The following is a 96,388-nucleotide window of genomic DNA, read 5'->3' as shown; positions in this document are numbered from 1 at the left end:
GCTATGGGCTGGAAGGCACGCTGACCGACCTGCACACCAAGCTGATCATCGAAAACGACATGGTGCCGGCCTTCCGCGCCGGCGACTTCTCCGGCGGCATCAGCAAGGCCGTCGACGACATGGTCATGGTGCTGGAAGGCAATCCGGAGGAGCTGGAGGCGCGCGGTCAGCGCAATCCCGCCCACAACAGCATGCCCATCGACCCCATCGTCGCGGTGTTCCTGATCCTGTGGGGCACGATGTTCTTTGGCGGGTTGGCGATGGCGTTCCTGCCGCCGACGTTCGGCACAAAGCTGTCGCCGGGCGTGTACAAATGGCTGGGCATGACGTTTCGTTACGGCCGCGGACCGAGCGGATCCTCGGGCAGCAGCTGGACAACGGGTTCGTCGTCGGGCAGCGGCTGGTCGTCGGGAAGTTCCGGTGGCGGGTGGTCGTCCGGCTCAAGCAGCGGCGGCGGGTTTTCGGGTGGCGGTGGCTCATCCGGTGGTGGCGGTTCTTCAGGAAGCTGGTGAGACAAGATCATGGCGACACGACCGATCAGCCCGGAAGATCATGAGCGCATCGCCGCCGCGATCCGTGCCGCCGAAGCCAGGACCGATGGCGAGATCTATTGCGTCATGGCGCATGCCAGCGACGGCTATTTCTTCCCGGCCGCCTTCATGGCGACGGCAGGCATGCTGATCGTCAGCCTTGCCGTCGGCTATGGGCTGGAGGCCTGGTGGCTGTCGATCCGGCTACCGCATTTCGTCATCGCACAGCTGCTGGCGCTGGCCTGCGTGCTGTCTTTGTTGTGGACGCTGCCCGGCCTGCGCATCCATCTGGTGCCGAGGCGGATGCGTTATCAGGTGGCGCACGCCAATGCGATCAAGCAGTTCCTCGCCCGCAACGTCCACCGCACCGCGGCGCGCACCGGCGTGCTGATCTTCGTCTCGATCGCCGAACGCTATGCCGAGGTGGTGGCCGATTCGGGCATCGATGCCAAGGTCGGCCAGCATGTCTGGGATGGCGTGGTGCGCGACTTGACCGCGCATGCCGGCGACGACCGGCTTGCTGATGGCTTCGTCAAGGCGATCGAAACGGTGGGCGCGGTGCTGGCCGAGCATTTCCCGGTCACGTCGGGCGACACCAACGAACTCGACGACCATCTTGTCGAGATCTGAGAGCCTGCCTGTAAAAGCTTCTCAGCCGGACGCCTGGTGCGGTTTTCCACGCTTCCGATGCTCACGGACCTGAAAGTCCGCTGCGCTTCGGTTCTCGAAAACCACCCCATCCTTCTCGGCTGAGCGCGTTTTCAGACAGGCTCTCGCCGATGTCACCGACGCCATGATCGTCTGTGAGAAAGCGATCGGCGGGCCGCGCGGACTCTTGCAATCGGGCAATGCGGGTTTATGGTTAAGAAATCATGAATACGCTGACGATCGACATAAGGAAGGCCGAACCGAGCGACGCAGGCGCCATCGCCGAGGTGCACCTGCAGGCCTGGCGCGGCGCCTATTCCGGCATCATTCCACACCGCACGCTGACATCGATGATCAACCGCCGTGGCGCCGATTGGTGGGCGAATGCCATCCGCCGCGCCGCCACCGTGCTGGTTGTCGAAATCGGCGGCGAGATCGCCGGCTATGCCACGATCGGCAAGAACCGGGCCCGGGAACTCAGGCAGCAAGGCGAAATCTACGAATTGTACCTGCGCCCGGAATACCAGGGTATCGGGCTTGGCAGCCGGTTGTTCGCGGCAGCCAAGGCGCGACTGGCCGATCACGGGCTGAAGGGCATGGTGGTGTGGGCGCTGGAAGACAACCAGAACGCGCTCGCCTTCTACGCCGGCGCCGGCGGCCGTGATGTTGCCGAGGGTGTCGAAATCTTCGAGCAGAAGGCGCTGAAGAAGGTCGCTTTCGTCTGGGAGTGACGGCCCGGCCTTTCGGCCACTGCCCACCTGACCTACCCAGCACCATTCGCCGCATTGCGCCGCCGCGCCTCGCCCGCTATCGATCTGTCATCGATAAGAGGGACAAAGCCATGCGCATTGAAGCCATAGCCAGCGGAAAGAATCCGCCTGAGGACGTCAACGTCATCATCGAGGTGCCGATCGGCGGCGAGCCGATCAAATACGAGATGGACAAGGAGGCCGGCACGCTGTTCGTCGACCGCTTCCTGCACACCTCGATGCGCTACCCCGGCAATTACGGCTTCGTGCCGCACACGCTGTCGGGCGACGGTGATCCGATCGACGTGCTGGTCTGCAACACCCGTGCGCTGGTGCCGGGCTGCGTCATCAATGTCAGGCCGATCGGCGTGCTGATCATGGAAGACAATGCCGGCCAGGACGAAAAGATCATCGCCGTGCCGTCACCCAAACTGACGCTGCGCTACGAGAACGTCACCGAGTACACGCAACTGCCCGACATCACGCGCCAGCAGGTGCAGCACTTCTTCGAGCACTACAAGGATCTCGAGCCCGGCAAATGGGTCAAGATCGAAGGCTGGCACGATTCCAAATATGCCAAGAAGATGATCCTCGAGGCGATCGCGCGGGCCAAGGCCAGCAAGTAACTCAGCTTCGTCATCCCAGGGCGGAGCGGGAGCGAAGCGACGCGCAGACCCTGGGATCCATGCCGTGATGCCTGTCGCGGACGCGGCGGAACAGAATTCTACACCGCTGCGGCGTTGTGATTTCGCGGCATGGATCCTCGGGTCCGCGCTGCGTCGCTACGCTCCTTGCTCCGCCCGTGGATGACGAAGTTGCGGACGCTGCGGCCAATCCGACGAGCTTAGTTATCGACCCGACCGAAAGCCGGCACGTTGCCGATGACGGGGTGCCTGTCCTTGCCGCAGGCGAACGTCCGCGCTTTCTCGTCGGCCAGTTTGCGCGCCTGATCGTTGGCGGCGGGATTGCCGGTGGCCAGCACCAGGCCGACCGTGCAGCCATCGCGGGCGTCCATCTGGCCGACCTTGGCGACGAGCAGCACCTCGGTCGGCTTCTTTTCGTCGTCCGGGTTGCTGATCGAGCGGCGGTGGATCGCGGCAAAGGGCACAGCCTTGTCGCCCGTGGTTTCGATGCGCCACTCGATCCTGGCGCCGGACGAATTGAAGCCGGAGAAACTCTCCCAGACCGATGTCATGTCGCTGCCGGGCGGAAAGCCATAAAACAGCGATTCGCGCGCATCGTCATAGGCGATCAGAACGGGGTAGCCGCGATAGCCTGAACAGGCGAGATCGGCCCAGTCGCCGTCGCCTTCCTCGGCCTGCGCGTAGGTCACGCAGTCCTTCTTCCAGTCGAGATCGGTATAGGCGCTAGATATGTCGCTCGCCTGCGCAGCCTGGCAGAAACCGGCCAAGACGAACGGGATCAGAAGAGCGCGCATGGCCGACAATCTCCGTTGCAAGCCATCGCAGCGTAGCGTCAAACACTATTTCTTCAAGCTCGCTTCAATCAGCAGATCGGCGTTGCGAGCGACTGACTGCGCCGGGCCGCCGAGCCCGAACAACTGGCCGCTGATATAGGCGCCTTCGATCAGCAGCAGCAGGCCGTCGCCCAAGGTGTCGGCGTCTTGCGCGCCCATCGCAACCGCCATGCCGCGCAGGCGACGGCGCAATTCCTGTTTGTTGGCCTCGCTGACCACGCGGGCCGGATGGCTGTGTTCGGGGTATTCGACCGCCGCATTGGTCATGCCGCAGCCGCGATAGTCCGCCACCTGCGTGCGCTTGCCGATGCGGGTCAGGAATGCCTTGATCTGCGCACGCGGGTCGCCGGGATGGGCGGCGACCGCCTCATCGAAACGCTCCCAGTATTCCTGGTCGTACTGCCTGAGATAGGAGGCCGCCAGCTCATCCTTGGAGGGAAAGCTGCGATAGAGGCTGGGCTTTGTGACGCCCGCGCGCTTGACGATCTCGTCGACGCCGATCGCCCTTATACCGCGCCGGTAGAACAGCTCGTAGGCCACGTCGAGGATCTTCTTGGCGGCCTTCGGTGGCGCCGATGCATGACCGTCGCTGATGGTCAGTTCAATATTTTTGTCCGTTGGCATCATGGAACTCGATTGACAATGTTACCGATCGGTACGTATACGTCCTCTCATCAGCAACGTACCGGTCAGTAACATGATAGCTCAATCCCGTCCGTTTGGCCAGCGCTACGCTTTCGTCGTGGTTGGCGTCATCTTCCTCTGCCTGCTGGTCGCGGCCGGCCTGCGCTCGGCGCCCGCCGTCATGATGTTGCCGTTGGAGAACAGTTTCGGCTGGCGCCGCGACATCGTTTCGCTGGCCGCCGGTGTCGGCATCCTGCTCTACGGCCTGACCGGACCGTTCGCCGCCGCCCTTATGGAGCGGATCGGGCTGCGCCGCACGCTGCTTGCCTCGCTGGTGGTGATGTCAGGCTCGACCGCACTCAGCCTCTTGATGACCAAGCCCTGGCATCTGTTCATCACCTGGGGCGTGTTCTCGGGCATTGGTTCCGGCGCTGTCGCCAGCGTGCTCGGCGCCACCATCGTCAACCGCTGGTTCAAGACCAATCGCGGCCTTGTCATGGGGCTGATGTCGGCCTCCAGTGCCTCCGGCATGCTGGTGTTCCTGCCGCTGATCGCCTCGCTTGCACAGTCGGGCGGCTGGCAGCCGGTTGTCATCGCCGTTTCGATCGCCACCGCGGCTCTGGTGCCGCTGGTCTGGCTGCTGGTGCCGGAGCGGCCGGCTTCGATCGGCATGGTGCGCTATGGTGCCGCGGCCGACGATGTGCCGCCGGTATCACCGGCATCGCAGGGCAATTTCCTCGCCCATACGTTCTCGACGCTGCGCCGCGCCGCCGGCACGCGCGTGTTCTGGTATCTGTTCGCCACCTTCTTCGTCTGCGGTTTCACCACCAACGGGCTGGTCGGCACGCATCTGATCGCCTTCTGCGGCGACATGGGCATCGGCGAGGTGCAGGCGGCCGGCCTGCTGTCGATGATGGGCATTTTCGACCTGATCGGCACGACGCTGTCGGGCTGGCTCACCGACCGTTTCGACCCGCGCAAGCTGCTCGGCGTCTATTATGGGATCCGTGGCCTGTCGCTCATCTACCTGCCCTATTCCGGCTTCTCGGCAACCAGCCTGATCATCTTCGCGGTGCTTTACGGCCTCGACTGGATCGCCACCGTGCCGCCGACGCTGAGGCTCGCCAACGAGGCGTTCGGCGATCGCAGCGGTCCGATCGTGTTCGGCTGGATCGTCGCTGCACATCAGATCGGCGCAGCTGCTGCCGCAGCCTTCGGCGGCACGATGCGCGAGCTTCAGGGCAACTACGAGCTGGCCTTCATGATCGCCGGCATGACGGCAATCGCCGCCGCCTGTATCTCGCTGTTGATCAACACCAGCCGACCGGCCTTCGATCCGGAACCGCAAGCGGCTTAAGGCGACTGGGTGGGGCTCTCCCTTCTCCCCCTGGAGACAGGGGAGAACGTGCCCAGCCTGTTGGTTGTTATCAAACCTTCATGGTTTGGAGATGCGCCTGAAACATTGAGGTTGGACCTTGGTGGCACCGTTCAAGCCATCCAGGAGACAGCCATGAACAAGCTCTCGATGACCCGCCGTGCTTTCGTCACCTCGGCCAGCGCCGCTGGCCTGGTCGGCGTCTCTGGCCTGGCGCTGCCATACTATTCACGCGCCAGCCAGCGCCCGGCCTTTACCCATGGCGTCCAGTCAGGTGATGTCGACGCCACCAGCGGGATGGTGTGGACGCGCACGGATCGGCCGTCGCGCGTCATGTTCGAAGTGTCGTCGACCGAAAGTTTCACTGATGCCGTCCGCCTGGCGCCGCTCGATACCTCGCCGGCCAGCGACTATACGGTCAAGCGCCTGCTCACCGACCTCGCTTCCGACCAGGATATCTTCTATCGCATGACGGCAGCCGATCTCGCCGACATCAACGCGGCTTCCGAGCCGATCACGGGCCGCTTCCGCACCGCGCCTGCCTCCAGGCGCGACATCAAGTTCGCCTGGTCGGGCGACACCGCCGGCCAGGGCTGGGGTATCGACGAGACCGGCATGAAGACCTACGCCACGATCGGCAAGCACACGCCCGACTTCTTCCTGCATTCGGGCGACACCATCTATGCCGACGGCGCCATGAAGGACGAGGTCGACCTGCCCGGCGGCGGCAAGTGGAAGAACGTCGTGCTGATCGACGGCAAGCGCAAGGTCGCCGAGACGCTGGACGAATACCGGGACCAGTGGAAATACAACATGATGGACAAGAACGTGCTGGGCCTCAGCGCGATCTGCCCGACCTTCTACCAGTGGGACGACCACGAAGTGCTGAACAACTGGTCGGATTCGAAGGATCTCAGCGCCGACAACCGGTACACCGAGAAATCCATCCATGTGCTGGCGGCACGTGCGGCGCGCGCTTTCCACGAAATGACGACGATCCGCTATGAACCGTCCGAGCCGGGCCGCGTCTATCGCAAGATTGCCTATGGGCCGCTGCTCGACGTGTTCTTCCTCGACATGCGTTCCTATCGCGGTCCCAACGGTCCGGACATGCAAGATGAGATGACGCCGCAATCGCGCATGCTCGGCGAACAGCAGACGAAATGGCTGAAGCGCGAACTGGCAAATTCGAAGGCAACCTGGAAAATCATCGCCGCCGACATGCCGCTCGGCCTCGTCGTTTGGGACGATGCCGCCAAGAAGGCGGGTGCCGAAGCGGTGAGCAACGGCGACAACGGCCCGGCCAAGGGACGCGAACTCGAGATCGCCGACCTTTTGCGTTTCATCAAGAACGCCGGCATCAGCAACACCGTCTGGATGACCGCCGACGTGCATTATACCGCCGCGCACTACTACAATCCCGACAAGGCGCAGTTCCAGGATTTCAATCCATTCTGGGAGTTCGTCTCGGGCCCGATCCATGCCGGCACGTTCGGCCCGAACGATTTCGACATGACCTTCGGTCCGGAGCTGAAATTCATCAAGGCGCCAACCGCCGAGCAAGGCCAGAACCTGCCGCCGTCAGCCGGCCTTCAATTCTTCGGGCTGGTCGATATCAATGGCGCCAGCGAGCAGATGACGGTGCGGCTGATGGACCGCGACGACAACGAGCTTTACAAGGTCACGCTCGACCCGGTGCGGTCGGCGTAAGCCCACCTTCGTATCTATTGGGATGACGACCGCTGCCTGCGGTCGTCAGTCGGGATAGCAGACCATCGGGACGTTCGGCCAGACGGCAGTGTCGCAGTTGGCGGCGTCCTGCCTCTGCTTGAAGGCGGCGCTGACCGGGCCGGTCACCATCGGGTCGACGCCGTCGGGTGCGTCGGCAAAGACCTGCTCGGCGGATGGCGCAACGGTTGGCAAGGCAGGCCGTGCTTCCTTCTGCGTCGCAGCCGACTGCGCGGCGTTGGCCGCCAGTAGGATGGCAAAGGCAGCGGACGCGATGAGCGGCCAAAATCGGTTGAGTTTATCGGTCATGACGTTCGAACTGTCCGGGCCTCGAAAGGTTCCCGCCTTGGTTAACAAAATCATTTCACACGCAGATGCTTAAGATTTGATGAGTATTTGGTGTCGCGCGTCCTCTTTCGCAACTGCGAAAAACCCTGTATGAGCCGCGCAACCGAAAGAGGCAGCGCCTTTGGCCTGCTGCCTGCAACGCTTCCGAGACCAGAACATGAAAATTCGTAATATCGCGATCATCGCGCACGTCGACCATGGAAAAACCACCCTCGTCGACCAGTTGCTCCGGCAATCCGGCTCCTTCCGCGACAATCAGCGCGTCGCCGAGCGCGCCATGGATTCCAACGACCTCGAAAAGGAACGCGGTATCACCATCCTGGCCAAGGCGACCTCGGTCGACTGGAAGGACACCCGCATCAACATCGTCGACACCCCTGGCCACGCCGACTTTGGCGGCGAGGTCGAGCGCATCCTGTCGATGGTGGATTCGGCCATCGTGCTGGTCGACGCCGCCGAAGGGCCGATGCCGCAGACCAAGTTCGTCGTCGGCAAGGCGCTCAAGGTCGGCCTGAAGCCGATCGTCGTCATCAACAAGATCGACCGTCCGGATGCCCGCCATGTCGAGGTGGTCAACGAGGTGTTCGACCTGTTCGCGGCGCTCGACGCCACCGACGAGCAGCTCGATTTCCCGATTCTTTACGGTTCAGGCCGCGATGGCTGGGTTTCGGAAAATCCGGAAGGCCCAAAGGACCAGGGCCTGGCGCCGCTGTTCGATCTCGTCATCAAGCATGTACCGACGCCGACCGTTCATCCCGGCCCATTCCGCATGATCGGCACCATCCTGGAGGCCAATCCTTTCCTTGGCCGCATCATCACCGGCCGCATCGAGAGCGGCACGCTGAAGTCCAACCAGCCGGTCAAGGTGCTGCACCATGACGGCACGCTGGTCGAGACCGGCCGTATTTCCAAGATCCTCGCCTTCCGCGGCCTCGAGCGCCAGCCGATCGAAGAAGCCCAGGCGGGTGATATCGTCGCCATCGCCGGCCTGTCGAAGGGCACCGTCGCCGATACGTTCTGCGACCCGTCCGTGACCGAACCGCTGCATGCGCAGCCGATCGATCCGCCGACCGTGACCATGTCCTTCCTCGTCAACGACAGCCCGCTGGCCGGCACCGAAGGCGACAAGGTGACCAGCCGCGTCATCCGAGACCGCCTGCTGCGCGAGGCCGAAGGCAATGTCGCGCTGAAGATCGAGGAATCGCCGGACAAGGATTCGTTCTTCGTCTCCGGCCGCGGTGAATTGCAGCTGGCCGTGCTGATCGAGACGATGCGCCGCGAAGGCTTCGAGATCGCCGTGTCGCGGCCGCGCGTCGTCATGCAGAAGGGCGAAAGCGGCGAATTGCTGGAGCCGGTCGAGGAAGTCGTCATCGACGTCGATGAGGAGCATGCCGGCATCGTCGTGCAGAAGATGTCGGAGCGCAAGGCCGAGATGGTCGAGCTGCGCCCGTCCGGCGGCAACCGCCAGCGCATCGTCTTCCATGCGCCGACGCGCGGCCTGATCGGCTACCAGTCGGAACTGCTGACCGACACACGCGGCACCGCCGTGATGAACCGGCTGTTCCACGCCTATGAGCCCTACAGGGGTGAATTGCCGGGCCGCACCAATGGCGTGCTGATCTCCAACGAGCAGGGCGAGGCGGTGGCCTATGCCATGTGGAACCTGGAAGATCGTGGCCCGATGGTCATCGATCCCGGCGTCAAGGTCTATCAGGGCATGATCATCGGCATCCATAGCCGCGACAACGATCTCGAAGTGAACGTGCTGAAGGGCAAGAAGCTGACCAACATCCGCGCCGCCGGCAAGGACGAGGCGGTCAAGCTCACCCCGCCGATCCGCATGACGCTGGAACGCGCACTGGCCTGGATCCAGGACGACGAGCTGGTCGAGGTGACGCCGAAGACCATCCGCCTGCGCAAGCTCTATCTCGACCCGAACGAGCGCAAGCGCTTCGAGAAGTCGGCAAAGGCGGTCGGCGCGGCGTAACCTTATTTTCTTTTTCTCACAGATGAGAGGGGCGGAGTGCACAAGTGCTTCGCCCCTCTCTTCATTCACCCGCCGGCGGCCGAGATGATGGCCTGACGATCGGGTTGGCCGGCGAGGTCGATGCGGATCGTGGTCCCCGCGCGAGCCGGCTTGCGCAGGGCTTTGGCGCCGTCAGGGTCCACGACCAGCAATCGCCTTTCTTCCAACGCCTGAAGCCGCGATCGCGAGAGGCCGAGTTCGCTGGCGAGCAGCCGGTCAAGCCGCAGCGATGTCGGCACTTCGAGCCCGAGCAGGAGTTCCAACATGGTTGCGGCCTCTTGAGGGGAGCCGAGCATTTGTTTGCGGACGACGACCTCGGCAAATTCTTCAACGCGTCCCACACGGCTCCGCAGCGCGACGACATCGAAAGCATGGCGCCGGGCGAGTGACGGATCATTGCTTTCGAGCGCCGCGAGCCGCGTGGGTTCGATATCGCGGCGGTTGCAGCGCTCGAATATGCCGAAATTCCAGGAATTGTCGCAGTCGATGCAACGGTAGATCAGCCAGACGTCGATGCGCTTGCCGTTGGCGTTGACGCGGAATTTTTCGCTGCAGCGATAGGCCTTCACGGTGCCGCAGCGATTGCAGTTGATGAGTGGTCGAGGTGCGGTCTTGGGCGCGATCGCCCAGCGGATACGCAGGAGTGCAGACATGCCGATAAGCCCTTCCCGTCGGGAAGTTCATCAGGTCGGCAATGTCGAGATGCCCATGCGGGGCGCGGCGTGGCGGCAGGCTGTGGCGATCGGAAATCAGGTGTCACGGGCGGAAAGCGCGCGACAGCGGTTCAGCAGTGCCAAACCGGTCTCGAACCGCCGCCCAGAGGAACACATGAATTGAAAACAGGCACCGCGAATGCGGCGCCATGCAGTGTGTCGGGGGAGTTGACGAGACCGGCGGTTACTGAGGCAAAGTGACGCTCGAAATTGTTTCGCGGCGGCCCTTCTAGCTGCGAGATGCCAGAGGTGCAAGGCACCTGATTATCTCACGTTGGCGCTGCCCCTCATCCGGTCCGCCGGCACCTTCTCCCCGCATGGGACGGGGAGAAGGGGGAAGCTCCAAGTGAATATCTTGCCTTTGCCAGCGTTACAGCTGCCGGGTTAGTGTGGCGGATCGAACCTCTCAAGCCGAGATCCTGACCATGCACCTCACCTCGCTGCTGATCTTCGCCGCCGCCTTGTTCGTCGCCGCCGGCTCGCCCGGTCCGTCGATCGCCGCCCTCGTCGCGCGCGTCATCTCGAAAGGATTTCGCGACGTATTCCCGTTCCTGCTCGCCATGTGGCTCGGCGAGGGCATCTGGCTGTCGCTGGCGGTGTTCGGGCTGGCTGTCGTGGCGCAGAGTTTTCACTTCGCCTTCGTCGTCGTGAAATGGATCGGAGTCGCCTATCTCGCCTATCTCGCTTTCAAGATGTGGACCGCGCCGGTCTACGCCAAGGAGGGTGAGATGCCGCGCGAGGATTCGCCCGCAAAACTGTTCTTCGCCGGCATGGCGGTGACACTCGGCAATCCCAAGATCATGATGTTCTACCTGGCGCTGCTGCCGACCATCATCGACCTCGCTTCGGTCAGCATCGTCGGCTGGGTCGAATTGACGGCGACCATGGCGGTGGTCCTCATCGCTATCGATCTCGCCTGGGTGCTCGCCGCATCGCAGGCGCGCAAGTTGTTGAAGAGCAAGCGCGCCATGAAGATCGCCAACCGCGTCAGCGCCACAACGATGGCCGGCGCCGCCGCAGCGATCGCGGCGCGGTGATAGGGCATGCATCCGAACCGAAGGACGGCGTCAGCGAAAAGCGGGAACGTTTTCTGCTTCGCAGACCCTCGGTTAGGAGGATCACGCTTAAGACGCCGCGTCACATCACTTCGATGATCGGCGCGATCTCGACGCTGAAAGCCGGGTCCATCAGGATAGGGCAGTCCTTGGCCTTGCCGACGGCATCGTCGATGTCTTTTGCTTCAACGATCGTATAGCCGGCGGTTGGATTGCTGCCGCCATTGTTCTCGACCTTGCCGCCGGGCAGCACCATCTTCGACATGCCGACCGGATTGCCGCCGTCGACCACGGCCGAGCCGAGCTTGCCGTACCAGTGCGTCCAGGCGTCCATTGCCGCCTGCCGCTCGGCCTCCTCGGTCGGCATCTTGCCCGAGCCATGATAGACGTAGAGAAACTTCGCCATGTTCTCCTCCCTTGATCAGCGGCATCGAACCGGCATGCGGTCACGCCGCCTGGCGATCATCGGACCAAAGCGGCGAACATGCAACGAGAATGCGAAAGGGCTTATGTAAGGCGCGGTTGGCTCCAGCCGCTCACCTCGCCATCGCGTGGTATTCGTCGTTCGGCCGCATGTCGATTGCCGCCGCCACGCGGTTCGACATGTTAAAGAACGAAGCGGTCGAGGCGACGTCCCAGATGTCGCGATCAGTGAAGCCGGCCTTGCGCAGTGCGGCTCGATCAGCCTCGACGATCTTAGCCGGCTCTTCCGTCAGCTTGACGGCGAATTCGAGCATTGCGGTCTGCCTCGGCGAAAGCTCGGCGGCGCGGAAGTTCATCACCATCATCTCGCCGAGCGTAGGGTCGCCGGACAGCTGGCGCACCGCCGCGCCATGCGCGGTCAGGCAATAATAGCAATGGTTGATCGAGGAGACGGCGACCGCGATCATCTCACGTTCCAGTTTCGACAGGCCGGACTCGCCCAGCATCAGGTCGTTGTACATGTCGGTGAAGGCGCGCAGCTTCTTGTCGTCGAAGGCGTAGGCGTGCAGCACGTTGGGAACGAGGCCGAGCTTCTCCTCGCATTTGGCGAAATAGGTTTTTGTCGCCTCGCTCAACTCTCCCGAAGCAAGGTCAAGCGCGGTGATTTTGCCGGTCATGGGGTGGCTTCTCCTCGTTGGGCGATGTCCTGTCGCCGAATTCCGATAAATCTTGGCAAGCCGTCAAACCTTTGTCGCCAAACAGCGCTCATCTGCTACCATAGTCACAAAAGCATGCGACGGGAGGAATGGCATCATGGCCAGCGTGAAATCCGCAGCGAAGTCGAAGAAAAAGGCCACCCCAGCAGCAAGGACGGAGGAAAGACCAACCAGGCTTGCCGACTACCTGCTCGCCCGCGCGCCGGCCGAAGACATCGCCGCCTATGAGGTGGCCGACCTCGAACGCGCCGCCGATCTTGCCGGCCAGGCGGTCGCCGGCCACAAGAAGAGTGAGTGCGTCGTCGCCGTCGATGCCGATTCAGGCGTCGTCCGCCAGGGCCGCCCGGTGACGGTGATCACGGTCGTCAACGACAACATGCCGTTCCTGTTCGATTCCATCCTCGGCGAGATCACCGAAAGCGCCGGCGAACCGACCTTGGTCACCCACCCGGTCATCACCGTTCGCCGCGGCAAAGGCGGTGTGGAAGAAATCCTCGGCGACGGCAATTTCGCCAAGGACGACGGCAGCCACGACCGGCTAAGCGTCATCCATGTCCATATCCCGCGGCTGACCGCCGAGCAGGCGGCCGGATTGACCGAGCGGCTGCGCAAGATGCTCGGCCAGGTGCACGCCGCGGTCCACGACTGGCGGCCGATGCTGGCCCGCCTCGACCAGGCGATCTCGGAGTTCCGCTATTCGGCGGTGCCGCTCGACAAGAAGAGCGTTGCCGAGGCGATCGCCTTCCTGGAGTGGCTGCGCGACGACAATTTCACCTTCCTCGGCATGCGCGAGTTCAAATACACCGGCGGCGAGGAAAGCGGCACGCTGGAGCGCGCCGACAAGCCTGGTCTCGGCATCCTGTCCGATCCCGACGTGCTGGTGCTGAGGCGCGGCACGGAAGCGGTGACGACGACACCGGAAATCCGCGCCTTCCTGCACGGGCCGGAGCCGCTGATCGTCACCAAGGCCAATGCAAAGTCCTCCGTGCACCGCCGCATCTATCTCGACTATATCGGCGTCAAGACCTACACGTCCAAGGGCACGCTGGCGGGCGAATTGCGCATCGTCGGCCTGTTCACCTCGACCGCCTACACGCGCTCTGTGATGAAGATCCCGTATCTGCGGTCGAAGGCCGAAACCATCATCGCCAAGTCCGGCTTTGACCGGCACGATCACTCCGGCAAGGCGCTGATCAACGTGCTGGAGAGCTATCCGCGCGACGAGTTGTTCCAGGTCCCGGTGCCGATCCTGAAGAAGCACGCCGCAGCCATTCTCGGCCTGGTCGAGCGGCCGCGGGTCAGGGCGCTGGTGCGCGTCGACCAGTTCGATCGTTTCGTCTCGATACTCGTCTTCGTGCCGCGCGACCGTTACGACAGTGTCGCGCGCGAGAAGATCGGCAGCTATCTCAAGACCGTGTTCGAAGGCCGGCTGTCGGCCTATTATCCTGCCTTCCCCGAAGGCGGCCTGGCGCGTGTCCATTTCATCATCGGCCGCTCCGGCGGCAAGACGCCGAAGGTCGAGCAAGCGGCAATCGAGGCGGCGATCCGTGACATCGTGCGCACCTGGGAGGACGCCCTTTCCGACGCGGCCGACGCGAATGGTGGCAACCAGGCTTTGAAGAGCATCGCCGCACGGCTGCCGGAAAGCTACCGCGATACGTTCAGCGCAGCGGTGGCGCTGGCCGATGCGGGGCGCATCGCCGAGATCAGCGCCAGCAATCCGATCGCCATCGACTATTATCGCAATGCCGAGCAGAAGCCGCATCAGGCGTCGCTGAAGATCTATCACCACGGCAGCCCGGTGGCGCTGTCGCGGCGCGTGCCGGTGCTGGAAAACATTGGCTTCAGGGTCATCAGCGAGCGCACCTTCGAGGTCGGCGACGACCAGTCCGGCATGGTGTTCATTCACGACATGGAGCTGGAGAACAGTTACGGCAAGCCGATCGACCTTGCCGATGGCGGCGCGCTGTTCGAGGACGCATTCCTATCCGTCTGGCGCGGTGACGTCGATAATGACGGCTATAACGGCCTTGCCCAGACCGCGGGCCTGTGGTCGGGCGAGATCACCATCCTGCGCGCCTATGGCCGCTATCTGCAGCAGGTCGGCATTCCGCAAAGCCAGGACTTCATCGCTGCCGCGCTCAACCGCTATCCCGATATCGCGCGCGGCCTGCACGCCCTGTTCATCTCCCGGCTTGGCCCGACGGCCGAGGCCGAAGGCGTGGTGGCGGCAAAGCACCTCAAGGCCAAGATCAAGGATGCGCTGGAAGATGTGCCGAACATCGACGACGACACCATCATCCGCCGCTACCTCAATCTGATCGAAGCCTCGCTGCGCACCAATCATTTCGTTGCCGATACGAAAGAGAAAGGCCAGTCACTGGCGATCAAACTCGATTCGCATGCGGTCGACGGCTTGCCGGCGCCGCGGCCGTGGCGAGAGATCTTCGTCTACGGTTCCGAGGTCGAGGGGCTGCATCTGCGCTTCGGGCCGGTGGCGCGGGGCGGTCTGCGCTGGTCGGACCGCGCCCAGGACTACCGCACCGAGGTGCTCGGCCTGGTCAAGGCGCAGCAGGTCAAGAACGCCGTCATCGTGCCGGTTGGCGCCAAGGGCGGGTTTTTCCCCAAGCGCCTGCCGGCGGGCGGCAGCCGCGATGCGATCTTCGAGGCCGGCACCTCGGCCTACAAGAACTTTGTCTCCAGCCTGCTGTCGATCACCGACAATATCGGCCTCGACGGCGTCATCCCGCCGGCCGGCGTCGTGCGCCGCGACCCGGACGATCCATATTTCGTCGTTGCCGCGGACAAGGGCACCGCGACCTTCTCCGACACCGCCAACGCCATCAGCGAGAAGCACGGCTTCTGGCTAGACGACGCGTTCGCCAGCGGCGGATCTGCCGGTTACGACCACAAGAAGATGGGCATCACCGCCAAGGGCGCCTGGGAAGCGGTCAAGCGGCATTTCCGCGAGATGAACCGCGACATCCAGACCTCACCCTTCACCGTCGTCGGTGTCGGCGACATGTCGGGCGACGTGTTCGGCAACGGCATGCTTTTGTCGCCGAAGACCAGGCTGATCGCCGCCTTCGACCATCGCGACATCTTCATCGATCCCGATCCCGACATGACGGCGTCGATGGCCGAGCGCGAGCGCATGTTCGCCCTGCCACGTTCGAGCTGGCAGGACTACGACAAGACCAAACTGTCGGAAGGCGGCATCATCGTGTCGCGCAACCAGAAGTCGATCACCTTGCCGGCGGCGGCGGCGGCGGCGATCGGTCTGGCCAAGACGACCGCCACGCCGGTCGAGATCATGGGCGCCATCCTCAAGGCGCCGGTCGATCTGCTCTGGTTCGGCGGCATCGGCACGTATCTGAGGGCATCCGGCGAAACCAACGCCGAGGTCGGCGACCGCGCCAACGATGCCGTCCGCATCACCGCGCTCGATGTGCGCGCCAAGGTGATCGGCGAGGGCGCCAATCTCGGCGTGACGCAGCGGGCCCGCATCGAGTTCGGCATGAATGGCGGCCGCTGCAACTCGGACGCCATCGACAATTCGGGCGGCGTCAACTGCTCCGACGTTGAGGTCAACATCAAGATTGCGCTGGCTTCGGCCATGCGCAAGGGGTCGTTGACGCGCCCGGCGCGCAACAAGCTGCTGGCCGAAATGACCAACGAGGTTGGCGGACTGGTGCTGTCCAACAATTACGAGCAGACGCTGGCGCTTTCGATCGCCCGCAAGCGCGGCCTCGCCGACATCGCGCACCAAAGCCGCTTCATGACGGCGCTGGAGGGACGCGGCCTGCTCGACCGCGCCGTCGAGACGCTGCCTTCGCCGGCGGCCCTTGCCGAGCGCGAAGCACGCGGCGAGCCGCTGACCAGGGCCGAGCTCGGCGTGTTGCTGGCCTATGCCAAGATCGTGCTGTTTTCCGATATCGTCGCCAGCGACGTGCCGGACGACGTGCATTTCGATCGCGACCTGATGGGCTATTTCCCGGACCGGATGGCGAAGAAATACGCAGCCGAGATCAACGACCACAGGTTGCGCCGCGAGATCATCGCCCGCGTCGTCGCCAACGACCTGGTCAATCGCGGCGGCCCGTCCTTCGTCAACCGGTTGCAGGAAGCGACCGGACGTACCGCGGCCGACGTGGTGCGCACTTTTGCTGTGGTGCGCGACGGTTTTGCCTTGCCGGCGCTCTATCGCGAGATCGACGCGCTCGACAATCTGATCGACGGCCAGGTGCAGCTCGATCTCTACCAGGCGGTCAGCCGGCTGATCTACGTGACCAGCGGCTGGTATCTCAAGAACGATGCCGGCACCGCACCACTTGGTCAGCGCATTGGCGAACTCATGGAAGCGCGCAAGGCACTGGAACCCAAGCTCGTTTCACTGCTGCCGGCCTTCTCGCGCGAGCGTATCGAGGAGAAGCGGCACGGGCTGTTCAAGAGTGGCGCGCCGGAAAAGCTGGCCGGGCAATTGGCGCTGAACGAGGTGGCGGAGCTCATCCCCGACATCGCGCTGACGGCGCGCACGGCCGGCGCCGACATCGTTGCCGCGGCCAAGGCGTTCTTCGCGGTCAGCGATGCCTTCCGTATCCCGCGTGTCGAGGACGCGGCGCGTTCGATCACGCCCTCCGACTACTACGATCAGCTGGCGCTGTCGCGCGCCACCGACACGATCGGGGCAGCGCGGCGCGGCATTGCGGTGGCAGCACTCACCGGTCATGCCAAGGCCGCGGATCCGGTGGTGGCCTGGCTGGAAGCCGGCGGCGAGCGGGTGGCGCGCATCCGCGAGCGGCTTCAGGCGCTCACCGAAGGCGGCGACATCACCGTGTCGCGGCTGTCGGTCGCGTCGGGGCTGATGAGCGATCTGACGGGGATGTGAACCCATTCGCTTCACAAGGCTGGTGCTGCCCCTCATCCGGCTGCCGCCACCTTCTCCCCGTATTGTGACGGGGAGAAGGGAGCCTGTCGCGATCGTCGGTGCCTTACTACAACGCTGACCGTTGGCGAAACGTCGATGACTGCGTCTTTCTCCCCGTCACTATACGGGGAGAAATGCCCGGCAGGGCAATGAGGGGCGGCGCCATGCTTGTTCGTTTGCACCATCACGAAAAAACATGCAGACATGGCGCGCGACGCGTGGAGCAGACGCTGAGGAGGGGACATGACCGAGGTAACCGTGCAGCGTGCGTCCGGGCGCGGCATCTGGGGATGGATGTTCTTCGACTGGGCGGCGCAGCCGTTCTTCACTGTCGTCACCACCTTCATCTTCGGCCCCTATTTCGTTTCGCGCATGGCGAGCGATCCCAATACCGGCCAGGCGGTCTGGGGCTATGGCATTGCCGCGGCCGGGCTGGTCATCGCCGTGCTGTCGCCAATCCTCGGCTCGATCGCCGACCAGACCGGACCGCGCAAGCCCTGGATTGCGTTCTTCGCCGCGATCAAGATCACCAGCCTCTGCCTGTTGTGGTTCGCGGCCCCCGGATCCAATCTGTTCCTCATCGTGGCGCTGTTCTCGCTGGCCTCGGTGGCGGCGGAATTCTCGACCGTGTTCAACGATTCGATGATGCCGCGGCTTGTGCCGAAAAGCGAAATCGGCCGCATCTCCAACATCGCCTGGGGCCTCGGCTATCTCGGCGGCATGATCGCGCTGATCTTCGTTGTCACCTGCATGGCCGGCTCGCCCGAGACCGGCAAGACGATCATCGGCCTCGACCCGCTGTTCGGGCTCGACCCGAAGCTCGGCGAGGACGCGCGCGCCACCGGGCCGCTGTCGGCCGGCTGGTACTTCCTGTTCATCCTGCCGATGTTCTTCTTCACGCCGGATGCCATCAAGGGCATCCCGATCGGGCCGGCGGTGCGCGAAGGCCTGTCGGAGTTGAAATCAACGCTGGCCGAGGTGCGCCAGCGTGGCGGCATCTTCCGTTTCCTCGTCGCCCGCATGATCTACCAGGATGGCGTCAACGCGCTGCTGGCGCTGGGCGGCACCTTCGCGGCGGCGATGTTCCACTGGTCGATCACCGAAATCGGCATGTTCGGCATCATCCTCAATGTCGTCGCCATCCTCGGCTGCTGGGTGGCGGCGCGCCTCGACACCGCGCTCGGTTCCAAGGTGGTGGTGATGATTGCGCTGGTCATGCTGTCCATCGCCACCGTCGGCGTCGTCTCGACCGGTCCGGGCTTCACGCTGCTCGGCCTGATACAGCTCTCGACGGTCGATTCGGGTGGCCTGTTCGGCACCGCGGCTGAAAAGGCCTACATCCTGTACGGCCTGTTGATCGGCCTGGCCTTCGGGCCGGTGCAGGCATCGTCGCGCTCCTATATGGCGCGCAGCGTCACAGCGGCGGAATCCGGCCGCTATTTCGGCATCTATGCGCTGGCCGGGCGGGCAACCAGCTTCCTGGCGCCGTTCCTGGTGGCGACCATCACCGCCGTCAGCGGCTCGGCGCGGCTCGGCATGGCGGTGATCATCCTGTTCCTGGGCATAGGCATGGCGATCCTGATCAGGACGCCGTATCCGGCGGACCAGCCGGTGGAATGATTTACCCTCCCCCTTGTGGGGGTGAGCAGCCCGGTTCGCGCAGCGAATTCAGCGTGCCGGTGGCACGATGAAAGGCCGGCGAACGCCGGGACGCTGCGCAGCAGCGGGGACCCGGCCGGGCTGTTGATCATTCATTCCCAGCCCTTCGCAGGCTCAGGGCGTTCGAAGCTCGAAAAGCCAAGCAATTGGCTTTTCGTTCGCTGCGCGAACCGCTTCTTACCCCCACAAGGGGGAGGGTAAAGGCCCTTCAGTGCCGGAAGTGCCGAACCCCCGTAAACACCATGGCGATCCCGTGCGCGTCGGCGGCGGCGATGACGTCGTCGTCGCGCATCGAGCCGCCGGGCTGGATGACGGCGGTGGCGCCGGCTTCGATCGCCGACAGCAATCCGTCGGCGAAGGGGAAGAACGCGTCAGAGGCGACAACCGAGCCCTTGGTCAGCGGTTCGGCGAGGCCCGCCGCCTCGGCCGCGTCGAGCGCCTTGCGCGCGGCAATGCGCGAGGAATCGACCCGGCTCATCTGGCCGGCGCCGATGCCGACGGTGGCGCCGTCCCTGGCGTAGACGATGGCGTTGGACTTGACGTGCTTGGCGATGCGGAAAGCGAATTTCAGGTCGGCCATTTCGGCCGCTGTAGGTGCGCGCTTGGTCACCACTTTCAGCTCGAGGTCGTCGACCACGGCATTGTCCCTGCCCTGGACGAGGATGCCACCGGCGACGGATTTGACCGTCGTGCCGGGCGTGCGCGGGTCCGGCAGGCCGCCGGTGACCAGCAGGCGCAGGTTCTTTTTCGCCGCGACGATTGCGGCTGCCTCGTGGGTCGCGTCGGGCGCGATGATCACCTCGGTGAAGGTTTTCACGATCTCCTCGGCGGCTTCGGCGTCGAGGGTGCGATTCATGGCGACGATGCCGCCGAAGGCCGAGACCGGATCGCAGGCGAGCGCCTTGGCATAGGCTGCCTTCAGCGACGCGCCCTCGGCGACCCCGCACGGGTTGGCGTGCTTGATGATGGCGACGGCGGCGGAGCGGTTCGGATCGAATTCGCCGGCCAGTTCGAACGCGGCATCGGTGTCGTTGATGTTGTTGTAGGAGAGCTGCTTGCCCTGCAGCTGGCGTGCCGTGGCGACGCCCGGCCGCTTGTCGCCATTGAGGTAGAAGCCGGCGCTCTGGTGCGGGTTCTCGCCGTAGCGCATCACCTCGACCAGCCTGCCGCCAAAGGCGCGCCACATCGGATGCTCGATCTCCAGCGCCTCGGCGAACCAGCCGGAGATCGCCGCGTCATAGGTGGCGGTGCGGGCAAAGGCCTTGGCCGCCAGCTTCTTGCGGAAATCCAGCGACAGCGAGCCGATGTTCATCTCCAGCGCGTTCAGCACCGAGGCGTAGTCGCCGGGGTCGGTGACGATGGCGACATAGGCATGGTTCTTGGCCGAGGCGCGGATCATCGCCGGGCCGCCAATGTCGATGTTCTCGACAATCGCGGCATAGTCGGCGCCGGAACGGCGGACCTCCTCGAACGGATAGAGATTGGAGACGACGAGATCGATCGGCTCGATGCCGTATTTGCGCATCGCAGCCGAGTGCTCGGGGTCGTCGCGCACACCAAGCAGCGCGCCATGCACGCTGGGATGCAAGGTCTTGACGCGGCCATCCATGATCTCGGGAAAGCCGGTGAGCTCGGAGACGTCACGCACCGCCAGGCCAGCCTCGGCGATCGCCTTTGCCGTGCCGCCGGTCGAGACCAGTTCGACGCCGGCAGCCGCCAGCGCCCTGGCGAAATCGATCAGCCCGGTCTTGTCGAAGACGGAGAGCAGGGCGCGACGCACCGGAACGAGGTCAGGTGCTGGAATGTTCTTGGCGGCGACGGCCATGGGCGGCGGCCTTTCACGGCTGGTGTGGTGGGTGCCCGCGCCGTAGCACATGAGGCCCGGAAATCAAGCGTCGCGCGTCATTCGACGGTTTCATATGCAATTTGCCGGCCCCGGATATAGGCTCCTCTTCTCGTCAATGGAGGAAACTGATGGCATTTGTCCGTATTGGCCAGTTCACAGCGTTGCCGGAAACGACGGAGCAATTGCGCGCGATCTATGAAACCGAGGCGATCCCCGCTATCCGCGCCGCAAACGGCAATATCAGCGCGGTGCTGCTGCAGCAGCATCAAGCGCGCGACACTTTCATGGCAATCACCATATGGAGCACCGTCGAGGACGCAGAGCGCTATGACCGCAGCGGCCAAGCGGCGGCGATGGTCGACAAGATCCGCTTCGCCTTCGCCGGCCCGCCATCGCTCATCACCTATGACGCCTTCGGTATCTCGCAACAGGCTTGAGCGAGCCGACTGTTTTCGCGCGCCAGATCAGTTGTTCTCGGGATAGCCGGCGATGCTGGTGCGTGTCAGCTGCCAATGGACTTCGGCGACGTCCGAGGCTTTGAAGGCAAGCACGATCTGGCGGCTGCGGCGCGGGCCGCCAAGGCCGGCGAAATAGATCGATTCCTCGACCTCCGGCACCACTTCGCTGGAGGTGAACACCCAAGTGTCGGCCTGATCGCCGGCCAGGACCAGCCGATCGTGTTCGTCCTGCAGCAGGTTGACGTCGGGATGGACGTGGAAGCGGATGGTGACGAAGTCGCGGCCATTGTTGCGGATCGCCGCATTGCCGGGCCGCAGAAAGCGGTCCCTGCCGGCCAGCACGTTGCCGTTCTGCGACAGTTTCAGCTCGCGCTCATGCAGGAAGCCGAAGCGGGGGACATAGCCGTCATGGCGGGCGATGAAGCCTTGAATTCCTTTCTGGTCGGTGCGCTTGCACTGCACCTGTTGCGGCCCGCCGATCAATGGCGAGCCGAGCAGGTCGTTGACACGCAACGAATGGCTGAAGCGTGCCGACGAGGTATCGTTGATGGTGGCGGTCGAGTGCGCGGCGGTGGCGCGCGCCAGCGGCCGGAACTCGGCGACGCCATAGGTGTCGATGCCGGCGTTGACGATGTAGTGCTGGCGGCCGGACGACAGTTCGAAGGCGAGGCAGCCGGCGTGCGCGGCGTTGGACACGTCGACCGGCGGCGGCAGGCCGGTGTCGGCGATGACGGTGACGCCGCCCATCGACAGGCGCTCGTAGCCGGAATGCGGGGCATGCAGCAGCGGCGAGCCGGCGGTGTCGTCGTGACGCAGGATGGTGGCGATGCGATCGTGGATGGTGGCGCCCATGCCGTTGAAGCGGGCGAGGCTGCCGTCCTGATGACGGAAGAAGCGCAGCGCCGGCAGCATGCGGTCGATGGCGCCGATGAGGGCCTGCGGCGGCGTTTCGGCCTGGTTGGCATAGGTCTGGCGCAACGGCAAAAGGTCGGCGAGGATTTCCAGGACGACCATCGGATTGCGCGAAATGTGACCGCCATCGGCAAGGATCTGGCGGTCGAGCTCCGCGGCGAGGTTGCGGGTGGCGCCGCGCAGCGCCGATGCCGGCGCCGGCAAGGACAGGGCGGCGAAGGCCAGCGCGATGCGGGCGCGCAGCCTGTCCTTGCCATCCGGCATTTCGCGCGCCATCGACCTGAGGTAGCGGATCTGGACGGCAAGCGTCTTCAGGAAGGCGCGGTAGAAGGGGAATTCGGCGCCCTGCAGCACGACCGAGGAATGCTGCAGCCAGGCGATGATGCGCTTGGCCGTCGTGCCGGGCTCCCAGGCAATGCCGGAAATATGGCTGCCATGGATGGTGATCCAGTCGGAGACCAGCGCGCGGGCGTTGGCGGCGGCGAGCTCGGTGCCGGCGGCGCGCATGTGGCGCAGCCAGCGAAAGCCGTGCAGCGTCTTTTGCCAGCCGTGGTTGGGCACGTTGATCTGGAAGGGCGATTTGCCGCCGGTCTCGACCAGATGCCCCGACAGGGGATAACGGCCGTAGTAGATCTCGAGCGCGATCTGCGGGTCGGCCAGACGCAGGTCCGGCGGTGCGATCAGCACACGTTCGGGCGTGCGGCCGGAATAGCGCCAACGATAGATCGGCCCGGCACGCAAGCGCCGGCGCGTCTTGCGCCAGAACTCCTTCGCGACAAGCGTCCACAGACGCGTCGTGTTGCTGGCAGCAAGTGCCAAAACCCCTCCTGATCGTCCTCTACCCCGGCGCAAGTTTACATGATTGCACGACTCGTGCGAAGGCGAATTCCATCGGACGGCGCCGGCTCACCCGGTCCCGCCCGCGACTCTCCCTAAAAAAGTCAGCAAATCCCGGCGGTTAAATATTTAGCCGGCTCTGCGCATGCGGGCGGCGAAGAAGCCGTCGAGGCCCGAGCGTTCCGGCGCGCCGAGGTCCAGATCGGCGGGCGTGGTGCGCAATGTGCCTTGCGGCGTCAGGAACGGGTCGATGCCGGCGATCTGGCCTTGCCGCAGCGGATCGTCGGCTATTTCAGCCGTCCCGGCCAGAAAGGCGCGATAGAGGTCTTCGCCCTCGAGCGGGTCGAGCGAACAGTTGGAAAAGACGATCCTGCCGCCGGGTTTTACCAGCGTGACGGCGCGGGCGAGCAGCCTGCGTTGCAGGTCGGCGAGCTTTTCGACATCGGCCGCCGTCTTGGTCCATGGCACGTCGGGATGTCGCCGCACCGTGCCGGTCGACGAGCAGGGCGCGTCGAGGAGCACGGCGTCGAACAATTCCTTCGGCTCGTATTTGGTGAGGTCGGCCTGGACGATGTCGGCGGACAGGCCGAGGCGGTCGAGATTTTGCGTCAGCCGCACCAGCCGGTTCTTCGACGTGTCGACGGCGGTGACCTTGGCGCCGGCGAGAATGAGCTGCGCGGTCTTGCCGCCGGGAGCGGCGCAGAGATCGGCAACGCGAAGTCCCCTGACATCGCCGAACAGCCGCGCCGGCAGGCTGGCGGCGGCGTCCTGGACCCACCAGGCGCCGTCGGCAAAGCCGGGCAATTCGGTGACGGGCCCGGCAAGCTTTTCCACCCGAATTGTGCCGGTCGGCAGGACGATGCCGCCGAGCCGCTCGGCCCATAGTTCGGGATCGGCCTTGACTGAGAAATCGACCGGCGCTTCGTGCCGATGTGCTGCGAGAATCTGCCGGGCCTTTTCATTGCCGTAGGAAGCCTTCAGCCTGTCGGAGAACCATTTGGGCGCTTCGTCGGTGGCGGCAAGCGCGGCAGGCAACTCCGTTTCCTTGGCGCGCGCGAGCGTGCGCAGCACGCCGTTGACCAGGCCGGAAAAACGCACCGTGCGCGGATCTGATTTGGCGTGGGTCACCGCCAGGTCGACGGCGGCGCTGTCGGGAATGTCGAGGAACAGGATCTGTGCCGCCGCCACGTGCAATATGTGCGACAGGGCGGTGGCGTTGGGCGGCAGTGGCTTTTCCAGCCGGCGCGCCAGCAACCCGGTGATGGTCATGCGATAGCGCAGTGCGGTGACCAGGATGGCACGCACCAGGCCGCGATCGCGCAAGTCGAGCGCTCTGTACTGCGGGTGGCCGTTCTCGTGGTCGGTCAGCCCGTCGAGCGGCGTCCTGGCGTCGATGACGGCGGCAAGCAGGCGCGCCGCCGCCTTGCGGGCGGCGAGACCGGCAACGAAGTCGCCGCCATCCTTGTGTTCCTGATCGCCTGAAACTGTGCGTCGAGGTCCTCTGCCCGCCACGCTCACGACCACCGGCCTTTGGGCCCGGTCGGGTTGCGCCCCCACGGATTGGGCTTCGGTGCGGCCGGTTCCGCCGGCTGTTCAGGCCGCGCTGCCTGGTCCCATGGGCCCGATGGCCGCTGTTCGTCCGCCTGTTGCGGCATCGGCGCCTGGCGTGGTGCGCCCCTTGTGTCGCTGCCTTCCATCTGGCGCGCCATCGCCTGCAAGGCGGCGATGCGGTTTTCGGTGCTCGGGTGGGTGGAAAACAGACTGTCCATGCGCTCGCCGGAAAGAGGATTGATGATGAAGAGATGCGCCATTGCCGGATTGCGCTCGGCATCGGGGTTGGGAATGCGTTCGGCGCCGCGAGCGATCTTGTCAAGGGCGGACGCCAGCCAGAGCGGGTGTCCACAGATTTCGGCACCGCGCCGATCGGCCTCGTATTCGCGGGTGCGGCTGACCGCCATCTGCACGATCATCGCCGCAAAGGGCGCTACGATCATCGCCGCCAGCACGCCGACAAAGCCGAACGGATTGTTGTCGCGGTTGCCGCCAAGGAAGAAGGCGAAATTTCCGAGCATCGAGATGGCCCCGGCAAAGGTGGCGACGATGGTCATGGTCAGCGTGTCGCGGTGCTGCACATGGGCGAGTTCATGCGCCATCACCGCGGCGACTTCTTCATGGCTCAGCCTCTGCAGCAGTCCAGTGGAGGCGGCGACGGCCGCATTCTGCGGGTTGCGACCGGTGGCGAAAGCGTTCGGCTGCGGATTGTCGATCAGGTAGGTCTTCGGCATCGGCAGGCCGGCCTGTTGGGCCAGTGACTGAACGATGGCGTAGTATTCGGGCGCGTTCTTTTCGTCGACTTCAACGGCGCGGTTCATCGACAGCACCATCTTGTCGGCGTTCCAGTAGCTGAACAGATTGGTGCCGGCGGCAAAGACCAGCGCGATCATCATGCCGCCCGATCCGCCGATCAGAAAGCCAACGCCCATGAACAGTGCCGTCATCGCGGCAAGCAGCATGGCGGTGCGAAGTGTGTTCATCGTCTGCTCCTGTCCCTGTGGCGGTGAAAAGGGGTCGATCGTTGCGAGGTCATCGCTATATGATGGGAAACGCCAGTTCCTGTTTCAATCCGCCGGAAATATCGCATGAACGACGAGACCAGTAAAACCGATGCCGACCTTGGCCATGACGTCCAGCCAAAGGCGCTGACGCCGGAGGCCAGCCGTGCGCTCGCGGAAGCCGATGCAAGGCGCGTGAAATATCTGGAGAAGGAAGCCGCGGCGCCGAAGGAAATCGGCGGCCGTGGCGGCAAGGAACCCGGCCGCTACGGCGACTGGGAGGTCAAAGGCCTGACCAGCGATTTCTAATGCGCAAAAGTGACCTCGGTTTTGCGAYAACGACATGCACAACAAGAAGGCCTAAAGCGCGTYGCTTGAATCSGTYTCAACGCGACGCGCTTCAGGAAGCCGCCGCGCTTCGAATCTGCTCCAGACCAAGCTGGCCCTGGGCGTCGGTGACCGCCGTCAGGTTGCTGTAGTCAAAAATGGTTTCGTGCGGCGTCGCCATCTTGTGCTGATGCGTCACGGTGATCACCACCACCGTGGCGCCGGCCGCCTCGCCCGCCTGGATGCCGGGCGTTGCGTCCTCGAAAACCACGCAGTCGTGGGCGTCGAAGCCAAGCCGTTCGGCCGCCAACAGGAAGCAGTCGGGAGCAGGCTTGCCGTGAACCACGTCTTCCGCCGTGACCATTGTCGCCGGACGCGGGATGCCCGCCGCTTCGATCCGCACCAGCGCAAGCGCGAGCGGCGATGATGTTACGATGGCCCAGCGATCCGGCGGCAGCTCACCCAGGAATGCCGCGGCGCCGGCGATGGCATTGACCCCTTCGACATCGGCGATTTCGGCCCGTGTAATCTCGTTCGCCTCGTGCTGTGGGTCGATACCGGRAAGTGCCAGCCGGCGGACGGTCTCGATGGCGCGCCTGCCATGCATCGTTGGGAGGAAAGTCGCCACGTCGAGGCCGTGCCCCATCGCCCAATTGCTCCAGACGCGTTCCGCGGCCGCGGTCGAATTGAGCAGCGTGCCATCCATATCGAAGAGGAAGGCCGCGAATTTCTTGCCTGCGAACATGGTTTTCCTTGAATTGGGGGAGCGCTTATGGCGGTCGCCGAACCTAACGTCGCGGCGTCGGTAAGGGAAGGCACGAGGGCCACCTTTTCGATAGTCCCAGGGAACCACAGTCCGTCCTCTCGCGTTTGAACAAAACTGTTTTCCACGACGATCGAATGGGGACTGCGATGCTGATCCGGCTCGGCTACGAAATCGCCATTGAGTGCACCGCGGCCACCCCGGTGATTTCGCTGCTCGAGATCCACAGGGACAGGCAGGCCGACATAAAGCGGCAGACGCGGGTGCTGACGTCGCCTGCGGTGTCGACCAGGCTCTACCACGATCTCTACGGCAATGGCTGCCGCCGCTTCACCGCGCCCGCTGGCGGTTTTCGCATCCTTTATGACGCGGTCGTCGAGGACAGCGGCGAGACCGACGAAGTCAACACGCTGGCCAGGGAAGTGCCGGTGGCGGAACTGCCCGACGAGGTGCTCGGCTATCTCCTCGGCAGCCGCTATTGCGAGACCGATCACCTCAGCGGCCTGGCATGGCAGCTTTTCGGCCATGTCCCCTCGGGTTGGGCGCGGGTGCAAGCGATCGTCGACTATGTCCACAACCGGCTCTCGTTCGGCTACGGCTACGCGCGTTCGACCCGCACCGCGGCACAGGCGCATGACGAGCGCGTCGGCGTCTGCCGCGACTTCGCTCATCTGGCTATAACGCTCTGCCGCTGCATGAACATTCCGGCGCGCTATGTGAACGGCTATCTCGGCGACATCGGCGTGCCGGCCGATCCGGCGCCGATGGATTTCTCGGCGTGGATGGAAGCGTTCCTCGACGGCAAATGGTACGCATTCGATCCTCGTCACAACACGCCGAGGGTCGGCCGCGTCGTCATCGCGCGCGGCCGCGACGCTACCGACGTGCCGCTGCTGCACAGCTTCGGCCCGCATCGGCTCAGCCTGTTCAAGGTGTGGACCTACGAACAGGAAGGCAATTTGTTCAATCCGCCCTATCATGCCATCGACAGGACGGTCAGCGCGCAGATGCTGGCCTGATCTCTCGGTAGCCGGGCATGTGATCCGGCAAGTTTGACGCCCTGCGGTTTCTAACAGCTGGTCCGCTTCGGCACAGAAGCCCTGTGCCGCAACAGGACGTCATCGGGCATTGCGTGATCCCTTGGCTCAATCATGGTAAGCGGCTGGTAAACGAAGCCGGAAGAGTATTTTTCTATTTACCAGTCATTCACCTTTGCGCAGCTCTCAACCTAACAAAAACAATAGGTTGTTGGCGAGCGGCTGGACTTCTGTCCCTTACCGGCGTTAACCGGCCGGAATCCTGCATTGTCCTTCCTGCGGCGACGAGGCCGAGGCGAGTGGGGGCTGCAGGATGCGGAATTTCGGGGGTCTTGTTCACGCGGCTGGCGTCTTCGCCAGGCATCGCGATGGAAATTTCGCGGTCCTGTTCGGCCTGACCGCTTCGGTCTTGGCGCTGGCTGTTGGTTTTTCCGTCAACGTAACGCAGCTCTACAATGCCAGATCGAGCCTGCAGGGCGTGGTCGACGCTGCGGTCACGTCGACGGCTCGCGACCTGACGACCGGCGTCATCAGGGAAGCCGATGCCAACAGATCGGTGCAGGCCTTTCTCGATGCCAACAGCCAGGCAGGCATCCTGCAGGCCGACCAGATCGTGCTCGACAGGCTGATTGTCAGCAGGACCGCCAAGACCGTCCAGGCGGACGCCCATGTCGATGTCGCCCTGTATTTCCCGATGTTCAACATGGGTGGCACAAAGCGCGTCGCCGCTTCCACAACGGCGCTCTACTCGGACAAGACCATCGAAGTGGCGATGATGCTCGATGTGACCGGGTCGATGGGGCCGAACATCTGGGCCAAGACCAACAAGATCGGCGACCTGCAGATTGCCGCCTCCGGGGCTGTCAAGGATCTGCTGGACAACAACATCGATCCGAGAAATCCGCGTGTGCGTGTCGCGATTGTTCCCTACGCCGAAGCTGTGAACACTGGCGGTCTTGCTGACAGTGTCTTCGTCGAGGAGAAGGGTGGGCCGGACCTGCCGCCACCCTTGGATGCTCCGGTTTCGGTGTCGGTGATACCAGCGCCCGACAAATGCGCCACCGAACGCAAGGACAAGGATGGCTATGCCGACACTTCGTCCGACGGACCTTCCACGTCGCGGTGGGACAGCAACGGCAAGGAGTACCTGGCCAAAATCAATCGGGACGATCACATGAGAACCTGCCCGACGCCGGAACTCATCCCGCTGTCGGCCGACGAAGACAGACTGCTCGACACGATCGATGATTTCAGCGCGGCTGGCGTGACCGCCGGCGGTATCGCCGCGCAGTGGGGCTATTACATGCTTTCACCCTCTTGGCGCTCGACCATCGTCAACGCCGGGCTGGGTGCGGGTCCCGCCAATTTCGATAAGAGGAAAGTCGCCAAGGTCGCCATCCTGATGACGGACGGCCAGTTCAACACAGCCTTCGCCGGCGAGCGCGGCGCGCCAAAATCACAGAATGCCGGCCAGATGTCGCGCGACAATGCCGAAGGCATTTGCGACGACATGAAGCGCGTCGGCATCGAGATCTTCACGATCGGCTTCGATCTGAACGATCCAAACATGACGGCGACCGAACGGGACCAGGCAAAAAGCGTGCTCCGGGACTGCTCCACAGCGGACACGTCGTCGCTGAAGCACTACTACGAGGCAGCGACAGGTGCGGAATTGAAGCAGGCGTTCGACGACATCGTCCAGAACATCGAGAAGATCACCGTCACCAAATGAGCCGTTGAGCAGCGGACAGGTCCGCGGGTTATTTGTCCAAAAGGAAAAGGCCGCCGCTTCTCTCGAAGCCGGCGGCCTTCCGTGTTTCCGTCCGTGGCGCGGCCAATGGCGGTGACCCGTGAGGTCACCTACCGCGCATCTCGCGCCTTAACGGGAAGTCTGCTTCCCGAAAGTGCAATCCGCTGAGGCCACGTTCTGGAAAACGAAATCACTCGACATCGGATCACCTCCTTTCGATTTGTTGAACACACTGAGATGATGGGGTCTGATTTGGCAAATGGCAAGGCGTCACCCTCAAAAAGCCGGGTGTGTGTCTTTCCGGACATGGCCAGACGGGGTGGCTTGCGATCCGGGGGCAAACGGACAACATTGGCGCTCTGGCTTCGGGGAGGAAGCATGGACGCCACCGACAAGGCCGCGCGGATCGTTCGAACGGTTGTTGAAACGCTGAAGCCGGGCTTTGCCGTCAGATTGTGGACCGGCGAGCGGATCGGTCCCGCCGACGGTCCGGTGCTGGCCATCAACGACCAGGACATCGTCTGGCAATTGGCGCGCCGGCCAAATTTTTCGACGCTGCTCGAGATGTGGATTTCCAAGACGATCGACGTGGAGGACGGGTCGCTGTTCGATCTCTACGCCTTGCCCTCACAGGGCAAGCTGAGGTTGAAGGCGTTGCCGAAGCTGGCGATCCTGCGCGATCTGCCCGCAGTCCTGTTCTCGCGAAAGCAGATGACGCGCCGGGCCGATCTTGCCGGCCGCAACCCCTTCGTCAGCGGTTCGAACAAGCAGGCGATCGAGCATCATTACGATATTTCGAACGCGTTCTACGGGCTCTTCCTGGATGAACGCATGGTCTACACCTGCGCCTATTTCACCGATTTCGCCAACGGCATCGACCAGGCGCAGCAGGATAAGCTCGACCATATCTGCCGCAAACTCAGGCTGAAGCCAGGCGACCGGCTGCTCGACATCGGCTGCGGCTGGGGTGCGATGCTGATCCATGCCGCCAAGCACTATGGCGCCATCGGCCATGGGGTCTCTTTGTCGGAGGAGCAGACCCGACTGGCACGCGAGCGCATCCGCGCCGAAGGTCTCGATGATCGGATCACCATCGACATAAAATCCTATACGGAACTGAGCGGCAGCTACGACAAGATCTCGTCGATCGGCATGTTCGAGGCCGTCGGCCTCGCCAACCACGGCACCTATTTCTCGACCATCCATCGCTTGCTCAAGCCAGGCGGCATCTACCTGCACCATGCCATCACCCGACGCGGCAAGGGTAGCGCGAAGAAGACGCTGCGCAAGGGCGCGGAATACAAGGCGTTGATCAAATACATATTTCCCGGCGGCGAGGTCGACACCATAGGCATGACGCTCGGCAATCTCGAGGCGCATGGTTTTCTCGTCTATGACGTCGAAAACCTGCGTGAACACTATGCCCGCACCTGCAGGCTTTGGGCGGAACGTCTGCACGACCGGTTCGATGAGGCGATCGCCGAGGTCGGCGAAGCCAAGGCACGCCTATGGCTGCTTTACCTGACGGGCTGTTCGATCACCTTCGAACGCGCCTCGGCGCAGATTTTCCAGACCGTCGTCACCAAGCGTGCGCGGGGATCGAGCGGCTTGCCGCCGACGCGGGCGGATCTCTACCGGTGATCAGACGAATCGCATCGCAGCGCCGATTTCGACGCGGGCCGGTCGATCGACCGTGCAGTAGACGCCGAGATTGTGCGCGTTGTGGCGGACCAGATTGCGCAGGATGGCCGGGTCGTGGTCGAAACCATCCTGGGCGATGATGGTGAAGCCGCAGCGGCGGCAGGGCTCGGAGATGGTCAAGAGCAGATCGCCGATCGCCAGCTTGCGGCCGATCCATTCCGTCTCCGGGAACGATCCTTCGACCGGCGCCATGTCGACGACGATGTTGGGGCGGAAGCGGCGCGGATCAGGGACGCCTTCGGGGTGCAACGCCTTCAGCCGTGCCAGCGAAGCCGTGGTCAAAAGGTGGATCGGGGCCTTGCGGTAACGCTCGGCGGTCAACGGTCCGGAATAGCCGGGCGCCGCGTGTTCCCTCCGAAACGGCCGGATCGAGGCCGCGAAGCCGAGATAGGCGGAAACGGCGCGATCGCTTTCGGCTCCCGGTGCCGCCAGCCAGTCGCCGTCCGGAATGGCAACCTCCAGTTCGCGGGTTGGCGACAACCGGGTCTTGATGCGCGGCACTTTGTGCCATTTCGCATCGCGGTCGGGCCGCGCGATTTCGTTGTCGGTGGCATCGACGAGACCGAACATGCGGTCGCCGTCGATGCTTTCCTGATCCACCGAAATCGCGTCCAAGCGTTCGCCGGCGAGTGAACTCGCCGGGTAGCGCCAAAGCTCGGTGACCGAACCCACCGCGACTGTCGATTGCATCAGCTTTTCTTGTTCTGCCGGTTGGCGATCAGGTCCTCGACGACGGCCGGATCGGCGAGTGTCGAGGTGTCGCCGAGGGTCGAAAAATCGTCCTCGGCGATCTTGCGCAGGATGCGGCGCATGATCTTGCCCGAGCGTGTCTTGGGCAGGCCGGGCGCGAACTGGATCTTGTCGGGCGAAGCGATGGCGCCGATCTCCTTGCGGACATGGGCAATCAGTTCCTTGCGCAATTCCTCGCCAGTCTGTTCGCCGGCCATCAGCGTGACGTAGCAGTAGATGCCCTGGCCCTTGATGTCGTGGGGGTAGCCGACGACGGCCGCTTCCGAAACCTTGTCGTGGCTGACCAGCGCGGATTCGACTTCCGCCGTGCCCATGCGGTGGCCGGAGACATTGATGACGTCGTCGACGCGGCCGGTGATCCAGTAATAGCCGTCGGCATCGCGGCGGCAGCCGTCGCCGGTGAAGTACTTGCCCTTGTAGGTCGAGAAATAGGTCTGCACGAAGCGCTCGTGGTCGCCATAGACGGTGCGCATCTGGCCCGGCCAGGAATCGGTGATGCACAGATTGCCGTCGGCCGCGCCCTCCAGCACCTTGCCTTCGCCGTCGACCAGCTGCGGCTTGACGCCGAAGAAAGGCCGCGTCGCCGAACCTGCCTTGAGGTCGGTGGCGCCGGGCAGCGGGGTGATCAGGATGCCGCCGGTCTCGGTCTGCCACCAGGTGTCGACGATCGGCACCTTGCCGTTGCCGACGACGTTGAAATACCACTCCCAGGCTTCCGGATTGATCGGCTCGCCGACCGAACCCAGCACGCGCAGCGACTTGCGCGATGTCCTGGTGACATGCGCATCGCCGGCGCCCATCAGCGCGCGCAATGCCGTCGGCGCGGTGTAGAAGATGTTGACCTTGTGCTTGTCGATGACTTCCCAGAAGCGGGACTGCGACGGATAGTTCGGCACGCCTTCGAACATCAGCGTGGTGGCGCCGTTGGCGAGCGGCCCGTAGACGATGTAGCTGTGGCCGGTGACCCAGCCGACATCGGCGGTGCACCAGTAGATGTCGCCGTCATGGTAATCGAAGACATATTGGTGCGTCATCGAAGCATAGACGAGATAGCCGGCGGTGGTGTGCAGCACGCCTTTCGGCTTGCCGGTCGAGCCCGAGGTGTAGAGGATGAACAGGGGATCCTCGGCCTTCATCTTCTCTGGCTTGCATTCGGCTTTCACCGAAGCGACTTCGTCATGGTACCAGACGTCGCGGCCCGGCGCCCAGCCGACCTTGCCGCCAGTGCGGCGCACGACGACAACCTTGTTGACCATGACGAAATTCTTGGCGGCGATATCGATCGCCTTGTCGGTGTTCTCCTTCAGCGGGATGGCCTTGCCGCCGCGAAGGCCTTCGTCGGCGGTGATGACGAAGGTCGATTCGCAGTCGACGATGCGGCCGGCGAGCGCGTCGGGCGAAAAGCCGCCGAAGACGATCGAGTGGATGGCGCCGATGCGCGTGCAGGCAAGCATCGCATACGCCGCCTCCGGGATCATCGGCATGTAGATGGTGACGCGGTCGCCCTTCTTGACGCCGTGCTTTTTCATCACATTGGCGAGCCGGCAGACATGCTCGTAAAGCTCGTTATAGGTGATCTTCTTGTCGTCGTAGGGATTGTCGCCTTCCCAGATGATGGCGGTCTGGTCGCCGCGCTTCTTCAGGTGGCGGTCGATGCAGTTGTACGAGACGTTGGTCAGCCCATCCTCGAACCACTTGATCGAGACCTTGCCGTCGAAAGAGGTGTTCTTGACCTTGCTGAAGGGCTTGAACCAGTCGATGCGCTTGCCGTGCTTGCCCCAGAACTTGTCCGGGTTCATGACGCTGTCGGCATACCATTTCAGGTAGGTGTCATTGTCGATCAGTGCGTTTTTCTTCCACGCCGGCTGGACGCGATGGACATGAACCTCGGACATTCCTTGCTTTCCTCCCGAACCAATCCGCCGGCTTGAAACGCCGGCGGGATCGCGGCGACGCGGCCGCGAATTCGGCGGCATTATTACCAGTTCCTCCGTTACGGCAATATTAGACATTGGGTTTGCGCGGCGGGATGCCGCAGACAGACTTGCGCCGACTGTCAGCACTCAGGCGATGCCGCTGCTAACTGCATGTTTTCGCGCGGAAAACCCGTTCTTGATCAGGAAAAATCAATAGACAGTTAAGCAACAGCGCGCACAATCCAGCGTTGGGAGGAACGGAGACTCAACCAAGGGACCGTCCAAGGGGGACTGCAATGCACGACCATTCCGAAATGGACCTGATGCTTAGGGGATATGGCCTGACCACGGCCAAGATTCTTTACCATTTTCCCGATCATCCGCATCTGCTGCAGAGCTACATCTGGCAGGACTACGACATCGCTCCGAAGTTTCCGGTGCTGATCCGGTTCATCGAATTCTGGAAGACGAGGCTCGACGGCCCCCTGCATTCGGTTGTCTACACGCATCAGAAGCTGATCGCGCCGAACGAATGGCGCAAGGTCGACGGCGAGTTCGTGCTGCATTAGGTGTGCCGATATTCAGGTGAGGCCGGCCTGCGAATGGCTGATACCTGCGCTTCCGGTGCTCACGTACTTTACGCACGCTCCGCTCCGGTTCTCGGAAGCCACCATTCTCGACTCGGCCTGACCTGAATCTCGACACACCCCGATCCCGAACGGTTGATGTGTTAAACCGCCGGCGGGTTCAGCCGGGCGAAACCTTCCTGGCGGCGATAGGGGAAATATGGGTAGGGCGCGGTGACTTCGCTTGCCGCGTCGAGTTTCCCGATCTGCTCCGGCGTCAACGTCCAGCCGATGGCGCCGAGATTTTGGCGCAGTTGTTCTTCGTTGCGGGCGCCGATGATGACCGAGGATACGGTCGGGCGCTGTAGCAGCCAGTTGATGGCGATCTGCGGCACCGTCTTGCCGGTTTCTTCGGCCACCGCGTCGAGGGCATCCATGACCCGGTAGAGATGCTCGTCCTCGACCGGTGGGCCGAAGCTGGCGGTGTCGTGCAGCCGGCTCTTGTCCGGCAGTTTTGCTCCCCGGCGGATCTTGCCGGTCAGGCGGCCCCAGCCGAGCGGGCTCCACACCAGCGCGCCGACGCCCTGGTCGAGGCCAAGCGGCATCAGCTCCCACTCATAGTCGCGGCCGACCAGCGAATAGTAGACCTGGTGGGCGACATAGCGCGGGTAGCCGTGCCTGTCGGCTTGCGCCAGCGACTTCATCACTTGCCAGCCGGAGAAGTTGGAGACGCCGACATAGCGAAGCTTGCCCGAGCGCACCAGCTCGTCCAGCGTCGACAGCACCTCCTCGATCGGCGTGCCGGCATCGAAGGCATGCAGCTGCAGCAGGTCGATGTAATCGGTGCCGAGCCGCCTCAGCGCATCGTCCACGGATTTGATCAGCCGCGAACGCGACGAGCCGTAGTCGGCCGGTCCGTCGCCCATCGGCAGCGCGGTCTTGGTGGAGATGAGCACCGCATCGCGGCGTCCTTTTATCGCTTCGCCAAGCACTTCTTCCGACGCGCCGTTCGAGTAGACGTCGGCGGTGTCGAACAGATTGACGCCGGCTTCGAGGCAGATGTCGACCAGCCGCCGCGCTTCCCTGGCGTCGCTGTTGCCCCAGGCGCCGAACAGCGGGCCGGAGCCGCCAAAGGTTCCCGCGCCAAATGAGAGTGCGGGCACTTTCAGGCCCGATGCACCGAGACGTCGATAGTCCATTTTCGTGGCTCCTGGTGATTTGGAAAGGGATGTCGAAGGCGATCCGGTTTTGCCGGCGTTACGAGCGGACCGAGACAGGCTCGCCGATCGTAGGGCTGCGATCGAGACGCAGTGCCAGTCCCGCCACGGCGAGTGCGGTGAGCGGCAGCAGGGCGGCGATCCAGGTGAGCGAACCCAAGCCGAGGCCCTGGGCGATCACCGCGCCGCCAAGCCAGGCGCCGGCGGCGTTGCCAAGATTGAAGGCGGCGATGTTGAAGGAAGAGGCAAGGCTTTGGCCCGCACCTTGCGCCTTTTCCAGCACCCACATCTGCAGCGGCGCCACGGTGCCGAAAGCGGCGGCACCCAGCAGGCCGACATAGATCACGGCCATTACCTGGCTGTGGATGGCGAAGGTCATGGTTGCGAGCACCAGGGCCAGCACCACGAGGCTGCCCAGCACGGCCGGCACCAGCCAGCGATCGGCGACCTTGCCGCCGGCGAGATTGCCGGCGATGAGACCGCCGCCGAAGACGAGCAGGATTGGCGACACGGCGGCTTCGCCAAAACCGCTGATCTGGGTCAGCAACGGAGCAATGTAGGTGAAGACGGCGAAGACGCCGGCATAGCCGAGCACGGTGGTGGCGAGGCCGAGCAGCACGGGCGTGCGGCGCAGCACGGCGAGGTCGGCGCGCAGGTCGCTCTTTTCGGGCGCCATCTGGCTGCGTGGCACCAGAGCCAGGATGACGGCGAAGGCCGCCAGGCCAACCACGGTTACCGCCCAGAAGGTCGCCCGCCAGCCAAAGGCCTGGCCGAGCCAGGTGCCGAAGGGCACGCCGAGGATGTTGGCGATGGTCAGGCCGGTGAACATCAGTGCGATCGCCGAGGCCTTCTTGTTGGGTGCGACCAGCCCGGTGGCGACCACCGAACCGACACCGAAGAAGGTGCCATGGGCAAAAGCGGTGATGACGCGGGCGCCCATCAGCGTCCAATAGTCGGGCGCTAGCGCACAGGCGAGATTGCCAAGCGTGAAGATCGCCATCAGCGCCAGAAGCACGGTCTTGCGCGGCCAGTTGCCGGTGGCGATGGTCAGCAAGGGCGCGCCGATGACGACGCCGAGCGCATAGCCCGAAATGAGCTGGCCGGCGGCCGAGATCGAGACGCCGAGATCCTTACTGACGTCGAGCAGCAGGCCCATGATGACGAATTCGGTGACGCCAATGCCGAAGGCGCCGGCGGCGAGGGCGTAAAGAGCAAGAGGCATGGCGATTTCCACTTCAATGAGGAAGAGCGCCGTCCCGCGCCCCGACCCGAAAGATTGTGTCGCCATGCATTGTGAACCAGACTTGCGCCGGGCACATTTTCTGTGAAATAGATTCACAGATGGCCAGGCCCGACATCAATCGCTCCGGCGAGATCGAAGTGTTCGTGCGCGTCGTCGAGGAAGGTAGTTTCTCTTCTGCGGCACGCGCGTTGCGCATGACGCCGTCGGCGGTCAGCAAGCTGATCGCGCGGCTGGAGGCCCGGCTTGGCGCTCGGCTGGTCAGCCGTTCGACGCGAAAACTGCAACTGACGCCGGAAGGCACCGCGTTCTACGACAGCGGCCTGCGCATCCTGGCCGACATGGCGGCGGCCGAGCAGGAAGCCGCGGCGGGGGCGGCGCCACGCGGGCGGTTGCGCGTCAACTCCTACGTTCCGTTCGGGGTGCATCGGCTGATCCCTCTTCTGCCGCGCTTCCTCGAACGTTACCCCGAGATTTCGGTCGATCTGGTGCTGACCGACAGTGTCATCGACCTGATGGCGGAACGCGCCGATGTCGCCATCCGCGCCGGGCCGCTCGGCGAATCGCGGCTGGTGGCGCGCAAGCTCGGGCAAAGCCCGGTGGCGGTCGTTGCAGCACCTTCCTACCTCCAGATGCATGGCACGCCGCTAACACCGGCCGATCTCGACAGGCACAACCGCATGGGCTTCGGTTTCGTGCGGCATCTCGACGGCTGGCCATTCCGTGACGCGGCTGGCAACGCCATCATGGTTCCGATCACCGGCAACACGCTGGTCAGCGATGGCGAGGCGATGCGGCTGATGGCACTGGCGGGCGCGGGCATTGCCCGGCTGGCGCGCTGGCACGTGGCAGCCGATATCGCGGCCGGCCGGCTGGTGCGGTTGCTCGAGGATTTCAATCCGGGCGACGAGGAGGCCACCCACGCCGTCTATGTCGGCCAGGGCCGGCATCTGCCGGCGCGGGTGCGGGCCTTTCTCGATTTCCTTGGCGAGAGCGTGCGGCCGACCTAAGGCGAGGCGGCTCTCGGGAGCCCATGGGCTCCCGAGATGTCTGCGCTGGCGGCGGCTAGGCTTTCGGCGTGAACGGCGCCGGGCGGCGGCCGGCGGCCTGGCGCTCCACCATCCAGCCGGGATATTCGGGCGGCAGGGCGCTGACCTCGTCGAGGCGGACGAGATCGTCGCTGTCAAGCTTCAGCTGGGTGGCGGCAAGGTTCTGTTCGATCTGCTCCATGCGGCTGGCGCCGATGATGACGCTCATCACGAAGGGCCTGGCCAGAACATAGCCGAGCGCCACCGTGGCAACGCTCACATCGTGCTTCCCAGCGATCTCGCGCATGACGGCGACGGCCGCCCAGGCGCGCTCCTCGTTGACCGGCGGAAAGTTGAGGGAGGCACGGCGGCCCTCGCCATTGCCGGGCGCGCCGAGGCCGTATTTGCCGGACAGCAGGCCTCCGGCCATCGGCGACCATACCATCAGGCCAAGCTTTTCCTCATTGATGAGCGGCACGATTTCGCGCTCGAGATCGCGGCCCGCGATCGAATAATAGGACTGGATGGTCTCGAAACGGGCAAAGCCCTTGCGGTCGGCGACGCCGAGCGCCTTGGCGATGCGCCAGGCCTGCCAGTTGGAAACGCCGACATAGCGGACCTTGCCGCTGGCAACCAGATCGTCGAGCGCCCGCAGCGTTTCGTCGATCGGCGTGACCATGTCCGTGCCGTGCAGCTGATAGAGGTCGATATGGTCGAGCTGCAGCCGCTCGAGGCTGGCATCGACCGAATCCATGATGTGGCCGCGTGACGAGCCACGCTGGTTGGGACCGTCGCCCATGGCGCCATGCACCTTGGTGGCGATGACCACTTTCTGCCTGTCGACGCCGAGATCCCTCAGCGACTGGCCGAGCAGCCGCTCAGACTCACCGAACGAGTAGACGTCGGCCGTATCGAAGAAATTGACGCCGGCGCCGAGCGAGCGCGCAACGATCTCGTTGACGCCCTTCTGGTCGAGGCTGGCGATCAGGCCCCATTGGGCGTTTTCGCCGGCGGCGCCGAAGGTCATGGTGCCGAGGCAAAGTTCGGAGACGAACATCCCCGTATTTCCAAGCTGGTTGTAACGCATGGTGGAGGCTCCAGGAGAATGGTGATGACACCAATCAAATAGGAACGGTACGTTTCGTTTCTAGTGTTGGCACAACGTGCATGACAGATTGGCCCAAAGGCGGTGGCGTCAGCGGCTGCCGAATATCGCCGAGCCGACTCGGACGCTGGTGGCGCCGAACGCGACCGCCGTCTCGTAGTCGCTGGACATGCCCATCGACAGTTTGGTGACGCCGGCCTCATGCGCAAGCTTCTCCAGCAAGGCGAAGTGAGGGCCTGGGTTCTCGTCGGCCGGCGGGATGCACATCAGGCCTTCGATGGCGAGGCCGTGGACACCACGGCAGCGGGTGACGAAGGCGACCGCGTCGCGCGGTTCGATGCCGGCCTTCTGCGGCTCGGAGCCGGTGTTGACCTGGACATAGAGCTTCGGCGCGCGGCCCAGTCTGGCGATCTCCCTGGCGAGTTCGACGGCGATCTTGTCGCGATCGACCGTCTCGATGACATCGAACAGCGCCACCGCCTCCTTTGCCTTGTTCGACTGCAGCGGACCGATCAGATGCAGCTCGATGTCGGCAAAAGCCTCCTTCAGCGCCGGCCATTTGCCTTGCGCCTCCTGCACGCGGTTTTCGCCGAACACGCGCTGGCCGGCCTCGATGACCGGGCTTATGTCAGCGGCGTCAAAGGTCTTGGAAACCGCGACCAGCGTCACCGCGCCAGGATCGCGGCCGGCTTCGCGCTCGGCGGCGGCGATCTTGGCCTTGACCGCGAAAAACTGCTGAACGGCGTCACCCATATGCAAATCCCGCTGTTTTGATCCGCGTTTTTGACCGACGCGAGACCCATATGGTTGACGGGTTTGCCAAACCATGGTGAACACCCGGACCATATCCAATGAACTGCCGAGCTGTCGCCCGCAGTCCGCATGCTTTTAAGTGAAAAACGTCCCATGGCAACCGAACGATACAATCCGCGCGCGTCAGAGCCCAAATGGCAGAAGGCCTGGGACGCCAGGAAGCTTTTCGAAGCGCACAATGACGATCCGCGCCCGAAATACTACGTGCTGGAAATGTTCCCCTATCCGTCGGGGCGCATCCACATCGGCCACACCCGCAACTACACGATGGGTGACGTGGTGGCGCGCTACAAGCGGGCCAAGGGCTTCAACGTGCTGCACCCGATGGGCTGGGACGCCTTCGGCATGCCGGCCGAGAACGCGGCTATGCAGAACAAGGTCCATCCCAAGGAATGGACCTACCAGAACATCGCCACCATGCGCGAGCAGCTCAAGGTCATGGGCCTGTCGCTGGACTGGGCGCGCGAATTCGCCACCTGCGATGTCGACTACTACCACCGTCAGCAGATGCTGTTCCTCGATTTCGTCGAGAAGGGGCTGGTGACGCGCAAATCCTCCAAGGTCAACTGGGACCCGGAGGACATGACCGTGCTCGCCAACGAACAGGTCATCGACGGACGCGGCTGGCGTTCGGGGGCGCTGGTCGAACAGCGCGAACTGACGCAGTGGTTCTTCAGGATCACCGATTTCGCGCAGGACCTGCTGGATTCGCTCGACGGCCTCACCGAATGGCCGGAAAAAGTGAAGCTGATGCAGCAGAACTGGATCGGCCGCTCCGAGGGCCTGCTGATTCGCTGGCCGCTGGCCGACGCCATCGGCGGCGAGCATGAGCTGGAAGTCTATACGACAAGGCCCGACACCATTTTCGGCGCCTCCTTCATGGCTGTCGCCGCCGATCACCCGCTGGCCAGGAAGGCTGCCGAGACCAATCCGGCGCTGGCCAAGTTCATCGACGAGGTCCGCCATATGGGGACTTCGGTGGCGGCCCTGGAGACGGCTGAGAAGAAGGGCTTCGACACCGGCATCCGCGTCGTTCACCCGTTCGACGACAGCTGGACGCTGCCGGTCTATGTCGCCAATTTCGTGCTGATGGAATACGGCACCGGCGCCATCTTCGGCTGTCCGTCCGGCGATCAGCGCGACCTCGACTTCGCCAACAAATACGGCCTGCCGGCGATCCCGGTGGTGATGCCGGAAGGCGAGAATCCAGGCAGCTTCCAGATCATCGATGAAGCCTATGTCGGCGACGGCGTCATGATCAATTCGCGCTTCCTCGACGGCATGAAGCCGGACCAGGCGTTCGACGAGGTCGCGAAACTGCTGGAGCAGAACACCATCGGCAACCGGCCGATGGCCGAGCGCAAGGTGAATTTCCGCCTGCGCGACTGGGGCATTTCGCGCCAGCGCTATTGGGGTTGCCCGATCCCGATGATCCATTGCGAGGATTGCGGCGTGGTGCCGGTGCCGAAGGCCGACCTGCCGGTCAGGCTGCCCGACGATGTCGATTTCGACCGGCCCGGCAATCCGCTCGACCGCCATCCGACCTGGCGCCATGTCAAATGCCCGCAATGCGGCAAGGATGCGCGTCGTGAAACCGACACGATGGATACGTTCGTCGATTCGTCGTGGTATTTCGCGCGCTTCACGGCGCCTAGAGCGTATGAGCCGACCGATCCCAAGGCAGCCAATGAGTGGCTGGCGGTCGACCAGTATATTGGCGGCATCGAGCACGCGATCCTGCATCTGCTCTATTCGCGCTTCTTCACCCGCGCCATGCGCGAGACCGGCCATGTCGATCTGGCCGAGCCGTTCAAGGGCCTGTTCACGCAAGGCATGGTGGTGCACGAAACCTATCGCGTCGGCTCGGCGTCGAATGGCCGCTGGCTGGCGCCTACGGAAGTGCGGCTGGAGGACGACGACGGCAAGCGCCGCGCCATCGACATCGCCACCGGCGAGGCGGTGACGATCGGCCCGCTTGAAAAGATGTCGAAGTCGAAGAAGAACACGGTGAGCCCGGAAGACATCACCGACGGCTACGGCGCCGACACGGCGCGCTGGTTCATGCTGTCGGACTCACCGCCCGAGCGCGATGTCGAATGGACCGACGATGGCGCCGCCGGCGCGCATCGCTTCATCCAGCGCATCTGGCGCCTGGTGTCGACGGCCGCCGAGACGCTGGCCGGCATCGAGCCCGTGGCGGCCAATGCCGGCGAGGCGGCAGTGGTTTCGAAAGCTGCGCACAAGATCCTGAAGGCGGTCGGCGAGGATATCGAAAAGCTCGCCTTCAACCGCGCCATCGCCCGCATCTACGAACTGGCCAATGCGCTGACCACGCCGCTCAACGATGTGGCCGAAGGCAAGGCTGATGCGGCGCTGAAAGGCGCTTGCCGGCAGGCCGTGGAGATACTCGTGCATCTGATCGCGCCGGTCATGCCGCATCTGGCCGAGGAGTGCTGGGAAACGCTCGGCGGCACCGATCTGGTCGCCGAACGGCCGTGGCCGGTCTTCGATCCGGCACTGGTCGTCGACAACGAAGTTACCTATCCGGTACAGGTCAACGGCAAGAAGCGGGGGGATTTGACAATTGCCCGCGACGCGGACCAAGGTGCGGTCGAAAAAGCGGTATTGGCCCTCGACTTCGTGCAGAAAGCACTCGAAGGTAAGGCTCCGCGCAAGGTGATCATCGTGCCGCAGAGGATCGTCAATGTCGTTGCCTGATCGAAAGACAGAGCTGGGCCGTTTGCTGCGCCGCGTGGCGCTTGCTGGCCTGCTCGGCTCGCTTGCGCTGGCCTCGGCCTGCACGGTGCGGCCGCTCTATTCGAGCGAGCCGTTGTCGACCAGCTCGACCGGCAGTGCCAATTCCGAACTGGCGTCGATCGGCATCAAGCCGGTCAACACGCGTTTCGGGCAGCAGGTGCGCAACAATTTGATCTTCGGATTTGGACGAGGCGCTGGCGAACCGGCCTCGCCGGCCTATTCGCTCTTTCTCGGCGTGGGCGAAGCCGTCGAATCCGCGGCACTCGTGCAGGTCGGAACCGACGAAGACGAGCCGACCGCTGGTTCCGTGACGCTGACCGCCAACTACACGCTGAGCGATGCCAAGACCGGGGCGAAGATCGCGTCCGGGAGGCGCTCGATCACCTCGTCCTTCGACAGGCCGCGTCAGGAATTCGCCGCATACCGGGCGCAGATCGACGCCGAGAACCGTGCCGCGCGCGAACTGGCCGAAGCGCTGCAACTGTCCATCGCTCAGGACCTGGTCAAGTACGGCAAGACGGCCGGCTAGCGCATCATCGTTTCGAACGCTCCCCGCCTCAAAATGCGGGTATGGCGGGCAATGGTGACGTTGATCACGCGCACAAAGTCAGTCCGCCCGAGATTCCGTGGAGGTGGCCTACCTCACGCCTTGTGGTTCCCGCAATCAGATTGCGCCGGCGTGAGTGCTGCCTGACAACGGGTCGCTGGTTGCGACCGGTACGATGACATGCTGTCCCAAGATCGTCGACGATCGCGCCGCCGGGAAGCAACTGTTAACCACTCGCTCCCTATTGCTCGGCAGGTGTTTCAGAGCGAGTCGTGAGAATGGAATCCAAGCGTTTTTCCCGGGTCAATTCATTGAAGGCAACTTCGCCCGATGACCCCGGGGTAGAGCGTTTCGAGGGCGCGGGTGGCAGGGCCGGTCGGCAAGCTCCCTCAGCCGCGACAGGCGGCCATGCTCGCCAAACTCACCAGGGACAGGACGGCCGGCAGTCCGGCATACACCAGACAGGCTATTCCGCACGGGTTGTTGATCTTGGCGGTAGCAGGCGGCCCTATATGGAGCCGAGGGTCGACCAGGGGACGAGCCATGCGTCCCCGAAAATCGGCGACATCGAAAGTCCTGCCTGGCAGGAATATTTCTTCCTCGCGCCCAACGTGCGTTTTACGCGCACGCCTGACTACGAGACCAAGAAGCATCGCCAGCAGAGCGACCCTGTCGTCGAACAAGGCGCTCCAGACGCGCTCCCAACGCAGCAGGCAGTCACACAGCCCATCGTTGACAAGGCACCAGTTGCTCCCTCGCTGCTGGCATTGCCGGTTTCGGTGAAAAGCCGCAATTTGGAAACAGCCCGGTTGCAGGGCAGCAGCGAACCGGCCGCATCAAGGACGTCGCCGCTGGCTGCAGCGTCTGCTGCGTCGGGGCGTGCCAACGACAAGGCACGACGTGCGCCGTCGGTACCTGCAACGCCGGCCGCAACGGGACGAGCATCCGTGCGCATGGCCGCCGTCCCGGCAGGCAGCGCGGCGACTAAGACAGCCAACCCCGAGACACTGCGCTGGCCTCATCTCTCCGATCACGCCTTCTTCGAGGTCATGGCGCCCTACCTTGTCGACGTCTCGTCCCAGGCCCGGCCAGCCAGCCCGGCCACTCCGGCGCCGGCCGCCGCTGCGCGAATTGGTATCAGCCCATCGATGGTGGCCGACACCACCTCGCTGTTTCGTGTCATCGAATGGCTTCCAGGCCAGCCCTCGAAACCTTTATCCGATGTCTGGCCGTCCAACTCGAACGAAGCTGTCGCCCAGTCCCACGTGCCGGCGAGCAATGCGCCGCTGCAGACAGAGACCGCTCTAATCCCCGCTGCGGCAAGGGATGCCGTTGCCGTGCCAATCGTTCGGAGTCGGGACGTCGCCGTGCGGGCCGCGGCCGCGTCCCCACGCTTGCCTCTGGCCGGCAAAATCACACCTTCAATGGCGGGGGACTCCTATCAGCTCCCCTCCGAAGAGTTGTTGCAGCAGCCACCGGAGGGGCAGGGGTTCTACATGTCGCAGGAGCGGCTCGAGCAGAACGCCGATCTTCTGGAAAGCGTGCTCGAAGATTTCGGCGTGCGCGGCGAGATCATTCATGTTCGCCCGGGCCCGGTCGTCACGCTCTATGAGTTCGAGCCAGCGCCTGGTGTCAAATCCTCTCGTGTCATCGGGCTCGCCGATGACATCGCCCGCTCCATGTCGGCGGTTTCGGCGCGCGTCGCCGTCGTGCCTGGCCGCAATGTCATCGGCATCGAGCTTCCGAACGAGATGCGCGAAACGGTCTATTTCCGCGAGCTGATCGAATCGGAGGGCTTCCGCAAGACCAGCTGCAAGCTGGCGCTTTGTCTCGGCAAGACGATCGGCGGCGAGCCTGTCATCGCCGAGTTGGCGAAGATGCCGCACCTGCTCGTGGCAGGCACCACCGGCTCCGGCAAGTCGGTCGCCATCAACACGATGATCCTGTCGTTGCTCTACCGGCTGAAGCCGGAAGAGTGCCGCCTGATCATGGTCGACCCCAAGATGCTGGAGCTCTCCGTCTATGACGGCATCCCGCATCTTCTGACCCCGGTCGTCACGGATCCCAAAAAGGCGGTCACCGCGCTCAAATGGGCGGTGCGCGAGATGGAGGACCGCTATCGCAAGATGGCGCGGCTCGGTGTGCGCAACATAGACGGCTACAATGAGCGCGCGGCTGCCGCCCGCGACAAGGGCGAGACGGTCGTGATGACCGTGCAGGCCGGCTTCGAAAAGGGCACCGGCGAGCCGCTTTTCGAACAGCAGGAAATCGACCTCGCGCCGATGCCTTATATCGTCGTCATCGTCGACGAGATGGCCGACCTGATGATGGTTGCCGGCAAGGAGATCGAAGGCGCCATCCAGCGTCTGGCGCAGATGGCGCGTGCTGCCGGTATCCACCTGATCATGGCAACGCAGCGCCCTTCGGTCGATGTCATCACTGGCACGATCAAGGCTAACTTCCCGACCCGGATTTCCTTCCAGGTGACTTCCAAGATCGACAGCCGCACCATCCTGGGCGAACAGGGCGCCGAACAGCTGCTTGGCCAGGGCGACATGCTGCACATGATGGGTGGGGGGCGCATTTCGCGCGTGCATGGCCCGTTTGTTTCCGACGCGGAAGTCGAGCATGTCGTGGCGCATCTAAAGGCGCAGGGTCGCCCCGAATATCTGGAGACCGTCACGGCCGACGAGGATGAGGAAGAAGCCGAAGGCGATCAGGGTACGGTCTTCGACAAGGGCTCCGTTGCAGCCGAAGACAATGATTCCATCTATGACGAGGCGGTCAAGGTGGTGGTGCGCGACAAGAAGTGCTCGACGTCTTACATCCAGCGCCGCCTCGGTGTCGGTTACAACCGCGCCGCATCGCTGGTCGAGCGCATGGAAAAGGAAGGGTTGGTCGGTGCACCCAACCATGTCGGCAAACGCGAGATCATCATGGGCCGGCGCCCGCAGATGAGCGCGCCCGACGATGACGGCACCGATTGATCGGCAGGCGCGCCCTTGTCGACGTCTTCGGGAGCACAACAAAAGGCCGGTTGCCCGGCCTTTTTTATTGGAAGCGGTGTGACCTCAGCCGATCGCTATGTCAGCCGATCGCCATCTCAGCCAATGGATTGGCCGGTCTTTGCCCAGTCGGCGAGGAACTGTTCCAGGCCCTTGTCGGTCAGCGGGTGCTTGACCAGTGCCTTCAGCGTCGCCGCCGGCACGGTGGCGACATCGGCGCCAATCAGTGCTGCCTGCTTGACGTGGTTCACGGTGCGAACCGAAGCCACCAGGATCTCGGTCTGGAAATCGTAATTGTCGTAGATCTGCCGGATCTCCTGGATCAGTTCCATGCCGTCGACGCCCATGTCGTCGATGCGGCCGACGAAGGGCGAGATGAAGGACGCACCGGCCTTGGCCGCGAGCAGCGCCTGGTTGGCCGAGAAGCACAGCGTGACGTTGACCAGGCGGTTCATCTCGGTGCGGATCGTCTTGCAGGCCTTCAGGCCGTCGAGCGTCAGAGGCACCTTGATGCAGACATTGTCGGCGATCTTGGCCAGAACCTTGGCCTGCTGCATCATCTCGGAATATTCGGTGGCGGTGACTTCAGCCGAGACCGGACCCTTGACGATGTCGCAGATCTGCTTGGTGACCTCGGCGATCTTGCCGCCGGATTTCAGGATCAGCGACGGGTTGGTGGTGACGCCGTCAAGCAGGCCCAGATCGTTGAGCTCACGGATATCCTTGACGTCTGCGGTGTCGACAAAAAATTTCATGGCGGTCTCCTGACGATTTCGTCGTGCTGGGAAAGGCACGTTCAGCGTTGCCCTTTGATCTAGACCAAAGTCGGGGCAAGGTCACGCTTCATGATCGAAGATTCGCCCTTTGTCGCAGCCGCACCCGTGCTGGTGCCGATGCCCGCCGAACGCCCCTACACCTATGCAGTGCCGGCCGGCATGCGCGTGGTGCCGGGCTCGATCGTGCGCGTGCCGCTTGGCCCGCGCCAGGTCGCCGGTATCGTGTGGGATGGCGTGGTCGAGACGGTCGACGCGAAAAAGCTGCGCCCGATCGAACAGGTTTTCGATTGCCCGCCGATCGACCGCGCAATGCGCCGCTTCGTCGACTGGGTGGCGCAGTACACGCTGTCGCCGCCCGGCATGGTGGCGCGCACGCTGCTCAGGGCGCCGGAAGCGTTCGACCCCGAACCATGGATCGAGGGGCTGCAGCGCACCCTCTTGACGCCCGACCGGATGACGGGTGCGAGAGAGCGCGTGCTGGAGACGGCCGAAGGCGGACTTGCCTGGACGCGCTCCGGCCTGGCGCACGCGGCAGGCGTGTCGTCGACGGTGATCGACGGCCTGAGGGCGCAAGGCGTGTTCGAGACGGTGATGATCCCGCCGCGCCCGGTGGTGGCCGCGCCCGACACAAGCTACGCCGTGTCGGAATTGATGCCGGACCAGAGCGACGCGGCGCGGATGCTGCGCGCCAATGTCGCGGCCGGTGTGTTCAATGTCGCGCTGCTCGACGGCGTCACCGGGTCGGGCAAGACCGAGGTTTATTTCGAAGCGGTGGCGGCCGCCCTCGACCAGGGCAAGCAGGTGCTGATCCTGCTGCCGGAAATCGCGCTGACGCACGCCTTTCTCGAGCGTTTCCAGCAACGTTTCGGCGCCAAGCCGGGCGAATGGCATTCGGACCTGCCGCCGCGGATGCGCGAACGCGTCTGGCGGCAAGTGGCGGAAGGCGGCGTGCGCGTCGTCGCCGGTGCTCGCTCGGCGTTGTTCCTGCCGTTCAGGGAGCTTGGCCTGATCGTCGTCGACGAGGAGCATGACCCCGCCTACAAGCAGGAAGACCGCGTCTTCTACAATGCGCGCGACATGGCGGTGGTGCGCGGCCATATCGGCAGCTTTCCGGTGGTGCTGGCGTCGGCGACGCCATCCGTCGAAAGCCGGGTCAATGCCAGCCAGGGCCGCTACAACAGGGCGGTGCTTTCCGCCCGCTTTGCCGAGGCGGCTCTTCCGCATCTCAAGGCGGTCGACATGCGGCGCGCGCCGCCGGCACGTGGCGGCTTCCTGTCGCCGGTGCTGCTCGACCAGATGCGCCAGACGCTGGGGAAGAAGGAGCAATCGCTGCTGTTCCTCAACCGGCGCGGCTATGCGCCGCTGACGCTGTGCCGCGTCTGCGGCCATCGCTTCGGCTGCCCGGTCTGCTCGGCCTGGCTGGTTGAGCACCGGTTTCGCGGCCAACTGGTCTGCCATCATTGCGGGCACAATGAACGCCGCCCCGAAGCCTGTCCGGAATGCGGTACGCTGGACCACCTGGTCGCTTGCGGACCCGGCGTCGAGCGCATCGCCGAAGAGGTCGTCGCGCATTTCCCGGACGCGCGCACCATCGTCTTGTCGTCCGACCTGATGGGCGGCGTGCGGCGGTTGCGGCTGGAGCTGGAAGCGATCGCCAATGGCGAGGCAGACATCGTCATCGGAACGCAGCTTGTCGCCAAGGGTCACAACTTCCCCAACATGACTTTGGTCGGTGTCGTCGATGCCGATCTCGGCCTCGCCAATGGCGATCCGCGCGCCGCCGAGCGCACCTTCCAGCTGCTCAGCCAGGTGACCGGCCGCGCCGGCCGTACCGGCAAGAAGAGCCTCGGCCTGCTGCAGACTTTCCAGCCCGACCATCCGGTTATGCGGGCGATCGTCTCCGGCGACGCCGAGGCCTTTTACGAGCGCGAGATCGCCGAGCGCGAACGGGCGGCCCTGCCGCCGTTCGGGCGGCTCGCCGGCGTCATCGTCAGCGCGGTGACGCGGGCGGAAGCCGAGGGCCATGCGCGCGGCCTGCGCCGCGCCGCGCCCGAGGCCACCGACCTGTTCGTGCTGGGGCCCGCCGAGGCGCCGCTGTCACTGCTCGGCGGGCGTCACCGTTTTCGCCTGCTGATCCAGGGCGAACGGCGCGCCGACATGCAAGGCTTCATCCGCGCCATGCTGGCCAACGGGCCAAAACAGCGCGGCTCGGTCAGGGTGCAGGTCGACATCGATCCGCAGAGTTTTTTGTAAGGGCGCGATTCGGCGCTAGGCTGCCGCCAAGCCGGCAAGACAGGAAGATCACATGAAAACCCTCGGCCTTCTGGGCGGCATGAGCTGGGAATCGACCGCCATCTACTACCGTCTGCTCAACGAGATCGTGCGCGAGCGGCTCGGCGGGCTGCATTCGGCCAAACTGCTGCTGTGGTCGTTCGATTTTGCCGAGATCGCCGAGCGGCAACATCATGGCGACTGGGACGGCGCCGGCGCGCTTCTGGCTGACGCGGCACGCAAGCTCGAGGCGGGCGGCGCGGAGGGCCTGCTTCTGTGCACCAACACCATGCACAAATTGGCCGACCAGGTGCAGGCGTCGGTATCGATCCCGTTGATCCACATAGCCGACGCCACCGCGCTTGCCGTCAAGCGTGCCGGCATGCAGCGCCCGGCGCTGCTGGCGACGCGCTTCACCATGGAGCAGGATTTCTACAAGGGCCGGCTCGCCGACAAACATGGGTTGCAGCCCATTGTGCCCGATGCCGCCGGCCGCGACATGGTGCATCGCGTCATCTACGAGGAACTGTGCCAGGGCGTCGTCACCGAAACTTCGAAGGCGGCCTACATCGCCGAGACCGAACGCCTGCGTCGCGAAGAGGCCGCCGACAGCGTCATCATGGGCTGCACCGAGATCACCATGCTGATCGGCCAGCCGGACTTCAATATACCGGTCTTCGACACGACGCGCATCCATGCCGAGGCGGCGGTGGCCTTCATGCTGCCCTGAAGCAATTCAAGGGAAATCGCGCAGCGATTTCCCTTGGGAAGTCAGAGCTCAGGGCTGGATGGCGACAGTTCCGCTGCCGACCACTTTCAGCTTCCATCCGTCTGCCTGCGTGCCGGCGAGATTGAGATGCCCGGCCAGGAAATACAGGCGATCGGTGTCGGGGCCCTTGGCGGTGCAGAATCGATCCTGCAGATAGGACGGAGGCGTCGCCTGGTAGTAGAGGTCCGCCTCGATGCTGGCAGGGCGTGCGCCCTTCGGCAAATCGGCAAGCGGTATCGAGTAGCTAAGCGTGTCGCTGCCGCCCGATACGTAGTCGGGATCGTCCTCGACGGCGGTCCCGCCGACGTCGACGGCGAGTTCCTCATCGGCGCCCAATGCCTTGGCGATTTCGAGCCGGCTTTCGATCGGCAGGAAACCCGCCGGTAGTATCCGGTTGTCCTTCACCTCCGTGCAGATCGACAGGAAGCTGGTCGTCAGTTCGCCTTCCGGCTTGGATTGCGCATTGCAGACCGGATTGGGTGTGTCGGCGGGCGGCGTTGAGACCAGTTCCTGATAGATCTGAACCTGATCCTGTCGCGTGATCTTCTGGTAGTGTGGCTGATGCGGCCGTTCGCCAGGATGGAGGCGGCCGGAACAATCGTCCTTCCACCAGAGCTCACCATCAAGCGGCTTGCCGTCGGCGCCGACGATCACACCGGCAGCATTTGTGCGGCCGGAAACCCAAAGCTGTTCGCCATTCTGGTCGAGCACGCTGAAGGTGAGGAACGCACGCCGGAAACCCACCCCGGAGGGAAACTTGTGACCGGCCAGGTTCTTCACCGTCACTTTGACATCTAGCGCGTCGGCAGTCATGGCAAGGTCGCTGACGGTGACAGTGGCTGTTGCCTGCGAGGCCTGGTCCAGCATCGCCTGCTCGGTGAGGACGAGAGGATCGAGCGCCTTCTTGCCCATCATGGGATCGCGCGTCCTGATGYCGAAAACTTCGGGAAACTGCTGCGCCATCTTGACCAGGAAGACGTTGAGACCGACGAGCGTGTGGCGGGCAAATCCCTCGCGAACCGAAAGATCCGGCGCGTTGCTGGACTCGGTCTGCGGGAAATTGAGATTTTCCTGGATGCTGGCGATCTTGCTCATCGTCGGCGATCCGTCCTGTTCCGTCGATGGCATGTGACAACCCTGGCAGCTGCGCGGCGTGGCACCGGCACCCAGTGGAAGCGGTCCGTCCGGAGTGCTGCCGGTTCGATAGGCACTGAAAGCCCATTCCGGATAGGTCGTCTGCTCGTAGATATGCGCCAGGGTGTTGGTGCCCTGCAGAACCGGCAAATGAACCGTGTGGCATGTCCCGCAGACCTCGGAGCTCATGATCGTGGCGTCGTGGACCGGTTTGATGCCGAGCGCCGTATGCATCGGCCCGACCTCCGGTTTCTCGAACGGGCCGATGAGCGTATCGGGCGAACCGACCATGAAGCTGCCGGTGAAGGTCTTGGCAAAGCCCGTCGCGTGCGGATTGAGCAGCGCCTGCCGCTCGTCGACGCAGGCGTTCTGCGGCTGATCGCCCAGCGGTCCGCTGGCCTTGCTGTTGAGCACCATGCGGTGACAGGATGTGCAGGTGATGCCATCGCGGGCAAGCATGCCGTAATTGGCGAGCGCGGCACCCGGATTGTCGGCCGGCCAGGGCGTCGCATCGACCATGTCGCGCGTGAACAATTCGCATTTGCCCGAGCGCGCCTTCTCGTCGATGTGGAACTGCCGTTCCCCGGCGATGCCGTGGCAGCCAAGGCAAACGTCCTGCACCACACCGGACATTTTGGGGTGAAAGCTTTGCGTTTCACTGGCCAGTTGCGCGAAGAATATCGGGTCGCGGCCTCCCAGCCCCATCGGCGAGGTTCGCCAGGTCGCCAGCGGAGACAGATTGATCAAGCCATCGCCATGCGGGTTTGGCCTGGTCATGTCGAACTGCAGCCCGGTGCTGCCGGCATCATGACAACCCAGGCATTGGCTCGAGGTCAGGAACGTATCGGACGCACCAGGACCCTTGGCCCCGACCCAGGTGTTGTCGTAAGTTTCAGAAGGCATTCGCGAGACGGTCTCATAGGTCGGCATCTCGCGGACGTAGGCCTGCAGGGCGGCAATCACGTCGGCGTTCGGACTGTAGAGCGGTTGGCCGAGACGCGGGTTGGCATTGACCGGCAAAACGACGGTCTGGTGCAAGGTTTCTGCCGGCGCTCCCTTGAAGAAATCCTGTGCGAGATAGTTGAGCGGCTTGCCCGGCTCACCCGCGATGTTCTTGGGCGATGCGAAAGTCAGATTGTCGGCCGCCGACGCATGGCAGTTCATGCAGTACTGGGCGAAACCCATGTTGGGCAGGCTGTTGTTGTCGGCCGGCAGGGCTGGCCAATCCGGTGTCCAGCCGCTCTGGCTGCCAAAGCCGTACCAGCCCCAGAACCAGCCATCGTAAGAGGCGCTGGCATCGCGGATCATGATCGCGGCGCCGCTGGTTGGAAAAAGTTTGAGAGGATCGATCGTCCGGCAATCCGACGCCGGCTCCGAAAACATCTCCTTGACCATGATGGCACCGTCGGGAACCGGCGGCGGATGATCGATCTCGCCCTCGGCGGAGCGATTCTTGCGAAGCCAGTCCATCATCTCCGGCGAATACCAGATCATGACAGGCGCATGGGTTCCGAAATCCTTGCCCAGCCAGGCGCCGTTGACCAGGGTCGCGATGCGGGGTCCGGCCTGGCGCACATATTTGTCGTGCACCCATCCGGCAGCTTCGTTGCGATAACAGTAACTGCCGAGATACTGGTTGAGCTTGTTCTCGTAGTCGCCCAGAGGCAGCGCCGACGGCTTCTTGATCGCGGCCTCGAGCTCATGGCAGACCAAGGGATCGGCGGGAGCCATGGCCGTCGGCCGTTCGGCGATACAGTCCGCGCGTGCACCCTGCGCGATCCCGGCAAGGGCGGCCGCTGCGATCCAGATGCTGGCCAGATGCAATGTCCGACAAAGATCCGGCATGATCGTCTCCGAATTTCGAGATCCTGCCTGCCGCACTCCCGTCCGCGCAGATTTCACAGGTGATCGCACAACATGTGAAGTTGCTAAAATAAACAAGAAGTCGACGAAAGGAACATTCGAAGCATAATACTTGCGTTACGCCGCGGCAAGACAGCGATCTATACTATCGAAGAAATTGTCCGCGTATCTCTTGTCCAAGGAATTGTTTCCCTGCCAACCGAATCGGCTGCCAAGTCGCGGCTTCCAAGCGTGAGGCGACGGCATTCCAAGGCGGCCCTGCCGAGCCCCGGCTTTCCGGGGGTGCGCTTGACTTCCTCCACGGGCGACATTCAATGCATCCGGAATTACTGTGAGGGGGTTCGAGACAAGATGGATTTTGCGCTTCCATGGCCGACGAGTCAGGGCGAATGGCTGGCGTGGTCGAGCGCCGTCGTCACCGTTCTGCAAGGGCTTTTGTTTTTTCTGGCGCCCCACCTGGCCTTCCGGATTCTTCGCTTGCAGGTAAGGCCCGAGAAGGTGGCGGCGATCGCCGAGGGGCGCGGCAGGATGTCGGGCTTCTATCTTGGCGTCGGCCTGTGCTGTCTCCTGCTCGGCCCACAGCCCTTTCTCTATATGGCTCTTGGCTTCTCCTGGCTGTTCACTGCCTTCGGCCGGCTGCTGTCGATGATGTCGGATGGCGCCAATACGCCTTTCAATTGGGTGTCCATTGTGGTGGAATTGGCATTGGCGGCGTTGCCGCTCGCCTTTGCCTTCGGCTTTCTGCCTTGAATCCCTGGGGTTTCCGGGGCGGAAGGCAGGACTCTTTTGCCGGATGCGACAATAGTGCCTGAAAACCATGCGGAACGACGCATTGCGGTCTTAAAATGCCTGTGGTAGACGGCAATCGACTTTCGGCCGGGGATAGCGGAAGCCGCGTCTCCGTGCTTGGAAAAATGCAGTAAGGTCAAAGATTTAGCCAGAGTTTTTGCTCGCGCCAACAATCTGCGGCCTGTCAGACAAGAGAAAAGACGGTCCGTGGCCCAATCGTCATCGCCAATCTCAGGTGTCGCAGAACGCTACGCGGGTTCGCTGTTCGAACTCGCCCTGCAGGCAAATTCGGTCGCCAAGGTCGAGGCAGACCTCAACAGTTTCGAGGCGATGCTCGCGGGCAGTGCCGACCTTACCCGGCTGATCAACAGCCCGGTGTTTTCCAGCGAGGATCAGGCCAAGGCCATCGCGGCGATCGCCGACAAGGCAGGGATCACCGGCCTCACCGGCAATTTCCTGCGCGTCGTGGCCCGTAACCGCCGTCTGTTCGCCATCCCCGGCATGATCAGGGCGTTCCGCCAGATCGCCGCCGAACACCGTGGCGAGACCGCTGCTGAAGTGACGTCGGCGCACGAGTTGACCGATGCCCAGCAGAACGAACTCAAGGCGGCGCTGAAAAGCGTTGCCGGCAAGGACGTGGCCATCTCTGTCACCGTCGATCCGTCACTGCTCGGCGGGCTGGTGGTCAAGATGGGCTCGCGCCAGATCGATACGTCGCTCAAAACCAAACTCAACTCGCTCAAGCTTGCACTGAAAGAGGTCGGCTGATGGACATCCGCGCCGCGGAAATTTCCGCAATTCTGAAAGACCAGATCAAGAATTTCGGCAAGGAGGCCGAGGTCTCCGAAGTTGGACAGGTGCTGTCCGTCGGTGACGGTATCGCCCGCGTCTACGGCCTCGACAATGTCCAGGCCGGCGAAATGGTCGAATTCCCCGGCGGCACTCGCGGCATGGCGCTCAACCTCGAAGCCGACAATGTCGGCGTCGTCATCTTCGGCGCCGACCGCGACATCAAGGAAGGCGACATCGTAAAGCGCACCGGCGCCATCGTCGACGTTCCGGTCGGTCCGGGTCTGCTCGGCCGCGTCGTCGACGCGCTCGGCAATCCGATCGACGGCAAGGGCCCGATCAAGGCAGTCGAGCGCAAACGCGTCGACGTCAAGGCGCCCGGCATCATCCCGCGCAAATCGGTGAACGAGCCGATGTCGACCGGCCTCAAGGCCATCGATGCACTGATCCCGGTCGGCCGCGGCCAGCGCGAGCTGGTCATCGGCGACCGCCAGACCGGCAAGACCGCCATCATCCTCGACACGATGCTCAACCAGAAGTCGGTGCACGACAACGGCCCCGAGAAGGAAAAGCTCTACTGCGTCTACGTCGCCGTCGGCCAGAAGCGCTCGACCGTGGCGCAGTTCGTCAAGGTGCTGGAAGAGCGCGGCGCGCTCGAATATTCGATCATCATCGCCGCCACCGCGTCCGACCCGGCGCCGATGCAGTATCTGGCGCCGTTCGCCGGCTGCACCATGGGCGAGTATTTCCGCGACAACGGCATGCATGCGCTGATCAGCTATGACGATCTGTCGAAGCAGGCCGTCGCCTACCGCCAGATGTCGCTGTTGCTGCGCCGCCCGCCGGGCCGCGAAGCCTATCCGGGCGACGTCTTCTACCTGCACTCGCGCCTGCTCGAGCGCGCCGCCAAGCTCAACGACGATCTGGGCGGTGGGTCGCTGACCGCCCTGCCGATCATCGAGACGCAGGCCAACGACGTGTCGGCCTATATCCCGACCAACGTGATCTCGATCACCGACGGCCAGATCTTCCTCGAAACCAACCTGTTCTTCCAGGGCATCCGTCCGGCCGTCAACGTCGGCCTGTCGGTGTCGCGCGTCGGCTCGGCCGCGCAGATCAAGGCGATGAAGCAGGTTGCCGGCTCGATCAAGGGCGAGCTCGCGCAGTATCGCGAAATGGCGGCCTTTGCGCAGTTCGGCTCCGATCTCGACGCCGCCACGCAGCGCCTGCTCAACCGCGGATCGCGCCTGACCGAACTCCTGAAGCAGCCGCAGTTCTCGCCGCTGAAGACGGAAGAGCAGGTCGCGGTGATCTTCGCCGGCGTCAACGGCTATCTCGACAAGCTGCCGGTCAACCAGGTCGGCAAGTTCGAGCATGGCCTGCTCAGCCACATGCGTGCGGCGGGCAAGGACGTGCTCGAGGCCATCCGCAAGGAAAAGGCGCTGTCGGACGGTCTGCGCGCCAAGCTGAAGGCCGAGATCGACGCTTTCGCCAAGACCTTCGCCTGAGCGAAGCGCCAGTCGGGATGAGACAAGACGGGATCAGGTTTGAAGCATGCCTTCATTAAAAGACCTTCGTAACCGTATCGCCTCGGTCAAGGCGACGCAGAAGATCACCAAGGCGATGCAGATGGTCGCCGCGGCGAAGCTGCGCCGTGCGCAAGAGGCTGCGGAAGCGGCGCGCCCCTATTCGGAGCGCATGGGTTCCGTGCTGGCCAACATCACACAGGCAATCGGCGGCGGCGGCGATGCCCCGGCGCTGATGACCGGCACCGGCAAGGACGACGTGCATCTGCTCGTCGTCTGCAGCGCTGAGCGCGGCCTGTGCGGCGGCTTCAATTCGCAGATCGCCCGCCTTGCCCGCGACCATATCCGCAAGCTTTTGGCCGACGGCAAGCAGGTCAAGATCATCTGCGTCGGCAAGAAGGGTTTCGATATCCTGCGCCGCGACTATGCGTCGATGATTCTCGATCGTGTCGATCTGCGGGAGGTCAAGACGCTCGGCTTCGTCAATGCCGACGCGATCGCCAAGAAAGTCGTCCAGCTCTTCAACGAGGGCGGCTTCGACATCTGCACTCTGTTCTATTCGCAGTTCAAGTCGGTGATCAGCCAGATCCCGACCGCGCAGCAGATCATTCCAGCCGGTATCGCTTCGGCTCCGGCCGGGGCAGTGGATGGCGGCAGCGCCGTCTATGAATACGAACCGGAGCCGGGCGAAATCCTCTCTGATCTCATTCCGCGCAACATCTCGGTGCAGATTTTCCGGGCGCTGCTCGAAAACGCGGCCGGCGAAATGGGCGCCAAGATGAGCGCCATGGACAATGCGACGCGCAACGCCGGCGAGATGATCAACAAGCTGTCGATCACCTACAACCGCCAGCGGCAGGCGCAGATCACCAAGGAACTGATCGAAATCATTTCGGGCGCCGAGGCGCTCTAGGCGCGGTTTGCGGGTCATCGACCCGCGAGCGGACCGCGTGAGAAACAAAGGACGAAAAAGGGTAAAGACGATGGCGAAAGCAGCGACCCCCCAGAAGGTAACACCCAAGACGGCAGCCCCCAAGGCAGCAGCCGCGAAGACCGCAGCCCCCGTGAAGGCGGCGGCCAAGGCTCCGGCAGCAGCGGCGAAGGCAGCTCCGGCCAAGACGGCATCAGCACCGGCCAAGGCCGCCGCGACCAAGACATCGGCTGTCGCCACCAAGGCAACCGGCGTTGTCGGCAAGGTCCGTCAGGTCATCGGCGCCGTTGTCGACGTGCAGTTCGGCGATCACCTGCCGGCGATCCTGAACGCGCTCGAGACGACCAATGTCGGCAACCGCCTGGTGCTCGAAGTTGCCCAGCATCTGGGTGAAAACACCGTGCGCTGCATCGCCATGGACTCGACCGAAGGTCTGGTGCGCGGCCAGGAAGTGCGCGACACCGGCGGGCCGATCACCGTTCCGGTCGGTCCGGGCATGCTCGGCCGCATCATCAACGTCATCGGCGAGCCGGTCGACGAAGAAGGCCCGGTCGACGGGATCGAGATGCGCGCCATCCACCAGCCGGCTCCGACCTATGTCGAGCAGTCGACGGAAGCACAGATCCTGATCACCGGCATCAAGGTGCTCGACCTCTTGGCTCCCTACGCCAAGGGCGGCAAGATCGGCCTGTTCGGCGGCGCCGGCGTCGGCAAGACCGTGCTGATCCAGGAGCTGATCAACAACATCGCCAAGGCGCATGGTGGTTACTCGGTGTTCGCCGGCGTCGGCGAGCGCACTCGCGAAGGCAACGATCTCTATCACGAGTTCATCGAGTCTGGCGTCAACAAGAAGGGCGGCGGTGAAGGCTCCAAGGCCGCTCTGGTGTATGGCCAGATGAACGAGCCGCCGGGCGCCCGCGCCCGCGTCGGCCTGACCGGCCTGACGGTTGCGGAATATTTCCGCGACCAGGGCCAGGACGTGCTGTTCTTCGTCGACAACATCTTCCGCTTCACGCAGGCGGGTTCGGAAGTGTCGGCTCTGCTCGGCCGTATCCCGTCGGCCGTGGGCTATCAGCCGACGCTCGCCACCGACATGGGCGCGCTGCAGGAACGCATCACCACCACCACCAAGGGCTCGATCACCTCGGTGCAGGCGATCTACGTGCCCGCCGACGACTTGACCGACCCGGCGCCGGCGACCTCGTTCGCCCACCTCGACGCGACCACGACGCTCAACCGCGCCATTGCCGAAAAGGGCATCTACCCGGCCGTCGATCCGCTGGATTCGACTTCGCGCATGCTCGATCCGCTGGTCGTCGGTGACGAGCACTATGCCGTCGCGCGCCAGGTGCAGTCGATCCTTCAGCGCTACAAGTCGCTGCAGGACATCATCGCCATCCTGGGCATGGACGAGCTGTCGGAAGAGGACAAGCAGACGGTGGCACGCGCCCGCAAGATCGAGCGCTTCCTGTCGCAGCCCTTCTTCGTCGCCGAAGTGTTCACCGGCTCGCCTGGCAAGCTGGTCGACCTGGCCGACACCATCAAGGGCTTCAAGGGCCTCTGCAACGGCGACTATGACCACCTCCCGGAAGCCGCCTTCTACATGGTCGGCGGCATCGAGGAAGCGGTCGAGAAGGCGCAGCGCCTGGCGGCCGAAGCGGCATAAGAAGCGAATAGCGAATAGGGAGTAGCGAATAGGGGTTTATGAGACGAGCGAGTTTCTTCACTACTCGCTACTCACTATTCCCCGTTTGCTAGATTGATCATGGCCGAAGCTTTCAAGTTCGAACTGGTCTCGCCGGAGCGCCTGCTTGTTTCCGAGCAGGTCGAATCCGTCGTCATTCCGGGTGCAGAAGGCGAGATGACCGTGATGGCGCATCACGCGCCGGTCATGACCACGATCAAGCCGGGTGTGGTCACTGTTAAGACCGCGTCGGGCGAGGAAGAGCGTTATGTCGTGTTCGGCGGCTTCGCCGACATCGTTCCGGCTGGCTGCACGCTGTTGGCGGAGTCGGCTGTGGCGGTGAATGATGTCGACCGCGCCGATCTCGCCCGCCGCATCCAGGAAGCCAAGGAAGACGCCGCCGACGCCAAGGACGACGAGGCCCGCAGCAAGGCTGAACAGTTCCTTAGCCAGCTCACGACGCTGGAAGGCGCCATCCTGCCGGCGTAAGATTCGCTTCAGATGACTAGTGAAAAGCGGGGCCTTGCCTCGCTTTTTTGTTTGGTGGACAGTCCGGCTGCCTTGGGCATGGGGGTGGCCGATGACGGAAGAAACAGCTGCGCGAGAAACAGCTTCGCGATCCCGCTGGTCGACGGCACTACATAGGCTTTCCGGTGTTTCCGGGCGTCGATCTGGCTTGGCTGGCCAATCTTTCAGGTATCGCTTTGATGATCGTGTGGGTGGCGCTCGTCCTGCCTTTGCGTCGCGATCTGAGCCGTATCGGGTCCCGCCTCGACTATTCACTTCCTATTCCCAACGCGGCGAAGGCCAGTGTTGGACCATCCCGTCGCAGGTGTACAAGATGGACGGCCACGAGTTCAATCAGCGTCTGGCGCTCGGCGTGGTCGCTGGCGAAGCCGGCGAGTTCGAACACCGCCGTCACGGTCTCATTCGCCGGTAGCTGCTGGCTCAAAAGCTCCGTTAATGCTGCATCGAGTGGGTCGGTGAAATGGCCCTCCGGCAAGGTCTTTCCCCGCGCAGCGCAGGCGGCGATCCAGGCGGCGACCACCAGCGTGAGATGGACCAATTCGGTGCCGGCTTCCAAGCACTCCAATGCCGATGCGACGATGCGTTGCGGCAGCTTCTGGCTGCCGTCATTGGCTATCTGCGCCGTACGGTGGGCAAGAGCGGTGTTCGAAAAACGCTCGGTAAGCTCGGCCGTATAGGCTGATGTATCGAGGCCGGCATCCTCCGGCAGCGTCGAAATGGCTTCGGCCCACAATGCATCGACGAACTGCCGGATTGCCGGGTCGGCGAAGGCGCGGTCGACGGTGGCATGACCGCTGAGCAGGCCGAGATAGGCGATGCCCGAATGCGCGCCGTTGAGCAGCCTGAGCTTCATGTCCTCGAAGGGGCCGACATCGCTGACCATGGTGACGCCGAACCGTTCCCAGGCTGGTCGGCCTTCCGGAAAATTGTCCTCGATCACCCACTGGCAGAACGGCTCAGTCATGACCGGCCAAGCGTCCTCGACGCCGAGCTCGGCAGCAATCCGCGCCCGATCGGCGTCGGTGGTGGCCGGCACGATGCGATCGACCATGCTCGAGGGAAAAGCGACCTGGTCCGCGATATGACTGGCGAGGCCGCTATCGGCCTTCGCTGCGAGCCTGGCATCGCCTGATTGGGCGAGCCTGGCATCGCGCAATTCGGCGAATTCGATCAGCAGCCGGTGTAGCGTCGCACCATTGGCCGGCAGGTTGTCGCAGCAAAGCACTGTGAAAGGCGGCGTGCCAGAGGCGCGTCGCCGCGCAAGCGCCTCGGCAAGAAAACCATGCGCTGTCTTCGGCATTTGCGGATTTGCCAGATCGTGGACGATATCGGGATGAGCGGTGTCCAGCCCGCCGCCCGCGGCCCTGAGATAGGCCTTCTCGGTGATCGTCAGCGTCACGATGCGGGTGCGCGGATCGGTCATCGCGGCCAGCACGGCGCCCGGGTCCTCCGGCGCCACCAGCATCGACGCGATGGAGCCGATGACGCGAAGCTTTTCCTCGCCGCTGCTCCTGATCGCCAGCGTGTAGAGCCCGTCCTGCGGCGAGAGCGCATCGCGTGTGTCGGCGCTGCGCAGTGAWACGCCGACGATACCCCAACTCGTGTCTCCTGCCGCCAGGCAGTCGTCGACATAGGCTGCCTGATGGGCGCGATGGAAGGCGCCGACGCCGAGATGCACGATACCGGGGACGACGAGGCTGCGATCATACGAAGGAGTCGCGGCCGACGCCGGCAAAGTATGTGCCGTCATCGCGGAAAGGCGCCTGGTTGGCGTGGCGCGGCTAGTCTGGTTGGACGGCATGAGATCGCCTCTGAGATGGGTCGGCAAGCGACGTAACATCCGATTTCTTGCCACACAATGGCAGGAAAAGTCATCATACAACAATCCAATTTTTGTATGTTGACATTATTTCTTGTCGACCCTACCGATAGCGGCCCTGGGAGGATCGTCGTGGCACTGACCGATGCGGATTTGCTGTTTCCCGCCGACGCGCATTCGCGCTCCATCGCCCGCGATCTCTATGCCGGGATCAAGGACCTACCTATCGTCAGCCCGCATGGTCACACCGATCCGCGCTGGTATGCGCTGAACGAGCCGTTCCCGGATCCGGCGCAATTGCTCATCGTGCCCGACCATTACATCTTCCGCATGCTGTTCAGCCAGGGCGTTCGCCTCGAGGATCTCGGCGTGGCGACCTTGGACGGCGCGCCGGTGGAGACCGATGGCAGGGCGATCTGGCGGCGTTTTGCCGAGAACTATTTCCTCTTCCGAGGCACGCCGACCCGGCTGTGGTTCGACCATGTGCTGGCGCATCTGTTCGGCATCGACGAACCGCTGAACGCGGCGACTGCCGACCGTCACTACGACACCATCTCGACGGTGCTGCAATGGGAGAATTTCCGCCCGCGCGCGCTGTTCGAGCGCTTCAACATCGAGGTCATCGCAACGACGGAAGGCGCGCTCGACGATCTCAAATGGCACCAGATGATCCGCGACAGCGGCTGGGATGGCAAGGTCATCACCGCCTATCGGCCGGACGCCGTCGTCGATCCGGACTTCGAGGGGTTTTCGGCCAATCTCGACAAGCTCGGCGAAATCACCGGCTGCGACACCGGCAACTGGGCCGGCTATCTCGACGCGCACCGCCAGCGGCGCGCTTTCTTCAAAAGCTATGGCGCGACGTCGTCCGATCACGGCCATCCGACGGCCGAGACCGCCAATCTCTCCGATGCGGCGGCCGAGGAACTGTTCAACCGTGTGCGCCATGGTTCGGACGATGAACGCGAAAAGCGGCTGTTCCGCGCCCAGATGCTGACCGAAATGGCCAAGATGAGCCGGGATGACGGGCTTGTGCTGCAGATCCATCCCGGTTCGTGGCGCAACCATTCGCCGTCTATTTTCCAGAAGTTCGGCCGCGACAAGGGTTTCGATATCCCGACCCGAACCGACTATGTCACGGCGCTGAAGCCACTGCTTGATTGCGTCGGCCTGGAACGGGACCTGACAATCATCCTCTTCACGCTCGACGAGACCAGCTATGCGCGCGAACTGGCACCGCTCGCCGGCACCTACCCGGCGCTGAAGCTCGGGCCGGCCTGGTGGTTCCACGACAGCCCGGAAGGCATGCGCCGCTACCGCGAGATGACCACCGAAACGGCCGGTTTCTACAACACCGTCGGCTTCAACGACGACACCCGCGCCTTTCCATCCATACCGGCGCGCCATGATGTGGCGCGGCGGGTCGACTGCGCGTTCCTGGCGCGTCTCGTCGCCGAGCACCGGCTGCGCGAGGACGAGGCGCACGAGCTGGCGCGGGACCTTGCCTACACGCTTGCCAAGAAGGCGTACCGGCTCTGAACCGGGGGGAAGCGATGCGCTCGATCTGGCGCGACCCTCGTGGTTCTCGGGCTTGTGACCTATATTCCGGCCATCTCGCTCTGGTTGCCGGCGTGTTCAAATAGGGGGCGACATGGCATCGGATACCGCAACCGACCTCAGGGTCGAGAGAAAACCAAAGCTGTCGGACACCGTCGTCGCGGCGATCCGCAAGCAGCTGCAGGCGGGCGAGATCCTGCCCGGTCACAAACTGCCGACCGAAGGCCAGCTGACCGAGACCTTCGGCGTCAGCCGCACCGTCATCCGCGAGGCCCTGGCCAAACTTGCCGCCGACGGGCTGGTCGAAGCGCGCCAGGGCGCCGGCGTCTTCGTCACCGAACACATCTCGACGATGTTCGGCGCGCTGGCCGCCGACATGGGCAGCAAGGATTCGATCGCGCTCAACGTGCTCGAAGTGCGGCTGGCAATCGAAATCGAATCGGCTGGGCTTGCAGCCATCCGCCGCAACGCCGCGCAAGAGGCGGCGATCCAGGAAGCCTTCTTCGAGTTCGAACGGCTGCTGCTCGCCAGCGAGCCGACCGGGCCGGCCGACCTCGCCTTCCACCGGGCGATCGCCAGCGCCACCAACAATCCCTTCTATGTCGAGATGCTCGACGTGCTCGGCCGGCGCGCCATTCCGTGTGACGTGACCTCGCCCTGGTCGACCGAGCTGGTGCAATCCGACACATATCAGCGCGGGCTGCAGCGCGAGCATCTGGTGATCCTCAATGCGATCACATCAGGCGACGCCGAAGCCGCGCGCGAAGCGATGCGCGCGCACCTCAGCGCCAGCCAGCAGCGCTACCGCGAGCGGCTGCATGCAAGGCAGGTTTTCTATGCCAGTTCGGTCAAGGCCGCTGCCGGCGAATGACCCATCTCAAATCAGGACTGCAATGAGCCAGAGCCATACCGACTACACATCGCGCTTCGCCATCGATCCCGTTGCCGCCGCGGCGATGGGAACCGACGAACTGCGGCACAATTTTCACATCGACGATCTGTTCCAGCCCGGCCGTATCACCCTGACCTACACCCACTACGATCGCATGATCGTCGGCGGCGCCGTGCCGACTGAGGCACCGCTTCAGCTGGAGGCGATCAAGCCGACCGGGACCAAGGATTTTCTCGACCGCCGCGAGCTGATCGCCGTCAACATCGGTGGCGTCGGTGTCGTCACGGCCGGCGGCCAACCTCATGAATTGCAAGCGCGCGACATGGTCTATCTCGGCATGGGCAGCAAGGACGTCTCATTCGTCTCGGCGGACAAAGCCGCGCCGGCCAAATTCTACCTGCTCAGCGCGCCGGCGCATCAGGCCTGGCCGAGCCGGCTTATCCGCATCGGTGACGCCAAGCGTCTCGACCTCGGCAGCAAGGATAGCTGCAACGAGCGCTCGATCTTCCAGTTCATCCATGCCGAGGGTGCAAAAACCTGCCAGCTGGTGGTTGGCATGACCCAGCTGGCGCCGGGCTCGGTGTGGAACACCATGCCCTGCCATGTGCATGACCGGCGCATGGAAGCCTATCTCTATCTTGACCTGGCCGAGACGGCGCGTGTTTTCCACTTCATGGGCGAGCCGGACGAGACGCGTCATATCGTCATGGGCAACGAGGAGGCGGTGCTGTCGCCGGGCTGGTCGATCCACTCTGGCGCCGGAACTTCGAACTACGCCTTCATCTGGGCGATGGCCGGCGACAATGTCGACTATACCGATGTCGACCCGGTGGCATTGGACGACTTGCGGTGAGCGACCTTTCCGCCTTCAGCCTGGCCGGCAAACGCATCCTCGTCACCGGCGCCAACACCGGCATCGGTCAAGGCATAGCCGTCTCGATCGCGCGTGCCGGCGGCGCGGTGATCGGCGTCGGGCGCTCGTCGATGGACGACACGGCAAGCAAGGTTGCCTCAGTCGGTGGGCAATTCGAGGCGGTAAGCGCCGACCTTGCCGACACGGCAGCCGCCGGCCCGATGCTGGACCGGATCTGGGACGAAAGCGGCCCGCTCGACGGGCTGGTCAACAATGCCGGTATCATCCGGCGCGCCGATGCCGTCGATTTGAGCGAAACCGACTGGGACGACGTCATGGACGTCAATTTGAAGACGGCCTTCCTGCTCTGCCAATCCTTCGCCAGACGCGCGCTTGCTGGCGGACGGCAAGGCAAGATCGTCAACATCGCTTCGGTGCTGAGTTTCCAGGGCGGCATCCGCGTCGCGTCCTACACCGCCTCGAAACATGGCGTGCTCGGCATCACCCGACTGCTCGCCTGCGAATGGGCGGCAAAAGGCATCAACGTCAACGCCATTGCGCCCGGCTATATCGAGACAAACAATACGCAGGCGCTGCGTGCCGATCCCGACCGCAGTGCCGCTATCCTGGCGCGTATCCCTGCCGGGCGCTGGGGCGTAGCGGAAGACATTGGCGACGCCGCCGTCTTCCTGTTGGCGCCGGCGTCGAACTACATGCATGGCGCGGTGGTGCCGGTGGATGGCGGCTGGCTGGCGCGATAGGGAGATGACGATGGCTGAGCCGAAGATTTTCGCGCATGCCGGCGAGGGCGGCTGGACGGCGACGCCGGACGGCAACAGGCGGCGCGTCCTGCTGCACACCGATGAACTGATGATGGTCGAATTCGGCTTCGACAAGGGTGGAGTCGGTGCCCTGCATTCGCATCCGCATGTCCAGGCGAGCTATGTCGCGGAGGGCCGCTTCGAGGTGACCATCGACGGGCGGACCGAAATCATCGCGGCCGGCGGCAGCTTCATCGTGCCGTCCAATCTGGTGCACGGCGTCAAGGCGCTGGAGGCGGGGCGGCTGGTCGACAGTTTCACGCCGCATCGAGCCGATTTTCTCGCCTAGTCCAGGACTTGCTTGGCCAAGGCTGGGAGATCGAGCGCGGGGAATGACCCGCGCCCCAAAGAGGCGCGGGTTGTTGCCTGGGCGCTTTTGGCGCCGCGGTACTCAAGACATGACCGCAGGATGTGGAGCCTGCCGTATCATCGTGAACATAGGTTTAACGCGCCTACAACCGATGGCTGTTCCAGAGCGGTTTCATCGTTTCACGGAAACGGAGAACCGCTCTATCTCTTTGTTTTGACGCAATTCCCTGAGGGAAAGCGCTACGCGCTTTTCCCGGGAAACCGTTTGACACTTTTTTTGGAATTGCTCGAGGTCAGGTGATGTGTCGGAGCAGGCTGAAAATTCGCTCGAACGTCTTGCCGTAGGGCGGGCGCAGCAAGCCTCCCGCGCTCAGCCGCGACTGCAGGAAAACCGGCTTCTGCTTGCTGAAGGTGCGGAAACCCCATTCGCCGTGATAGGCGCCCATGCCGCTGGCGCCGACGCCGCCGAAGGGCTGGTTCTCCTGCACCAGATGCAGCATGCAGTCGTTGATGGTGACGCCGCCGGCGACCGTCTCGTGCAGGATGCGTTGACGGTTGCCGCTGTCGCGCCCGAACCAGTAAAGCGCCAGCGGCCGGTCCGCGCGGTTCACATGGTCGATCGCCTCGTCTATCCCCGCATACTCGACGATCGGCAGCACCGGCCCGAAAATCTCCTCGCGCATCAGCCGCAGGTTCGGGCCGGCATTGCGGACCAGGGTTGGCAGCAACTTCCGGCTGGCGGTGCCGAGTTCCTCGCCGGCCGGGTTGATTTCGACGACATCTGCGCCGGTATCACGGGCTTCGGCAATCATGTCGCGCAGGCGCTGGTGGTGCCGGTCACTGATGATGGCGGTATAGTCGGGATTGTCGCGCAAGGTCGGGTAGAGCCGCGCTATTGCCGTCGCGAGCTTCGCGGCGACGGTGCCTGCCTGCCCTTTCGGCACTAGCAGATAGTCCGGTGCGATACAGGTCTGCCCGGCATTCAACAGCTTGCCATAGGCGACGCTGGCTGCCGCCGCATCGAGGTCGCAGGACGGATCGAAGATCGCCGGCGACTTGCCGCCGAGTTCGAGCGTAACCGGGGTCAGGTTGGCGGCGGCGGCGATCGCAACCTGGCGGCCGACCGCGGTCGAACCGGTGAACAGCAGATGATCGAAAGGCATCGACACGAAGGCCTTGCCCATCTCCGCATCGCCGGTGATGACGCTGAGCTCGTCGGGCGCGAAATGCGCGCCGGCCAGTTGCGCCAGCAACGCCGAAAAAGCCGGCGTCAGTTCGGACGGCTTGACGAGCACGCGATTGCCGGCGGTGAGTGCCGCGGTTACCGGTGCGACGGCAAGCTGGAAGGGGTAGTTCCAGGGCGAGACGATGCCGACGACACCGAGCGGCTGCGCGATGAGGCGGTTTCTGCCCGGCAGGAACGGCATGGTGGTGGCAACGCGACGCTCGCGCATCCAGCTCTTCAGATGAGACAGCGCGTGGCGGATGCCGGCGCGCACGACAAACAGTTCCGCAAGGCGCGTCTCGTGCGCGGAGCGGCCACCAAAGTCGGCGTCGATCGCGGCGCAGATATCGGCCTCATGTCGCTCAGTCAGCGCCAGCAGTCGCTTCAGGCGGTCCTTGCGGACGCCAATGTCCGGGAAAGGCTGCGTCTCGAAGGCGGTACGCTGCAGCTGAAACCGCTCGCCGAGAGCATCTTGTCTGGTCTGCAGCATAGAGCGCCCTCCCTGGCCTTGGTCGGGACAAGCTTACATCGCAGCGGGTGAGGGAATCCAGCGGAGTGCAGGTGTCGCCAGGGAAGGGACAGCCTCTGTCACCAACATGGGTCCCATCGCCGCCGTTGTGCAGCCCGGCGATGTCAACGAACCGAGGTTCCCGCAAAGGGCCGTTGTGGTTGGATGATGGCTGCGCTACTCCAAGGCGTCACGCGGAGAGTCGTTTTGATCGGTTTCCACATCCTCTCCAATCCACCAAAAATCGTTTCCGGCCCGGTGTCCGACTGATGCAGGCACAGGCAGCGAGCGTTCGGGCCGAGGACCCCAAGCGGCGCGTCCTGAAGGACGTGTTCGGCTTCGACGATTTTCGTCCCGGCCAGGCCGATGTCATGGACGCGCTGCTGGCCGGGCGTCATGTGCTGGCCGTCATGCCGACGGGTGCGGGCAAGTCGCTTTGCTACCAGGTGCCGGCGCTGGTTCTGGGCGGGCTGACCATCGTCGTTTCGCCGCTGGTGGCGCTGATGCAGGATCAGGTCGCCGCCTTGCGGCTCGCCGGCGTCGCCGCCGATACGATCAATTCCTCGATCGACCGCGAGGCCAATGTCGCCGCCTGGCGGCGTGTCGCGGCGGGCCAGACGCGGCTGCTCTATCTCGCGCCGGARCGGCTGATGACCGAGCGGATGCTCGATGCGCTGGCCAGGCTCGACGTCAGCTTGATCGCCGTCGACGAGGCGCATTGCATCTCGCAATGGGGGCCGGCGTTCCGGCGCGAATATGAAGATCTGTCGCGGCTGCGCGGCATCTTCCCCAACGTGCCGATCATCGCTCTGACGGCGACGGCGGACGAGGGCACGCGCACCGACATCGAGGCGCGGCTGTTCGCCGAGCGGGTCGAGACCCTGGTGCTGGGCTTCGACCGGCCGAACATCAAGCTTGGCATCGCGGCCAAGCAGGACAGCAAGCGCCAGTTGCTGGGCTTCGTCGAGCGCCATCCCGGCCGCAGCGGCATCGTCTATTGCCTGTCGCGCAAGAAGACGGAAGAGATGGCAGCCTTCCTCGAGAAGAACGGCGTCACCGCGCTCGCCTACCATGCCGGCATGAGCAAGGACGCGCGCGACGCCAACCAGAACAGCTTCATGACCCTGTCCGGTGTCGTCATGGTGGCGACCATCGCCTTCGGCATGGGCATCGACAAGCCTGATGTCGCCTATGTCTTCCACACCGATCTGCCGGGCAGCCTGGAGGCCTATTATCAGGAAATCGGCCGCGCCGGCCGCGACGGGCGACCAGCCGAGGCGCATATGCTGTTTGGCCTTGGCGATATCCGCATGCGGCGGATGTTCATCGACGACGAGGATGCGCCGCCCGAGCACAAGAGGCGCTCGCATGGCCGGCTCGACACGCTGATCGGCTATTGCGAAACGGCGCACTGCCGCCGCCAGGTGCTGCTCGGCTATTTCGGCGAGGAAGCGCCGCCTTGCGGCAATTGCGACACCTGCCTCGACCAGGCGCCGCGCGCCGATGGCGGAGCGGAGGCGCGGATCATCTTGGCGGCTGTCGCGCAGAGCGGAGAACGCTTCGGTGCCGGCCATGTCATCGATATCCTGCTCGGCCATGAAACCGAGAAGGTGCTGGCCAGGAGCCACCAGAGGCTCTCAAGCTTCGGCAGCGGACTGGCGCACAAGAAGGATTTCTGGCTGTCGCTGATCCGGCAGCTCGTCGCGGGTGGTTTCCTGATACCGGATCCGGGCGGCCATGGCGGCCTCGCCATCGTCGAAAAAGGCCATGCGCTTGGCCGTGGCGAAATGCCGTTCCACTACCGCGTCGAAGTGCGCAGCCCCGCCTTGCGCGGCAGGATGCGGTCCGCCCAGGCGGCGGACATGGAAGGCGTGGATGCTTCGCTGCTGGCCGCGCTGAAGACGCTGCGGCTGCGCCTCGCCAAGGAGCGGCAGGTGCCGGCCTATGTGGTGTTTTCCGATCGCACGCTGATCGACATGGCCGAGCGCCGCCCGACCGATCTCGACGCCTTCGCCGAAGTGAATGGCGTCGGGGCGGCGAAGCTCAAGGAGTTCGGCCAGGTTTTTCTTGCCGCAATCGCGGGCCACCAGTCGGGTGGCTGAGGGCTGAGGGTGACACGCGTCGGCGGCAGCGCATCTCATTGTCGCACTCTTCGTGCATCCGACAGGAACAAGCGCACTGCCATTTTTCCGCCGGCTCAACGGATCCGTAAGCCTGCCATTTTCGTGGCCACCTTACAAATCCGTAATGTCGCGGGGCAGCGCCGATAAGCTAAAGATTCCAACAATGAGGCACGGAGAATGCGAAGGGTGAGCATTTGAATGGGGCAATGTCGCCATCGCCGCCGCGGGTTCATCGCAAACGGCAGACCTCCGGCTTTCGACGCGGACTGAACCGATGCGTCCACACGATCAAGTGGGCGGCGCTTCGTTGGATATTCCGCCGCGACATCGCCGCCATCCAGTCCAAACTCGGTGCCGAACCCTTCGCGGCGATCCTCGAGAAGTATCCAGACATTCCCCTGAAGCCCGTCCGATACTACCTGACGACCTCGCTGAGGCGCGGACATCGCCGGGTCGCCGTCGTCGGTCATTACGTCGCGGCGGCGCAACTCTTCACCGACGCAGCCCTGATCAGGAGCCACACTGGCGGCCAACAGTTGCTGGATCTCTCGACCACGGCGGGCAACGTCACGGTTGAACTGACCGGCCAGGACAAGTTGTACAGGGAGGCTGAATGTCGCCTGCTCCTGCGCCTGGCCGGGCGACCAATCACCGAGATGGGCCTTGCGATTGTGGATAGACCGCTCCTGCGGCTCAGCGGGCAGGGACACGTGCTTTGGATAGGTGCGCTCAAGTCCGCATCGGTTGGAGTGCAAGGTCTTGATGATGCGCGCACGCTGACGAAGGCCATGGAAGGACTGCGACCCAAAACACTGTTGCTGCTGGTGGCCCAGGCGCTCGCACGCTCCCTCGACATTTCCGGTCTTGTTGCCGCGTCGAACGCGGGTCATGTCTTTGCAAACGACTTTGCCCTGCGCCACCGCATTTCCGCAGACTACGACAGCTTCTGGGCCGAATCCGGGGGCCGCCGGGTCCACCTGACGATGTTCGATCTGCCCCTTACGAAAACGCAGCGTGATCCGGCTGAATACAAACCGAACAAGCGGGCACAGCTACGCAGGCGCCAGCATCTCGAGCTGGAGATCGCCCGCCGCGTGGGCGAGGCGATCAAGCCATTGCGCCGCACCTGACAACTTTGCAGACCTTGCGAATTCGTACGCCGGCACCTGTCGGAAGCCGTGCCCTGGTCATCAGGCCATTCTAAGCGCGAACGTCTGTTGTGATGCCTGCCCGATACAAAAGCACCGTCACGGTGGCGTCAACCGGTTACACAGGGCAGGAAATATCTCCGACCTTCTGGGAGGAGCGGCGTTTCAGCGTACCCAGAGGCTGCGTGGGCGTGTCGTCGGTTGGCTGTAGCGCGGCGACTGGAACGCTCCACGCCTCGCAAGCGGAATAGCGAAATCTTGTGAAGGCAAGGTCAAGCTGCGTTCTCCGTTCTGTATCGGCGACGGTCGGAGACTGGGAGAGATGGATACCATGCACGGGAGGCGTCTGGAAGTTGGCAGGGCATGGATGCGGGGCGGCCCGCGTGCAGGCGCCTGGCTGAGCAGTGAAATGACCACGCAGCGCCACCTCGCGGCGATCCTGGCTTGCGACGTGGTCGGCTATTCGCGCCTGACGGAGCGTGACGAGCGCGGCACGCTCGAGCGGCTGAAGATCTACCGCAAGGACCTCCTCGAACCGCTGGTCTCCGAGCACCAGGGTCGGATCGTCAAGCTCACCGGCGACGGCATGCTGTGCGAGTTCGCGAGCGTCGTTAACGCGGTCACCTCGGCGATGGCGATCCAGCAGGCCCTGGCAGAACACGAGGCGGAGACGCCCGAGGAAGAGCGGATACGCTTGCGCATCGGCATCAATCTCGGCGACGTGGTCTGCGAGGAGGACGGCGACCTCTACGGGGACGGTGTCAACATCGCCGCCCGCCTCGAAAGCGTCGCCGATCCCGGCACCGTGGTCGTCTCGGGCACCGCCTACGACCACCTTGAGGGCAAGCTCGACTGCGGCTTCACGCCGCTCGGCGAGCTGCGCCTCAAGAACATCGAGCGGCCTGTGCGCGCCTACCGCGTCGAGACAGACGCCAGCGCCTCGGTGGCTGCACCGCCTGCCCTGCCTGACAAACCCTCGATCGCGGTTCTGCCTTTCACCAACATGAGCGGCGACCCCGACCAGGAGTACTTCGCCGACGGGCTGGTGGAGGACATCATCACGGGATTGAGCCGGGTGAACTCCTTCTTCGTGATCGCCCGCAACTCGTCCTTCACCTACAAGGGCCGGGCGGTGGACCTGCGCCAGGTCGGGCGCGAACTGGGCGTCCGCTACGTGCTAGAAGGCAGCATCCGCAGAGCAGGATCGCGGGTGCGCATCAGTGGGCAGTTGGTGGACGCGATCAGCGGACACCATGTCTGGGCCGACCGCTTCGAGGGCGACTTGAGCGACATCTTCGACCTTCAGGACAAGGTGACCGAGAGCGTCGTCGGCGCTGTCGAGCCGAGCATCCGGCTGCAGGAGATCAAGCAGGCGCGCATGAAGCCGACCGACTACATCAGCGCCTACGACCTCTACCTACGCGCGCTGCCGCGCTTCTACAGCATGACGCGCGAAGGCTTTGCCGACGTGCGGCGGCTCATCAACGAGGCGCTCAGCATCGACCCTGGCTTCAACTTGGCAAAGGGACTCGGCGCCTATATCCGCAGCCTGTCCGTGAGCCAGTGCTGGCACGAGCCCGACGATGTCCGAGTCGCCGTGCGCATGGCGCGCGAGGTCCTGGCGGAAGCGCGCGACGACCCCACGAGCCTGCGCTTCGCCGCGCAGGTGATCGCCTACAGCGCGAAGGACTACGAGATGGCGCTGGGCGCGATCGAACGATCCCTGCTGCTCAACCCCAATTCGGCGCAGGGCCATACCGGCAGCGGCTGGGTGAACGCACATGCCAGCCGCCCGCTCGTCGCGATCGAGCACTTTCACAGGGCAATGCGGCTGAGCCCGGTCGATCCCGAGAAGGGCATCGCGCTCTCCGGCATCGGAATGAGCTACCTGATGCTCGAGCGCTACGAGGAAGCGCTGGCATGGGGAGAACGCGCGCTGCACGAGATGCCGAACTACGGCTCCTCGCACCGGGTGGTGATCATGGCGCTGGTCAAACTCAACCGGCTGGACGAGGCGCAGGCAGCGGCGCGGCGGCTGATGGAGGCGTTTCCGACCTTCACGCTTACCCTGCAGAGACAGATCAACCCGTGGCTGGACAAGGTGTTCGCCGAGCGTTACGTCGAGGCGCTGGGCATCTCCGGCGTGCCGGAGTGATCGTCGCGCCCGCTTGTCCGAGGGATGAGCGCGTAGAGCAGCCCTGAACAGCAGGCGAGCTCTCTGTTGGGTTCGCGTCGAACTTCCGTGGGGCACCGCCATTTGAATGCAGCCTAGGAAGTGAAGGCTTTTCAGATGGTTAGAGGGCCTATTGCGAGACTGGCGGAGAGGGAGGGATTCGAACCCCCGATGGGCTTGCACCCATGCCGCATTTCGAGTGCGGTGCATTCGACCACTCTGCCACCTCTCCGCGGTCATGGTCGGCCGTTGCCGGCGCGGCGCACTAGATAACGGCTGAACGGGCAGGTTACAAGGCCAATCCGCGAGTTATTTGGCTTCCGGGACAAGCGGTGGATTTGCATTGGTGCCTGCGGTCAAGCCCACGCGGATTTCCGGCCGCCCGACGCAGCCTCGCGTGCCGACGACGGCAACGCCGTGCGGTCGTGTCGACATGGCCAGATGCTTGCCGAGCTAATAACCGTCCCGGCAACGGCTTCGCCTTGACTTGCACCCAACCTTCGGTTAGGGACAGCGCGCAATCGGCGTGGAGGGTTCTTCCGCGCCGCTTGTTTTTTGAACCCGCAGACTGACAAAAAGACGGCCGAACCGCCAGAGGCGGTTCATCAAGGCCGACCGAACAGCGAAAGGCAAAAAATGTTCGCAGTCATTAAAACGGGTGGCAAGCAGTATCGCGTTGCCGCCAACGATCTCCTGAAGATCGAAAAAGTCGAGGCCAATGTCGGCGATATGGTCGAGATCGGCCACGTGCTCGCGCATGGCGAGGGCGAGAATGTCACGTTCGGCGCGCCGTTCGTCGATGGTGCGGTGGTCACCGCCGAAGTCGTCGAGCAGGGCAAGAACCGCACCGTCATCGCTTTCAAGAAGCGTCGCCGGCAGAATTCGCGCCGCAAGATCGGCCATCGCCAGCTTTTGACCACCGTGCGGATCTCGGAGATCCTGCTGGGTGGCGCCAAGCCGACGAAGACGGCAGCCGTCAAGGCGCCGAAGAAGGAAGCCAAGGCAGAAGCCGCCACCGAAGCGAAGGCGGAAGCCGCGCCGAAGAAGGAGCCCAAGGCCAAGGCAGCCGAGACCGCGGCAGCGCCGCTGTTCAAGGCGCCGAAGGGCGAGCCGGATGACCTGACCGTGATCAAGGGCATCGGCCCGGTCGCAGCCAAGGACCTCGCCGAGCAGGGCATCATCACCTTCGCCCAGCTCGCCAAGCTGACCGACAAGGATGTCGCCAAGATCGACGAGCACATGCCCTTCAGCGCCGACCAGATCAAGGATTGGCGCGAGCAGGCCAAGGAATTGGCGGCGAAGTAATCTTCTGGCGATAAGGTCGCCGGAATCGGACTTGAAACGGAACGCGAACGCGTTCATAAGGCCTTTTAGGCGCCTTGCGGCGCAACGGAGTTAGTTAGATGGCACACAAGAAAGCTGGCGGCTCGTCGCGCAACGGTCGCGACTCGCATTCCAAGCGTCTGGGCGTGAAGAAGTTCGGCGGCGAAGCCGTCATCCCGGGCAACATCATCATTCGTCAACGCGGCACGACCTGGCATCCCGGCGTCAATGTCGGCATGGGCACGGACCATACCCTTTTCGCGCTCGAAACCGGCGCCGTGACGTTCAACAAAAAAGCCAACGGCCGAACCTACGTATCGGTCAACCCGATTGCCAAAGCCGCGGAGTAGCCGGTTCCGCACTAGAACACCGGCGCCCATCTCGGGAACCGGTGTCTGGCAAAGCCAGGAAAAGGATCAGGGGAGATGGGTTTCCATCTCCCCTTTTTCTTGGCCTGGAGGACTTTCACATGGTTGCCGAAGCGGAAGACACCGAATACGAAAGTTACGCGATAGACTGCCCGGTCCTGGTCACCGAGCGGCTGGTGATGCGGGCGCCCCGCGAAGGCGACATCCCGCAACTGGTCGAACTTGCCGACAACCGTCATGTCGCCGAAATGCTGGCCCGCATGCCGCACCCCTATGGAGAGCCCGAGGGACGCGCCTTCCTTGCCATGACGAAGTCGCGCCGCGCCGGCATCGCCTATGCCTTGACGCTGGCCGGCACCGACACCTTTGTCGGCTGCGCCGGGCTCAACACCACCGATCGCGGGCTGGAACTCGGCTACTGGATCGGCGAGCCTCACTGGAAGAAGGGCTATGCGACCGAAGCGGCGCACGCGCTGGTCGACCTCGCCTTCCAGAAGACGTCGATCCAGGTGCTGCATGCCTCGACGCGGGTCATCAATCCGGCGTCGCGCCGGGTCATTCACAAGTGCGGCTTCCAGTATGCCGGCCAGGGCATGTTGAACTCGATCGTCGCCGGCCAGGTGCCGGTCGAGCGCTACCGGCTCGACAGGAAGACCTGGACGAGCCTCAGGAACTGGGTGCATTTTTGAGATGCGTCGATATTCAGGCGAGGCCGGCCTGCGAATGGCGGTTTCCTGCGCTTCCGGTGCTCACGTACTTTAAGTACGCTCCGCTCCGGTTCTCGGAAGCCACCATTCTCGGCTCGGCCTGACCTGAATCTCGACGCATCTCGCGTCGCATAGAAATCATAGGCTTGAAAAAGTCAGCCCAGTTCGACCCATACCGGCAGGTGGTCCGAACCGACGGCCTGGCGGTCGACCCACAGACGCTTCAGCGATTTGGCAAGCGAAGCGCTGGTGAAGACATAGTCGATGCGCTTATGGCGGCTGGCGTTCGCGGGCTGTTTGGGGTCGACCCAACTGACCAGCTCGTCGCCGGTGACATTGAGGCGCATTGCGGCATCGACGGCAAAGTCGGCGGTCAGCGGCATGCCGAATTCATGGTCCGGCCTGCCGGCGAGTTCGACATATTCGGGTGAGCCCGCCAGCATGTTGAAATCGCCCATGCCGACAAAGGCTTCGGGATGTGGCAATTCCGGCAGGCCGATCTCGGCGACGCCGGACAAGGCGCCGCCTTCGAGCGCATAGTTCAGCAGGCGTCGGCGCAGGAACTGGATCTGGCGGGCGCGTTCGACCGGGCTGCGGTGATCGAGATGGATGGAATAAAAGCGGATGAAACCCAACGGCGTCTCGATCAGCGCTTCCAGCGCGCCGCGCTGGAAATTCATCATCTCGAAGCTGCGGCTGCGCGGCAAAAGCAGGTTGCGCGACAGATGAATGGGCGTTTTCGACAGCACCATATTGCCGAGTTGGAAGGTCGTGGTGATGGCGCGGCCGTTGTCGATGCGCGAGCCGATGTTGGCCTCGAAATTGCTGCCATAGACGGCGAAATAGTCGGGCAGCGCCTCGCCGATCTCGGCGACCATGTCGCGGCCGCCATTCCGGGGATTGTTGCGGGTGACCTCCTGCAGGGCGATCACGTCGGCGCCGCGCACGGCGTCAGTGATGCGACCGACATCGTACTGCCCATCGAGGCCGATGCCGTACTGGATGTTGTAGGTTACAAGCTTCATTCCGACATATCTCCAGCCGGTCCCAAGCGGCCATTGTCACAAAACGGCCTCGCCCTTCGCCGCGCCTTGGTTTAGAGCAAGGCGCTAGATTTAGAGCAATGCCGCAAAGCCACTAGCAGAAACTGCACAGCCCATGAAATTTCTCGATCAAGCCAAAGTCTACATACGCTCCGGTGACGGCGGCGCCGGTTCGGTGTCGTTCCGGCGCGAAAAGTTCATCGAGTTCGGCGGACCGGACGGCGGCGATGGCGGCCGTGGCGGCGATGTCTGGCTGGAGGCGGTCAACGGGCTGAACACGCTGATCGACTATCGCTACCAGCAGCATTTCAAGGCCAAGACCGGCGTCCATGGCATGGGCCGCAACATGACCGGCGCCAAGGGTGCCGACGTCACGCTGAAAGTGCCGGCGGGAACGCAGGTTTTCGAGGAAGACAACGAGACGCTGATCTGCGACCTGACGGTGGTCGGCCAGCGCTTTCTGCTGGCCAAGGGTGGCAATGGCGGCTTCGGCAACCAGCATTTCAAGACCTCGACCAACCAGGCGCCGCGTCGCGCCAATCCCGGCCTGCCGGGCGAAGAGCTCAACATCTGGCTGCGGCTGAAGCTGATCGCCGATGCCGGGCTGGTCGGGCTGCCCAATGCCGGCAAGTCGACATTTCTCGCTGCGGTGACTGCGGCCAAGCCAAAGATCGCCGACTATCCCTTTACGACGTTGCATCCCGGTCTCGGCGTCGCCCGCATCGACGCGCGCGAATTCGTCATCGCCGACATTCCCGGCCTGATCGAAGGCGCGCATGAGGGCGTCGGCATCGGCGACCGCTTCCTTGGCCATGTCGAGCGCACGCGCGTGCTGCTGCACCTGGTCTCGGCTCAGGAGGAAAACCCGGGTAAGGCCTACAAGACCGTGCGTGCCGAACTCGATGCCTATGGCAACGGCCTGACCGACAAGGTCGAGATCGTCGCGCTTTCCCAGGTCGACACGCTCGACGCCGATGCGCGCAAGAAGAAGGTCGCCTCGCTGAAGCGTGCCGCCGGCCGGGCGCCGATGCTGTTGTCGGCCGTCACCGGCGAAGGCGTCGAGGCGGTGCTGCGGGCGCTGATGGCGGTGGTGGCCGAGGCGCGGGCGCAAATCTCGGCCCCGGTCGAGACGCGCTGGGACAAGTAAGACCATGCAGTCGCTGAAGAGATACCGGCGCATCACCGTGAAGATAGGCTCGGCGTTGCTCGTCGACCGCGCGACGGGCCTGAAGCGCGATTGGCTGGCCTCGCTGGCCGACGACATCGCCGTGCTTGCGCAAGGTGGTGCCGAAATCCTCGTCGTCTCCTCCGGTGCCATCGCGCTTGGCCGCACCATCCTTGGACTGGGCAAGCGGGCCTTGAAGCTCGAGGAGAGCCAGGCCGCAGCCGCCGTCGGACAGATCGCGCTCGCCGGCGCCTGGTCGGATGCGCTCGGCAAGGGAAGCCTGAAATCAGGGCAGATCCTGCTGACGCTCGGCGACACCGAGGAGCGCCGCCGCTACCTCAATGCGCGGGCGACGATCTCGACGCTGCTCAAGATGAAGGCGGTGCCGGTCATCAACGAGAACGATACGGTGGCCACCTCCGAAATCCGCTATGGCGACAACGACCGGCTGGCCGCGCGCGTCGCCACCATGATGGGCGCCGACCTTTTGGTGCTGCTTTCCGATATCGACGGGCTCTACACCGCGCCGCCGGCGCGGGACCCCGGTGCAAAGTTCATTCCGGTGGTCGATCGCATCACGCCCGACATCGAGGCGATGGCGGGCGCCGCGGCGTCCGAACTGTCGCGCGGCGGCATGCGGACAAAGCTCGATGCCGGCAAGATTGCCACCGCCGCCGGCACCGCCATGATCATCACGTCGGGCACGCGATTGTCGCCGCTGATGGCGATCRAACGCGGCGAGCGCGCCACCTTCTTCCGGCCGAGCAGCAATCCGGTCAAGGGCTACAAGACCTGGATCGCCGGCCAGCTCGAACCGGCCGGCCGGCTGACGGTCGATGCCGGCGCAATCGGCGCGCTGCTGTCGGGCAAGTCGCTGCTGCCGGCCGGCGTCAAGCTGGTCAGCGGCAATTTCTCGCGCGGCGACACCGTGGCTATCCTGTCGCCCGAGGGCCGCGAGATCGCGCGCGGGCTGGTTGCCTACGATGCCGCCGATGCCGTAAGGATCGCAGGGCTGAAGACGGCCGAGATCGAAACCGTGCTCGGCTACGAGGCGCGTTCGGCGATGATCCACCGCGACGACCTCGTGGTGAGCCATTCTGGTGACCAAGTACGGGCTGGCGACCAAGTACAGGCTGACGACCAGGTACGGGCCGGTGACGAAGTATCGAGCGGAGGATGAGCCATGCTGAAGCTGCATGAAAAATCCGGGGACGACACGGTGGCGCAGATGGCCGATATCGGCCGCCGCGCCCGCGCCGCCGCCCGACCGCTGGCCATCGCCACCACCGCCGCCAAGAACGCTGCACTTGTCGCCATGGCCGAGGCAATCGTCGCCGGCGAGCAGGATATTCTCGACGCCAACGCCATCGATGTCTCGAATGGCGAGGAGTCCGGGCTTTCGGCTTCGTTCATGGACCGGCTGAAGCTCAATCCGGCGCGCATCCGCGCCATGGCTGATGGCATCAGGGAAATCGCCGAACTGCGTGATCCAGTCGGCGACGTCATCGCCGCGTGGGACAGGCCGAACGGCCTCAATATCGAACGTGTGCGCACGCCGCTCGGCGTCGTCGGCGTCATCTATGAGAGCCGGCCGAACGTCACGGCGGATGCCGGCGCGCTTTGCCTCAAGGCCGGCAATCCAGTGATCCTGCGCGGCGGCTCGGATTCGCTCAATTCGTCGGCGGCCATCCATGCCTGCCTGGTCGAGGGGCTGAAGGCAGCCGGCCTGCCGCAAGACGCCATCCAGCTGGTGCCGACCACCGATCGCGCCGCTGTCGGCGAGATGCTCAAAGGGCTCGGCGGCACGCTCGACGTCATCATTCCGCGCGGCGGAAAAAGCCTTGTCGGGCGAGTGCAGACCGAGGCGAGGGTGCCGGTGTTCGCCCATCTCGAAGGTATCTGTCATCTCTACATCGACCGCTCCGCCAAGCTCGACATGGCGGTGCGGATCGCCGTCAACGCCAAGATGCGGCGCACCGGCGTCTGCGGCGCTGCCGAGACGCTGCTGGTCGACCGCGCCGCCGCCGCCACGCATCTGGTGCCGATCCTCGACGCCCTGCGCGCCGCCGGCTGCGAAATACACGCCGATGCCGAGGTGCTGAAGGCATTTTCCGACGCCAAGCCGGCCACTGATCTCGACTGGGTGACCGAGTATCTCGATGCCATCATCGCGGTGAAGCTGGTTGATGGCGTCGCAGGTGCGATCGACCACATCGAGACCTTCTCCTCGCATCACACCGAGGCGATCGTCGCCGAGGACCCGCAGGCGGTGGAAAAATTCTTCAACGAGATCGATTCGGCGATCCTGCTGCACAATGCCTCGACGCAGTTCGCCGATGGCGGCGAGTTCGGCATGGGTGCCGAGATCGGCATCGCCACCGGCAAGATGCATGCGCGCGGGCCGGTCGGCCTCGAGCAACTGACCTCCTTCAAATACCGCGTGCACGGGTCGGGACAGGTGAGGCCTTGAAGCTTTTCGTCGTTAGAGCCTAAAGCTTTGCGCCCAGCCACCCCCCTCTGTCCTGCCGGACATCTCCCCCGCAAGGGGGGAGATTGGCTGTCGCAACTCCCTTCGCTAGTCGCAAGTGCTGGTAGGTGGGCGCCTCCGCTAGAACTGCTAATCTCCCCCCTTGCGGGGGAGATGCCTGGCAGGGCAGAGGGGGGTGCCTGACACATGCCTTCGCAGTCCGAACACCTCGTCCGCCCCCGCTACCTCAAGATGCCGCATGCCGAAAAGGGGCTCGCTGTCGGCCTGTTCGGCGGCTCGTTCAATCCGCCGCACGCCGGCCATGCCCTTGTCGCCGAAATCGCGCTCAGACGCCTGGCGCTCGACCAGTTGTGGTGGATGGTGACGCCTGGCAATCCGCTGAAGAGCACGCGTGAACTGGCGCCGCTCGGCGAGCGGCTGCAGCTCTCGGAGCAGATCGCCAAGAACCCGAAGATCAAGGTCACCGCGTTCGAGGCGGCGCATCACGTTCGCTTCACCGCCGACGCGCTGGCGCTGGTCAAGGCGCGCAATCCCGGCGTCGACTTCGTCTGGATCATGGGCGCCGATAGCTTGCGCGATTTCCATCGCTGGCAGCGCTGGCGCGAGATCGTCATGACCTTCCCGATCGCCGTCATCGACCGTCCGGGCGCGACGCTGTCGTTTCTGTCGTCGGTCGTCGCCAAGACCTTCGACTATGCCCGCGTCGACGAAGGGGATGCGCCAAGGCTCGCCCGCATGAAGGCGCCGGCCTGGACCTTCATCCACGGCCCGCGCTCGTCGCTGTCGTCGAGCGCGATCCGCAAGCTGGCCAGGGGTTGAGCCCGCTCACCCGGCGATGTCGCTTTTATCGCTTCCTTTGCCCGTTTCATGGGCAATCCTGAGCAGGCATGTCGATCCCCAGGAAACACCGCATCGAAGCCGGGCAAGGCGATGAGCCCACGCCGCTGATCGCGATTGCAAGCGTCATCCTATCGATGGCGCTGATCGCCGTCGGCAACGGACTGATGTTTGCCTATATCCCGGTCCGGCTTGGCGCCGAGGGCTTCGATCCGACCTGGGCCGGGCTGATCATCACCGGACTCTCGGCCGGCGGCCTCGCCGGCTGCATCCTGACCGGACCGCTGGTGCGAAGGGTCGGCCATGCCCGCGCCTTCATGGTGCTGTCGGCGCTGATCGCACTGGCCAATGCCGCGGTCGGCGCCGGCCCGCATCCGTTGCTCTGGATCGCTGCCCGCGCGCTCTACGGCTTTGCCATATGCGGCCTGTTTATCGTCGCGCAGAGCTGGCTGAACGATGCCGTTGCCAATGCCATCCGTGGCAGGGTGATGGCGTTCTTCTACGTTGCCTATGTCGCCGGGCTCGGCGTCGGCTATGCGACGCTGGCTTTTGTCGACATCAGAACCGCGGACGCGCCGCTGATCGGCATCGGCTTCACGGCACTGTCGATCCTGCCCGTGGGGTTGACCAGGCTTGCCCAGCCGCCGCCACCGCAAGCGGCCTCGGTGGCGCTCGGCCGGGCCTGGCGGATTTCGCCTGTCGGCGTCGCCGGCATGCTTGCCGTCGGCGGCCTGTCGATGTCGATCGCCGGCTTCGCGCCGATCCATGCCACCGCCAAGGGCTACAGCCAGGCCGACGTCGCCCTGCTGCTTTCGGCAATGCCGGTCGGCACCCTGATCCTGCAGATCCCGCTCGGCTGGATTTCCGACCGAACCGACCGCCGCTATGTGCTGATCGCCGCGGCCGCGCTCGCCATGGTCGCCGGCCTGCTCGCGCTCGGGTTCGATGGCGGCGCGCTGGCGGCTCTGGTGGTGATCTACATCGTCTGGGATGGTGCCTCGGAATCGATCTATTCGCTGGCCAGTGCGCATGCCGCCGACCGCGCCGGCAAGGACGACCTGGTGGCGCTGTCCAGCTCGCTGTTGTTTGCCTGGTCGCTTTCGGGCTTCATCGTACCCGGCATCGTGACGGCGCTGTCGGCCGTCTTCGGGACGCAGGCCTTCATCTATGTGGCGATCGTCATCGCCTGCGCCTTCTGCCTGTTCGTGCTTTTGCGCGTTGTGACGACGCGGGCTGTTCCCGCAGCCGAAACCGGCAGTTTCGCGCCGATGACAGCGCAGGCGCCCTTGCCGGTCGAACTCGCCTTCGGACCGGACGAGCAGCCCCGGAACCGGGGCAACTGATTGGCTAGAGCATGATCTTTTCCGAAAACCGAAAGCCGCCTTCGGGATCATGCTTTATTGCCGGCGGGCTTCCGGCGCCGGCGCTTCGGGTGGCGGCAGCGGGATCGATATGCCTGCCGCGTCGAATTCCTGCTTGGCACGCTTGGTGAGATCGGCCTGGGTGGCAAAGAAATCCGCGGCCGATGTCCAGTAGCGCAAGGCGATGGAGACCGTGCTTTCACCCAATGTCGCGACGAAAGCGATCGGCGCCGGCTCGCGCTTGACCCGGCGCTCGGTGGTGGCGATGGCAAGCAGCGTCTTCTGGGCGCGGTCGATGTCGTTCCAGGAGCCGATCGAGAGCGTGATGTCGCCGCGGCGGACGCCGTTGCGCGTGTAGTTGCGCACCGGCTGGTTCCACAACGTCGAATTGGGCGCCAGGATGTAGACGCCGTCGGCGGTCCTGAGCCTCGTCGCGAAGAGGCCGATCTCCTCGATCGAGCCGGCAATCGAACCGACCTCGACGGATTCGCCGATACGGAACGGTCGCAGCGCCAGGAGCATGATGCCGGCCGCGATATTCTGCAGCGTGCCTTGCAGCGCCAGGCCGATGGCAAGACCGATGGCGCCGATGGCGGCAATGATCGACGCTGTCTGCACGCCGAACTGGCCGAGCACCATGATCGTGACGAGGATCAGGATGGCATAGCGGACGATCTTGGAGAAGAAATGCCGCAACGTTGCGTCGAAACCGTGGATGTGGCCGAGGCCAGCGGAGATGGAACGCTCGGCAAGGCCGGCAACGATATAGCCGACAACCAGGAGGATGACGGCGCCGATGGCCGAGAAGGCGTAGGAAACGATCAGCGTGCTGAGTTGCGCAAGGCCGGCCTGGACAGTGAGAAGGGTGTTCTGCGGGTCGATTTGCATGGGGAAAATCCGGTTGGTGGGCGACCCGATAACCCACGCAGGCGCCATGGGTTCCGATCTTTTTCGGCATGCGGTGGAACCGCGGGACCGACAATACGTTCGTGCGCGACAGGGCGCCGTCTTGAAACTGCAACGGAACTCTGCCTATTTAAGCGGTGTCACCTGCTTTTGGGGGTGATTTGGTTGTTCTTGCTGCGAAAGGAAATACACTGAGAACAGCACTGCGGAAGAAGGCCGATATCATGCCTTCGCCGGCCGGGATCAGCGTAAACGACGCCGTGTCCCGCGCCATCAAGACAGTCCTTGCCAGTCTGGAAGACTCCAAGGCCGAAAACATCGTCTCAATCGACATCCAGGGGAAATCGAGCCTCGGCGACTACATGGTCGTCGCGTCGGGCCGATCGCACCGTCATGTCTCGGCTGTCGCCGATCACCTGCTCAAGGCGCTCAAGGATGCCGGTCTCGGCACGGCGCGCGTCGAGGGGCTGGCAGGCGCCGACTGGGTCCTGATCGATTCAGGCGACATCATCGTCCATGTCTTCCGTCCCGAAGTCCGCGAATTCTACAATCTCGAAAAGATGTGGCAGGCGCCGGACCTCGAGGAAGAGACCATCCACTAAGCCGCCTTTGTTTTGATGCATGTCATGGCATGCATTGGCGGCTTATAGGGGCGAGGATGAAGGTATCAGTTCATGCCGTGGGCCGGATGAAAGCCGGCCCCGAGAAGCAACTCGCCGACCGCTATTTCGAGCGCTTTGCCAAAAGCGGCCCGGCGGTGGGGCTAGAGTTTGCCGGCGTGGCCGAAATCGCCGAAGGGCGCGCGCAGACCGCCAACGAGCGCCGGCGCGACGAAGGCCAGAAGCTGCAGGGGCAGTTGCAGCCCGGCACCGCACTGATCTTGCTCGACGAACGCGGCAAGAATTTTTCCTCCGAAGACTTTGCAGGGCGCATCGGCCAGCTGCGTGATGGCGGCCGCAAGGCGCTGGTCATCGCCATCGGCGGCGCCGATGGGCACGATCAGCCGCTGCGCGATCAGGCAGAATTGGTGATGTCGTTCGGATTGCTGACCTGGCCGCACCAACTGGTCCGCGTGATGCTGGGGGAGCAGCTGTACCGGGCCGCGACCATCCTTTCCGGCCATCCCTATCATCGTTCGTAACCGGTGGCTTGGCGCGACCATACGGATTTCCGCCCCAATGCGCGACCAGACTGCGCCAATTGGGGCTCTCGCAGATGGTTTAGGGGGGCTTTCGAACATGGTTGATTGTTCGTTAACGAAGCCACGCATAGAGTCGGGCTTCAATGTCTGAAGACAGGAAATCATCAGGGACGGCCTCATGGCGCGCGCGCTGCGGCATCGCGGCAGCCGTGCTCGTGCTGTCGTTGCATGCGGTGCGGGCCGAGAACACGCTCGACCTTGCCCCCGATCCGGACCAGAGCCGCGCCGAATACGAACAGGTCTCGAAGGAGATCACGCTGTCGTCCGAGCGCCTGGCCAAGCTCGCCGCCGACATCGCGACGATCAAGAAGGACCATGCCTCGATCACCGCCGCCTTGATCCAGTCGGCCATGACCGAACAGAAACTCGGCCAGGACATCGAGGATATCGGCGCCAAGCTGGAAGGGCTGAAGGGCCAGGAACAGAAGATCCGGACATCGCTTGCGGCACGTCGCGACGTGCTGGCCGAAGTGCTGGGCGCCCTGCAGCGCATGGGGCTCAATCCGCCGCCGGCGATCCTGGTCAAGCCCGAGGACGCGCTGTCGTCAGTGCGTAGCGCTATCCTGCTCGGCGCCGTGGTGCCGGAACTGCGCCAACAGACCGATAGCCTGCTGGCCGATCTCAAGGAGCAGTCGCGCGTGACGGCTTCGATCGAGGCCGAGCGGGCGCGGTTGACGGCGGCGGTTGGCGACCAGACAGCGGAAAAGAAGCGGCTCGGCATGCTGCTGGAGGCCAAGCAGAAGCTCGAAGCCGACACGCAAACGCAAATGGCCGCGGAAAAGCAGCGGTCGGAAGCGCTGGCGGCCAAGGCCGGCAGCCTGAAGGACTTGATCGCCTCGCTCGAAGCCGACAAGAGCCGCAAGGCGGCCGATGCGGCCAAGGCCGCCGAGCAGAAGACGGCGGACGGCGACAAGACGTCAGCGCCGGCGGAGACCCCAGCGGAATTGGCGTCCCTGCCTGTACCGGAAGGCAATCGACTTGCCGCAGCGGCACCCTTTTCGGCACTGCAGGGGCAGATCGCATTGCCGGTGACCGGCCGCATCAAACGGCGATTCGGTGCCGAGGACGGTAACGGGGCGGTGATGCTTGGCGACATGGTTGCGACACAATCGGGAGCCATCGTCACCGCGCCGGCGGATGGGAATGTGCTTTATGCGGGGCCGTTTCGCTCGTATGGTCAACTCTTGATCCTGAACGCAGGCGACGGTTATCATGTCGTTTTGGCGGGGATGAGCAGAATCAGCGTCGCGACTGGCCAATCAGTGCTCGCAGGAGAGCCGGTCGGCGCGATGGGAGAGGCCCGGGTGGCGAGCACCTCGGTTTCGAAGAATGGAAATGCCACACCGGAACTCTATGTCGAGTTCCGCAAGGATGGAAAACCCGTCGATCCGGCCCCATGGTGGGCGGACCGTTTTTCTGGAAGGACGTGAAATGATGCGGAAACTGTCGCTTCTGTTTGCCGGTGCGCTGATGGGCGCGTCCGCCATGAGCCTTGTTTATGGCACACCCGGCTCGGCGGCGAACGCTGCAGGGTCGGAGACCTACAAGCAACTGGCCATCYTCGGCGATATCTTCGAGCGGGTGCGGGCACAATATGTGACGCCGCCCGACGACAAGTCGCTGGTCGAGAACGCCATCAACGGCATGCTTGCGTCGCTTGACCCGCACTCCTCCTACATGAACGCCGAGCAGGCGCAGGACATGCGCGTGCAGACCAAGGGTGAGTTCGGCGGCCTCGGCATCGAGGTCACCATGGAAAACGACCTGGTCAAGGTGATCACGCCGATCGACGACACCCCGGCCGCCAAGGCAGGCGTGCTGGCCGGCGACTATATCGCCAAGATCGACGGCGAGGAGGTTCGCGGCCTCACCCTCAATGACGCGGTCGAGAAGATGCGCGGCCTGGTCAACACGCCGATCAAGCTCACCATCCTGCGCCAGGGCGCCGACAAGCCGATCGAACTGACGGTCGTGCGCGACATCATCAAGGTCAAGGCGGTCAAGTTCCGGGTCGAGAACGACATCGGCTACATGAAGATCACCTCGTTCACCGAAAAGACCTATGACGACCTCGAGAACGCCATCGACACCATCAAGAAGCAGGTGCCGAACGACAAGCTCAAGGGCTACGTGCTCGACCTGCGCCTCAATCCGGGCGGCCTGCTCGACCAGGCGGTGAGCGTCTCCGATGCGTTCCTCAACCGCGGCGAGATCGTCTCGACGCGCGGTCGCGATCCGAAGGACGTCACCCGGTTCGACGCCAAGCCCAAGCAGGTCGACGACATCAACGGCAAGCCGATGATCGTGCTGGTCAATGGTGGCTCGGCCAGTGCGTCGGAAATCGTCGCCGGCGCGTTGCAGGACCTGCGCCGCGTCACCGTGGTCGGCACGCAGTCATTCGGCAAGGGTTCGGTGCAGACCATCATTCCGCTTGGCGAAAATGGTGCGCTGCGGCTGACGACGGCGCTCTATTACACGCCGTCCGGCAAGTCGATCCAGGGCAAGGGCATCACGCCCGACATCAAGGTCGACCAGCCGCTGCCGCCGGAACTGCAGGGCAGGGACCTGACGCGCGGCGAATCCGACCTCAAGGGCCATATCAAGGGCGCCGACGAGAGCTCGACCGGTTCAGGCTCGGCAGCCTATGTGCCGCCGGATCCGAAGGACGATCTGCAGCTCATCTATGCCGAGCAGCTGCTGCGCGGCCAGAAGACCGATCCGGCTTTCCCGCCCAATCCGGAAAAGGCCGTTCTCAACCAATAAGGGTTGCGGCCGACGGGTCTGGCCGCCTGATGGAAGCAATGCGATGCTGCCGGGACCGAAAGGTTCCGGCAGTTTGATTCGGGGCAAGGCGAGGCCCTGGGTTGCGGGCGCCAGCGGTGCGCCAGGATTGATGAATTCGCGCATGTCTTTTCGAAGCGATTTCGTCTTCGGAGCATGCGCCCGGGGATGCAGCTTGGCTGACATAGGCAAGGACATCGAACGCCCGCTTGGACAGACCGTCCGACCGCCGCGCGCGGCCGGCAAGGTCAGCGCCGGCGCGATCGCGGCAACCGTGGTCGTTCTGGCGGTGGTCGGCGTCTCCGGTGCGATCGCGCTCAGGGAAAAGCCGTTCCGCAAGCCGCAAGAGGTCGCCGTTTCGACGCCGAAAGTGACGGCGGCGGCCGAGCCTGCTGCCGCGCCGGCAGCATTGCCCCCGGTGGCCGCAGCCAAGCCGGAGGCGCCCGCCAAAACCGACGGGCCGCAGATCATCCATGTGCAGACGGAGGAGGGCGACGGCCCGCCCAAGGCGGGGATCGTCATTCGCGACCCGTCAACCATGGGCCAGAACCTGAAGATCGCCCATATTCCCGACAAGGCGCTGATCGAAGCCAGCGAGACCGGGCCGTTGCCTGCCCGGGCAGCCGATGGCCGGCGCCCGTTCGACGTCTATGCGCGGCCGTGGTCGGGCGCGCGTGGTGCACGGGTGGCGATCGTCATCGGCGGGCTTGCGGTTTCGCAGACAGGCACCCAGGCGGCCATCGCCAAGCTGCCGGCGGAGGTGACGCTGGCCTTCGCGCCGCAAGGCAACAGCATCGGCCGCTGGATGCAGGCGGCGCGGCAGGGCGGCCACGAGATCGTCATGCAGGTGCCGCTCGAACCGTTCGACTACCCGAACATCAACCCCGGCCGCAACACGCTGACGGTGGCGGCGAGCGCGGATGAGAATTTGAAGAACCTGCACTGGGCGCTGTCGCGGACGACAAACTACACCGGCGTCATGAACTACATGGGCGCGCGTTTTTCCGCCGACGCTACGGCGATGGAGCCGTTCATGGCCGAACTCGGCAAGCGGGGCCTGGCCTATATCGACGATGGCTCGTCGGCACGCAGCCTGGCGCCGGACCTGGCGTTGAAGGACGGCGTGCCCTTTGTTTCCGGCGACACGGCGATCGATGCCGTGCAGGATCGCGGCGCCATCCTGAAGAAACTCGACGGGCTGGAAGCCACCGCGCGCGCCAAAGGCTTTGCCGTCGGCATCGGCTCGGCGTTCGACCTGACGGTCGACACGGTGTCGACCTGGGTCACCGAGGCCAAGAAGCGCGGCATAGAGATCGTGCCGATTTCGGCGGTGGCCATCGATCCGCAAAAAGGCTAGCGATCCTCCCAAGCATCGAATTTCCAGCAACGGCCGGAACGAGGGCAAGATGGCTAAGAAGACTGTTGATCGCGAAACGCTGCCTTATCGTCCCTGTGTCGGGCTGATGATCCTCAACGCCGACGGCCTGGTCTGGGTCGGGCATCGCATTGCCGAACCGGACAGCGAATTCGCCGGCACGACACAGCTCTGGCAGATGCCACAGGGCGGCATCGACAAGGGCGAGGAGCCGTTGCAGGCGGCCGAGCGCGAGCTCTATGAAGAGACCGGCATGCGTGGCGTCTCGCTGCTCGCCGAGGCGCCGGACTGGATCAATTACGATTTGCCGGACCACCTCGTCGGCATCGCCTTCAAGGGCAGGTATCGCGGCCAGACGCAGAAATGGTTCGCCTTCCGCTTTCACGGCGATGTCGGTGAGATCCAGATCAATCCGCCGCCGGGCGGACACACCGCCGAATTCGACAAATGGGCATGGCGGCCGATGCAGGACCTGCCCGACCTGATCGTGCCGTTCAAGCGCCATGTCTACGAGGAAGTAGTGGCGGCGTTCCGGCATCTGGCGCAATAGCCTCGACACGAAACGACCGCAGTTGCCGCGCCGGCTTGGCGGTCCTATTGATGTGTAAAGCGCGTCGCGTTTGAACGGATTCAAGCGATGCGCTTCAGGCCGTTGTTTTATGCATGTCGTTCTCCCGAAACCGGGACCACTTTTGGGCGGCATGCACTATCCGCCACGAGAAGGGTCGCCATGAACGACGCCCCCAAGAGGTCACTGCCCAAGGACATCGCTGCCACAGGCGAAGCGGTGGCTGGCGCCATCCTGACCATCGACCTTGGCGCGATCCGTGAAAACTACCGGCGGCTGAAAGCGCACCTGGGCAGCGTGCGCTGCGCCGGCGTGGTCAAGGCCGACGGCTACGGCCTCGGCGCGAGCCAGGTGGCGGCGGCACTCGCCGGCGAAGGTTGCGATATCTTCTTCGTCGCGCTTCTGGGCGAAGGCATCGCCTTGCGCCGCTCGCTCGGGCCGGCTTCCGCCATTTTCGTGCTGAACGGCATTCCGCCCGGTGCCGAGCCCGACGCCGTGGCGGCAAACCTTTCCGCCGTCGTCAACAGCCCCGGACAACTGGCGGCCTGGCGTGCGGCGGCTGGCCGCGCCGGCCGAAGGCTGCCGGCGGCGATCCAGGTCGATAGCGGCATGTCGCGGCTCGGCATGGCGCCCCGGGATGTCGAGCGCGTTGCCGCCGATCCCGGTGCCTTCGATGGGATCGACGTCCGTTTTGTGATGAGCMATCTGGCCTGCGCCGACGAGCCGGAGCATCCGGCCAATGAACGGCAGCGACTGGCGTTCGAGCGGCTGCGCGCACTGTTGCCCGAGGCGCCGGCCTCGTTCACCAATTCATCCGGCATCTTTCTTGGGCAGCGCTTTCACTATGATCTCGCCCGGCCGGGTGCCGCGCTCTATGGCATCAATCCGACACCGGCCCGACCAAACCCGATGCTGCCGGTGGTGCGGCTGCAGGCCATGGTGGTGCAGACACGCATGCTGGAGGCCGGAGTTGGTGTCGGCTATGGCCACACCTTCCGCACCACGGCTCCGCTCACGGCCGCGACGATTTCGCTCGGCTATGCCGATGGCTGGCATCGCCGCGCGGCGTCCGCGGCCTGGTTCGAGGGCGTGCGGCTGCCCTTCCTTGGGCGGGTGTCGATGGATTCGATCATTCTCGACATTTCCGCTTTGCCACCCGGCAGGCTGGGCGAGGGCGATCTCGTCGAACTGCTCGGCCCCTCGCAAAGCGTCGACGACGCGGCCGGCCATGCCGGCACCATCGGCTACGAAATCCTGACCAGCCTCGGCCACCGCTTTCATCGGCGTTACGTCGACGGCTGAGCGGTTTGGCCGCGCTTGACAAGCATGCGCCTGTCGGCAAGGGTCGGTGCATGAGCAACCTCGCCCTTATCAGAACCTTGTTCAGGGTCTGCCCGATCGCGGGATCGTAGCCCCGGCGCGGCCGCCTTGTTGGCGTCCGTCCGAACCGGGGCATCCATACATCCAACACCGCCATCAAGCCTGACAGCCCTCGCGGCTGCCGGCTTTTCATCAGGCTGCCGTCAGTACGGCGGCAAGCGCGCATCTATTCGATGCGCCAATCCAAGAGGTTTGCCATGCAACATGCAACAGGACTGCACCCACAGAACCAGCTCACAGTCAGCGATGCCGACCATGACAGGCTGACAGGCCTGGCGAGAGCGTCGCTCGACCGCACGCCTGAGACGGCCGAAGAGCTGCTTTCGGAAATGGACCGGGCCGTCGTCACGGAAGCGGCGGCGATGCCTGCCGGCGTGGTGCAAATGGGCTCGACAGTGACAATCCGTGGCGAAAACGGGGACACCCAGCGCATCACGCTGGTCTACCCCGGCGATGCCGATATCACTGAAAACAGGATCTCGGTGCTGACGCCGATGGGGACGGCGCTCATCGGCGCAACCGTCGGGCAGGCGGTGTGCTGGAGCAGCCGTGGCGGCAGGGAACTGTCGGTGACCGTCGAAGCCGTCGAAACGCCCGCCTCCGGCCCGCAGCGGTCCTGATCGTGGAGATGATGATGGCAGGCACGAACTGTTGCTTGACGACCAAGGACTTTGCCGTCCTCGAAGTCATTCTGGAGCGTCGACGGGCATTCGCGGACCCGATGGTGGATATGCTTGAACACAAGCTTGCAAACGCCGATCTCGTCTCGATCGATGTGGTCGAACCCGATATCGTGACGCTGAACAGCAGAGTGGTGTTTTGCATCGACGTCGGCCCTGCCGAGACGCGGACCCTGGTGCAAAACGAAGTGCGCGGACCGGTCGGCTCCAGTCTGTCGATCGCCACGAGGCGCGGGCTTTGCATGCTTGGCATGGCCCAAGGCCAGACGGCCATGATCGAACAGGCCGACGGCAGGAACGAGTCGATCCTGATCAAGGCGGTGCTCTACCAGCCCGAGGCTGCGCGACGCGCAGTCAAGGAGAAATCCCCGGCCGAGGTGAGGCGACCATATGGGCTCACCCTGGTCTACAGCGCCGCGGCCGACAGGCGGCCTCTTGGCGAGACGGCTGGAATGCGGCAGACAGAGGACGACGACCCCGGTCCCTCGGCGGCGTGAACGGGCAACAGTGCATGGTCTCGAAAATCGGAATCGATTTTCGGAAAGGATCATGCGCAAATCGGAAAATGCGGCCGCGTCTATGGGCGTCCGGAAGGACGCGGCACGGCAAGGAGTGAACGATGAAAATCATGGTGCTGGGCGGTGGCGTCATCGGGGTGACCACGGCGTACTATCTCGCCGAGGCCGGCCACGAGGTGACGGTGGTCGATCGCCAGAAAGGCCCGGCGCTGGAAACCAGCTTCGCCAATGCCGGCGAGATTTCGCCCGGCTATGCCTCGCCCTGGGCCGGGCCCGGTATCCCGCTGAAGGCGATCAAGTGGCTGCTGATGAAGCATGGCCCGCTGGTCGTGCGGCCGGCCTTCGACCCGCATATGTGGACATGGCTGCTCAAGATGCTGCGCAATTGCACGGCCGAGCGCTATGCGATCAACAAGGCGCGCATGGTGCCGCTGGCCGAATACAGCCGCGACACGCTGAAGGCGCTGCGCGAGGCGACCGGCATCGCCTATGACGAGCGTGCCCAGGGCACGCTGCAGTTATTTCGCACGCAGAAGCAGCTCGACGGCACCGGTGGCGATGTCGAGGTGCTGAAGAAGTATGGCGTGCCCTATGAGATCCTCGACCAGGACGGCTGCACCGCGGCGGAGCCAGGCCTGGCCGGAGTGCGCGAAAAGTTCGTCGGCGGCCTCWGGCTGCCGCGCGACGAGACCGGCGACTGCAAGATGTTCACCGACCGGCTGGCCGAGCTGTGCGTGGCTCGCGGGGTCAAATTCGAATATGGTCTGACGGTTTGGCGCGTTATCCGCAGCCGCAACCGCATCGCCAATCTCAGCACCAGCAAGGGCTGGCTGACCGCCGACGCCTATGTCATGGCCATGGGCAGCTATTCGGCGGATTTCATGCGTCGGGTGAAGCGGCCGATCCCGGTCTATCCGGTCAAGGGCTATTCGATCACCGTGCCGATCCAGGATGCCGCCGTGGCGCCGGTGTCGACGGTGATGGACGAGACCTACAAGGTGGCGATCACCCGGCTGGGGAATCGCATCCGGGTCGGCGGCACGGCCGAGATTTCCGGCTTCGACCTCAGGCTGCACGAATCACGACGGCGCACGCTCGAACACTCGGTCGGCGATCTCTTTCCGGGCGCCGGCGCGATGCGGGACGCGACGTTCTGGTGTGGGCTGCGGCCGATGACGCCGGATGGTCCGCCGCTGATCGGCCGCACCGAGCTTTCCAACCTCTATCTCAACACCGGCCACGGCACGCTCGGCTGGACCATGGCGTGCGGCTCAGCCAAGGTGCTGTCCGATATCATCTCCAGCCGGGTGCCGGACATCGATGTCCGAGATCTCGCACAGGAACGCTATCTGCGATAGGGCGCCGCGACGTCGCCCAAATTCGTCAAAACGCCTGCCTGACCCAGTCTTCGTCGAACAGCAGCCGATAGGCCCACGGGATCGTGACGTTGGTGGGAACCGGGTTGGAGTGGGCGAGATAGTCGTCATAGATCGCCTTCATCCTGGTGTAGAAGGCGGGGTCCAGCACCATCATGCCGTTCTCCGAATCATGGAAGAAGCTGCGGTTGTTGAGATTGACCGAGGAGATGGCGACCAACCTTTCATCGATCATCATGATCTTGGAATGCAGCACGACATCGGGCGCCTTGAACTCGCGAATGTCGATGCGGTCGCCATACTTCTCGACGAACAGCTTGTTGAGCGCGGTGAGGAACCTGCCGCCAATGTCGCCTTTGAGATCGATACGGCCGACAATGTCGATCTTGACGCCGCGGGCGAGCGCCCGGTCGAACGCGTGGTTAAGTTTCGGCGTCAGGTTGAGATAGGGATTGACGATCTGGATATGGTGCTGGGCGGCGTCGACCAGCTCGACGAAATAATCCTCCAGCGCATGGCCATCCGCGTAGGGCACGGAGATGAAGTGCCGCGCCGTGCCTGACGGGCGGTGGCCGTCGGACCGAACCGGAATGGAGAAAGGCCGCGCGATGTTGGTGTCGGCGTCGCGAAGCCACACTGTCGAGAGATGCGCGGCGAGCGCCTCGACCGTGGTCCGGTCGGTGAACTCGATGTCGAAGTCGCTCCAGTTCGAATAGTAGTTCAACGAAAAGCCGTCGGTCCTGCCATATTGCTCCAGATCCGGATAGCGGGACAGATCGATCGGCTGGTGGAACAGGAAGCCGTCATGGATGTTGCGGCCGCCGATGATGACCCGCGAGCGCCCGGGATCCTCAGCCAGCGTCGCCAGCATCTTGATGTGGTGGGTCTTGTGAAATTGTGAGATCTGCTCGTCGATCGGTGCGCCCCGATCGGCCCGCCAGCGGTACTCCTGCAACTCGACATTGGGGAACTCGGCCGCCAGCCGGTGCAGCAGCGCGTCGTCCTTGTCGCGCTCCAGCACGTCTGTGACCATGATGCGCACCTTGGTGCCGAGCGCGGCATGGTGGCGGATCAGCCGTTCGATGATGCGGCCGGAAAAATCCGCCTTGAATTCGAGCGAGGACAGATAGATCAGCTTCAGCCTTGGCGCCTTCGAGAAGTCGAGCGGCAGCTCCGGGTCGCCCCTGTCGATGGCGCTGTCGGGCAGCGGCGTTCCCATCAGCGCCTCGACCTTGGCGTTGAAGCCGTCGCGCGACTTGCGCAGCAGGCGCGGCTCTCCGATCGGCAAGGCGCAGGTCTGCGACAGCCAGCGGCTGGCGTAGAAGGCGCGGCTGAGCGGGTCGAGGCCCGTGGGGTCAGGCGTCGGGCAACGCTCGTAGCGGCTGTCGAAAGCGGCGAGCGCCGGGTCGGCGGTCTCTTCGCGCCGGATGGTGAGGGGCGCGCCGGCCGGGACAAGGCTGGAGCGGATTCTTGCGGTGCAGCGGTTCAGGCTGTCACTTGGGAACAGGCTGACCGTGTCGTCCTCGCCAGACAGGCGAAAGCGGAATGCCATGCCCGCGGCAATGGTTCGCGAACCGGCACCGTCGCGCAGCGCCAACGCGCCATCGCATGAGCCGTCGATCTCGGCCGGTTGCTTGCCCGCCTGGCGCAGCACGATCTCGACGCTGCGCGCCTGCAGGCCGGAAAAATCGAATGTCTTGGGCGCCGAAGGCCGTGCCGCGGCGTCGATGTAGAGCGTCTGCCGCGACACCCGCCAGCGCCCGTCGAAATGGCCATCGCCGCTGCCACCACCGGCCGGCGGCAGATGCGTTTCGGCAACCGGACCGGCCAGGTGCTGCAGCGTCCGGTAGGTCGCCTGGAAATCGCTGTTGCGGATGTCATGGCGGTCATGGCCGAAAGGGCCGGTGCCGTTGGCCCGGTCCATGGCGCCGAGCTGGTGGTCGGCGAGCAGCGCCAGGAATCGCTTTTCATAGTCGCTTGTCCCGGCGTCGCCAAAAAATTGAGCGGCGGCAACCTGGGGCCCCGGAGTCCTGGCCGACAGCGAGGGGCGAGCGCAGGCCTCTTGGCCCTGCAGCAGGTCACAGGCATTGCGGCCGGGCGAGCCGGCACAGCCGGCAAGGACAACGAACGTCAGCCCGGACAGGGCCACGATAATGGCTGCGCGGCGATTCACCCGGTCGCCCCGGCCTTCAGGACGCTCAGTTGTGCCGGGTCGCGCGGCGGCATGAAGCCCTGCGGGAACACCTTGCAGACGGGGATGGCGAAAGTGGCGATCAGCAGCTCCGCCTCGCCGCGCATCTTGCGGGGTGCTGTCTTGTCGTCGCGTATCGTTTTCGCCGAGGCGACGAGGGCACCATCGCAATCGCAATGATTGTGGCGAGCGATGTAGCAGGCATCATGGATCCGGCAGGCTGCGTCGAGGCGATCGACCGGCCGCGCCGACAGATCGCCGGTGCGGGTGCCGGGGCCGCAATAGTTGCCGAAGACGAAAGGCGAAGGGCGGGCCATGGCGTAGCGGATCGGCTTGGGCAGGTCGGCCTCCGGCACCTTGGTCCATGGATTGGCACAAGCGGTAAGGGAGACCAGCGGCAGGATGGCAAGAACGGCTCGCATGTCTATCCGCGCCAGCTTTCTGAAAGATTTCCCACCTGGCGGTCTGCCCGTGGCGGCGCCTGCGCGCCTGATGCCACACTGGCCGGTTTTGTGGCAAGGAAAAGGCGGCGTGTCTAAACGAACAGGCTTCTCTCCTGCTCCACCGCCTTGGTGATGAAGGCGGCGACGATCTGGACGCGGCGCAACGGCCGGACCGATTCGTGATAGACCAGCCAATAGGCCCGGCGGATGGGTGCGACCACGTCGACGGACACCAGTTCCGGCATCGATCGGGCGACGAAGGTGTGCAGAATGCCGATGCCGGCGCCCGAGCGCACCGCCTCGGCCTGGCCGAGTGCCGAGGAGATGGCGAAGCTGGTGCGCCAATCCGGGCTGAACTCGGCCGCATAGTCGAGCGACGGGCTGACGATCAGGTCCGGCACATAGCCTATGAGCGTGTGCTGACCAAGCTCGGCGGCTGTGTTGGGCAAGCCATGTGCCTCGGCATAGGCGCGCGAGGCAAACAGGCCGAGCGAATAGTCGACCAGCTTTCCCGCCACCAGCCGCCCCTCCGTCGGCCGCTCGACGGTGATGGCGATGTCCGCCTCGCGTCGCGACAAGGAGAAGGAGCGTGGCACCGGCACAAGCTGGATCGTCAGTTCGCGGTGCAGGCCCGTCAGTGCGCCGAGACGCTTGGCCAGGAAAGCGACGCCAAACCCGTCCGGCGCGCCGATGCGGATCGTGCCGGAGACGTCGTCGCCCTCGCCGGCGACGGTCGAACGCGCGGCGATCATGTCGCCTTCCATGCGCTCGGCAATGTCGAGAAAGCGCTCGCCGGCCGGCGTCAGTTCGCTGCCGGTGGTCAGCCGGCGAAACAGCTTCGTCCGCAGCGCGTCCTCGAGTGCGGCGATGCGGCGCGAGACGGTGGCATGGTTGAGCTCCAGCCGCCTGGCCGCGCCAAGGATCTGGCCGGCCCGCGCCACGGCAAGGAAGACGCGGACGTCATCCCAGTTCATGGGGGTGGTCCGATCTAATCGTGAACGCCGCGTTCCCGCCCACCCCCCTCTGTCCTGCCGGACATCTCCCCCGCAAGGGGGGAGATTGGC

General features: G+C 64.1%; 80 protein-coding genes and 1 tRNA gene. 54 read left to right on the top strand and 27 right to left on the bottom strand.

Annotated elements, in window-relative coordinates:
* From AC1D0I_RS17155 to ppa, 4 genes are all read left to right on the top strand, one after another.
* The coding region (locus tag AC1D0I_RS17155) for a TPM domain-containing protein (protein ID WP_477396558.1) at nucleotides 1-512 on the top strand (512 nt) is incomplete at its 5' end.
* A gap of 9 nt (nucleotides 513-521) precedes the next feature.
* A complete protein-coding gene (locus AC1D0I_RS17150; protein ID WP_477396556.1) occupies nucleotides 522-1,160 on the top strand; it encodes a TPM domain-containing protein in 639 nt (212 codons plus the stop codon).
* A 242-nt stretch (nucleotides 1,161-1,402) separates the two neighbouring features.
* The gene (locus tag AC1D0I_RS17145; RefSeq protein ID WP_184872479.1) at nucleotides 1,403-1,909 is read left to right on the top strand and encodes a GNAT family N-acetyltransferase; all 507 of its coding nucleotides are present in this window, start codon (nucleotides 1,403-1,405) and stop codon (nucleotides 1,907-1,909) included.
* A 110-nt stretch (nucleotides 1,910-2,019) separates the two neighbouring features.
* The gene (gene ppa / locus AC1D0I_RS17140) at nucleotides 2,020-2,553 is read left to right on the top strand and encodes an inorganic diphosphatase (protein ID WP_457150615.1); all 534 of its coding nucleotides are present in this window, start codon (nucleotides 2,020-2,022) and stop codon (nucleotides 2,551-2,553) included.
* A gap of 218 nt (nucleotides 2,554-2,771) precedes the next feature.
* On the opposite strand, the gene AC1D0I_RS17135 is transcribed toward ppa, so the two are convergent.
* On the bottom strand, nucleotides 2,772-3,365 hold the full coding sequence (locus AC1D0I_RS17135; protein ID WP_477396554.1) for a hypothetical protein: 594 nt from the start codon (nucleotides 3,363-3,365) through the stop codon (nucleotides 2,772-2,774).
* Between the two features lie 45 nt (nucleotides 3,366-3,410).
* Nucleotides 3,411-4,028: a TetR/AcrR family transcriptional regulator gene (locus AC1D0I_RS17130; RefSeq protein ID WP_477396552.1), complete on the bottom strand. Its 618-nt coding sequence runs from the start codon at nucleotides 4,026-4,028 to the stop codon at nucleotides 3,411-3,413.
* A 73-nt stretch (nucleotides 4,029-4,101) separates the two neighbouring features.
* Here AC1D0I_RS17130 and AC1D0I_RS17125 point away from each other — a divergent pair, with 73 nt between their 5' ends.
* Both AC1D0I_RS17125 and AC1D0I_RS17120 read left to right on the top strand, forming a co-directional pair.
* On the top strand, nucleotides 4,102-5,385 hold the full coding sequence (locus AC1D0I_RS17125) for an MFS transporter (protein ID WP_477396551.1): 1,284 nt from the start codon (nucleotides 4,102-4,104) through the stop codon (nucleotides 5,383-5,385).
* 153 nt (nucleotides 5,386-5,538) lie between these two features.
* Entirely contained in the window at nucleotides 5,539-7,113 is a 1,575-nt protein-coding gene (locus AC1D0I_RS17120) for an alkaline phosphatase D family protein (protein WP_477396549.1), read from the top strand.
* A gap of 45 nt (nucleotides 7,114-7,158) precedes the next feature.
* Here the strand turns inward: AC1D0I_RS17120 and AC1D0I_RS17115 are convergent, their stop codons facing one another.
* Entirely contained in the window at nucleotides 7,159-7,440 is a 282-nt protein-coding gene (locus AC1D0I_RS17115) for a hypothetical protein (protein WP_245331066.1), read from the bottom strand.
* A 196-nt stretch (nucleotides 7,441-7,636) separates the two neighbouring features.
* Between AC1D0I_RS17115 and typA the strand changes: the two genes are divergently transcribed.
* Nucleotides 7,637-9,466 carry a translational GTPase TypA gene (gene typA, locus AC1D0I_RS17110; RefSeq protein WP_477396547.1) on the top strand — a complete coding sequence of 610 codons (1,830 nt, stop codon included), beginning with the start codon at nucleotides 7,637-7,639 and terminating at the stop codon, nucleotides 9,464-9,466.
* 65 nt (nucleotides 9,467-9,531) lie between these two features.
* Here the strand turns inward: typA and AC1D0I_RS17105 are convergent, their stop codons facing one another.
* The gene (locus tag AC1D0I_RS17105) at nucleotides 9,532-10,158 is read right to left on the bottom strand and encodes a DUF1062 domain-containing protein (RefSeq protein ID WP_477396545.1); all 627 of its coding nucleotides are present in this window, start codon (nucleotides 10,156-10,158) and stop codon (nucleotides 9,532-9,534) included.
* A gap of 485 nt (nucleotides 10,159-10,643) precedes the next feature.
* Here AC1D0I_RS17105 and AC1D0I_RS17100 point away from each other — a divergent pair, with 485 nt between their 5' ends.
* A complete protein-coding gene (locus tag AC1D0I_RS17100) occupies nucleotides 10,644-11,255 on the top strand; it encodes a LysE family translocator (RefSeq protein WP_477396544.1) in 612 nt (203 codons plus the stop codon).
* Between the two features lie 100 nt (nucleotides 11,256-11,355).
* Here the strand turns inward: AC1D0I_RS17100 and AC1D0I_RS17095 are convergent, their stop codons facing one another.
* Together AC1D0I_RS17095 and AC1D0I_RS17090 are read right to left on the bottom strand one after the other, a co-directional pair.
* Complete coding sequence (locus AC1D0I_RS17095; RefSeq protein ID WP_095084148.1) at nucleotides 11,356-11,679, bottom strand: YciI family protein; 324 nt, start codon at nucleotides 11,677-11,679, stop codon at nucleotides 11,356-11,358.
* A gap of 130 nt (nucleotides 11,680-11,809) precedes the next feature.
* Nucleotides 11,810-12,373: a peroxidase-related enzyme gene (locus tag AC1D0I_RS17090; protein WP_477396542.1), complete on the bottom strand. Its 564-nt coding sequence runs from the start codon at nucleotides 12,371-12,373 to the stop codon at nucleotides 11,810-11,812.
* A 136-nt stretch (nucleotides 12,374-12,509) separates the two neighbouring features.
* On the opposite strand from AC1D0I_RS17090, the gene AC1D0I_RS17085 reads away from it, so the two are divergent.
* Nucleotides 12,510-17,300, top strand: coding sequence for an NAD-glutamate dehydrogenase (locus tag AC1D0I_RS17085; protein ID WP_477396540.1), 4,791 nt, complete (start codon nucleotides 12,510-12,512; stop codon nucleotides 17,298-17,300).
* 282 nt (nucleotides 17,301-17,582) lie between these two features.
* Nucleotides 17,583-18,959, top strand: a complete 1,377-nt coding sequence (locus tag AC1D0I_RS17080; protein ID WP_477227613.1) for an MFS transporter — start codon at nucleotides 17,583-17,585, stop codon at nucleotides 18,957-18,959.
* A gap of 247 nt (nucleotides 18,960-19,206) precedes the next feature.
* Here the strand turns inward: AC1D0I_RS17080 and purH are convergent, their stop codons facing one another.
* Entirely contained in the window at nucleotides 19,207-20,823 is a 1,617-nt protein-coding gene (gene purH / locus AC1D0I_RS17075; protein ID WP_477396538.1) for a bifunctional phosphoribosylaminoimidazolecarboxamide formyltransferase/IMP cyclohydrolase, read from the bottom strand.
* Nucleotides 20,824-20,972: 149 nt separating this feature from the next.
* On the opposite strand from purH, the gene AC1D0I_RS17070 reads away from it, so the two are divergent.
* On the top strand, nucleotides 20,973-21,281 hold the full coding sequence (locus tag AC1D0I_RS17070; protein WP_477396537.1) for a putative quinol monooxygenase: 309 nt from the start codon (nucleotides 20,973-20,975) through the stop codon (nucleotides 21,279-21,281).
* A gap of 27 nt (nucleotides 21,282-21,308) precedes the next feature.
* On the opposite strand, the gene AC1D0I_RS17065 is transcribed toward AC1D0I_RS17070, so the two are convergent.
* From AC1D0I_RS17065 to htpX, 3 genes are all read right to left on the bottom strand, one after another.
* Nucleotides 21,309-23,033 (bottom strand): heparinase II/III family protein, encoded by a 1,725-nt coding sequence (locus tag AC1D0I_RS17065; protein ID WP_095084153.1) that lies wholly within the window; start codon nucleotides 23,031-23,033, stop codon nucleotides 21,309-21,311.
* Nucleotides 23,034-23,180: 147 nt separating this feature from the next.
* The gene (locus tag AC1D0I_RS17060) at nucleotides 23,181-24,569 is read right to left on the bottom strand and encodes an RsmB/NOP family class I SAM-dependent RNA methyltransferase (protein ID WP_477396535.1); all 1,389 of its coding nucleotides are present in this window, start codon (nucleotides 24,567-24,569) and stop codon (nucleotides 23,181-23,183) included.
* Nucleotides 24,566-25,585 (bottom strand): zinc metalloprotease HtpX, encoded by a 1,020-nt coding sequence (gene htpX, locus AC1D0I_RS17055; protein ID WP_477396533.1) that lies wholly within the window; start codon nucleotides 25,583-25,585, stop codon nucleotides 24,566-24,568. The genes AC1D0I_RS17060 and htpX overlap by 4 nt, the downstream gene beginning before the upstream one ends.
* 105 nt (nucleotides 25,586-25,690) lie before the next feature.
* Here htpX and AC1D0I_RS17050 point away from each other — a divergent pair, with 105 nt between their 5' ends.
* On the top strand, nucleotides 25,691-25,912 hold the full coding sequence (locus AC1D0I_RS17050; protein WP_477396531.1) for a DUF1674 domain-containing protein: 222 nt from the start codon (nucleotides 25,691-25,693) through the stop codon (nucleotides 25,910-25,912).
* Nucleotides 25,913-26,003: 91 nt separating this feature from the next.
* Here the strand turns inward: AC1D0I_RS17050 and AC1D0I_RS17045 are convergent, their stop codons facing one another.
* Nucleotides 26,004-26,675 carry an HAD family hydrolase gene (locus AC1D0I_RS17045; RefSeq protein ID WP_477396530.1) on the bottom strand — a complete coding sequence of 224 codons (672 nt, stop codon included), beginning with the start codon at nucleotides 26,673-26,675 and terminating at the stop codon, nucleotides 26,004-26,006.
* Nucleotides 26,676-26,842: 167 nt separating this feature from the next.
* Between AC1D0I_RS17045 and AC1D0I_RS17040 the strand changes: the two genes are divergently transcribed.
* From AC1D0I_RS17040 to AC1D0I_RS17030, 3 genes are all read left to right on the top strand, one after another.
* The gene (locus tag AC1D0I_RS17040; RefSeq protein ID WP_477396560.1) at nucleotides 26,843-27,712 is read left to right on the top strand and encodes a transglutaminase-like domain-containing protein; all 870 of its coding nucleotides are present in this window, start codon (nucleotides 26,843-26,845) and stop codon (nucleotides 27,710-27,712) included.
* A 331-nt stretch (nucleotides 27,713-28,043) separates the two neighbouring features.
* Nucleotides 28,044-29,462 (top strand): TadE/TadG family type IV pilus assembly protein, encoded by a 1,419-nt coding sequence (locus AC1D0I_RS17035; protein WP_477227619.1) that lies wholly within the window; start codon nucleotides 28,044-28,046, stop codon nucleotides 29,460-29,462.
* Nucleotides 29,463-29,858: 396 nt separating this feature from the next.
* Entirely contained in the window at nucleotides 29,859-31,121 is a 1,263-nt protein-coding gene (locus AC1D0I_RS17030) for a class I SAM-dependent methyltransferase (RefSeq protein ID WP_477396528.1), read from the top strand.
* Here the strand turns inward: AC1D0I_RS17030 and AC1D0I_RS17025 are convergent, their stop codons facing one another.
* On the bottom strand, nucleotides 31,122-31,871 hold the full coding sequence (locus AC1D0I_RS17025) for an MOSC domain-containing protein (protein WP_477396526.1): 750 nt from the start codon (nucleotides 31,869-31,871) through the stop codon (nucleotides 31,122-31,124).
* Nucleotides 31,871-33,826, bottom strand: coding sequence for an acetate--CoA ligase (acs, locus tag AC1D0I_RS17020; RefSeq protein ID WP_477396524.1), 1,956 nt, complete (start codon nucleotides 33,824-33,826; stop codon nucleotides 31,871-31,873). The genes AC1D0I_RS17025 and acs overlap by 1 nt, the downstream gene beginning before the upstream one ends.
* Before the next feature lie 317 nt (nucleotides 33,827-34,143).
* Here acs and AC1D0I_RS17015 point away from each other — a divergent pair, with 317 nt between their 5' ends.
* Complete coding sequence (locus tag AC1D0I_RS17015) at nucleotides 34,144-34,416, top strand: usg protein (protein WP_457150557.1); 273 nt, start codon at nucleotides 34,144-34,146, stop codon at nucleotides 34,414-34,416.
* A gap of 161 nt (nucleotides 34,417-34,577) precedes the next feature.
* Here the strand turns inward: AC1D0I_RS17015 and AC1D0I_RS17010 are convergent, their stop codons facing one another.
* A complete protein-coding gene (locus AC1D0I_RS17010; RefSeq protein ID WP_477396522.1) occupies nucleotides 34,578-35,612 on the bottom strand; it encodes an aldo/keto reductase in 1,035 nt (344 codons plus the stop codon).
* 58 nt (nucleotides 35,613-35,670) lie between these two features.
* Nucleotides 35,671-36,852 (bottom strand): MFS transporter, encoded by a 1,182-nt coding sequence (locus tag AC1D0I_RS17005; protein ID WP_477396520.1) that lies wholly within the window; start codon nucleotides 36,850-36,852, stop codon nucleotides 35,671-35,673.
* A 119-nt stretch (nucleotides 36,853-36,971) separates the two neighbouring features.
* On the opposite strand from AC1D0I_RS17005, the gene AC1D0I_RS17000 reads away from it, so the two are divergent.
* Nucleotides 36,972-37,880: a LysR family transcriptional regulator gene (locus tag AC1D0I_RS17000; RefSeq protein ID WP_477396518.1), complete on the top strand. Its 909-nt coding sequence runs from the start codon at nucleotides 36,972-36,974 to the stop codon at nucleotides 37,878-37,880.
* A 55-nt stretch (nucleotides 37,881-37,935) separates the two neighbouring features.
* On the opposite strand, the gene AC1D0I_RS16995 is transcribed toward AC1D0I_RS17000, so the two are convergent.
* Both AC1D0I_RS16995 and AC1D0I_RS16990 read right to left on the bottom strand, forming a co-directional pair.
* A complete protein-coding gene (locus AC1D0I_RS16995; RefSeq protein ID WP_477396516.1) occupies nucleotides 37,936-38,985 on the bottom strand; it encodes an aldo/keto reductase in 1,050 nt (349 codons plus the stop codon).
* Between the two features lie 108 nt (nucleotides 38,986-39,093).
* The gene (locus tag AC1D0I_RS16990) at nucleotides 39,094-39,756 is read right to left on the bottom strand and encodes a YggS family pyridoxal phosphate-dependent enzyme (protein WP_477396514.1); all 663 of its coding nucleotides are present in this window, start codon (nucleotides 39,754-39,756) and stop codon (nucleotides 39,094-39,096) included.
* A gap of 153 nt (nucleotides 39,757-39,909) precedes the next feature.
* On the opposite strand from AC1D0I_RS16990, the gene leuS reads away from it, so the two are divergent.
* The 3 genes from leuS (at nucleotide 39,910) to AC1D0I_RS16975 (ending at nucleotide 46,107) form a co-directional block, all read left to right on the top strand.
* Complete coding sequence (leuS, locus tag AC1D0I_RS16985) at nucleotides 39,910-42,534, top strand: leucine--tRNA ligase (protein ID WP_477396513.1); 2,625 nt, start codon at nucleotides 39,910-39,912, stop codon at nucleotides 42,532-42,534.
* Nucleotides 42,521-43,102, top strand: coding sequence for an LPS assembly lipoprotein LptE (gene lptE / locus AC1D0I_RS16980; RefSeq protein ID WP_477227629.1), 582 nt, complete (start codon nucleotides 42,521-42,523; stop codon nucleotides 43,100-43,102). Before leuS ends, lptE begins: the two co-directional genes overlap by 14 nt.
* Before the next feature lie 296 nt (nucleotides 43,103-43,398).
* Nucleotides 43,399-46,107 carry a DNA translocase FtsK gene (locus AC1D0I_RS16975; protein ID WP_477396511.1) on the top strand — a complete coding sequence of 903 codons (2,709 nt, stop codon included), beginning with the start codon at nucleotides 43,399-43,401 and terminating at the stop codon, nucleotides 46,105-46,107.
* Nucleotides 46,108-46,223: 116 nt separating this feature from the next.
* Here the strand turns inward: AC1D0I_RS16975 and fsa are convergent, their stop codons facing one another.
* Nucleotides 46,224-46,880, bottom strand: a complete 657-nt coding sequence (fsa, locus tag AC1D0I_RS16970; RefSeq protein WP_095084171.1) for a fructose-6-phosphate aldolase — start codon at nucleotides 46,878-46,880, stop codon at nucleotides 46,224-46,226.
* Between the two features lie 90 nt (nucleotides 46,881-46,970).
* Here fsa and AC1D0I_RS16965 point away from each other — a divergent pair, with 90 nt between their 5' ends.
* Both AC1D0I_RS16965 and AC1D0I_RS16960 read left to right on the top strand, forming a co-directional pair.
* A complete protein-coding gene (locus AC1D0I_RS16965) occupies nucleotides 46,971-49,154 on the top strand; it encodes a primosomal protein N' (protein WP_477396509.1) in 2,184 nt (727 codons plus the stop codon).
* 52 nt (nucleotides 49,155-49,206) lie between these two features.
* A complete protein-coding gene (locus AC1D0I_RS16960; RefSeq protein ID WP_477227632.1) occupies nucleotides 49,207-49,902 on the top strand; it encodes an aspartate/glutamate racemase family protein in 696 nt (231 codons plus the stop codon).
* A 48-nt stretch (nucleotides 49,903-49,950) separates the two neighbouring features.
* Here AC1D0I_RS16960 and AC1D0I_RS16955 read toward each other — a convergent pair whose 3' ends face one another.
* Nucleotides 49,951-52,920: a hypothetical protein gene (locus AC1D0I_RS16955; RefSeq protein WP_477396508.1), complete on the bottom strand. Its 2,970-nt coding sequence runs from the start codon at nucleotides 52,918-52,920 to the stop codon at nucleotides 49,951-49,953.
* A 369-nt stretch (nucleotides 52,921-53,289) separates the two neighbouring features.
* Here AC1D0I_RS16955 and AC1D0I_RS16950 point away from each other — a divergent pair, with 369 nt between their 5' ends.
* The 6 genes from AC1D0I_RS16950 (at nucleotide 53,290) to AC1D0I_RS16925 (ending at nucleotide 59,146) form a co-directional block, all read left to right on the top strand.
* The gene (locus AC1D0I_RS16950) at nucleotides 53,290-53,688 is read left to right on the top strand and encodes an AGROH133_08824 family phage infection protein (RefSeq protein WP_477227634.1); all 399 of its coding nucleotides are present in this window, start codon (nucleotides 53,290-53,292) and stop codon (nucleotides 53,686-53,688) included.
* Between the two features lie 246 nt (nucleotides 53,689-53,934).
* The gene (locus AC1D0I_RS16945; protein ID WP_477227635.1) at nucleotides 53,935-54,495 is read left to right on the top strand and encodes a F0F1 ATP synthase subunit delta; all 561 of its coding nucleotides are present in this window, start codon (nucleotides 53,935-53,937) and stop codon (nucleotides 54,493-54,495) included.
* Nucleotides 54,495-56,024 carry a F0F1 ATP synthase subunit alpha gene (gene atpA / locus AC1D0I_RS16940; protein WP_477396506.1) on the top strand — a complete coding sequence of 510 codons (1,530 nt, stop codon included), beginning with the start codon at nucleotides 54,495-54,497 and terminating at the stop codon, nucleotides 56,022-56,024. Before AC1D0I_RS16945 ends, atpA begins: the two co-directional genes overlap by 1 nt.
* Before the next feature lie 46 nt (nucleotides 56,025-56,070).
* Nucleotides 56,071-56,955, top strand: coding sequence for a F0F1 ATP synthase subunit gamma (locus AC1D0I_RS16935; RefSeq protein WP_477396504.1), 885 nt, complete (start codon nucleotides 56,071-56,073; stop codon nucleotides 56,953-56,955).
* 70 nt (nucleotides 56,956-57,025) lie between these two features.
* Nucleotides 57,026-58,639 carry a F0F1 ATP synthase subunit beta gene (gene atpD / locus AC1D0I_RS16930; protein WP_477396503.1) on the top strand — a complete coding sequence of 538 codons (1,614 nt, stop codon included), beginning with the start codon at nucleotides 57,026-57,028 and terminating at the stop codon, nucleotides 58,637-58,639.
* Between the two features lie 99 nt (nucleotides 58,640-58,738).
* Nucleotides 58,739-59,146 carry a F0F1 ATP synthase subunit epsilon gene (locus AC1D0I_RS16925; RefSeq protein WP_457153767.1) on the top strand — a complete coding sequence of 136 codons (408 nt, stop codon included), beginning with the start codon at nucleotides 58,739-58,741 and terminating at the stop codon, nucleotides 59,144-59,146.
* 286 nt (nucleotides 59,147-59,432) lie between these two features.
* Here the strand turns inward: AC1D0I_RS16925 and AC1D0I_RS16920 are convergent, their stop codons facing one another.
* Nucleotides 59,433-60,986 carry a mannitol dehydrogenase family protein gene (locus AC1D0I_RS16920; RefSeq protein WP_477396501.1) on the bottom strand — a complete coding sequence of 518 codons (1,554 nt, stop codon included), beginning with the start codon at nucleotides 60,984-60,986 and terminating at the stop codon, nucleotides 59,433-59,435.
* 96 nt (nucleotides 60,987-61,082) lie between these two features.
* Between AC1D0I_RS16920 and uxaC the strand changes: the two genes are divergently transcribed.
* The 5 genes from uxaC to AC1D0I_RS16895 all read left to right on the top strand — a co-directional run bounded on the left by uxaC (nucleotide 61,083) and on the right by AC1D0I_RS16895 (nucleotide 65,416).
* Complete coding sequence (gene uxaC / locus AC1D0I_RS16915; protein ID WP_477396499.1) at nucleotides 61,083-62,543, top strand: glucuronate isomerase; 1,461 nt, start codon at nucleotides 61,083-61,085, stop codon at nucleotides 62,541-62,543.
* 112 nt (nucleotides 62,544-62,655) lie between these two features.
* The gene (locus AC1D0I_RS16910) at nucleotides 62,656-63,432 is read left to right on the top strand and encodes a FadR/GntR family transcriptional regulator (RefSeq protein ID WP_477396497.1); all 777 of its coding nucleotides are present in this window, start codon (nucleotides 62,656-62,658) and stop codon (nucleotides 63,430-63,432) included.
* A 22-nt stretch (nucleotides 63,433-63,454) separates the two neighbouring features.
* Nucleotides 63,455-64,306, top strand: coding sequence for a 5-dehydro-4-deoxy-D-glucuronate isomerase (gene kduI, locus AC1D0I_RS16905; protein ID WP_477396495.1), 852 nt, complete (start codon nucleotides 63,455-63,457; stop codon nucleotides 64,304-64,306).
* Nucleotides 64,303-65,067, top strand: coding sequence for a 2-dehydro-3-deoxy-D-gluconate 5-dehydrogenase KduD (gene kduD / locus AC1D0I_RS16900; protein WP_477396494.1), 765 nt, complete (start codon nucleotides 64,303-64,305; stop codon nucleotides 65,065-65,067). The genes kduI and kduD overlap by 4 nt, the downstream gene beginning before the upstream one ends.
* A 10-nt stretch (nucleotides 65,068-65,077) precedes the next feature.
* Nucleotides 65,078-65,416, top strand: coding sequence for a cupin domain-containing protein (locus AC1D0I_RS16895; protein ID WP_477227643.1), 339 nt, complete (start codon nucleotides 65,078-65,080; stop codon nucleotides 65,414-65,416).
* A 313-nt stretch (nucleotides 65,417-65,729) separates the two neighbouring features.
* On the opposite strand, the gene AC1D0I_RS16890 is transcribed toward AC1D0I_RS16895, so the two are convergent.
* The gene (locus AC1D0I_RS16890) at nucleotides 65,730-67,151 is read right to left on the bottom strand and encodes a coniferyl aldehyde dehydrogenase (RefSeq protein WP_477396492.1); all 1,422 of its coding nucleotides are present in this window, start codon (nucleotides 67,149-67,151) and stop codon (nucleotides 65,730-65,732) included.
* Nucleotides 67,152-67,438: 287 nt separating this feature from the next.
* Here AC1D0I_RS16890 and recQ point away from each other — a divergent pair, with 287 nt between their 5' ends.
* From recQ to AC1D0I_RS16875, 3 genes are all read left to right on the top strand, one after another.
* Entirely contained in the window at nucleotides 67,439-69,271 is a 1,833-nt protein-coding gene (recQ, locus tag AC1D0I_RS16885) for a DNA helicase RecQ (RefSeq protein WP_477396490.1), read from the top strand.
* Nucleotides 69,272-69,498: 227 nt separating this feature from the next.
* The gene (locus AC1D0I_RS16880; RefSeq protein ID WP_477396488.1) at nucleotides 69,499-70,422 is read left to right on the top strand and encodes a DUF535 family protein; all 924 of its coding nucleotides are present in this window, start codon (nucleotides 69,499-69,501) and stop codon (nucleotides 70,420-70,422) included.
* Nucleotides 70,423-70,849: 427 nt separating this feature from the next.
* Nucleotides 70,850-72,595, top strand: coding sequence for an adenylate/guanylate cyclase domain-containing protein (locus AC1D0I_RS16875; RefSeq protein WP_477396486.1), 1,746 nt, complete (start codon nucleotides 70,850-70,852; stop codon nucleotides 72,593-72,595).
* A gap of 160 nt (nucleotides 72,596-72,755) precedes the next feature.
* Here AC1D0I_RS16875 and AC1D0I_RS16870 read toward each other — a convergent pair.
* Nucleotides 72,756-72,845, bottom strand: a tRNA-Ser gene (locus AC1D0I_RS16870).
* Between the two features lie 404 nt (nucleotides 72,846-73,249).
* Here AC1D0I_RS16870 and AC1D0I_RS16865 point away from each other — a divergent pair.
* The 3 genes from AC1D0I_RS16865 to AC1D0I_RS16855 all read left to right on the top strand — a co-directional run bounded on the left by AC1D0I_RS16865 (nucleotide 73,250) and on the right by AC1D0I_RS16855 (nucleotide 74,993).
* Nucleotides 73,250-73,918, top strand: a complete 669-nt coding sequence (locus AC1D0I_RS16865) for a 50S ribosomal protein L21 (protein WP_477396484.1) — start codon at nucleotides 73,250-73,252, stop codon at nucleotides 73,916-73,918.
* A 98-nt stretch (nucleotides 73,919-74,016) separates the two neighbouring features.
* Nucleotides 74,017-74,286 (top strand): 50S ribosomal protein L27, encoded by a 270-nt coding sequence (gene rpmA, locus AC1D0I_RS16860; RefSeq protein ID WP_013529063.1) that lies wholly within the window; start codon nucleotides 74,017-74,019, stop codon nucleotides 74,284-74,286.
* Between the two features lie 119 nt (nucleotides 74,287-74,405).
* Nucleotides 74,406-74,993, top strand: coding sequence for a GNAT family N-acetyltransferase (locus AC1D0I_RS16855; RefSeq protein ID WP_477396482.1), 588 nt, complete (start codon nucleotides 74,406-74,408; stop codon nucleotides 74,991-74,993).
* 173 nt (nucleotides 74,994-75,166) lie between these two features.
* Here the strand turns inward: AC1D0I_RS16855 and AC1D0I_RS16850 are convergent, their stop codons facing one another.
* Nucleotides 75,167-76,036, bottom strand: a complete 870-nt coding sequence (locus AC1D0I_RS16850; RefSeq protein WP_477396480.1) for an endonuclease/exonuclease/phosphatase family protein — start codon at nucleotides 76,034-76,036, stop codon at nucleotides 75,167-75,169.
* Nucleotides 76,037-76,169: 133 nt separating this feature from the next.
* On the opposite strand from AC1D0I_RS16850, the gene obgE reads away from it, so the two are divergent.
* From obgE to AC1D0I_RS16825, 5 genes are all read left to right on the top strand, one after another.
* A complete protein-coding gene (obgE, locus tag AC1D0I_RS16845) occupies nucleotides 76,170-77,201 on the top strand; it encodes a GTPase ObgE (RefSeq protein WP_111548380.1) in 1,032 nt (343 codons plus the stop codon).
* 4 nt (nucleotides 77,202-77,205) lie between these two features.
* Nucleotides 77,206-78,399 (top strand): glutamate 5-kinase, encoded by a 1,194-nt coding sequence (proB, locus tag AC1D0I_RS16840; protein ID WP_477396478.1) that lies wholly within the window; start codon nucleotides 77,206-77,208, stop codon nucleotides 78,397-78,399.
* Between the two features lie 3 nt (nucleotides 78,400-78,402).
* Entirely contained in the window at nucleotides 78,403-79,689 is a 1,287-nt protein-coding gene (locus AC1D0I_RS16835) for a glutamate-5-semialdehyde dehydrogenase (RefSeq protein WP_477396476.1), read from the top strand.
* A gap of 249 nt (nucleotides 79,690-79,938) precedes the next feature.
* A complete protein-coding gene (locus AC1D0I_RS16830; RefSeq protein WP_477227833.1) occupies nucleotides 79,939-80,526 on the top strand; it encodes a nicotinate-nucleotide adenylyltransferase in 588 nt (195 codons plus the stop codon).
* 68 nt (nucleotides 80,527-80,594) lie between these two features.
* Nucleotides 80,595-81,887, top strand: coding sequence for an MFS transporter (locus AC1D0I_RS16825; protein ID WP_477396474.1), 1,293 nt, complete (start codon nucleotides 80,595-80,597; stop codon nucleotides 81,885-81,887).
* Between the two features lie 54 nt (nucleotides 81,888-81,941).
* Here AC1D0I_RS16825 and AC1D0I_RS16820 read toward each other — a convergent pair whose 3' ends face one another.
* A complete protein-coding gene (locus AC1D0I_RS16820; protein WP_477396472.1) occupies nucleotides 81,942-82,793 on the bottom strand; it encodes a mechanosensitive ion channel family protein in 852 nt (283 codons plus the stop codon).
* 242 nt (nucleotides 82,794-83,035) lie between these two features.
* On the opposite strand from AC1D0I_RS16820, the gene rsfS reads away from it, so the two are divergent.
* From rsfS to AC1D0I_RS16770, 10 genes are all read left to right on the top strand, one after another.
* The gene (rsfS, locus tag AC1D0I_RS16815; protein WP_457151020.1) at nucleotides 83,036-83,413 is read left to right on the top strand and encodes a ribosome silencing factor; all 378 of its coding nucleotides are present in this window, start codon (nucleotides 83,036-83,038) and stop codon (nucleotides 83,411-83,413) included.
* 56 nt (nucleotides 83,414-83,469) lie between these two features.
* Nucleotides 83,470-83,952, top strand: a complete 483-nt coding sequence (rlmH, locus tag AC1D0I_RS16810; RefSeq protein ID WP_457151021.1) for a 23S rRNA (pseudouridine(1915)-N(3))-methyltransferase RlmH — start codon at nucleotides 83,470-83,472, stop codon at nucleotides 83,950-83,952.
* 143 nt (nucleotides 83,953-84,095) lie between these two features.
* A complete protein-coding gene (locus AC1D0I_RS16805; protein ID WP_477396471.1) occupies nucleotides 84,096-85,442 on the top strand; it encodes a murein hydrolase activator EnvC family protein in 1,347 nt (448 codons plus the stop codon).
* A 1-nt stretch (nucleotide 85,443) separates the two neighbouring features.
* Entirely contained in the window at nucleotides 85,444-86,775 is a 1,332-nt protein-coding gene (locus tag AC1D0I_RS16800) for a S41 family peptidase (protein ID WP_477396469.1), read from the top strand.
* Between the two features lie 193 nt (nucleotides 86,776-86,968).
* Entirely contained in the window at nucleotides 86,969-88,150 is a 1,182-nt protein-coding gene (locus tag AC1D0I_RS16795; protein ID WP_477396467.1) for a divergent polysaccharide deacetylase family protein, read from the top strand.
* 49 nt (nucleotides 88,151-88,199) lie between these two features.
* The gene (locus AC1D0I_RS16790) at nucleotides 88,200-88,718 is read left to right on the top strand and encodes an RNA pyrophosphohydrolase (protein WP_095084199.1); all 519 of its coding nucleotides are present in this window, start codon (nucleotides 88,200-88,202) and stop codon (nucleotides 88,716-88,718) included.
* Between the two features lie 180 nt (nucleotides 88,719-88,898).
* Nucleotides 88,899-90,038 (top strand): alanine racemase, encoded by a 1,140-nt coding sequence (gene alr / locus AC1D0I_RS16785; protein ID WP_477396466.1) that lies wholly within the window; start codon nucleotides 88,899-88,901, stop codon nucleotides 90,036-90,038.
* 275 nt (nucleotides 90,039-90,313) lie between these two features.
* On the top strand, nucleotides 90,314-90,736 hold the full coding sequence (gene rnk, locus AC1D0I_RS16780; protein ID WP_457151026.1) for a nucleoside diphosphate kinase regulator: 423 nt from the start codon (nucleotides 90,314-90,316) through the stop codon (nucleotides 90,734-90,736).
* A gap of 35 nt (nucleotides 90,737-90,771) precedes the next feature.
* Nucleotides 90,772-91,293, top strand: coding sequence for a GreA/GreB family elongation factor (locus AC1D0I_RS16775; protein WP_477396464.1), 522 nt, complete (start codon nucleotides 90,772-90,774; stop codon nucleotides 91,291-91,293).
* A gap of 122 nt (nucleotides 91,294-91,415) precedes the next feature.
* A complete protein-coding gene (locus tag AC1D0I_RS16770) occupies nucleotides 91,416-92,672 on the top strand; it encodes a D-amino acid dehydrogenase (RefSeq protein ID WP_477396462.1) in 1,257 nt (418 codons plus the stop codon).
* A gap of 25 nt (nucleotides 92,673-92,697) precedes the next feature.
* Here AC1D0I_RS16770 and AC1D0I_RS16765 read toward each other — a convergent pair whose 3' ends face one another.
* From AC1D0I_RS16765 to AC1D0I_RS16755, 3 genes are all read right to left on the bottom strand, one after another.
* The gene (locus tag AC1D0I_RS16765; protein WP_477396460.1) at nucleotides 92,698-94,863 is read right to left on the bottom strand and encodes a phospholipase D-like domain-containing protein; all 2,166 of its coding nucleotides are present in this window, start codon (nucleotides 94,861-94,863) and stop codon (nucleotides 92,698-92,700) included.
* A complete protein-coding gene (locus AC1D0I_RS16760; protein ID WP_477396458.1) occupies nucleotides 94,860-95,303 on the bottom strand; it encodes a hypothetical protein in 444 nt (147 codons plus the stop codon). The genes AC1D0I_RS16765 and AC1D0I_RS16760 overlap by 4 nt, the downstream gene beginning before the upstream one ends.
* 113 nt (nucleotides 95,304-95,416) lie before the next feature.
* Complete coding sequence (locus AC1D0I_RS16755) at nucleotides 95,417-96,298, bottom strand: LysR family transcriptional regulator (protein WP_477396456.1); 882 nt, start codon at nucleotides 96,296-96,298, stop codon at nucleotides 95,417-95,419.
* Nucleotides 96,299-96,388 lie beyond the last annotated feature (90 nt).

The sequence above is a fragment of the Mesorhizobium sp. P2_D1 genome (genome assembly GCF_056404455.1).
Note: the sequence above shows the minus strand (reverse complement) of the source record. Positions and strands in the feature narration are given on the sequence as shown.

What these genes read in the sequence shown, in the direction of transcription:
- AC1D0I_RS17150 (WP_477396556.1), top strand. Translation starts at nt 522, where the DNA reads ATGGCGACACGACCGATCAGCCCGGAAGATCATGAGCGCATCGCCGCC.
- AC1D0I_RS17145 (WP_184872479.1), top strand. Translation starts at nt 1,403, where the DNA reads ATGAATACGCTGACGATCGACATAAGGAAGGCCGAACCGAGCGACGCA.
- ppa (WP_457150615.1), top strand. Translation starts at nt 2,020, where the DNA reads ATGCGCATTGAAGCCATAGCCAGCGGAAAGAATCCGCCTGAGGACGTC.
- AC1D0I_RS17135 (WP_477396554.1), bottom strand. Translation starts at nt 3,365, where the DNA reads ATGCGCGCTCTTCTGATCCCGTTCGTCTTGGCCGGTTTCTGCCAGGCT.
- AC1D0I_RS17130 (WP_477396552.1), bottom strand. Translation starts at nt 4,028, where the DNA reads ATGCCAACGGACAAAAATATTGAACTGACCATCAGCGACGGTCATGCA.
- AC1D0I_RS17125 (WP_477396551.1), top strand. Translation starts at nt 4,102, where the DNA reads ATGATAGCTCAATCCCGTCCGTTTGGCCAGCGCTACGCTTTCGTCGTG.
- AC1D0I_RS17120 (WP_477396549.1), top strand. Translation starts at nt 5,539, where the DNA reads ATGAACAAGCTCTCGATGACCCGCCGTGCTTTCGTCACCTCGGCCAGC.
- AC1D0I_RS17115 (WP_245331066.1), bottom strand. Translation starts at nt 7,440, where the DNA reads ATGACCGATAAACTCAACCGATTTTGGCCGCTCATCGCGTCCGCTGCC.
- typA (WP_477396547.1), top strand. Translation starts at nt 7,637, where the DNA reads ATGAAAATTCGTAATATCGCGATCATCGCGCACGTCGACCATGGAAAA.
- AC1D0I_RS17105 (WP_477396545.1), bottom strand. Translation starts at nt 10,158, where the DNA reads ATGTCTGCACTCCTGCGTATCCGCTGGGCGATCGCGCCCAAGACCGCA.
- AC1D0I_RS17100 (WP_477396544.1), top strand. Translation starts at nt 10,644, where the DNA reads ATGCACCTCACCTCGCTGCTGATCTTCGCCGCCGCCTTGTTCGTCGCC.
- AC1D0I_RS17095 (WP_095084148.1), bottom strand. Translation starts at nt 11,679, where the DNA reads ATGGCGAAGTTTCTCTACGTCTATCATGGCTCGGGCAAGATGCCGACC.
- AC1D0I_RS17090 (WP_477396542.1), bottom strand. Translation starts at nt 12,373, where the DNA reads ATGACCGGCAAAATCACCGCGCTTGACCTTGCTTCGGGAGAGTTGAGC.
- AC1D0I_RS17085 (WP_477396540.1), top strand. Translation starts at nt 12,510, where the DNA reads ATGGCCAGCGTGAAATCCGCAGCGAAGTCGAAGAAAAAGGCCACCCCA.
- AC1D0I_RS17080 (WP_477227613.1), top strand. Translation starts at nt 17,583, where the DNA reads ATGACCGAGGTAACCGTGCAGCGTGCGTCCGGGCGCGGCATCTGGGGA.
- purH (WP_477396538.1), bottom strand. Translation starts at nt 20,823, where the DNA reads ATGGCCGTCGCCGCCAAGAACATTCCAGCACCTGACCTCGTTCCGGTG.
- AC1D0I_RS17070 (WP_477396537.1), top strand. Translation starts at nt 20,973, where the DNA reads ATGGCATTTGTCCGTATTGGCCAGTTCACAGCGTTGCCGGAAACGACG.
- htpX (WP_477396533.1), bottom strand. Translation starts at nt 25,585, where the DNA reads ATGAACACACTTCGCACCGCCATGCTGCTTGCCGCGATGACGGCACTG.
- AC1D0I_RS17050 (WP_477396531.1), top strand. Translation starts at nt 25,691, where the DNA reads ATGAACGACGAGACCAGTAAAACCGATGCCGACCTTGGCCATGACGTC.
- AC1D0I_RS17040 (WP_477396560.1), top strand. Translation starts at nt 26,843, where the DNA reads ATGCTGATCCGGCTCGGCTACGAAATCGCCATTGAGTGCACCGCGGCC.
- AC1D0I_RS17035 (WP_477227619.1), top strand. Translation starts at nt 28,044, where the DNA reads ATGCGGAATTTCGGGGGTCTTGTTCACGCGGCTGGCGTCTTCGCCAGG.
- AC1D0I_RS17030 (WP_477396528.1), top strand. Translation starts at nt 29,859, where the DNA reads ATGGACGCCACCGACAAGGCCGCGCGGATCGTTCGAACGGTTGTTGAA.
- AC1D0I_RS17025 (WP_477396526.1), bottom strand. Translation starts at nt 31,871, where the DNA reads ATGCAATCGACAGTCGCGGTGGGTTCGGTCACCGAGCTTTGGCGCTAC.
- acs (WP_477396524.1), bottom strand. Translation starts at nt 33,826, where the DNA reads ATGTCCGAGGTTCATGTCCATCGCGTCCAGCCGGCGTGGAAGAAAAAC.
- AC1D0I_RS17015 (WP_457150557.1), top strand. Translation starts at nt 34,144, where the DNA reads ATGCACGACCATTCCGAAATGGACCTGATGCTTAGGGGATATGGCCTG.
- AC1D0I_RS17010 (WP_477396522.1), bottom strand. Translation starts at nt 35,612, where the DNA reads ATGGACTATCGACGTCTCGGTGCATCGGGCCTGAAAGTGCCCGCACTC.
- AC1D0I_RS17005 (WP_477396520.1), bottom strand. Translation starts at nt 36,852, where the DNA reads ATGCCTCTTGCTCTTTACGCCCTCGCCGCCGGCGCCTTCGGCATTGGC.
- AC1D0I_RS17000 (WP_477396518.1), top strand. Translation starts at nt 36,972, where the DNA reads ATGGCCAGGCCCGACATCAATCGCTCCGGCGAGATCGAAGTGTTCGTG.
- AC1D0I_RS16995 (WP_477396516.1), bottom strand. Translation starts at nt 38,985, where the DNA reads ATGCGTTACAACCAGCTTGGAAATACGGGGATGTTCGTCTCCGAACTT.
- AC1D0I_RS16990 (WP_477396514.1), bottom strand. Translation starts at nt 39,756, where the DNA reads ATGGGTGACGCCGTTCAGCAGTTTTTCGCGGTCAAGGCCAAGATCGCC.
- leuS (WP_477396513.1), top strand. Translation starts at nt 39,910, where the DNA reads ATGGCAACCGAACGATACAATCCGCGCGCGTCAGAGCCCAAATGGCAG.
- lptE (WP_477227629.1), top strand. Translation starts at nt 42,521, where the DNA reads ATGTCGTTGCCTGATCGAAAGACAGAGCTGGGCCGTTTGCTGCGCCGC.
- AC1D0I_RS16975 (WP_477396511.1), top strand. Translation starts at nt 43,399, where the DNA reads ATGGAATCCAAGCGTTTTTCCCGGGTCAATTCATTGAAGGCAACTTCG.
- fsa (WP_095084171.1), bottom strand. Translation starts at nt 46,880, where the DNA reads ATGAAATTTTTTGTCGACACCGCAGACGTCAAGGATATCCGTGAGCTC.
- AC1D0I_RS16965 (WP_477396509.1), top strand. Translation starts at nt 46,971, where the DNA reads ATGATCGAAGATTCGCCCTTTGTCGCAGCCGCACCCGTGCTGGTGCCG.
- AC1D0I_RS16960 (WP_477227632.1), top strand. Translation starts at nt 49,207, where the DNA reads ATGAAAACCCTCGGCCTTCTGGGCGGCATGAGCTGGGAATCGACCGCC.
- AC1D0I_RS16950 (WP_477227634.1), top strand. Translation starts at nt 53,290, where the DNA reads ATGGATTTTGCGCTTCCATGGCCGACGAGTCAGGGCGAATGGCTGGCG.
- atpA (WP_477396506.1), top strand. Translation starts at nt 54,495, where the DNA reads ATGGACATCCGCGCCGCGGAAATTTCCGCAATTCTGAAAGACCAGATC.
- AC1D0I_RS16935 (WP_477396504.1), top strand. Translation starts at nt 56,071, where the DNA reads ATGCCTTCATTAAAAGACCTTCGTAACCGTATCGCCTCGGTCAAGGCG.
- atpD (WP_477396503.1), top strand. Translation starts at nt 57,026, where the DNA reads ATGGCGAAAGCAGCGACCCCCCAGAAGGTAACACCCAAGACGGCAGCC.
- AC1D0I_RS16925 (WP_457153767.1), top strand. Translation starts at nt 58,739, where the DNA reads ATGGCCGAAGCTTTCAAGTTCGAACTGGTCTCGCCGGAGCGCCTGCTT.
- uxaC (WP_477396499.1), top strand. Translation starts at nt 61,083, where the DNA reads ATGTTGACATTATTTCTTGTCGACCCTACCGATAGCGGCCCTGGGAGG.
- AC1D0I_RS16910 (WP_477396497.1), top strand. Translation starts at nt 62,656, where the DNA reads ATGGCATCGGATACCGCAACCGACCTCAGGGTCGAGAGAAAACCAAAG.
- kduI (WP_477396495.1), top strand. Translation starts at nt 63,455, where the DNA reads ATGAGCCAGAGCCATACCGACTACACATCGCGCTTCGCCATCGATCCC.
- AC1D0I_RS16895 (WP_477227643.1), top strand. Translation starts at nt 65,078, where the DNA reads ATGGCTGAGCCGAAGATTTTCGCGCATGCCGGCGAGGGCGGCTGGACG.
- AC1D0I_RS16890 (WP_477396492.1), bottom strand. Translation starts at nt 67,151, where the DNA reads ATGCTGCAGACCAGACAAGATGCTCTCGGCGAGCGGTTTCAGCTGCAG.
- AC1D0I_RS16880 (WP_477396488.1), top strand. Translation starts at nt 69,499, where the DNA reads ATGTCGCCATCGCCGCCGCGGGTTCATCGCAAACGGCAGACCTCCGGC.
- AC1D0I_RS16875 (WP_477396486.1), top strand. Translation starts at nt 70,850, where the DNA reads ATGACCACGCAGCGCCACCTCGCGGCGATCCTGGCTTGCGACGTGGTC.
- AC1D0I_RS16865 (WP_477396484.1), top strand. Translation starts at nt 73,250, where the DNA reads ATGTTCGCAGTCATTAAAACGGGTGGCAAGCAGTATCGCGTTGCCGCC.
- rpmA (WP_013529063.1), top strand. Translation starts at nt 74,017, where the DNA reads ATGGCACACAAGAAAGCTGGCGGCTCGTCGCGCAACGGTCGCGACTCG.
- AC1D0I_RS16855 (WP_477396482.1), top strand. Translation starts at nt 74,406, where the DNA reads ATGGTTGCCGAAGCGGAAGACACCGAATACGAAAGTTACGCGATAGAC.
- AC1D0I_RS16850 (WP_477396480.1), bottom strand. Translation starts at nt 76,036, where the DNA reads ATGAAGCTTGTAACCTACAACATCCAGTACGGCATCGGCCTCGATGGG.
- obgE (WP_111548380.1), top strand. Translation starts at nt 76,170, where the DNA reads ATGAAATTTCTCGATCAAGCCAAAGTCTACATACGCTCCGGTGACGGC.
- AC1D0I_RS16835 (WP_477396476.1), top strand. Translation starts at nt 78,403, where the DNA reads ATGCTGAAGCTGCATGAAAAATCCGGGGACGACACGGTGGCGCAGATG.
- AC1D0I_RS16830 (WP_477227833.1), top strand. Translation starts at nt 79,939, where the DNA reads ATGCCGCATGCCGAAAAGGGGCTCGCTGTCGGCCTGTTCGGCGGCTCG.
- AC1D0I_RS16825 (WP_477396474.1), top strand. Translation starts at nt 80,595, where the DNA reads ATGTCGATCCCCAGGAAACACCGCATCGAAGCCGGGCAAGGCGATGAG.
- AC1D0I_RS16820 (WP_477396472.1), bottom strand. Translation starts at nt 82,793, where the DNA reads ATGCAAATCGACCCGCAGAACACCCTTCTCACTGTCCAGGCCGGCCTT.
- rsfS (WP_457151020.1), top strand. Translation starts at nt 83,036, where the DNA reads ATGCCTTCGCCGGCCGGGATCAGCGTAAACGACGCCGTGTCCCGCGCC.
- rlmH (WP_457151021.1), top strand. Translation starts at nt 83,470, where the DNA reads ATGAAGGTATCAGTTCATGCCGTGGGCCGGATGAAAGCCGGCCCCGAG.
- AC1D0I_RS16805 (WP_477396471.1), top strand. Translation starts at nt 84,096, where the DNA reads ATGTCTGAAGACAGGAAATCATCAGGGACGGCCTCATGGCGCGCGCGC.
- AC1D0I_RS16790 (WP_095084199.1), top strand. Translation starts at nt 88,200, where the DNA reads ATGGCTAAGAAGACTGTTGATCGCGAAACGCTGCCTTATCGTCCCTGT.
- rnk (WP_457151026.1), top strand. Translation starts at nt 90,314, where the DNA reads ATGCAACATGCAACAGGACTGCACCCACAGAACCAGCTCACAGTCAGC.
- AC1D0I_RS16760 (WP_477396458.1), bottom strand. Translation starts at nt 95,303, where the DNA reads ATGCGAGCCGTTCTTGCCATCCTGCCGCTGGTCTCCCTTACCGCTTGT.
- AC1D0I_RS16755 (WP_477396456.1), bottom strand. Translation starts at nt 96,298, where the DNA reads ATGAACTGGGATGACGTCCGCGTCTTCCTTGCCGTGGCGCGGGCCGGC.